Annotated in this window: 75 protein-coding genes, 2 tRNA genes, 4 rRNA genes and 3 pseudogenes (1 of these 84 only partly in view); 37 read left to right on the top strand and 47 right to left on the bottom strand. The window is 59.3% G+C overall.

Annotated features, from left to right (window positions below):
- From RHM69_RS22025 to pgaA, 5 genes are all read right to left on the bottom strand, one after another.
- Positions 1 to 628: the beginning of a ShlB/FhaC/HecB family hemolysin secretion/activation protein gene (locus RHM69_RS22025; RefSeq protein WP_200601140.1), read on the bottom strand. 1,094 nt of this gene lie to the left of the window's left edge; the window shows 628 of its 1,722 coding nt (coding positions 1-628); it begins with the start codon at positions 626 to 628; the stop codon falls past the left edge of the window.
- A 491-nt stretch (positions 629 to 1,119) separates the two neighbouring features.
- Complete coding sequence (pgaD, locus tag RHM69_RS22020) at positions 1,120 to 1,596, bottom strand: poly-beta-1,6-N-acetyl-D-glucosamine biosynthesis protein PgaD (RefSeq protein ID WP_003187480.1); 477 nt, start codon at positions 1,594 to 1,596, stop codon at positions 1,120 to 1,122.
- Positions 1,597 to 1,598: 2 nt separating this feature from the next.
- Entirely contained in the window at positions 1,599 to 2,939 is a 1,341-nt protein-coding gene (gene pgaC, locus RHM69_RS22015) for a poly-beta-1,6-N-acetyl-D-glucosamine synthase (protein WP_020302876.1), read from the bottom strand.
- Positions 2,940 to 2,941: 2 nt separating this feature from the next.
- Positions 2,942 to 4,939 carry a poly-beta-1,6-N-acetyl-D-glucosamine N-deacetylase PgaB gene (gene pgaB, locus RHM69_RS22010; RefSeq protein WP_014716390.1) on the bottom strand — a complete coding sequence of 666 codons (1,998 nt, stop codon included), beginning with the start codon at positions 4,937 to 4,939 and terminating at the stop codon, positions 2,942 to 2,944.
- A 12-nt stretch (positions 4,940 to 4,951) separates the two neighbouring features.
- Positions 4,952 to 7,432: a poly-beta-1,6 N-acetyl-D-glucosamine export porin PgaA gene (pgaA, locus tag RHM69_RS22005; protein ID WP_019819552.1), complete on the bottom strand. Its 2,481-nt coding sequence runs from the start codon at positions 7,430 to 7,432 to the stop codon at positions 4,952 to 4,954.
- A gap of 504 nt (positions 7,433 to 7,936) precedes the next feature.
- Between pgaA and RHM69_RS22000 the strand changes: the two genes are divergently transcribed.
- On the top strand, positions 7,937 to 8,878 hold the full coding sequence (locus RHM69_RS22000; RefSeq protein ID WP_397388902.1) for an IS110 family transposase: 942 nt from the start codon (positions 7,937 to 7,939) through the stop codon (positions 8,876 to 8,878).
- 69 nt (positions 8,879 to 8,947) lie between these two features.
- Here RHM69_RS22000 and RHM69_RS21995 read toward each other — a convergent pair whose 3' ends face one another.
- The 10 genes and pseudogenes from RHM69_RS21995 to RHM69_RS21950 form a co-directional block, all read right to left on the bottom strand.
- Positions 8,948 to 10,444 (bottom strand): YdgA family protein, encoded by a 1,497-nt coding sequence (locus RHM69_RS21995; protein WP_020302878.1) that lies wholly within the window; start codon positions 10,442 to 10,444, stop codon positions 8,948 to 8,950.
- A 147-nt stretch (positions 10,445 to 10,591) separates the two neighbouring features.
- The gene (locus RHM69_RS21990; protein ID WP_019819550.1) at positions 10,592 to 11,224 is read right to left on the bottom strand and encodes a hypothetical protein; all 633 of its coding nucleotides are present in this window, start codon (positions 11,222 to 11,224) and stop codon (positions 10,592 to 10,594) included.
- An 81-nt stretch (positions 11,225 to 11,305) separates the two neighbouring features.
- The gene (locus tag RHM69_RS21985; protein WP_014716387.1) at positions 11,306 to 12,748 is read right to left on the bottom strand and encodes an efflux transporter outer membrane subunit; all 1,443 of its coding nucleotides are present in this window, start codon (positions 12,746 to 12,748) and stop codon (positions 11,306 to 11,308) included.
- Positions 12,745 to 13,635, bottom strand: coding sequence for an efflux RND transporter periplasmic adaptor subunit (locus tag RHM69_RS21980; protein WP_014716386.1), 891 nt, complete (start codon positions 13,633 to 13,635; stop codon positions 12,745 to 12,747). Before RHM69_RS21980 ends, RHM69_RS21985 begins: the two co-directional genes overlap by 4 nt.
- On the bottom strand, positions 13,632 to 13,841 hold the full coding sequence (locus RHM69_RS21975; RefSeq protein WP_003187469.1) for a DUF1656 domain-containing protein: 210 nt from the start codon (positions 13,839 to 13,841) through the stop codon (positions 13,632 to 13,634). The genes RHM69_RS21980 and RHM69_RS21975 overlap by 4 nt, the downstream gene beginning before the upstream one ends.
- Positions 13,838 to 15,916 carry an FUSC family protein gene (locus RHM69_RS21970; protein ID WP_200601104.1) on the bottom strand — a complete coding sequence of 693 codons (2,079 nt, stop codon included), beginning with the start codon at positions 15,914 to 15,916 and terminating at the stop codon, positions 13,838 to 13,840. Before RHM69_RS21970 ends, RHM69_RS21975 begins: the two co-directional genes overlap by 4 nt.
- Positions 15,913 to 16,332 (bottom strand): MarR family winged helix-turn-helix transcriptional regulator, encoded by a 420-nt coding sequence (locus RHM69_RS21965; RefSeq protein WP_003187465.1) that lies wholly within the window; start codon positions 16,330 to 16,332, stop codon positions 15,913 to 15,915. Before RHM69_RS21965 ends, RHM69_RS21970 begins: the two co-directional genes overlap by 4 nt.
- Before the next feature lie 438 nt (positions 16,333 to 16,770).
- A pseudogene (locus RHM69_RS21960) lies at positions 16,771 to 17,706 on the bottom strand (Fic family protein); the annotation flags it as partial.
- A 155-nt stretch (positions 17,707 to 17,861) separates the two neighbouring features.
- Entirely contained in the window at positions 17,862 to 18,107 is a 246-nt protein-coding gene (locus tag RHM69_RS21955) for a DUF2789 domain-containing protein (RefSeq protein ID WP_014716383.1), read from the bottom strand.
- A gap of 32 nt (positions 18,108 to 18,139) precedes the next feature.
- Positions 18,140 to 19,720 carry a glycosyltransferase family 39 protein gene (locus tag RHM69_RS21950; RefSeq protein WP_200601107.1) on the bottom strand — a complete coding sequence of 527 codons (1,581 nt, stop codon included), beginning with the start codon at positions 19,718 to 19,720 and terminating at the stop codon, positions 18,140 to 18,142.
- A 181-nt stretch (positions 19,721 to 19,901) separates the two neighbouring features.
- Between RHM69_RS21950 and RHM69_RS21945 the strand changes: the two genes are divergently transcribed.
- The 4 genes from RHM69_RS21945 (at position 19,902) to RHM69_RS21930 (ending at position 23,823) form a co-directional block, all read left to right on the top strand.
- Positions 19,902 to 22,064 carry an outer membrane assembly lipoprotein YfiO gene (locus tag RHM69_RS21945; RefSeq protein ID WP_200601098.1) on the top strand — a complete coding sequence of 721 codons (2,163 nt, stop codon included), beginning with the start codon at positions 19,902 to 19,904 and terminating at the stop codon, positions 22,062 to 22,064.
- A complete protein-coding gene (locus RHM69_RS21940) occupies positions 22,061 to 22,765 on the top strand; it encodes a DUF3142 domain-containing protein (RefSeq protein ID WP_200601096.1) in 705 nt (234 codons plus the stop codon). The genes RHM69_RS21945 and RHM69_RS21940 overlap by 4 nt, the downstream gene beginning before the upstream one ends.
- A gap of 105 nt (positions 22,766 to 22,870) precedes the next feature.
- On the top strand, positions 22,871 to 23,230 hold the full coding sequence (locus RHM69_RS21935; protein ID WP_200601093.1) for a helix-turn-helix domain-containing protein: 360 nt from the start codon (positions 22,871 to 22,873) through the stop codon (positions 23,228 to 23,230).
- A 62-nt stretch (positions 23,231 to 23,292) separates the two neighbouring features.
- The gene (locus RHM69_RS21930) at positions 23,293 to 23,823 is read left to right on the top strand and encodes a HipA domain-containing protein (RefSeq protein ID WP_230957581.1); all 531 of its coding nucleotides are present in this window, start codon (positions 23,293 to 23,295) and stop codon (positions 23,821 to 23,823) included.
- A gap of 37 nt (positions 23,824 to 23,860) precedes the next feature.
- Here the strand turns inward: RHM69_RS21930 and RHM69_RS21925 are convergent, their stop codons facing one another.
- The 8 genes from RHM69_RS21925 to RHM69_RS21890 form a co-directional block, all read right to left on the bottom strand.
- Positions 23,861 to 25,303, bottom strand: a complete 1,443-nt coding sequence (locus tag RHM69_RS21925; protein ID WP_200601090.1) for an efflux transporter outer membrane subunit — start codon at positions 25,301 to 25,303, stop codon at positions 23,861 to 23,863.
- Complete coding sequence (locus tag RHM69_RS21920) at positions 25,300 to 26,358, bottom strand: HlyD family secretion protein (protein WP_200601087.1); 1,059 nt, start codon at positions 26,356 to 26,358, stop codon at positions 25,300 to 25,302. The genes RHM69_RS21925 and RHM69_RS21920 overlap by 4 nt, the downstream gene beginning before the upstream one ends.
- 15 nt (positions 26,359 to 26,373) lie before the next feature.
- Positions 26,374 to 27,909 carry an MFS transporter gene (locus RHM69_RS21915; protein ID WP_014716372.1) on the bottom strand — a complete coding sequence of 512 codons (1,536 nt, stop codon included), beginning with the start codon at positions 27,907 to 27,909 and terminating at the stop codon, positions 26,374 to 26,376.
- 226 nt (positions 27,910 to 28,135) lie between these two features.
- Positions 28,136 to 29,056 (bottom strand): LysR family transcriptional regulator, encoded by a 921-nt coding sequence (locus RHM69_RS21910; protein WP_003187445.1) that lies wholly within the window; start codon positions 29,054 to 29,056, stop codon positions 28,136 to 28,138.
- 60 nt (positions 29,057 to 29,116) lie between these two features.
- Positions 29,117 to 29,989 carry a TauD/TfdA dioxygenase family protein gene (locus RHM69_RS21905; RefSeq protein WP_102666627.1) on the bottom strand — a complete coding sequence of 291 codons (873 nt, stop codon included), beginning with the start codon at positions 29,987 to 29,989 and terminating at the stop codon, positions 29,117 to 29,119.
- Positions 29,990 to 30,204: 215 nt separating this feature from the next.
- Entirely contained in the window at positions 30,205 to 31,569 is a 1,365-nt protein-coding gene (locus RHM69_RS21900) for an HlyD family type I secretion periplasmic adaptor subunit (protein WP_014716369.1), read from the bottom strand.
- Positions 31,559 to 33,715 (bottom strand): type I secretion system permease/ATPase, encoded by a 2,157-nt coding sequence (locus RHM69_RS21895; protein ID WP_019819525.1) that lies wholly within the window; start codon positions 33,713 to 33,715, stop codon positions 31,559 to 31,561. Before RHM69_RS21895 ends, RHM69_RS21900 begins: the two co-directional genes overlap by 11 nt.
- A gap of 40 nt (positions 33,716 to 33,755) precedes the next feature.
- Positions 33,756 to 35,111 (bottom strand): TolC family outer membrane protein, encoded by a 1,356-nt coding sequence (locus RHM69_RS21890; protein ID WP_032902111.1) that lies wholly within the window; start codon positions 35,109 to 35,111, stop codon positions 33,756 to 33,758.
- Positions 35,112 to 35,447: 336 nt separating this feature from the next.
- Between RHM69_RS21890 and RHM69_RS21885 the strand changes: the two are divergent.
- Positions 35,448 to 37,232: pseudogene (locus tag RHM69_RS21885) on the top strand (retention module-containing protein); the annotation flags it as partial.
- Between the two features lie 7 nt (positions 37,233 to 37,239).
- On the opposite strand, the gene RHM69_RS21880 reads toward RHM69_RS21885, so the two are convergent.
- Positions 37,240 to 38,202 carry an IS30-like element ISPpu17 family transposase gene (locus RHM69_RS21880; RefSeq protein WP_004577240.1) on the bottom strand — a complete coding sequence of 321 codons (963 nt, stop codon included), beginning with the start codon at positions 38,200 to 38,202 and terminating at the stop codon, positions 37,240 to 37,242.
- A gap of 72 nt (positions 38,203 to 38,274) precedes the next feature.
- On the opposite strand from RHM69_RS21880, the gene RHM69_RS21875 reads away from it, so the two are divergent.
- Together RHM69_RS21875 and RHM69_RS21870 are read left to right on the top strand one after the other, a co-directional pair.
- Entirely contained in the window at positions 38,275 to 54,534 is a 16,260-nt protein-coding gene (locus RHM69_RS21875) for a LapA family giant adhesin (protein ID WP_322255316.1), read from the top strand.
- A 150-nt stretch (positions 54,535 to 54,684) separates the two neighbouring features.
- The gene (locus tag RHM69_RS21870) at positions 54,685 to 55,023 is read left to right on the top strand and encodes a hypothetical protein (RefSeq protein ID WP_014716366.1); all 339 of its coding nucleotides are present in this window, start codon (positions 54,685 to 54,687) and stop codon (positions 55,021 to 55,023) included.
- A gap of 124 nt (positions 55,024 to 55,147) precedes the next feature.
- Here the strand turns inward: RHM69_RS21870 and lapD are convergent, their stop codons facing one another.
- Entirely contained in the window at positions 55,148 to 57,094 is a 1,947-nt protein-coding gene (lapD, locus tag RHM69_RS21865) for a cyclic di-GMP receptor LapD (protein ID WP_122301537.1), read from the bottom strand.
- Between the two features lie 14 nt (positions 57,095 to 57,108).
- Positions 57,109 to 57,732 (bottom strand): cysteine protease LapG, encoded by a 624-nt coding sequence (gene lapG, locus RHM69_RS21860; RefSeq protein ID WP_019819857.1) that lies wholly within the window; start codon positions 57,730 to 57,732, stop codon positions 57,109 to 57,111.
- Between the two features lie 319 nt (positions 57,733 to 58,051).
- Between lapG and RHM69_RS21855 the strand changes: the two genes are divergently transcribed.
- The 5 genes from RHM69_RS21855 (at position 58,052) to RHM69_RS21835 (ending at position 65,285) form a co-directional block, all read left to right on the top strand.
- Positions 58,052 to 58,762: a GntR family transcriptional regulator gene (locus RHM69_RS21855; protein ID WP_014716363.1), complete on the top strand. Its 711-nt coding sequence runs from the start codon at positions 58,052 to 58,054 to the stop codon at positions 58,760 to 58,762.
- A 192-nt stretch (positions 58,763 to 58,954) separates the two neighbouring features.
- Positions 58,955 to 59,917, top strand: a complete 963-nt coding sequence (locus tag RHM69_RS21850) for an IS30-like element ISPpu17 family transposase (RefSeq protein ID WP_004577240.1) — start codon at positions 58,955 to 58,957, stop codon at positions 59,915 to 59,917.
- Positions 59,918 to 60,208: 291 nt separating this feature from the next.
- Positions 60,209 to 60,967: a DUF3050 domain-containing protein gene (locus RHM69_RS21845; RefSeq protein ID WP_020302192.1), complete on the top strand. Its 759-nt coding sequence runs from the start codon at positions 60,209 to 60,211 to the stop codon at positions 60,965 to 60,967.
- The gene (locus RHM69_RS21840) at positions 60,964 to 61,911 is read left to right on the top strand and encodes a diiron oxygenase (RefSeq protein ID WP_200601199.1); all 948 of its coding nucleotides are present in this window, start codon (positions 60,964 to 60,966) and stop codon (positions 61,909 to 61,911) included. Before RHM69_RS21845 ends, RHM69_RS21840 begins: the two co-directional genes overlap by 4 nt.
- Complete coding sequence (locus tag RHM69_RS21835; protein ID WP_200601197.1) at positions 61,908 to 65,285, top strand: amino acid adenylation domain-containing protein; 3,378 nt, start codon at positions 61,908 to 61,910, stop codon at positions 65,283 to 65,285. Before RHM69_RS21840 ends, RHM69_RS21835 begins: the two co-directional genes overlap by 4 nt.
- Positions 65,286 to 65,348: 63 nt before the next feature.
- Here the strand turns inward: RHM69_RS21835 and RHM69_RS21830 are convergent, their stop codons facing one another.
- From RHM69_RS21830 to RHM69_RS21790, 9 genes are all read right to left on the bottom strand, one after another.
- The gene (locus RHM69_RS21830) at positions 65,349 to 67,229 is read right to left on the bottom strand and encodes a methyl-accepting chemotaxis protein (protein WP_014716359.1); all 1,881 of its coding nucleotides are present in this window, start codon (positions 67,227 to 67,229) and stop codon (positions 65,349 to 65,351) included.
- Positions 67,230 to 67,502: 273 nt separating this feature from the next.
- Positions 67,503 to 67,618: ribosomal RNA gene (gene rrf / locus RHM69_RS21825) — 5S ribosomal RNA — on the bottom strand.
- A gap of 109 nt (positions 67,619 to 67,727) precedes the next feature.
- Positions 67,728 to 67,843 (bottom strand): 5S ribosomal RNA (rrf, locus tag RHM69_RS21820).
- Between the two features lie 156 nt (positions 67,844 to 67,999).
- A 23S ribosomal RNA gene (locus RHM69_RS21815) occupies positions 68,000 to 70,891 on the bottom strand.
- Positions 70,892 to 71,138: 247 nt separating this feature from the next.
- A tRNA-Ala gene (locus RHM69_RS21810) sits at positions 71,139 to 71,214 on the bottom strand.
- 30 nt (positions 71,215 to 71,244) lie between these two features.
- A tRNA-Ile gene (locus tag RHM69_RS21805) sits at positions 71,245 to 71,321 on the bottom strand.
- A gap of 81 nt (positions 71,322 to 71,402) precedes the next feature.
- A 16S ribosomal RNA gene (locus tag RHM69_RS21800) occupies positions 71,403 to 72,939 on the bottom strand.
- Together the 16S, 23S and 5S rRNA genes with 2 tRNA genes alongside form the textbook arrangement of a ribosomal RNA operon.
- Positions 72,940 to 73,507: 568 nt before the next feature.
- Positions 73,508 to 74,728, bottom strand: coding sequence for a CaiB/BaiF CoA transferase family protein (locus tag RHM69_RS21795; RefSeq protein ID WP_014716358.1), 1,221 nt, complete (start codon positions 74,726 to 74,728; stop codon positions 73,508 to 73,510).
- 13 nt (positions 74,729 to 74,741) lie between these two features.
- Positions 74,742 to 75,923, bottom strand: a complete 1,182-nt coding sequence (locus RHM69_RS21790) for an acyl-CoA dehydrogenase (protein WP_003187423.1) — start codon at positions 75,921 to 75,923, stop codon at positions 74,742 to 74,744.
- A 157-nt stretch (positions 75,924 to 76,080) separates the two neighbouring features.
- Between RHM69_RS21790 and RHM69_RS21785 the strand changes: the two genes are divergently transcribed.
- The 19 genes from RHM69_RS21785 to RHM69_RS21695 all read left to right on the top strand — a co-directional run bounded on the left by RHM69_RS21785 (position 76,081) and on the right by RHM69_RS21695 (position 96,518).
- Positions 76,081 to 76,980, top strand: a complete 900-nt coding sequence (locus tag RHM69_RS21785) for a LysR family transcriptional regulator (RefSeq protein ID WP_032903964.1) — start codon at positions 76,081 to 76,083, stop codon at positions 76,978 to 76,980.
- A 452-nt stretch (positions 76,981 to 77,432) separates the two neighbouring features.
- On the top strand, positions 77,433 to 78,554 hold the full coding sequence (locus RHM69_RS21780; RefSeq protein WP_200600578.1) for a Re/Si-specific NAD(P)(+) transhydrogenase subunit alpha: 1,122 nt from the start codon (positions 77,433 to 77,435) through the stop codon (positions 78,552 to 78,554).
- Positions 78,555 to 78,569: 15 nt separating this feature from the next.
- Entirely contained in the window at positions 78,570 to 78,890 is a 321-nt protein-coding gene (locus tag RHM69_RS21775; protein WP_003187417.1) for an NAD(P) transhydrogenase subunit alpha, read from the top strand.
- Positions 78,890 to 80,326, top strand: a complete 1,437-nt coding sequence (locus tag RHM69_RS21770; RefSeq protein ID WP_020301394.1) for an NAD(P)(+) transhydrogenase (Re/Si-specific) subunit beta — start codon at positions 78,890 to 78,892, stop codon at positions 80,324 to 80,326. Before RHM69_RS21775 ends, RHM69_RS21770 begins: the two co-directional genes overlap by 1 nt.
- A gap of 236 nt (positions 80,327 to 80,562) precedes the next feature.
- Complete coding sequence (locus tag RHM69_RS21765; protein WP_003187414.1) at positions 80,563 to 82,056, top strand: acetyl-CoA hydrolase/transferase family protein; 1,494 nt, start codon at positions 80,563 to 80,565, stop codon at positions 82,054 to 82,056.
- A gap of 317 nt (positions 82,057 to 82,373) precedes the next feature.
- Positions 82,374 to 82,589 (top strand): DUF1127 domain-containing protein, encoded by a 216-nt coding sequence (locus tag RHM69_RS21760; protein ID WP_003187413.1) that lies wholly within the window; start codon positions 82,374 to 82,376, stop codon positions 82,587 to 82,589.
- 330 nt (positions 82,590 to 82,919) lie between these two features.
- A complete protein-coding gene (locus tag RHM69_RS21755; protein WP_003187411.1) occupies positions 82,920 to 83,240 on the top strand; it encodes a DUF2388 domain-containing protein in 321 nt (106 codons plus the stop codon).
- Positions 83,241 to 83,346: 106 nt separating this feature from the next.
- A complete protein-coding gene (locus RHM69_RS21750) occupies positions 83,347 to 83,655 on the top strand; it encodes a DUF2388 domain-containing protein (protein ID WP_014716356.1) in 309 nt (102 codons plus the stop codon).
- 39 nt (positions 83,656 to 83,694) lie between these two features.
- Positions 83,695 to 84,015 (top strand): DUF2388 domain-containing protein, encoded by a 321-nt coding sequence (locus tag RHM69_RS21745; protein WP_003187408.1) that lies wholly within the window; start codon positions 83,695 to 83,697, stop codon positions 84,013 to 84,015.
- Positions 84,012 to 85,973: a DUF4105 domain-containing protein gene (locus RHM69_RS21740; protein WP_019816933.1), complete on the top strand. Its 1,962-nt coding sequence runs from the start codon at positions 84,012 to 84,014 to the stop codon at positions 85,971 to 85,973. The genes RHM69_RS21745 and RHM69_RS21740 overlap by 4 nt, the downstream gene beginning before the upstream one ends.
- Positions 85,974 to 86,352: 379 nt before the next feature.
- Positions 86,353 to 87,660: a CitMHS family transporter gene (locus RHM69_RS21735; protein ID WP_003187405.1), complete on the top strand. Its 1,308-nt coding sequence runs from the start codon at positions 86,353 to 86,355 to the stop codon at positions 87,658 to 87,660.
- A gap of 67 nt (positions 87,661 to 87,727) precedes the next feature.
- A complete protein-coding gene (locus RHM69_RS21730) occupies positions 87,728 to 88,495 on the top strand; it encodes a TerC family protein (protein WP_014716354.1) in 768 nt (255 codons plus the stop codon).
- A 272-nt stretch (positions 88,496 to 88,767) separates the two neighbouring features.
- Positions 88,768 to 90,426: a Na/Pi cotransporter family protein gene (locus RHM69_RS21725; RefSeq protein WP_003187402.1), complete on the top strand. Its 1,659-nt coding sequence runs from the start codon at positions 88,768 to 88,770 to the stop codon at positions 90,424 to 90,426.
- Between the two features lie 58 nt (positions 90,427 to 90,484).
- The gene (locus RHM69_RS21720) at positions 90,485 to 91,867 is read left to right on the top strand and encodes a M16 family metallopeptidase (protein WP_130174819.1); all 1,383 of its coding nucleotides are present in this window, start codon (positions 90,485 to 90,487) and stop codon (positions 91,865 to 91,867) included.
- 68 nt (positions 91,868 to 91,935) lie between these two features.
- Positions 91,936 to 92,967 (top strand): DUF5924 family protein, encoded by a 1,032-nt coding sequence (locus RHM69_RS21715; RefSeq protein WP_003187399.1) that lies wholly within the window; start codon positions 91,936 to 91,938, stop codon positions 92,965 to 92,967.
- 54 nt (positions 92,968 to 93,021) lie between these two features.
- The gene (locus tag RHM69_RS21710; RefSeq protein WP_019816930.1) at positions 93,022 to 94,170 is read left to right on the top strand and encodes an ABC transporter permease; all 1,149 of its coding nucleotides are present in this window, start codon (positions 93,022 to 93,024) and stop codon (positions 94,168 to 94,170) included.
- On the top strand, positions 94,167 to 94,970 hold the full coding sequence (locus RHM69_RS21705; protein WP_014716351.1) for an ABC transporter ATP-binding protein: 804 nt from the start codon (positions 94,167 to 94,169) through the stop codon (positions 94,968 to 94,970). The genes RHM69_RS21710 and RHM69_RS21705 overlap by 4 nt, the downstream gene beginning before the upstream one ends.
- A 1-nt stretch (position 94,971) precedes the next feature.
- Positions 94,972 to 95,910, top strand: coding sequence for an MlaD family protein (locus RHM69_RS21700; protein WP_003187394.1), 939 nt, complete (start codon positions 94,972 to 94,974; stop codon positions 95,908 to 95,910).
- A complete protein-coding gene (locus RHM69_RS21695; RefSeq protein WP_019816929.1) occupies positions 95,907 to 96,518 on the top strand; it encodes an ABC-type transport auxiliary lipoprotein family protein in 612 nt (203 codons plus the stop codon). The genes RHM69_RS21700 and RHM69_RS21695 overlap by 4 nt, the downstream gene beginning before the upstream one ends.
- Positions 96,519 to 96,609: 91 nt before the next feature.
- Here RHM69_RS21695 and RHM69_RS21690 read toward each other — a convergent pair whose 3' ends face one another.
- From RHM69_RS21690 to RHM69_RS21670, 5 genes are all read right to left on the bottom strand, one after another.
- Positions 96,610 to 97,839 carry a nucleoside recognition domain-containing protein gene (locus tag RHM69_RS21690; protein ID WP_019816928.1) on the bottom strand — a complete coding sequence of 410 codons (1,230 nt, stop codon included), beginning with the start codon at positions 97,837 to 97,839 and terminating at the stop codon, positions 96,610 to 96,612.
- Between the two features lie 97 nt (positions 97,840 to 97,936).
- Complete coding sequence (gene gltP, locus RHM69_RS21685) at positions 97,937 to 99,268, bottom strand: glutamate/aspartate:proton symporter GltP (RefSeq protein WP_003187390.1); 1,332 nt, start codon at positions 99,266 to 99,268, stop codon at positions 97,937 to 97,939.
- Positions 99,269 to 99,980: 712 nt separating this feature from the next.
- Positions 99,981 to 100,448, bottom strand: a complete 468-nt coding sequence (locus RHM69_RS21680) for an inhibitor of vertebrate lysozyme family protein (protein WP_014716348.1) — start codon at positions 100,446 to 100,448, stop codon at positions 99,981 to 99,983.
- A gap of 2 nt (positions 100,449 to 100,450) precedes the next feature.
- Positions 100,451 to 100,615: a DUF1328 domain-containing protein gene (locus RHM69_RS21675; protein ID WP_003187386.1), complete on the bottom strand. Its 165-nt coding sequence runs from the start codon at positions 100,613 to 100,615 to the stop codon at positions 100,451 to 100,453.
- A gap of 77 nt (positions 100,616 to 100,692) precedes the next feature.
- Positions 100,693 to 100,977, bottom strand: coding sequence for a hypothetical protein (locus RHM69_RS21670; RefSeq protein ID WP_014716347.1), 285 nt, complete (start codon positions 100,975 to 100,977; stop codon positions 100,693 to 100,695).
- Positions 100,978 to 101,366: 389 nt separating this feature from the next.
- Here RHM69_RS21670 and algB point away from each other — a divergent pair, with 389 nt between their 5' ends.
- Positions 101,367 to 102,713, top strand: coding sequence for a sigma-54-dependent response regulator transcription factor AlgB (algB, locus tag RHM69_RS21665; RefSeq protein ID WP_014716346.1), 1,347 nt, complete (start codon positions 101,367 to 101,369; stop codon positions 102,711 to 102,713).
- Between the two features lie 10 nt (positions 102,714 to 102,723).
- On the top strand, positions 102,724 to 104,511 hold the full coding sequence (locus RHM69_RS21660; RefSeq protein ID WP_122300854.1) for a KinB sensor domain-containing domain: 1,788 nt from the start codon (positions 102,724 to 102,726) through the stop codon (positions 104,509 to 104,511).
- 32 nt (positions 104,512 to 104,543) lie between these two features.
- Here RHM69_RS21660 and RHM69_RS21655 read toward each other — a convergent pair whose 3' ends face one another.
- The 6 genes and pseudogenes from RHM69_RS21655 to RHM69_RS21630 form a co-directional block, all read right to left on the bottom strand.
- On the bottom strand, positions 104,544 to 105,320 hold the full coding sequence (locus tag RHM69_RS21655; protein ID WP_200600577.1) for an N-acetylmuramoyl-L-alanine amidase: 777 nt from the start codon (positions 105,318 to 105,320) through the stop codon (positions 104,544 to 104,546).
- An 89-nt stretch (positions 105,321 to 105,409) separates the two neighbouring features.
- Positions 105,410 to 107,470, bottom strand: coding sequence for a GGDEF domain-containing protein (locus tag RHM69_RS21650; RefSeq protein WP_014716343.1), 2,061 nt, complete (start codon positions 107,468 to 107,470; stop codon positions 105,410 to 105,412).
- Positions 107,467 to 108,345: an endonuclease/exonuclease/phosphatase family protein gene (locus tag RHM69_RS21645; RefSeq protein WP_003187377.1), complete on the bottom strand. Its 879-nt coding sequence runs from the start codon at positions 108,343 to 108,345 to the stop codon at positions 107,467 to 107,469. Before RHM69_RS21645 ends, RHM69_RS21650 begins: the two co-directional genes overlap by 4 nt.
- A gap of 10 nt (positions 108,346 to 108,355) precedes the next feature.
- Positions 108,356 to 108,991 (bottom strand): thiol:disulfide interchange protein DsbA, encoded by a 636-nt coding sequence (gene dsbA, locus RHM69_RS21640; protein ID WP_014716341.1) that lies wholly within the window; start codon positions 108,989 to 108,991, stop codon positions 108,356 to 108,358.
- A 167-nt stretch (positions 108,992 to 109,158) separates the two neighbouring features.
- On the bottom strand, positions 109,159 to 109,785 hold the full coding sequence (locus tag RHM69_RS21635; protein ID WP_014716340.1) for a c-type cytochrome: 627 nt from the start codon (positions 109,783 to 109,785) through the stop codon (positions 109,159 to 109,161).
- A 33-nt stretch (positions 109,786 to 109,818) separates the two neighbouring features.
- Positions 109,819 to 110,026 (bottom strand): annotated as a pseudogene (locus RHM69_RS21630) (cytochrome).
- Positions 110,027 to 110,218: 192 nt separating this feature from the next.
- Between RHM69_RS21630 and yihA the strand changes: the two are divergent.
- Positions 110,219 to 110,860 carry a ribosome biogenesis GTP-binding protein YihA/YsxC gene (gene yihA / locus RHM69_RS21625; RefSeq protein WP_003187369.1) on the top strand — a complete coding sequence of 214 codons (642 nt, stop codon included), beginning with the start codon at positions 110,219 to 110,221 and terminating at the stop codon, positions 110,858 to 110,860.
- A 271-nt stretch (positions 110,861 to 111,131) separates the two neighbouring features.
- Here yihA and polA read toward each other — a convergent pair whose 3' ends face one another.
- The gene (gene polA, locus RHM69_RS21620) at positions 111,132 to 113,927 is read right to left on the bottom strand and encodes a DNA polymerase I (RefSeq protein ID WP_038448371.1); all 2,796 of its coding nucleotides are present in this window, start codon (positions 113,925 to 113,927) and stop codon (positions 111,132 to 111,134) included.
- 74 nt (positions 113,928 to 114,001) lie between these two features.
- Between polA and RHM69_RS21615 the strand changes: the two genes are divergently transcribed.
- Complete coding sequence (locus RHM69_RS21615; protein ID WP_014716338.1) at positions 114,002 to 114,292, top strand: DUF2782 domain-containing protein; 291 nt, start codon at positions 114,002 to 114,004, stop codon at positions 114,290 to 114,292.
- Between the two features lie 56 nt (positions 114,293 to 114,348).
- Positions 114,349 to 115,302, top strand: coding sequence for a homoserine kinase (locus tag RHM69_RS21610; RefSeq protein ID WP_014716337.1), 954 nt, complete (start codon positions 114,349 to 114,351; stop codon positions 115,300 to 115,302).
- The last annotated feature ends 41 nt before the right edge of the window (positions 115,303 to 115,343 follow it).

Here is a 115,343-nt window from a genome sequence, read left to right as displayed (position 1 = left end):
GGCCGGGGGTGAGTTCCATCTGCGCTTGTTTGGACGGCAGGCGGTTGAGCTGGTCCACCAGTTGCTCGATTTCACGCAGGTTCAATGCTTCACCGACTTTGCCGGGAAAGGCCATGGCCAGTTCGCGGTCGGTCACCGTGCTGCCTTCGGCGCTGCGCAACGCTTCGAGTTTGCCTTCCACCACCAGCACTTGCAGATGGCCGGTGGAGAGGTCTTGCTGCGGCAGGTAGGCACGGCTGGTGACGCGGCCTTTGCCGAGGTAGTAGTCGGTGATGGTTTTGAGCAGGTCGTTCAGCTGGGACACGCCCAGGCACTGGCCGATGTAGGGCTTGAGCAAGCGCTCGCGGTCGGGCGCCGGCAGGCTGTCGGCGCCTTTGAGTTCGATGGTTTTGATCGGGAAGCAACGGGTGTCGGCCGGGGTTGCCGGGGCTTGGGGCTTGTCCGCTTTGCCGGGCAGGTCCTGAAGCTCCTGGAGGCGCCGCTGCTGCTCTTCGAGCAGGCGGTTCTGCCGGTCGCGGATCAAGTCCTGATCGCCAGGCGTGGGGGAGGCGGATGCACTGTTCAGGCCCATGCAGGTGAGCACGAGGGTGCAGAGCAATAACCGGGTCCATGGCAATAACGAAGACATGTTCGATCCATCGAAAATCAAGGGCCGCGAAACTAACATCGAACTTCCAGCTCGCCTAGAAACGGCGAAGTGGGGCCGCTCGACTGATTAGTTTTCTAACCTGTTGATTATTAATAATAATTTTTCATCAAAAGGGTTTAAGTCGGGCACTTACGGTGATTATTCCGACAAGCGGCAACTGTTTTGATGGCGATTCGACGAATGACTTTCCGACTGCCATTATTTAGCCATCAGGTGTTCGTCGAGTTAGGTTAGTACCGGAGAAGGGGGAAAAGTTCGCGGGGGTTTTGTGAATTGGATCCCATTTATCGGAATTCCAACAAGAGGAGTGAACCACTGCAACCCATGGGTGGAAATACTACCTGTGGGAGCGGCCTTGCCCGCGAAGGCGGTGTGTCAGTCACTGCAACTGTTACTGCACTATCGCTTTCGCAGGCAAGCCAGCTCCCACATTGGGTCTTCATTGCTTTGGGCATTGCGTTCGCTTAGGTCTAGCCAATGCCCTTGTCTTTGTCGGGTACCAGGGTCAGGCCGGGGCGTTCGACGTCGCGGGAGACATGGGATTTCACTTCTTCGACGCCGCCTTCTTCGTCGTTGTGGATCACCAGCACGCCGGGGCGGCGCAGTTGTTCGAGGTCGCCATCGCCCAAGTTGAAACTTTCACTCAGGTGCTGGTCGCTCAGCGCATTGGCCTCGGCGCGGCGCTGGGCGAATTTGCGCCCGCGATGCTGCTGATAACGTGCCCAACTGATCAGGATCACCGCATTGAACAGCGCGATCCACAGGTAAACCTGCAAGGTGTTGAGCGCAGCAAAGATAGGCGCCTCGATGCGCGGGCCGCCATGGGTTTCAAGCATGGCGCTGATGCCTCGCGCCAGCAACCAGATCAACCCACCCCAGGCCAGCAGGGTCAGCAGCACATCGACGATCCACATCAGTGTGTTTTGGCGAGTTCTGACCAGTTTCATGATCACGCCTCCTCTTGTGCAGGTTTGATACCGCGGTCCGGGCTGACCCAGCGTGCGCGTTTCTGATGCTGGTTGAACAACACCTTGGGAAAGCTGACCAGCGTGGTGAGCAGGCTGACCAGCCAGAACACCATCGGGTACCACACGGTCCAGAACAGGGTTTTCCACAGGTCTTTTTCGTAGCGCCGGTCGATCAGGATGCTCACCGCAAACTGCAGCAGGCACACCATCGCCAGCACCAGCCCGGTGAACGCGGGCGGCACCAAAGAGCTCACGGTGATCGCCGCCGGTAGCGTGACGAATTTACCCACGGCCCAGAAGACCACCGACAGCAGGAAGGTGAAGGCCCAGCCGGTGGACAGGCAGTACTCGAACAGCAGCGGCCACAGGTAGCGGTGGCGCCATTGCCAAATGCCACGGATGTTCTTGAACAGCACTTCGGCGCCGCCCTGGGCCCAACGCAGGCGTTGTTTCCACAGGCCACCGACGGTTTCGGGCATGAGGATCCAGCACAGCGCGCGCGGCTCGTAGAAGATCGCCCAGTGATCGAGTTGCAGCTTCCAACTGACATCGATGTCCTCGGTGATCATGTCGGTGCTCCAGTAGTCGATGCGGTCCAGGGCCTTCTTGCGAAACGCCACCACCACACCGGAGACCGTGAAGATCCGACCGAATACCCGCTGGGTACGCTTGATCAAACCGATGATCGAGGAGAACTCGCCGACCTGCACTCGGCCGATCAGGGTCGAGCGGGTACGAATGCGCGGGTTGCCGGTGACGGCGCCCAGGCGTGGGTTGTCGAGCATCGGCGCGACCATGTAGGCGGCCGCGTTTTTGTCGAGCAAGGCATCGCCGTCGATGCACACCAGGTATTCGCTGCGGGCGGCCACGGCGCCCATGCGCAGGGCCACGGCTTTGCCCTGGTTCTGCGCCAGGTGCAGCACGCGCAGGCGCGGGTGTTGCAACGCAAGGGCATCGAGTACTGCGGCGGTGTTGTCGCTGGAGCCATCGTTGACCGCGATCACTTCGATGTTCGGGTACACCTGGCCGAGGGCCGCATCAATGGTGTCGGCGACGTTATCGCCCTCGTTGTAGCAAGGGATGATGATCGAGATCAGCGGCTCGCCGGCCAGGGTCGGCGCCGGCGTGTCTTCTTCCCACGGCCAGTGGCGTTCCCAGTGCAGCCAGAAATACAGGCCACCGGCGATCCACAGCGCCGACATGAACAGCGGGTAGAAGAACACGAAGTCCATCAGGAACTGCCCGGTCACCAGGAATATCAGGCCCAGGGGCAAGCCCAGTACCAGTGCCAACACGAATAGAGCCAGGATTCTGTCAACCATGATCAAGGGTTCCATTGGTTGGAGAGGGCCGGACGGATGGTCTTCAAGTCCGGGGAGTTTTCCAGGAAGTTGTCCGGGTAGTAGCCGAAACTGGTGACGCCCTGGCGTTTGAGTACACCCATCCACTCTGCCAATTGCTCAGCGCTGATATCCGGTGCGGCCTGGGTGCGCCAGTCTTTGGCTTGCAATTCGAAGATGGTTTTTTGCATCGCGCCGGGGCGCGTCTTGACCGTGGCGATGAGTTTTTCCAGCCAGGCGTTGGAGGTTTTCACTTCCTGGCCTTCCATCAACGGCATGGCCATCGGCGCGGTCCAGTCGTAGGCCTGGAGGAAATCATCGAGGTTCTGCGCGAACCAGGTTTCGCTGCCAGGGTTGAGCATGGGCTCGGCGAAGATATTGCGCGCCGTCAGCACCTGCGGGCCACGGATGGCGCGGACCTTGGCGGTCAGCTCATGGGTGAAGTCGATCAGGTAACGGCTTTTGAAACGGGTCCAGCGCTGCATCACGGCAGGGTCGGCACGCAGGGCCGCGATGCTGTCCGGCAAACCTTGGGCCGCGTAGGCCTTGAGCGCTGCGGGGCTGGCGTCTTCGAAGTCGTTGAACACCGCATCATCGTGGTAGAGGATGCCGTCAATCGGCCCTACACGCGCCAGGTCTTGGTAGATCTCACCGATGACCTGCCGCACCTTGGGGTCAAATGGCGACAGGCGTTTGTATTGATCCGGGTCGGGGCCGACTTGGCCGGTTTTCGGGTCCCAGCGGGTGACACGCGGCAGCTTGGGGTCGAGGGCAAAACTCAGCACCGGCATCCAGGCGTACACACTGGCATGGGCGCGGGTGTGCAATTGCCAGGCAACCCGGTTGAACAGGTCAGCACGCATCGGCAGATGGCGGTTGGGGAAGTACAGCGAATGCACCAGGCCGTCGCCCTTGGGGTCGGCAAAGGCTTGCAGGAAGACGGTGCCGGCGCCCATGTCCACCACGCGCTGAACCAGCACGTCGAGGTTGCGCGCCTGTTGGGCCGGGTCGGGGTCGTACACGTTGTCCAGGTCTACGTGCAGCACGCGCATCGGCGCTTTGGTCTGCACGGCCACCATGCTGTTGGCAAAGTGTTCACCGTCCGGGTCGGAGGCCACCAGAAAGCGCGGGCTGTTCATCAGGTTGCCGAGGTCGTCGAGCCCGTCTTCCAGGGTCAGCGCCATCTCGTAGCCGTGCTCGCCGACTACCGCCAACGAGGTGCCATCGGCCGCCCCATACGGCCACACCCACACACGCGGTGCCTTGCCGGTGACGGTACGGATTTTGTTCGAAATCGCGGCGACGTCAGCCCGCATACGCGCCTGGAACTGCGCTTCGCTTTCGTAGCCGTTGGTCTTGGGATCAAAACTTCGCGTGGTGGCGGCCGGTTCCAGGTTGCCCTGGGGGTTGGCCAGGATGCCCTTGTGATTGGCGTCGGTGTGAGCGGCGATTTCCACCAGGCCAGACTGGGACACTTCACGAATCTGCTGCCACGTCAGGAACTCTCCCCGTGGTCGTGGCGTACCGGCAAAATCCACCGGTTGGTTCAACGGCGTGTCGATCCAGGACCCCACCGGTGCCAGCAATGCAGGCCAGTGGTAGGCACGCAGAATCGGCATCACGCGGGTGTAGAAGCTGGAATAACCGTCATCGAAGCTGAGCATCACCGCCTTGGGTGGCAATGCCGGGCCGCCGCGCCGGGCCGCCAGGATCTGATCGACGCTGACCGCCTGGTAGCCATTCTCCCGCAGCCACGCCAGCTGCTCGATCAAACGCTCGGTGCGCACCGCCACCACGGCTTGATCGGGGTCGCGATCCTCTACGTCGTGATAGGCAATGCCCAGGAAGTGGTTCTTCGGCCACGGCGCTTCGTTGGGCGCTATCGGCCGTTCGGCGGGTGGAGTGTAGGGCGCGGGTTGTTGGGCGCAGGCGGCGGCCAGCATTACACCCAGGACCAACAAGCAACGGCTGAGGACGGTCATGGTCAGGCTCTTTTAGAAACGGTAAGTGAGGTCGACGAGCAGGCGCAGATCGCGTTCGCGATCACCGTCATAAGGTCGGCTGATCAGGCTGAGGTTGGCGCCCATTTCCAGTACGTCGTTCCAGCGATAGCGTTGGCCGTAGCCAATCAGGCCGATACCGCCGGTGGAGTAGTCACGCTGGCTGTAGGTACCCGCGCCGATTTGGAACTGCTGACTCCACTGGGTTTCGTAGCGGTGATAGAGCACGTGATTGACGTTGATCATGGGCAACACCGTGAAGTCCGACTTCGGGTTGAAGTACACGGTGTCTTCCTTGCTGTTGCGGCTGGCGCCCACTTCCAGGCCCAGGTCCACTTGCACATGGGGCGAGCTGTATAGGCCTTCGCGGCCGGTGAGCAAGGCTTCGAAGCGATCGTTGCCGTCGCTGAAATGGGACGGGCTGAGGGTCAGTTTCCACTCGCGGCTTTCGTTGGCGCGCCAGCGGATAAAACCGCTGCCGCCGTTGGCTGTGACGCCGTCATTCAGGGCCCGCAACGGCGTGGTGCTGAGCAAATAGCCGAGGCTGCCGCCGTATTGCCAGTGGTCGTTGATGTCGCGGGCAATCGACACGCTGGCGCCTTGCTTGGAACCGTCGCCATAGGAATGGTTGGACACTTCGGCTTCGATGGTCATGTCACGGGTGCGACGCTCCACGCCCACGCGCTGCCAGCGATGTTGGCCAGTGCCTTCCTGGAAGTCGGCGGTGGCATAGCCGGCACCAGCGAACAGGCGCCAGTCTTCGTCGATGGGCGGCGTGTAGATCACGCTTTCAATGCCCCAGTCTCGGCTGCCGGAGACGGCACCGGCGTCGTTGTTATTGCCGCCACCGTAGCTTTTGCCGGTGTAGGCTTCGACACGCAGCTCGGCCATGTCGTGCACATCGCGCAGGCGGCTCAGGCGCTGCACCTGACGGTTGTCCGGGTTGCGGGCGAGCACGTCGTCGGTGAGCGCGTCCATCTGCCGCCATTCTTGCAAGTCCATGGCGGTATAGGCTTGGGAGACTTCCAGGCCGATGTCGCGGGGGGCCTGCGTTTCGGTTTCCTTGAGCGTGCCTTCGGCGCGGCGCGGCCAGTCGCGGGCGCGGTACATGTCGGCCTGGGCCAGGCGCAGACCCACGTTGCCCGGTGCCTTGGCCACCAGGGCTTCCAGGCTGGCCTCGCTACCGGGCAGGTCACCGCCATAGGTACCGGCCTGGGCGGATAATTGTTGGGCGTCCATCCAGTTGTCATTGGGGTTACCAATGGGCAAGCCCTTGAGCTCAACGCGGGGGTTTTGCTCCTTGGCCAGGTTGTTGGCGACCTGGCGGGCCTCTTCGACCTTGTCGCTTTCCAACAAGGCGTAGAACAGCGCCGTGCTGTCATCGACCCGATAGCTGGCGTCGGTGTCAGGGGCGGTGAGTACCTGGCGGTACAACGGCTCGGCCTTTTCCGGCTGGCGCTGTTCCAGGTAAGAGCCGGCGACCCAACGCAAGGCGTAGGTGGGCAGTTGCACGCCTTCGCTGGTGAGGGTTTGGTAATCGCGGATCACCTCGGCATGCCGCGCTCGCGCCTTGAGCGCACCCAGGCGGTCGATGCGCCAGCGGATGACATCGTCCTTGGCTGTGGCGTCGGGAGCCCAGCGGCTGATCAGTTTGTCGTAGTCCTGCAGGGCACGGTCTGCGATGACGTAGCGTTCTTTTTCTGTACGCGTGGCGAACTCGGCCATGCGCACACGCTCGGCGGCAAGGTCGCCTTCGAGGCGGCGCTGGGTGACGGCGTCCACCAACCCCGGGCGCTTGGCCGAGAGGCGCAGTGCTGGCTCCGGCAGCCGCGCCTTTTGCAGGGCAACGATGTATTCACGGGCCACTTCGGGCTTGTCACCGGCGCGGATAAAGGCTTGGTCGAATTCGAATAGCGCGTCGTAGTTCAAACCGGCACGTGTCAGCGCATACCCCAGGGCCATGCGGCGGTTGGGGTCATTGGGTTGGGCCGCCACCAGCGTGCGCAGGCGTTGCACCGCCTCGTTGGCTTTGCCGCCATCGGCCTGGGTGAGGGCCTGGCCCAGTTGCAGGTCGACGTTATGGGGTTCACGCAGCAACGCCTGGCGATAGACCGCTTCGGCCTGAGCCCACTGCTTTTGATTGCGATAAGTGCGCGCCACCGTGGCGAGTGCCTGGGTGGTGAGGTTGCGATGCTTGCCTTGCGCCTCGTACACCTTAAGCACTTCTGCGTCTTGCCCGGCCCAGCCGGCGATCACCAGGTGGTCGCTGACCTGGCCTGGGGTCTGGCGTTCGGCGGAGAGTTGACGCAGTTGGGTCAGCGCCGGCGTGAAGTGGCCGTTGCGGGCCTGGATGATCAGGGCGTCGTAGGCTGGGTCGGCAAACGCAAGGCCTGGAACCAGCAACTGGCTGCACAGGGCGGCCCCGATAAGCAGACGCAACCGGCCGGAGGCACTGTAGGGGTGGTTTCGCAGCATATCGTGAGCTTCCTTACACACGGAAAGCCTTAACGATAGGTGATCCTGAGCGAAACGCATCAGGGTGTCGGCGTCTCGGGACCCGACCTAGCTTTCCTGTAGGAACTATCTCTTAGCGAAGTAGGGGGAAGTGCAATTCAGAACAATTGTTCAGAATTGTGCGAGCGCGATTTTTTGCCCTCACACAAAACGAATGTGGGAGCCGGGTTTGTGTGGGAGCCGGGCTTGCCCGCGATGCAGGCACCGCGGTCGTTCAGCCAGACCGGGGCGATGCTATCGCAGGCAAGCCAGCTTGTATGCTAGGACTTGAAGGGAGGAGAAGGGACGAAGCCCGATTCTGACTGTTGACGCAGTACAGACCGTGGGAGATTTCACCCCTCCTCCTTTCACCCAAGCGCCGATAAAGAATGCATCTGGCTATGACCGACGATAGGAACAAGCCTGCGCCTCTGGGTGAGCCCTTCAAGTGCTCAAAAACATAGCCCGGAGGAAGCCCCCATGGCAATGCCAGTTTCTGTCTCAAAGCCGATCGTAGGCGTTGATGTCGCTAAGAATGAGCTGGTGATTTATCACGCTGAAGCCGATCTACTGGAAACGATCGCAAACAACAAAGCTGCTATCAAAAAATGGCTGAAAACGCTGTCCTGCAAAGTGGCCATCGCAATTGAAGCCACCAACATCTACCACTTGGAGTTTGCCGATCTAGCCCATGAAGCTGGTTGCGTGGTTTACATGGTTGGAGGTTATGAGCTCAAGCATTACCGCGAAAGTTTGAAGATCCGGGCCAAGACCGATGCTTTGGATGCCCAGTTGCTCGCCCGCTATTTGAGAAAGGAGGCAGACGAACTGCGTCCCTGGACACCGCCATCGCCGCTGTATCGCCACCTTCTAAGCCTGTTTCGTCGGCGCGCAGCCTTGGTTCAGGCGCGCGTCAGCCTGACGCAAAGCTGGGCGAATGAACCACTGCTTAAGGCCTCGTTTGCCGAGCAGGTGAAGTCGATGCAGAGACTTGAAGGGTTAATTGAAAAGATGATCAGTGATTGCCTGAAAGAGGCAGGTTTGCTGGGGCAGTTGAAGCGTTGCTTGAAGGTCGAAGGCATCGGCTTTTTGACTGGCGCGCGCTTGATTGCCACCTTCCAACGGGGAGAATTCAGGAATTCAGACGCGTTTATCGCCTTTCTTGGTATGGATTTGCGCGTCAACAAGTCAGGACAGAAAGATGGTCGTCGTAGTTTAAGTAAGCGCGGCGACTCAGAGGCCCGGCGCCTGCTGCATAACGCCGCGATGGCGGCTAGCCGAACAGAGACATGGAAAGCGTTTTATCAAGCACAGAGGGCACGAGGCTATAGCACCACTCAAGCGTTGGTAATATTGGCTCGCAAGCTTGCTCGGGTGGTATTCGCTCTACTGAAAGGGCAAAGCGAATATCAGCCAAAGGTTGGTTGAGGGTTGCCCCTCAACCATAGAATCTCCCACACAAGCCAGCTCCCACATTTTTTACTGCATTTTCAGCGCTTACTGGGCGCCGCTGACCGCACCGGCCTTGGACATCACAAAGCTGAGGAACTGCTCAACGGTCATTTTCTGGCCGTTGAAAGTCACTTCGTTATTGGCGTAGTGCAGCTTGGAAACCACATCGGTGCCCACCAGGGTTGCCATTTGGGTGCCGACGGCCATGCCGCTGACCATCTCGGCCGCCATCTGCGATTGCTGCTCGATGGCTTTGGGGTCAGTCACGCCGCCGACCTGGGCTTGCAGGGCGGCCACGTCGCTGATCATCGGCTTGGACAGGGTCAGGTTGGCATCGAGCAGCGCAATCATCTGCTTGCCCAGCTCAACCGGCGGCAGCTCCATCGACGTTGGCTTGGCCAGGTCGACCACCAGGTTGAACTTGCTTTCGCCGTGGGTGGTTTTCAGCGACAGGTTTTCCACCGCCAGTTGCGGCTTGGCAGCCAATACCTGGTTGACGTTGGCTTCGGCCAGGGCCTGCTCGGCTTCGGTCAATTGCAGTTCCGGTACCGGTTGGCCGGCAGCGGCAGCGGCTTGCACCGGTTGCATTTTGTCCTGGTAGAGCTTGGTCAGCACCAGCATCGCCGGGATGTCGACGTTCTTCATGCTCACAGCCATGGCCGCCGAGCCGACCGGCTTGCCCTGGTAACCGATCTCGTCGATTTTGTAGTCGACGCGACCGGCCAGGTTGTTGTCCTTGGCTTGGGTGGAATCTTTCTGCTCGAAGCCCTTGAGGGTCAGCACGGCTTTCTGCGGACCGAAGGTGACCTTGGTGTCGGTCAGCTCCACAGTGTTCTGGCCGGTGTAGAAGCCAAAGGTGGACTTTTCAAGGTTGCTGGCGACGGTCAGGCCAGCCAGTTCCGCTTCGAACGGTGCGCCATTGGCATCGATCGCCGCGACCTTGAGGCTGTTCATGAAGCCATCAGCCTTGACCTTCTGGCCTTCGGCGCTGCTGTCGAATTCCAGGTTGGCGCCGGAGAAGCTCACCGAGGAGGTGTCATCCTTGAATTCCAGCGGCAGCAACTCGATGTTGCCGCTGACCGAACGGCTGTAGCCGATATTCGCCACGCCTTTGAGCGGCGACACGTCTTTGCTGGCGGCGAACCATTTTTCGGTGGTGGGGTTCTTTTCCAGTTCGTAGTGACTGGTGGCCATGACCGGCAACCACTTGAGGGTCACCAGGCGCGAGAACGGCAGCGGGCCGTGTTCGATATGGTCGACGAACAGCAATTCGGGGTTCGGGTTGTCTTCGCCGAACACGCTGCCTTGGCCCTTGAGGCGATAGTGCGCGGTGCTGCTGAACACGCCACGGTCCAGGGACACCAGCTCCAGGGTCACGCTACCATCGACGCCGGCCATGGAGGTCTGCAGTTCTTTATTGGCGCTCTGGATAGCGGTTTGCAGGACCGGCTCCAGTTGTTTACCGGTGTACCAGGCACCGCCCGCACTGACGGCGCCGACGGCGACAACAAAACCCAAGAAAACAACGGCTGGCTTATTCATGAAGTGACCTGATCAAATCCTGTGAGAAGTGGGCTGTCTTCCTTGAACCCCTGAGGGGATTGGCTCAAGCCCGCCGAAAACGGGGGAAGATTAGCACTGGCGGGCGTAAACGGCCCAGCCTTTCAGAGGGATCAGTTCAGCAGGAGTTCAGGAGTACTCTTGTTCGACTTCATCCAGTTGGTGATCAAAACTCTTCAAGCGCGCGGTCCAGGTGTACACCAACACCTCGAACTCGCGGTGTATCACGGCATTGCCGGGGGTATCGGCCTTGGGGTCGCAAAAATCCAGCTGGTAGCGCTCGCGGGCCATTTGCGTGGCCACGTCGGACAATTCCCGCGCGTTATCCAGCCAATGCCTACCGTCGGCAACCTGTCGGTCAAGCAGCACGCATTGTTTTTTCAGGACTTCGAGGCTTTTTTCCAGCGGCGTGCCGGTGAGGTCGCCCATGACTTCCTGGAACGTGCGCCCCGGCTGCCAGTAACTGCCCCAGAAATAGCGGTCGAACACGGTTTCGACGCGGCGCAGGGCGACCTTGGTGTCCCAGATCGCCACGCGGGTCTTGCCCTGCTCGAGGAGTTTTTTCTTCACCCGCTGGTTTTGATACGACGCCCAGGCCACCACGCCGATGGACAAAGTGCCGATCACCAGGCAGGCGCTGTCGAGGAACACCATCGCCTTGTCGAGTTGATGGGCGAGCATGACGCCGTAAAAATACGCGGCCGATAACAAAACCAGTGCGAAGAGCACGCACCAGAAAGCGGGAGCATAAGGGTTTTTCATTCTTGGAATCCCCATGAGCAAACGCGAGCTTTGTCGGGTGAGGCGCCAGCGGGCCTCACCCAAGAAAGCATAGCAATCACCTCACGGTTTGCCGGGTTTTTGCCCTTGCGTTCGTCCGCTTTCCCAACCGCCGCCCAGGGCCAGGAACAGGTCGATCTGGCTCATGGCAACCTGGGTGTTGGCCGCCGCCAATTGCGCACGCATATCGGTGTAGGTGCGCGTGGCTTGCAGGTCGGCCAGGAAGGATTCGCGGCCGGCCTGAAAGAAGCGGTGGGTCTGGCCCGCCGCTTCTCGGGCCGACTGTTCGGCGTCGGCCAGGGCGTCGCGGCGTTGCAACACGGCGGTGTATTGGGCCAGGCCGGTCTGGGTTTCGCGGATGGCGTTGAGCACCACGCCGTCGAAGTGGGCCAGGGCTCCCTGGGTCGCGGCTTCGGCTTCATGCACGCGGGCGCGGGCGCCGTTGGTCGGTACAGTCCAGCTGATCATTGGGCCAAAGCCCCAGCGATTAGTGGCAGGCGTGCCAAGGTTTTCCAGCAGGCCCACGGTGCCTACCGTGGCGCCGATGCTGATGTCCGGGTACAACGCGCCGGTCGCCACGCCGATGCGTGCGGTGGCGGCGGCCAGCTGGCGTTCGGCCTGGCGCACATCAGGGCGGCGCTTGAGCAGCGTGGCGCCATCGCCTACCGGCAGCAGTTGAGCGATATGCGGCAGCTCAGCGCAGGTGCCCGTGCCGGCTGGCAGTTGGTCGACCGGTTTGGCCAGCAACATCGACAGCCGGAACAGCGCCGCCTGACGCGAGGCTTCATAGCGCGGTATGTCGGCGCGCAGGGATTTGTATTGGGTTTGCGAGCGAGTCACCTGGGTTTCGTCGCCGCGCCCGGCATCCCGCAGGCGCTGGGTCAGTTTGGTGCTCTGGGCTTGCAGGTCGAGGGACTCGTTGGCAATCGCCAGCTCTTCGTTGGCCGCGCACACCTGGGTATAGGAGCGCACCACATCGGCCACCAGGGTGATGCGGGCGATATCCGCCGCAGCCTGGGTGGCGTCGGCGCTGGCCTGGGCGCTTTCGATGCCACGCTGCAAGGTGCCGAACAGGTCGAATTGATAGGACGTGGTAATCCCGACGCTACCGATATTGCCCACCGGGACTTTGTCCGGCAGCAAGAAGGCCTCTCCAGACTCCTGCAAACGCTGGGCCTCGGCCTTGACGCCGGCACTCCAGCCGCCAGCGGATTCGGCCTGCTGCACCTGGTAACGCGAGCGCTGCAGATTGGCGGCGGCCACGCGCAGGTCGGTGTTGGAGGCCATGGCCTGGCGCACCAGTTCGTCCAGGCGCGGGTCTTTGTACAGCTTCCACCAATCCGCTGGCACTGGCGCCGAGACTACATTTTTGCCTTCGCCCATGATCGGCCCTTGGAGGTCGCCACGGTTGACCGCAGCCTGCTCCGGCAGTTTGTAATCCGGGCCTACTACTTGGCAGGCCGACAGCAACAACCCCAGGGAAGCGGTTGCCAGAAGCCGCTTCATGGTTTGCCCCCGTCTTTAACTTTGTCGTCAATGATCGACACCGTCGCCGTGCGCCCGGCGATCATGCGAAAGTCCGCCGGCACGTCATCGAAGGCAATGCGCACGGGGATCCGCTGGGCCAGGCGCACCCAACTGAACGCCGGGTTAACGTTGGGCAACAGATTGGAGCCGCTGCTGCGGTCGCGGTCTTCGATACCGGCGACGATACTCTGCACGTGGCCATGCAGGCGCGCGTTGTCGCCGATCACACGGATATCCACACCCATGCCTACGTGAATGCCGTCGAGCTTGGTCTCTTCGAAATAGCCGTCGATGTGGAAGGAATTGCTGTCCACCACCGATAGCACCGGGCGCCCGGCGGTGACGAACTCCTGGGTACGCGGTGCGCGGTCGTTGACGTAGCCGTCCACGGGGCTGCGGATCACCGAGCGGTCGAGGTTGAGTTGGGCGGAGTCGACTGTCACTTGGGCTTCGGCCAGGGCCGATTGGGCGCGGGCGACGCGGGACTGGCTCTCTTCCAGTTGCTCGCTGGGCACCAGGTTGCCAAGGCCCCGGTTACGCTTGTACTCGCGCTGGGCCTGGGCCAGGGTTTCCTGGCGGTCGGCCACGGCGGCCTGGGCTTGGCGCAGGGCCAGCTTGAAGCGGTCCTGGTCGACGGCGAAGAGCACCTGGCCCTTGGTCACCAACTGGTTGTCGCGCACGTCCACGCGCTGGATCAGCCCGGACACGTCCGGGGCGATCTGCACGATGTCGGCACGGATGTGGCCGTCACGGGTCCAGGGCGCAAACATGTAGTACATGACCATGCGCCACACAACGACGACCGCGAAACTCACGATCAACAACGTCAGGACGACACGGCCGATAGTCAAAAAAGGTTTTTTCATGTCATCAAATATCGACTGAGTGAGTCCACCGCGCCCAGCAACAGCGCGTAGAGCCCCACATTGAACAATGCCCGGTGCCAGACCAGGCGATAGAAGTGCATGCGCGTCAACAGCCCGTGCACCACCAGAAACAACACATAAGTAATGCCCATCAGCACCAGCAGCGTGGGCAGGAATACCCCGCTGATATCCAGGTCACCGATCATAAAGGCGCTCCATCAGGTAACGGCGCTTCCATTTCTGTACCGCCAATGAACTCCACCCCGGGCAACAGCGCCAGGCGCAGGCCGGCCAAGGCGTGCAGCAGGTGCAGGCGGGTGTCGTCTTCGTCTTGCAGGCCCTGGCCGTTGAGGGCGCGACGCGTGCGGTCCAGGGTCATCAGCAGACCGCTGGGCGCGGGCAAGCGTTCACCCGCCTTCAGGCAGGCCTTGAAGTAACCGCCCACGCCTTCCACCACCTGGTTGAGCAACACCCGTGGCACACCGAGGATGCGTGGCGAGTAGGCCAGCAGGTCGAGCAGGTTCAGCGCCACGCGCAGGTCGCGCAGGGCGATGCCGGTGTCCTGGCCGGTGAGCGCCAGGCGCGGCAGGTGTTGCATCAGGCGGTCGAGCATTTGTACGGCCATATGCCGGTGCTCGGCCAGGGTGGCGGGCTCGGTGAGGCTGACGATGTCGCGCCAGCTGAAACGGGTGAGGCGCTTGGCCGCCAGTTCGGCGCCGAAGGGTCGGGCGATCAAGGTCCAAACGAACGCGAACAGCAGACCCACGGGCCCGGCCAGGTTGACGTTGGCGAAGTTGAGAAAGTCCGCGTCATAAGCGCCCTGGATGCTGATGAACGATGAGGTGTTCACCAGCGTCAGCAACATGCCCAGGTAAAACCGTGGCTGCACCGTGAGGGTACCGATGCAAATAAACGGCACGGCGAAGGCCAGCACCAGCATGGGGAAATCATGCAGGTTGGGCAGCACCAGAAACAGATACAGGCTGGCGAACAGCACCGACATGGCGGTCCAGAAAAAGAACCGATAGATCTGCGGTGCAGGGTCGTCCATCGAGGCGAAAAAGCTGCACGCCACAGCGGCAAGGATCACGGCGCTGCCGCCGTCGGTCCAGCCCAACAGAATCCACAATACCGACGCGACAATGATTGCGGTGACGGTGGAAAACGCCGAGTAGAACATCAGCCCACGGTCGAGGAACGGCGTGAGCCGGCCCAGGCGCCAGTGCCGGTAAACGGCGCGCCAGGTGTCCTGACTTTCACATTGGATGGCGGCTTGCAGGCTGCGGCAGTCTTGCCACAAATCGACCCATTCGCCCAGGCGGTACAGGGCGTTGGAGAACAGCAACGTATGACGGTCATCCAGCGCTTCGCCCTGGGGTTGAGCGGCGTCGATCTTGTCACGCAATACGCGCCAGCGTTCCAGGGGCGCTTGTTCGGTAGTGCTTTGCAGCCAGGCGCTGGCCGCTTCCAATAACGGCGTGAGCTGGTCGAGAAACTCCGGCGCACGGTGCTCGATGGCGTACACCGCATCATCCAGAGCGTCGATCACTGGCAGCAGGTGAATCATGCGCCCGCGCAGTTCCTTGGTGTTGCGTACTGTCTGCGGGCGCGCGCCTTCGTGGGGCAGTTGGCCGATCATCAATTCGAGGGTATTGAAAGTGGCGACCATGCCGCCGCGCAGGTTGCTGACTTCTTCGGGGTCGACCTTGCGGCTGAGAAAGCGCTGGCTGTAGACCTGGGCGTCGCTGAACCACTTGGCCACCGAGCCATCGAACACCGGCATCAGGCGCCGGGGCCAGAACATCGCGCCCACCACCGCCGCGACCGCAATGCCGAGGAAGATTTCTTCGGTACGCGCCTCCGCCACATCCCAGACCGCCAAAGGGTTATCCACCACCGGCAGGGCAATCAGCGGCAAGGTGTAGCCGGCCAGCATCAGGGCATAGTTATTCGCGGTGCGCAGGTGCATGGACAAGAACAGCAAGGTGCCCGTCCACAGCGCAATCACCACCACCAGAATGTAGGGTGACTGCACGAACATCGGCACAAACAGCACCGCCGCCGCCGCGCCCATCAAGGTGCCGATGGCGCGGTACAGGGCTTTGGAACTGGTAGGGCCGACAAACGGGCTGGAGACGATATACACCGTGGCCATCGCCCAGTACGGACGCGGCATTTGCATGAGCATGGCGATGTACAGCGCGATCATCGACGCGGCGAAGGTACGCACCCCGTAGAACCAATCGCGGGCAGGCGGGAAGCCGGTAAAAAATCCGTTCAAGACGACACAGCCTCAGCCGCTTCGAAGGCGCGCAGTACGCGCAGTGCGGCTTGCAGATCGTCAGGGGCGATATCTGCCAACACGTCTTTGCGCAGGCGCACCAGTTGCGCTTCCACCGCCTGCACCAACTCACGGCCACGCTCGGTAAGGCTCAGGGCCTTGGCGCGGCGGTCGTGGATGTCTTCGGTGCGGCAGACGTAACCGTCACCGCACAGCCGGTCGAGCAGGCGCACCAGTGATGGGCTTTCCATACCGGAGGCCTGGGCGACCTTGACCTGGTGCACGCCGTCGCCCAAGCGACCGATCATCAACAACGGCACGGCGCAGGCTTCGGAGATGCCATAGCTGACCAGCGTGGTCTGGCAGATTTTGCGCCAATTACGGGCGCCCACCACCATGCTGCTGCTGAGGCTCATCTGGAGTTGTTCGAGGGATTGAGGCACTGGATAGTTCGCATACAGTTAGTTTGCTAACTATCAATATGGTGGAAGAAGGATTTGCCGTCAAGTTTTGAAACAATTTCGCAGATGAGTGGTGGGATGCGCGTTCGCCATGCGACAAACAAAATGTGGGAGCTGGCTTGCCTGCGAAAGCGGTGGTTCAGTTGAATATTCAGTGACTGACACGCCGCCTTCGCGGGCAAGCCCGCTCCCACATTAGGTCAGCGTCGGCTTCATGCTTGCTGCTCAGCCTGTCCGCCCAGACGACGTAGTCTTCCGCGCGGAATTAGTCGCACCCACTCATCAATAGGCGATATCCCTTTGATAAGAAAAAACGTCTGCAGCATCTGATAGTCCGTTTCACCTAGAGAAATAAGACATTTCCCATCTTTCACGAAGTGTCGGGATCACCTCTTACTCGCCCATCAACCTCAAGCTCTCCTCCTCAATAAACCCAAACACATCATCCGCCACGCTGTATTGAAACTGCTTACGCCGATGCTTGGAAAGCTTCCCACCGTTATCTAGGCACATCATCACCAGCTTCGACAGATCGCTGCCGCGCACGTCGTAGCGTTGGTTCACCGCTTTGATCACTTGGTCATAACGGTCGAGGAATTCGGTTTCTTCGCGCAGTTCCACTTCCAGGGCTCGGCGGGCCATTTGCAGGGTGAATTCGACGCAGCGGGTCGCATCCCAGTAGCGATAGATCGAGGGGTGGCCGATGAAGTCGAACGCCATGTGGTCCGCATCCAGCCAGGTGACGTTCCAGAACTCACGGGTTGGCTGGGAAAAGGTTTTCAGCGCTTGCAGGTAGGCTTGCTCTTCATGCTTCATGGCGACAGAAACCGGTAGCAGCAAACCATTTTTCAGTGCGCCGTAGTGGCAAAGCGTCTGGTGAATCAGGAAGCGAGACAGGCGCCCATTACCGTCCATGAACGGGTGCAGGAAGACGAAACCGAAAGCGGTGACCGCGGCCGCAACCAAAGGATCGACGTCTCGAACGGGCTGGTTGGCGAAGGCCATCAGCTCTTCCATCAATTCCTGGCAAAGCGCGGGGGCTGGCGGTACGTAGCTCACACCGGTTGCGCCGCGCAGCCCGTTGTGCAGATGGTTCTGTTCGTGGCGAAACGCGACGGCTTTGTCGAAGGGGTTGGAGACTGTGCTGTTTTGCAGCTCGACCAAGTAGTCTTCGGTGAGCAAACGGCCTTCGTGGGCCTGGCGCAGGAGTTGAACGAAGCGACGGGATTTTTCTTCGCTGGGTTGTTCTTTTTCGATGGCAAATGAATCGCGGGTTTCGTGCAGGTAAGCCCACTGGATGGCGCGGTCCATCATTTCGGGAGGGAGGGTGCGATAACCTTTAGATCGAGCGCCTCACACAGATGAGCGTATCCGACTGTTGGCAGGGCGAGCTTTTCCAGAAAAAATTCACTTAAGCGATTAAAGTCCAGTTTTTTTACCGCTTACCATTTTTTTTACATACTCGCATTTCTTGGGATATTTTTTTACACCCCTCGCCCACCCCGCAACATCAGATTCAACTCATCCACCACCACCGCCCAATCCGCATCCTCCAGAATCTCTTCACGCAAAAATGTCTTCTGGGCGTCGCTCCAAAAAAACGCATCCGCCAGTTTCAACTCCGGCTTGAGCGGCGAATGAGAGGCGACAAATTGCTCAATACTGACCGGGTCGTCCGGCAGGCCAAGCTGTTTGAACAAAGCCGGCAAGCTGTGCAGTGGCGATTCCATGAAAGGCTCCTCATAAGTATGTTCAAGTGAGTCTAGCGGCAGCCTTCAGGTTGCGGCGCCGGTGCGTTGCATAGCACGAACAACCGCGCCCTGGCGCCACCGCCGTCCTGGCGACTGAATTCGCGCCAGCCGTTGGGCAGTGGCGCGAATTCATCTGGGGCTTCGTTGCTGCTGATCAACCATACCCGCCGCGTTTGAGCAGGCAGTGCTGAGAGGCGGTCCAGATAGATGCGGCCACCGTCCTGGTCCACCAGTGTGCCGAAACCATAGGCGTTCGGGCGAGTGGCAGTGCCGTCGGGCTTGGGCGGTGTGTAGAGCTGAAGTTGCGCGTCGGTCTGGTCGTAATACACGTAGCTGAGGTACCACATCATGTCACTCAGGACGATGCGGTCGCCTTCCTGGTAGTTGCGATTGACGAACTCCACCGGCACGTTGAACTGGTCGTGCTCATCCACTTCGAAGTTGTTCTTTAGCCCCAACAGTTCTACGCCAACAAACAGTGCGAACAACGCCACGCCCAGCCAGCACAAACGGAGCGGCAAACGGTCGATGGCAAGCGCCAGGACTATCGGCAGGCCTAACGCATACACCGTGAGGTAGCGCTCGATAAACACGGGCGAGATAAAGGACACGCCATAGACCAGCAGCAGCGGCAGCAGGCAAAACAGTGCCGGCAGGCGCGCCGCGTGGTTGCGCCAGGCCGTCGATACAACCACCCCGGCGAGCAGCAGGGGGAACAGCCAGAACAGCGGCGGCCACAGGCCGAGGCCGTCATCCTGCAACAGGAACTGCCAGACCATCGATGGCAGCGACAGTAGATTGACCGGCTCTTCCCAACCAATGTCGCCGCCGACTTTGAGCTGTTCGACGTGCTGCACCAAATCCAGCAGGTTGGGCAGCCAGGGCAGATACAACAACACTATCGCTACGTTGGCGACCCACCACGCAGGTCGCGTGATCAGGCGTTGAGCTGGCGCCTGCAATCCCAGGTACGCCCAATGCACCAGCACGCACAGCGCGGTGAAGTAGTGGGTATAGAACGCGGCGCTCATTAACAGCACATACACAGCCAAATAACGCACGCGCTCGGGCTGCTTCACCCAGTACACCAGGGCCAGCGTGGCGCCCAGTAGCCACACGCCCAGCAGCGAATACATGCGCACTTCCTGGCTGTAGCGCACTGCGGTCGGCAGCAGCGCCAACAGGACCCCCGCCAGCACGGCTGCGCGTCGGGTGGACAGTTGCCGTGTCAGCCAGATGCCCAGGCCCACGACGGCCACGCCGGGGATTGCACTCAGGCTGCGAATTGAGCCGATGCTGTCGCCGAATACTTCGATCCAACCGCGCAGTAGCAAGAAATACAGCGGTGGGTGCACATCATGGGCCGCGTGAAACCACAGGTCGGCCAGGGCGTATTCGCTCAGTAACAGGCTTGAGCCTTCGTCGCCCCAGATCGCCGCCGAGGTGAGGTGGTAAAACCGCAGGGCCATGGCCAGCGCCAGGATCGGCACCCACCACAGACGGCTGAGCCAGCCGGCACCTTCCCAGGTCAAGCGATGGAAGGTCGGCAATGCTTCAACTTTTTCGTTTTGCTCTACCACAGACCGACGCACCTCAAATTCTCCCGGCATGACCCTGCTTGCCTATGCGCAAACACCGCCACTCTAGGCCAAAAGCCCTGGCCTCGCCGCTGGAATCGGACAAATCAGCAATTTGTGTAGGCCTTCACCGAAGCACTCGTCGGATCAGGCTATTATTGCCCCTTCTCCAAGGACTCAGGATCAAGGAAACGTTATGCGCATCGGTTTGCTGTCACCTCTGGCCCTGGCCCTGTTGGCCGGTTTTTCCCTACCGGCCCAGGCCAGCTCTGACGACTCGTGTTACCCCGATTGGCGGGTATCGCGTGACAGCTACGAGCCGTGCAGCAACCAGCCGTTTCTCAGCCCTGGCAACGACAGCCGGGTGAACCTGCGCCTGTTGCTGGCCGACAAAAAAGCCGCGCCCCTGGCCCCCAATGCCTTAGGCGAAGACGATTTGGCGCAAGGCTTTGGCCCGGTGCCGTTTCCGGTGTACCGCCTGGTGCCGGTTCCGGCCACGAATGAGGAGCCTGACAACAAGGCTGACGATTCACGCACAGCCGAACTCGACACGCTGCTCCAGCCCCTGGGCATCAAGCGCGAGGAGTACAAGACCGCAGGCCAGGCCTTCCTGAATGGCGAAGGCAGCCGTTGCCGCAGCAATGACGATGACAGCGCCACGGCGTTTATCAGCCAGGTGATCAAGGCCCAGATGCCGCCCGCCGAGCGCGATGTGTTGGTAAAAACACGCCTGCAGCTGCTGACCACCTGTGACTGGAGCCGCCAGGTCGTGGACGCGCAGTTGACCCCCTCGGCCAACGCCCAGTTGTTTCGCACCTATTTGCAGGCCGCCGGCGACTTCTACAGCGGGCGTTTCGATTACGCCGAGCGCGGGTTCGCCGCCGCCGCCACCAGCGATGTGCCGTGGCTGAAGGAAACGGCGCTGTACATGACTGCGCGTACTTCACTGAATCAGGCCCAGGCCGAAGCCTTCGACGAATACGGCATGCCGCAACGCGAGCATGTGGATAAGTCGGCCTTGAGCGATGCCGAAGAAGGTTTTCTCAGTTACCTGAAACATTATCCACAGGGCGATTACGTTGCGTCGGCCCGTGGCCTGTTGCGCCGTGTGCACTGGCTGGCGAACGACGACGCCAGGCTTGCCGAAGACTTCACTTGGCAGTTCACCGAGGCCACTGAGGCCCAGCGCAATGTGAGCGTGGACGAACTGGTGGAAGAGGCCGACCTCAAGTTGCTGATGGTCGGCAATAAAGCGGCGAACAGCCCGATGCTGCAAGTGGTCAGCGACCTGATGGCGATGCGCGCCCACACCCCGCCGCTGTTGAGCCGTGAAGACCTGGATAAGCAAAAGAGCACCTTCGCCAGTGAGCCGGCGCTTTTTGACTTCCTGCAAGCCAGCTATGCCCTGTACGTCGAACACCAACCCGACGCGGCCTTGAAGCACCTGCCGGCGGATGTGCCGTCGAGCCTGGATTACTTCGCCTTCAGCCAACAGACCCTGCGCGCCCTGGCTCTGGAAGCCAAGCAGGACTGGAAGGCCGCCGAAGCCCTGTGGCTGCAACTGCTGCCGCTGGCCAAGCAACCGCTGCAACGTGACCAGCTCGAGCTGGCATTGGCCATGAACTACGAGCGCAGCGGCCAATTGGCCAAGGTGTTCGCCGCCGACTCACCGATCAGCGCCAAGCAAGTGCGCTACATCCTGCTGCGTAACGTCGCAGGCCCCGACCTGCTGCGCCAGCAGATCGCCAACGCAAGCGACCCGACCGAGCGTCAGAGCGCGCAATTCGTGCTCCTCTACAAAGACCTGCTGCGCGGCCAGTACGCCACCTTCGCCGATGACCTCAAGCAGGCCTCGCTCTCTGACGACAAACTCGGCACCAGCCTGGGCTACACCTATACCAGCGGCCAGACCTTGAAGCTGTTCCAATGGAACGGCGACAAGGCCGAATCCGGCTACGCCTGCCCAAGCATCGCGCAAATCGCGGCGACCTTGCAGAACGAGGCCAAAAACCCGCATGCGTTGAACTGCTTCGGTGAGTTCATCCTGCGCAACGGCCTGGACGGCATGCCGTTGGAACAACACCGCGCCGCCGGCAGCCTGGGCAGTACCGCCTCGGACTTCAAGGGTGAAACCTTCTCGCGCCTGGACGGCTACAAACAGGTGATCGCCAACGCCAAGGCGCCGAAAACCGACAAGGCTTATGCGCTGTTCCGCGCCATCAACTGCTACGCGCCGGCCGGCTACAACAGCTGCGGCGGCGAAGACGTGGCGCCGGCGGTGCGCAAAGCCTGGTTCCGCCAACTCAAGAGCGGTTTTGCCGATACCCAGTGGGGCAAATCGCTGCAGTACTACTGGTGAAGCCGCTGTGGCTGGGCTTGCTGTTGCTGGCAAGCCCGGCTTTTGGTGCCGTGGACGCCCGCGCCTATGACGCCTTCTGGCTGTGGAGTGGCGTCGAGCCTCAGCCGGTGATCAAGCAGGCAAAAACCTTGTACATCCTGCAAGGCCAGATCAACTCCACTCGTCGCGCCCCCCAGCGCGGCGTGCAATTGATCGCCCAGGGCATGAGCGTGCCGCGTATTACTCAAGGCCACGTCTGGGTGGTGTACCGCGCCCACACCTTGCGCTGGCCGGAACGGGTCTACACCCAGGTGCTGGGCCAGGTGCAACGCTGGCGTGACGCCGGCAACCCGGTGATCGGCATCCAGATCGACTTCGACGCCCGCACCCAATATCTGCACGAATACGCCGATTTTCTGCACGACCTGCGCCAGCGTCTGCCTGCCGACCTGCGGTTGAGCATCACCGGCCTGATGGACTGGAGCAGCAACGCCGACCCGGCCGCTATCGCCCAACTCAAGGGCGTGGTGGATGAAGTGGTGGTGCAGACGTATCAAGGGCGTCACAGCATCCCTGACTATGCCGCGTATTTGCCGCGGATGAATCGGCTGGGCGTGCCGTTCAAGATTGGCTTGATTCAGGGCGGGGAGTGGCAAGAGCCGGGGTATCTGGGGGCCGATGAGTGGTTTCGGGGGTATGTGGTGTTTTTGCAAAACCTTTGACTCTTCCAACCCTGCAAAAAGCCGGGCTCGAGCCGGCTTTTTGCAGGTGGCCTTAGAGGATTGGATGATATAAGTTACCTTTATTGCTTTAAAGGGTGATATATCATGCAAGAAACAGCGAAGCCCTACCCGCACAAAGGGTACATCTCAGAGAGAAGCGCTGAGCTGATGAGAGGTATCGGGAACGGTCTCGAAATAGCCCGCATTCGTCGCCGGTTGAAAATTTCCACCATATGCAGCCGCGCGGGCATTACGCGGCAGACGTATCAGCGGCTGAGGCAGGGCGAGGCCGGCGTATCCCTCGGCGTGCTGATGAATGTGCTTAGCGCAATGGACCTGGAAGAAGGTATGGCGAGCATTGCGTCACCAGAACTTGACCAGGTTGGGATTACCATGAGCCTCGCCCGTGAGCCTGAGCGCATTCGCACTGAAGGAGAACACGATGTCCTGGAAGCCGATTGGTAATGCCTTTGTTTTTTCAGCTCACTTAGTCGGTGACCCGGTCCCTGTTGGCGAAGTGGCCATGCATGGGAATGGATTCGTTTTTCGCTACGCCAACAGTTGGCTCGCGCGGCCCGACGCATTTGCGATTGACCCGCGTCGACGCGGTTGAAAGTGCCGTTTCCTATTACAGGATCGCAGACGTTTTGAAGAAGGTCAGCGACGATGCAACGTTTGATATGCGGGCGCTTTACAAGCGCATGGCCTTCAATGTGCTCATCGGCAATAGCGACGACCACCTGAAACAAACCGGGCTGCTGCTGACCAGCGCCTCGGGCTATTCCCTTGCGCCAGTATTTGACGTGTTGCCCCACCCGACTCAGCTAGGCTTGCAGGCACTTATCATCGGGAATGAGGGCAGGGTATCGTCGATCAGCAATTTGCTCAGTACCCCCGAGCGCTTTGGGTTGGGAATGGATGAAGCAAGATCCATCGTCACTGATATTTATGCTGTGGTGCGAGAAGCCTCCGGCTTTTTTGAGGCGGCAGGTTGTAGCGGTGCCGATGTGCGCATGCTTTCCAATGTGTGTACCCGGTTTGCAGCCGACCTCACTTAGGATCAAGGATCTCGGGCCGCAACAAAGCGCCCCCTCATTACTGAGCGACTTGCAACGGATACACCGACTCCCACCCTCCTCCCAACGCTTTGTACAGCCCGACCATGGCCAATGACACGCCGGTGGAGCTCTCCACCCACTGTTCCTGAGTCGCCAACAACGCACTCTGCACGGTGAGTACGTTGACGAAATCCGCCACGCCTTCGACGTACTGGTGTTGGGCGGTGGTCAGCGCAATTTGGTTCTGGCGCACGGCTTCCGCGAGGCTGTCGCGGCGCAGTTGGCTGGCGTTGTAGCGGGTCAGTTGGTCGTCGATTTCATGCCAGGCACGCAGCACGGTTTGCTGGTAGGCCAGGGCCGCTTCCTGTTGCTGGGCTTCGCGTAAATCCACCATGCCTTGCAGGCGCCCGCCGTTGAACAGCGGCAGGCTCAACTGCGGGCCGAAGGCAAAGGCACGGGAACCCCAGGAGCCGAAATCCGAGAGCTGCATGGCTTGGGAGCCGAGGCTGCCAGACAGGGTGATGCGCGGGTAGAAGTCGCCCTTGGCCACGCCGATGCTGGCAGTGGCAGCGTGCAGGCGGGCTTCGGCTTGGCGGATGTCGGGGCGACGCTCGGCGAGTTCCGATGGCAGGCCGATCGCGACCTGGCGTTGGGTTTGCGGCACGGGAGCGTCTTTGGACAACTGCGCGTGCAAGGCCTGAGGCGGCTCGCCCATCAGCAGGCTAAGGGCGTTGATCAATTGGTCCTGGCGCTGTTGTAAATCCGGCAGGCGCGCTTCGATAGCCGCGACCTGGGCGGCGGCTTCGGCCACATCCAGGTCGGTGGCCACGCCGTCGGCCAACCGCAATTGCGAGAGCTTGAGGCTGTGGCGCGCAACATCAAGGTTTTGCTCGGTGACGGCACGGGTGTTTTGGACGCCGCGCAGTTGGATATAGTCCTGGGCAGTCTCGGCCAGCACCGATAACAACACGGCGCGACGGTCGTTTTCGGCAACTTCCAGCGTGGCGTCGGCTGCTTCGGTTTCACGCTTGACCCGGCCCCAGAAATCCAGCTCCCAAGAGGCCGAGAAGCCCATGTCCCATTGGTTGAAGGCTGCGCGGCCATTCTCGCCGGAGGGGTCGCTCAAGCCTTTGCCACTGTTACGTTTGCGCTGGTAGCCGCCGCCCGCATCGACATTCGGGTAGCGCTCGGCGGTGGTTACCTGACGTACCGCGCGGCTCTGTTGCAGGCGGCTGCTGGCCAACTTCAGGTCGAGGTTATCGCTGAGGGCGCGGCGTGTCAGGGCTGAGAGCTGCGCGTCGTGGAACACGTCCCACCAGCGCTCCTGCAAGGGATCGCTGACGGCACGGCTGGCAGCTTGTCGGCCCTGAGGTTCGCTCCATTGATTGATCTGCGGGCTCTCGGGCCGCTGGAAGTCGGGACCGACCGTGCAGGCACTCAGGGTGATCAGGCTCAAGGTGAGCCAGGCAACGTGTTTCATTGCTGGGCCACCTCACGCTGCTGCTCGACGGGCCGGGTATCGACGCTGGCTTCTACCGACATGCCCACGCGCAGGCGCTCAGTCAATGGCTGGTTCGGCTCAAGCACGATCTTCACCGGAATACGCTGCACCACCTTGGTGAAGTTGCCGGTGGCGTTGTCGGGTTTGACCGAGGCGAAGGTCACTCCCGTGGCTGGCGCAAGGCTTTCCAGATGGCCTTTGAGCAGTTCGCCGTCAAGGCTGTCGACGCTGACTTGCACCGCTTGCCCCGCGTGCATATGCGACAGTTGGGTCTCTTGGAAATTGGCCACCACATAGGCTTCAGAAAGCGGCACGACCGCAAGGATCTTGCTGCCCGGTGTCACGTAGGCGCCGACCCGCACCGCACGCTCACCGACCATGCCATCCACCGGTGCGACAATGCGCGTGTAAGACAGCTGATAACTGGCCATTTCCAGCGCGGCCTGGGCGCGTTTGAGTCCACCTTCGGCGGCGTCACGCTGGGCGGTGAGGATTTCCACCTGCTTGCGTTCGGCGGCCAGCACGGCGGTGGATTTAGCCAGGCGCGCAGTAGCCTGGTCGATGCGCGTCTTGGCTTGCTGGGCGTTCTGCACGGTGCCCGCACCGACGCCGGCAAGGTGGTTGTAGCGGTTCAGTTCGTGTTCGGCAAAGGCCACTTCGGCGCGATCTGCTGCCACGGTGGCCTGGGCCTGGGCGATCACCGAGCTTTGGCGCTCCAGGGTCGCGCTGGCGTTTTTCAGCTGGGCCTGGGCGACCAGGGTGTCGGCATCGGCGGCCTGGGCGGCGGCGCGAAAATCGCGGTCGTCGATCAACGCCAGCAGTTGCCCGGCTTTGACACGCTGGTTGTCTTCCACCAGCACTTCCTTGATGAAGCCGGCAACGCGGGGAGCGACCAGGGTGAAATCCGCCGCGACGAAGGCGTCGTTGGTGGTCTGGTGCTTGCTGCCCAGTACGCCCGGCGCAACCAGGTAAACCAGCACACCGATGGCAAATACAGCAATAACGGAGACGGCAATTTTGTCTTTGCGTTTCATGGAGAGTCCTTGTGGTCAGGCCGGAGCGCGAGGCGGAAAAATCCGCGTGGGCATCCAGAAAATCAGCAGGATCAACGCCACCGCGACACCGGCCATGACGACGTAAAGATCCGAAGAGGTCAGCACCACGGTCTGCTCGTGCAAGCGGTGGGCGAGGCCCGGCGCGTCAGCGTCGGCAAGGGGCGAATTGCCCAGGCGGTCTACTAACATGGTTGAATGGAAATGCCCGCGCTGGGTGGTCAATGTATCCAGCACCGCAGTGGCGATCACAGCGGCCAGGCCCTTGACGGTGTTGAACCAGGCCGAGGCAAACGGCCCTTCGATGGGTTGGATACTGCCGGTGGACAGCATCAGCAGCGGCAGCACGGCCATGGGCTGACCGAAAATCTGCAGCAGGTACCAGCCATAAAAATCGTCACGAATCCACGCCGAGGTCAGGTGGGAACTGCCGAGGCAGCACAGCACCAACATGCTCAGGCCAATGCCCAGCACCCAGCGGCAATCGACCCAGCGCAGGTTGCACAGCGCCGCCACCAGCGGCAGCGCGATCAACTGCGGCAACGCCATCAGCAGCATCACCGGTGCGGTCTGCAGCGGCCGGTAGCCCTGAACCTGAGCGAGGAAACTGGACGGGATGATGATCACCGAGGTCAGCACCATCAGCACGCCGGCCAGCACGATCAAGGCAAACGCCAGGTTGCGCAGGCCGAGCATCTGCAAGTTGAAGAAGGGCAGTGGCTGTGACCATTCGTTGAGCATGAACAGCGCCAGCAACACTGTGCCGCCACACAGCAGGAAGGTAATCAGGCCCGACTCGAACCAGTCCAGGCGATTGCCTTGCAACAGGCCGATCACCAGCATGCAAATCGCCGGGAAGCCCAACAGCAAACCACGCCAGTTGAACTGCTTGAAGCGCTCCAGGCGCAGTGGGTCTTGTGGCAAACCGTAGGCCACGGCCGCCATGGCCAGCAGGCACGGCGCGACGATCTGCCAGAACGCCCACTGCCAGCCGACGTATTCGGTCCACAACGCCGCCAGCGGCGTGCCCAGGCTGGGGCCGAAGGTGGCGGTCAGTGCGTAACCGGCCAAGCCATACAGCTTGACGTTGGCCGGCAGGAAACGCAGTGCCACGGTCATCAGCATCGGCGGCAGCGCGCCACCGGCCAGACCTTGCACGGTACGCAGCAGCAGCAGGCTTTCGTAGTTGGGTGCGAACGGGCAGAGGATGCCCAGCACGGTGAACAAGCCGATGGCGCACAGCGTGAAACGGCGCAGGGAAAACGTCACCGAACACCACGGCGCAAACGCCATGGCTGCCACGGAAGTGGCGGTGTAGGCGGCGACCAGCCAGGTGCCTTCATCAAAGCCGATGTATAGCGCACCACGGATATCGGCGAGGGCGACCTTGGTGACCATTTCGTTGAGACCGGAGACCAGTACCGCCAGCAATACGCCGAGCAAGCCGATGATGATGCGCGGGCCGAATACGGGTGGGCTCAGAGCCGTAGGTTTGGCTGCGGCCTGGAGGACGGGGGCAGCGAGGGACGTCATGAACAGGTAACTCGGAATAAGAAATACCCGAGCAGTTTAATCAGGCACTCTCATGACAAAAAGTTACTTGTTAGCAGGTTATAAGTGCGTCAGACGCAACTTTGAACATCAACACTGAACCCTGTGGGAGCTGGCTTGCCTGCGATTGCGGCCTGACAGATGAAAATGTGTTGTCTGACGCGCCGCTATCGCAGGCAAGCCAGCTCCCACATTGATTGCGTTCGCTTTATACCGGCTGGGCTTCTAGCCAGGTGGCATGACAGCTCTCGCGCATGGTTTCGCGCAGCCACTTATGGGCCGGGTCTTTGTCGAAGCGTGGGTGCCAGGATTGGGCCAGAACCAGGGTTTGCAGTGGAATCGGCAAGGCAAATGCGCGCAGTGGCAGGTTCAGACGCTTGGCGCTCAGGAGGGCTTCCTTGGGGACCGGCAGCAGCAGGTCGGAATCGGGCAGCATGAACATCGCACCGTGAAAGCCTGGGGCGATCATGGCCACCCGGCGCTCCAGGCCCTGAGCATTCAACGCAGTATCGATGGGCCCACGGGCGATGCCGCGCCGGGAGATGCTGATGTGGGAGTAGCTGGCAAAGCGTGCCGCCGTGATTTCTTCGTCGAACAACGGGTGGTCTTGCCGCGCCAGACCGACAAAGGTGGTAGAGAACAGGTTCTGCACCTTCACTTCCGGGCTGGCCGGCATGGTGTTGCTCACCCGCAAGTCCAACCGCCCTTCGCGCAGGGCTTCATCGTCAGTGTCGCCTTCGGGCACAAAGCGCAGCTCACACAACGGCGCCACACGCTCCATGGTGTCGAACAGTCGCCCGCCATACACGCCGATGAAAAAGTCATTGGCACGCACGCTGAAACGACGGCGCAAGGTGCTCAAATCGACTTGGTCCGCCGAACGGAACAACAACGCAGCCTGCTCCACCACATTGCGCACCTGGCCTTGCAGCTCAAGCGCCTTGGGCGTCGGCACCAGGCCACGGCCGGCACGTACCAGGATCGGGTCACCGACCGCTTCGCGAATACGCGTGAGGGTGCGGCTCATGGCGGCCGGGCTGAGGTTCATCCGCCGCGCGGCGCCCACCACGCTGCCCTCGTCGAGCAACGCGTCGAGGGCGACCAGCAGGTTCATGTCCGGTAGTTGCATGCCAAGCACTCGTGGTTCGTTGGGAGTGAACTGGGCGCAATCCTAGCAGGCTTTATCGGGTTAGAAAGGCGCGTCACCCTGAATGGTGGTGCGGAACAATTTGCGCCGCAGGTGGCTTGGGCACCCGGCGGCCAGGTGGATCAGCGAGCGGTTGTCCCAGAACACCAGGTCGTGGGGCTGCCACTGGTGGCGGTAGATGTTTTCCGGCAGCACGCTATGGGCGTAGAGCTGGGCCAGCAGGTCACGGCTTTCATCATCGGGCAGGCCGACGATACGGGTGGTGAAGCCCTCGCTGACGAACAGCGCCTTGCGGCCGTTTTCCGGGTGGGTGCGCACCACCGGATGCACCACTTCGGCAACCTGGGCGAGCTGTTCCGGGGTGAGGGTTGGGCGCCAGTTGCCTTCGAATTTGGTTTCGCTGTAGCGCGCCGTGTAGGAATGCGCGGCGCTGCGGCCTTCGACGGCGTTGCGCAGGTGACCTGGCAAGTGCTCCCAGGCTTTGTGCATATCGGCGAACAGGGTGTCGCCGCCTTCAGATGGCAGTTCCTGGGCATGCAGCATCGAACCCAGGCTGGGCAGTTCTTTGTATGACAGGTCCGAATGCCAGAACTTGCCTGCATCCCCCAGGCCGATGGATTGGCCATTCTCGATGATATTGGAGACGATCAGGATCTCGGGGTGGTTGGCCAACAGGAACTGTTTGAGCACATGGATCTGCAACACGCCGAAACGGCGGCTGAAGGCGATCTGTTGTTCGGGAGTGATGCGTTGGTCGCGGAACACGATGACGTGATGGTCCAAGTGTGCGCGATGGATGCGGGCAAAGTCCTGCTCGTTGACTGGACGGGATAAGTCCAGGCCGATGATCTCGGCGCCGACACTGCCGGGGAACGGGTGGATGTCGAAGGTTTGGAGGGCGGTGGTGGCAGACATTTGATTCATTCCCGGCGGACAGGGGAGTGAATTTATAGGCATAAGGATGGAAGCTTAAATACCGTTAACGCATATGGATATGGCGTTTGGTTTGAGTTGTAGAGTGATGCTGACGGCCTCATCGGGGGCAAGCCCCCTCCCACATTTTGATTTGTGAACCCATTCAAATGTGGGAGCTGGCTTGCCTGCGATGAGGTCGGTACAGGCGCTGAAGATCAACGCTCGTGCAACGCCTCGGCCCGCGCCTTGATGATCGGCTTGAGCAGGTAGCTGAGGATGCTTTTCTTGCCGGTGATGATATCCACCGAAGCAACCATGCCGGGGATGATCAGTAGCGGCTTCTCATCGGTGCCCAAGTGGCTGCGGTCGGTGCGCAGAGTGATCATGTAGTAGGTGGTCTTCTTGTCTTCATCAGTGATGGTGTCGGCGCCGATGCGTTCGAGCTTGGCCTTCAGGCCACCGTAGACCGTGTAGTCGTAAGCGGTGAACTTGACCACCGCTTCCTGCCCTGGGTGCAGGAAGGCGATGTCTTGCGGGCGGATCTTGGCTTCTACCAGCAGGGTGTCGTCCAGCGGCACGATTTCGACCATGTCGCTGCCCGGCTGGATCACACCGCCAACGGTGTTGACCAGCAACTGCTTGACGATCCCGCGCACGGGCGAGGTGACCAGGGTGCGGCTGACCCGGTCTTCCAGCGCGCGGCCGGTGGACTCGGCCTTGTTCAGTTCTGTACGGGCTTCGTTGAGTTGGGTCAGGGCTTCGCTGCGGAATTTGCCGCGGGTTTCATCGATCTTGCGTTGCACTTCCTTGATCGCCGATTCAGCACGCGGGATCGCCAGGGTGGTAGCGTCCAACTGTCCGCGGGTTTCCATTTCGGCGCGCTTGAGGCGCAGCACTTCTACCGGCGACACCGCGCCCTGGGCCACCAGCGGCTCGGACATGTTGATTTCCTGGCGTTGCAGGGACAACTGGCTGCGGTATTGGCCCTGCTTGGAAGTGAACTCGCGCAGTTCCTGTTGGCGCTGTACCAGTTGTTCCTGCAAACCGCCCACTTCATCCTTCAACTGTTGACGGCGGCTTTCATACAAGGAGCGCTCGTTGGCGGCCTGGCTCGGCGCGGCCTTTAACACCTCGTCAGGGATGTTCAGCGGACGGTCATCCACCTGCGCGCTCAAACGCTCGACGCGCAGTTGCATGGCCAGGCGCAGGGCTTCGGTTTCCCCGGCGTTGGAGACAAACCGCGTGTCGTCGAGACGAATCAACGGCGCGCCGGCCTCTACGATCTGGCCTTCCTTGACGTACAACTCGGCGACGATACCGCCTTCCAGGTTCTGGATTTTCTGCAACTTGGACGACGGAATCGCCTTGCCGTCGCCACGGGTCACTTCGTCTATCTGGGAGAAACCGGCCCACACCACCAGGAATACAAAGAACGCGATGATCGCCCAGATGGTCAGGCGGATGACCCGTGGCGCATCTTCGATCAGCGCCTTGTTGACCTCGGGCAGCGGCTGGCCCTGCAGCGAATCGGAGCCTTTGAAGTAGCGGCCGACCGCACTCTTGATGGAGTTAAGCAACACTGATCTGCCCCTTCTTCAACGCTTCCATGACCACGGCTTTCGGGCCGTCCGCGAGAATCTGCCCACGGTCGACCACCAGCAGGCGGTCGACCAGGGAGAGCAGTGAGGCTCGGTGCGTGACCAGCACTACGGTCTTGTTTTGCACCACGGCTTGCAGGCGTTGCTTCAAGCGTTCTTCACCGGTGTTGTCCATGGCGCTGGTGGGTTCATCCAGCAGCAGCATGGGCGGGTTGAGCAGCAGAGCACGGGCCAGGGCAACGTTCTGGCGCTGCCCACCGGACAGGTTCTGCCCACGCTCGCCGACTTGCAGTTCGTAGCCTTGGGGATGCAGGCGGGCAAATTCGTGCACGCCGGCCAGTTCGGCAGCTTGCAAAACCATTTCATCCTCGACGTAGCGCGCACCGCTGACCAGGTTGTCGCGCAGGGTGCCGGCCAGCAATTGAATATCTTGGGCGACATAGCCGATGTTGTGGCGCAGCTCGCTCACGTCGATCTGGCGCACGTCCACGCCGTCCACCAGCAAGGAGCCGGAGTCGGGTTGGTAAAGGCCGACGATCAACTTGGCCAGGGAGCTTTTGCCCGAGCCGCTGCGGCCGATGATGCCGATTTTCTCCCCTGGCTTGATCACCAGGTTGATGTTCTTCAGCGCCAGGTTCTGCTGGTTCGGGTAAGTGAAGTTCAGGCCCCGGCACTCGATGGCGCCTTGCAGGGTGCGACGGCTCATGGGGCGCTCTTCGAAGTTGCGCTCCTGGGGCAGCTCCATCATCTGGTCCACCGAGGTCATGGTGACCTTGGCTTGCTGGTAGCGCGTCAGCAGGCCCGACAGCGAGGCCAACGGGCTCAAGGCGCGGCCACTGAGCATGTAGCAGGCAATCAGGCCGCCCATGCTGAGGTTGCCGTCGATGATCTGGTACACGCCGAACACGATCATGATCACGCCGGCCAGTTGCTGGATCAGCAGGGTCATGTTCATCGACAGGCCCGACAGCAACTTCACCCGCAGCTCAAGCCGGCTAAGGGTGCCGATGGTCTGCTCCCAGCCATACTGGCGCTCGCTTTCGGCATTGTTGACCTTGACCGCATCGAGCCCGGCGAGGGTTTCGATCAGGCTCGACTGGCGCTCGGCGGCCAGCGCCATCGTGCGTTCCATGGTCGCGACCAGGGGCTTCTGCAAGGCGTAGCCGATGCCCAGGGCGAGCGGGAACGCCAACACTGGAATCCACACCAGGTGCCCGCCGAGAATGGCGATGACCAGGAAGATCAGCAGCGTAAACGGCAGGTCGATCAGGCTGGTGAGGGTCAGCGACGCGAGGAAGTCGCGCAGGCTTTGAAACTCGTGGATGTTCTGCGCGAAGCTGCCGACCCGCGCCGGGCGGTATTTCATGGACATGCCGACGATGCGCTCGAACAGCGTGGCCGAGATGATCAGGTCGGTTTTTTTACCGGCCAGGTCCAGGCACAGGCTGCGCAGGCTCTTGAGGATCAGGTCGAACAGGTAGGCACCACAGATACCCACGGCCAGCACCCACAGGGTGGCGGTGGCCTGGTTCGGCACGACGCGGTCGTACACGTTCATCACGAACAGCGGCGCGGCCATGGCGATGATGTTGATCAGGAAGCTGGCGGCGATGGCGTCGGTGTAGAGCCAGCGTGAACGCATGAGGGTGTCACGGAACCACGAGCGTGCCCGCGGAATCAGGCTGCCGTGGTTGACGTCGAACTTGTGCTGCGGCTGTGCAAAGAAGACTTTGCCGATGTAGTCGTCGGCCAGTGCTTCGCGCTTGATCAGCACTTCACCGCCGTCGCTTTCGCTGAGCAGGATCCGCGCTTGATCTTCGCCCTCCCAGCCCACCAGCACGGTACTGCGACCGTCCTTGAGCAACAGCAGCGCCGGCAGTGCAATGGTCGGGATCTGTTCCAGCTTGCGTTGCAGCAGCCGGCCTTGCAACCCGGCCCGCGCAGCGGCACGCGATAGCAACTCGGCACTCAACCGTTGCGAAGGCAGCGGCAGGCCGGTGGTGAGCATGGCCGCACTGGCCGGTTTTTGATGCAGGGCGCAGAGCGCCAACAACCCGTCGAGTAACGGGTCGTCGTGCAGTGCGCGTGGATCATGACTGAGATGAACTCGACTGACTTCAGGTTCCACGCGGGCACTCTCGACTAACAGATGGGGCTATTGGGGTGGCTCAATTCATCCCAGGCAGTTGGACTTTAGGTTTCACGTCGTTCTGCACGACGGAGGCCATTGGTGCAACCACTCCCTGGCTCTTGAGCAATTCGCCCATGGTCGCCTTGATTCGGTACTGAGTAAATAACTGAATGTTCTTGATTTCTTCCAGGCGGCGGGAAGCGGTGAACAATTCATTTTCGCTGTCGAGCAAATCCAACAGGGTACGTTGACCAAGGCTGAACTGTTGCTGGTAGGACGTACGTACGCGAGTGCTGTGATCCACGTACTGCTGGGCAACCGGCAATTGCGCGTTGGCGTTGTTCAGGGCGTTCCAAGCCAAGCCTAGCTCTTCATTGAGTTGGCGCAAGGCGTTGTTGCGAATGTCCAACGCCTGGTTGGCCTGGTAGGACTTCGATTGCAGGTCGGCCTTGTTGCTGCCACCGGCGAACAGGTTGAAGCGCATGCGCACCATGGCTTCCCAGCCATTGCTGTGGTTGGGGTCACCGGAGACGTTGTTGTCGGCGTTGGTGCCCAGCTCAGCGTCAAAGCGTGGGTAGAAGGTGGATTTGGCGGCGTCGTACTGCTTCTCGGCGGCAGAGATATCCGACTCGGCCGAACGCAGTACCGGGCTGTTGTCGAGCATCTGGCGACGGGCTTCATTCAGGTCTGCCGGCAGCATGGCCATGAACGGGGCCGGACGCTCGAGTTCGTCGGGCATCTGGCCGACGGCGCTGAGGTAGTTGACCTGCGCATCGGCCAGGTTGGTCTGCTCGGTGATCAAGTTGTTACGGGCCTGGGCCAGGCGGGCTTCAGCCTGGTCCTGGTCGGCACCGTTGCCGACGCCGCGCTCGGTGCGCAACTTGATCTGGTCGTAGATGCGCTCGTGGTTGCGCAGGTTGACTTCGGCCAAGCGTACGAACTCACGGCGGGTCAATACTTCCAGGTAAACCTGGGCAACGGTCAGCGCAGTGCGCTCGGAAGTCCCCAGCAAGGAGTAAGCGCGGGAATTAACGTTGGCTTGTTGACGCCCGACTTCGCTGGAGGTAGCAAAACCGTCAAAAATCATTTGCTGCAGGCGCAGGCTGGATTCGCCGCGATTGAGCGTGTCCCAGTGATTGCCGCCAGGGTTGTTGGCGCGGGTGGTGGCGTTGTCGGTTCCTTGGCGGCCGTATCCGGCGTTCAGATCGACACGCGGCAGGTAGCCACCTTGTGCGGCGCGCAATTGGTAATCGGCGGCGATGCGGCTGTTAACACCCGCCTGGATTTCCGGGTGTACATCCAATGCCTGTTGCATGGCTTGGGGCAGTGTCTGGGCTTGTACGAAACTGGCGGCGAGAGCGAACGGTATTGCCTTGAACAGGTGCAGACGCATTTAAAATTTCCCCAAGACTTCTTGTCTTAAATCACAGCGATTAGCACCGCTGCGTCGGATAATGGCTACCGTAATGACCGTACGTCGGAAAGTTCGAAAAGCGGAACTGCTTCACACATGTAGGACGGTTCGCCGCATAAATATCAATGTGACATTACTAGGGCGATTGTTTAGGATGACGCCCATAAGGTCAATAGTTTGGCACAAACTAGATAGCTAAAAAATCCAGCCAAATATTTGACGTCAATGCATTTATAGACTACGCCCCCAGATTGGCAGCGCTAATAGCGCGCTGCGAAATGGATTTGTCGAAACGGATCGCCGGAGAAAATTTTAATGAGCAGTGTTGTTGCCACCGTCAAAAGCATTGTTGGTCAAGTTTTCGTAATTTCTCCGGAAGGTGCCCGTCGCGTCCTTGTAGAAGGTGATCGTCTGTTTGCCGGCGACCAGATCGACACCGGTCTGTCGGGCGCCGTGAGCCTGGAACTGGCCGACGGTCGCATCCTGGACCTGGGCCGGGACACCCAGTGGAGCGCCGATATGCCGGACTCCACCGCCGACCTGGCAGCGGCCAGCGAGCAAGCCGCACCCTCGGTGGCCGAGCTGCAACAAGCCATCGCCGCCGGCGCCGACCCGACCACCGACCTGGAAGCCACTGCCGCCGGCGCAAACGCTGCCGGTAATGGTGCTGCCGGGGGCGGCCACAGCTTCGTGGTGCTGGACGCGACCGCCGGCCGTGTAGACCCGACCATCGGCTTCCCCACCGCACCCATCGGCCAAGGCACTTCGGCACTCAACGCCCTGAGCGGAGCACCAGGCTCGGCAGACTCGGGTAACCAAGTGCTGCAGCCTTCGACTTTAACCCTGAGCGCGACGCCGACCATCACCGAAGCGGGCGGCGTGCTGACCTACACCGCTACCGTGACCCGGCCATCCACCAGTGACCTGACCGTCACCTTGACCAATGGCGCGGTGATTACTATCCCGTCGGGCCAGTTGACCGGCACCGTCAATGTGCCCTTGGCCCCCAATGACAGCCCGTACATCGACCCGGGCCAGATCAGCGTCGGCGTTACCGGTACCACCGGCGGCGGCAACCTGGTATTGACCATCGACCCTAACCCGGCCGTGACGCAGATCACCGACACCATCGACACCACCACGGTCACCCTGACCGCTGGTTCGACCGTGACCGAAGGCGGCCAGATCACCTACACCGCCACCCTGACCAATCCAGCGCAGACCCCGGTGAACGTCACCTTGAGCAATGGCTCGGTGATCACCATCAAGGCTGGTGAGTCGACAGGCACTGTTGTCGTTGATACGCCGGCTAACGATGTCTACAACAACGGTTCGACGATCAGCACCACGATCACGGGCGCAACGGGCGGTAACTTCGAGAATCTGGTACCGAATACCACGCCTGCGGTCACCACCATTACCGATTCGATCGACACCACCACGGTCACTCTGACCGCAGGTTCGACCGTGACCGAAGGCGGCCAGATCACCTACACCGCCACCTTGACCAACCCGGCGCAGACCCCGGTGAACGTCACCTTGAGCAATGGCTCGGTGATCACCATCAAGGCCGGTGAGTCGACGGGTAGCGTTGTGGTTGATACGCCAGCTAACGACGTCTACAACAATGGCTCTACCGTCAGCACCACGATCACCGGTACAACGGGCGGTAACTTCGAGAATCTGGTACCGAATACCACGCCTGCGGTCACGACCATTACCGATTCGATCGATGCCACCACGGTCACCCTGACCGCAGGTTCGACCGTGACTGAAGGCGGCCAGATCACCTATACCGCCACGCTGACCAACCCGGCGCAAACGCCGGTGAACGTCACCTTGAGCAATGGCTCGGTGATCACCATCAAGGCCGGCGAATCGACAGGCAGCGTTGTCGTTGATACGCCGGCTAATGACGTCTACGTCAACGGCAGCACCGTCAGTACGACGATTACGAGTACGACTGGCGGCAATTTCGAGAGCCTGGTGCCGAGCACCACGCCAGCGATTACCACCATTACCGATTCGATCGACACCACCACTGTGACGCTGACAGCGCCAATCGAGGCGAACGAAGGTGGGCAGGTTACGTATACCGCCCCTGAATTCAACACATAAGTGCAACGCTCACCCCTGTATGCACTTCGTACGGCGTCTTCCAGCCCAAGCGCTTGCGCGGGCGTAGATTGATCCTCGCTACTGTCCGATTGACGGCTTCGACGGTCAGCTTGCTGAAGTCGCTGCCCTTGGGGAAATACTGGCGGAGCAGACCGTTGGTGTTTTCATTGGTGCCACGTTGCCAGGATGAATAGGGGTCTGCAAAAAAGACCTGGCACTGGCTCCGTAGCGCGATGCGTTCATGCCCGGCAAACTCCCTTCCGTTATCCAGCGTCAGCGTGTGAGCGGCATGGCCCTGAAGCATCAGATTGATCGCCCGCGTTACCTGCCGGCGCGTTCTGCGCTTGACCGGATAGGCGCTCAGATAGCCGCTTTTGCGATCAACCAGGGTCACCAGGTTACCGCCCAGTCCATGTACCGTATCGCCCTCCCAGTCCCCCAGGCGCTCGCGGCTTTCGACCTCGGCTGGGCGTTCACTGATTGACACGCGATTACGCAGCTGCCCGCGCCGATCGTGGCTTCCATAGCGTTTCCGGTAGCGCTTTCGGCGATGTCGCAGATAGGTATAAAGCTCACCACCGGCGCGCTGTTCGGCGGCAATGAACCGATAAATCCACTCATGGCTGACCGCCCGGCTTGGCTGCTCCTGCTTCAACCGCTGGGCGATCTGCTCCGGACTCATGCCATGCTTGAGCCACACCGGGAGATGATGGCTGAGCCATGTCGCCGGCTTGCAAAACTTGCGCGCACCCGCTCGACGAGCATCACTTTCATGGGCCGCAGAAACAGCCTTGTAGATATTCTGGGTGCTGTTGCGGCGAACCTCGCGACTGATCGTCGAGGGATGCACGCCGACCCGCTTTGCAATGCTCGCCTGGCTCTCTGCGGCGCTCAAGCCAGCCTCAATCTGGTAACGTTGTCCCTGAGTCAGCTGCCGGTAATGCGTAGTCATCTGCGCTTGAATCCTTCGGTGTGAGAGCCTGGATTCTACCGGTGGCTGGCTCTCTGCCTCTCGTTTCAAGCGTTGCGCTTATTCTATGAATTCAGGGCCACGCTTTCCAACAAAGCTGGCACAGATGTCACGCTGAAGTTGGATAACGGTTCGTCGATCACCATCAAGGCTGGCGAGACCGTTGGCACCGTAACTGTCCCTGCGCCTAGCGATGATGTGTTCATCGACAAAAGCACGCAGACCGTCCAGATCACTGAGACCTCTGGCGGCAACTTCGAGAAATTGGAAGTTGCAGGCAATGGCGCAACCACCACGATCAACGACACCCTCGACAAAGTTGATGTGGTGCTGACGGCAACTCCTACCGTTGGTGAAGGCGGCAATATCGTCTACACCGCTAGCCTTGTGGATAAGAACGGCGCGCCGGTGACTAACATCACCAACCCGTTGACCGTGACTTTGGATAACGGTCAGACCATTACCATCGGTGTTAACCAATCCAGCGGCACCGTTACTACCGTGGCGCCAGACGATATTTATAAAGGCGATCAGACCGTCACTGCTGCTATCAAGGGTGTGACCGGCGGCGAGCATTTCGAGAACTTGGTTCCTGGTACTACCCCGGTTAATACCACCGTTACGGATACACCAGGCACCGATAACACCACTACGGTGACACTGACCGCTCCGACCGAAGCGAGCGAAGGTGGTCAGATCACCTACACCGCGACCTTGAGCAATAAGGCCGGTACCGACGTCACCTTGAAGCTGGATAACGGCTCTTCGATCACCATCAAGGCTGGAGAAACTGTTGGCACCGTAACCGTGCCTGCGCCTACCGATGACGTGTTCATCGACAAGAGCACCCAGACCGTCCAGATCACCGAAACCATCGGCGGCAACTTCGAAAAACTCGAAGTTGCGGGCAACGGTGCGACCACCACGATCAACGACACGATCGACAAAGTTGATGTGGTTTTGACGGCCACCAACACTGTTGGCGAAGGCGGCAATATCGTTTACACCGCCAGCCTTGTGGATAAAAACGGCGCACCGGTGACCAACATCACCAATCCGTTGACCGTGACTTTGGATAACGGCCAGACCATCACTATTGGCGTAAACCAATCGAGCGGTAGCGTTTCGGTTCTGGCTCCTGATGATGTGTATAAGGGCGACCAGACCGTCACCACCGCCATCAAAAGTGTCACTGGTGGCGAGCACTTCGAAAATCTGGTCCCTGGCACTACCCCGGTTAACACCACCGTTACTGATACACCAGGCACCGATAACACCACTACCGTGACACTGACCGCTCCGACCGAGGCGAACGAAGGTGGTCAGATCACCTACACCGCGACCTTGAGCAACAAGGCCGGTACCGACGTCATCTTGAAGCTGGATAACGGCTCTTCGATCACTATCAAAGCTGGCGAAACCGTTGGCACCGTAACCGTGCCGGCGCCTACCGATGACGTGTTCATCGACAAGAGCACCCAGACTGTCCAAATCACCGAAACCACCGGCGGCAACTTCGAAAAACTCGAAGTGGCAGACAGCGGCGCAACCACCACCATCAACGACACCATCGACAAAGTCGATGTGGTTCTGACGGCCACCAACACTGTTGGCGAAGGCGGCAACATCGTCTACACCGCTAGCCTTGTGGATAAAAACGGTGCGCCGGTGACTAACATCACCAACCCGTTGACCGTCACCTTGGATAACGGCCAGACCATCACCATTGGCGTAAACCAATCGAGCGGTAGCGTTTCGGTTCTGGCTCCTGATGATGTGTATAAGGGCGACCAGACCGTCACTACTGCTATCAAAGGCGTAACCGGCGGCGAACACTTTGAAAATCTGGTCCCAGGTACCGATAACGTCACCACAACTGTGACTGATACACCGGGTACCGATAACACCACTACCGTGACGCTGACGGCTCCAACCGAGGCGAGCGAAGGTGGTCAGATTACGTACACCGCGACCTTGAGCAACAAGGCCGGTACTGACGTCACCTTGAAGCTGGATAACGGCTCGTCGATCACGATCAAGGCTGGCGACACTGTTGGCACCGTAACCGTGCCTGCCCCTACCGATGACGTGTTTATCGATAAGAGCACTCAGACCGTCAAGATCACCGAAACCACTGGCGGCAATTTCGAAAAACTCGAAGTTGCGGGCAACGGTGCGACCACCACGATCAACGACACGATCGACAAAGTTGATGTGGTCCTGACCGCCACTACCACCGTCGGCGAAGGCGGCAACATCGTTTACACCGCCAGCCTTGTGGATAAGAACGGCGTACCAGTGACTAACATCACCAATCCGCTGACCGTCACCCTCGATAACGGCAAGACCATCACCATCGGCGTAAACCAATCGAGCGGTTCCATTACCACCGTAGCGCCAGACGATGTGTACAAAGGCGACCAGACCGTCACTACCGCCATCAAAGGCGTGACCGGCGGCGAGCATTTTGAAAATCTGGTTCCAGGTACTACCCCGGTTAACACGACCGTTACCGATACACCCGGTACCGACAACACCACTACCGTGACCTTGACCGCTCCGGCCGAAGCGAATGAGGGTGGACAGATTACGTACACCGCCACGCTTTCCAATAAAGCGGGCACTGACGTCACGCTGAAGTTGGACAACGGCTCGTCGATTACCATCAAGGCTGGCGACACGGTTGGCACTGTGACCGTGCCCGCTCCTAGCGATGACGTGTTCATCGATAAGAGCACTCAGACCGTCAAGATCACCGACGCTTCCGGCGGCAACTTCGAAAAACTCGAAGTAGCAGGCAACGGCGCAACCACCACGATCAACGACACCATCGACAAGGTCGATGTGGTCCTGACGGCCACCACCACCGTTGGTGAAGGCGGCAACATCGTCTACACCGCTAGCCTTGTGGATAAAAACGGTGCGCCGGTGACTAACATCACCAACCCGTTGACCGTCACCTTGGATAACGGCCAGACCATCACCATTGGCGTAAACCAGACTAGCGGTAGCGTTTCGGTTCTTGCTCCTGATGATGTCTATAAAGGCGATCAAACCGTCACCACCGCTATCAAAGGCGTAACCGGCGGCGAGCATTTCGAGAACCTGGTGCCGGGCACTACCGCGGTGAACACCATCGTTACTGATACACCAGGCACCGATAACACCACTACCGTAACGCTGACAGCACCGACCGAAGCGAATGAGGGTGGCCAGATCACCTATACGGCGACCTTGAGCAATAAGGCCGGTACTGACGTCACGCTGAAGTTGGATAACGGCTCGTCGATCACCATCAAAGCCGGCGAAACCGTCGGCACCGTAACTGTGCCGGCACCTACCGATGACGTGTTCATCGATAAGAGCACCCAGACCGTCCAGATCACCGAAACCGCTGGCGGCAACTTCGAAAAACTGGAAGTCGCAGGCAGCGGCGCAACGACCACGATCAACGACACCATCGACAAGGTCGATGTAGTCCTGACCGCGACCACCACCGTTGGCGAAGGCGGCAACATCGTCTACACCGCCAGCCTTGTGGATAAAAACGGTGCGCCGGTGACCAACATCACCAACCCGTTGACCGTCACCCTGGATAACGGCCAGACCATCACCATCGGCGTAAACCAGACTAGCGGTAGCGTTTCGGTTCTGGCTCCTGATGATGTCTATAAAGGCGATCAAACCGTCACCACCGCTATCAAGGGTGTGACCGGCGGCGAGCATTTCGAGAATCTGGTCCCTGGCACTACCGCGGTGAACACCACCGTTACTGATACACCAGGCACCGATAACACCACTACCGTAACGCTGACAGCTCCGACGGAAGCGAATGAGGGTGGCCAGATCACCTACACCGCGACCTTGAGCAACAAGGCCGGCACCGACGTCACGCTGAAGCTGGATAACGGCTCGTCGATCACCATCAAAGCCGGCGAAACCGTCGGCACCGTAACTGTGCCGGCACCTACCGATGACGTGTTCATCGATAAGAGCACCCAGACCGTCCAGATCACCGACGCTTCCGGCGGCAACTTCGAAAAATTAGAAGTTGCAGGCAATGGCGCAACGACCACGATCAACGACACCATCGACAAGGTCGATGTAGTCCTGACCGCGACCACCACCGTTGGCGAAGGCGGCAACATCGTCTACACCGCTAGCCTTGTGGATAAAAACGGTGCGCCGGTGACTAACATCACCAACCCGTTGACCGTCACCTTGGATAACGGCCAGACCATCACCATCGGCGTAAACCAGACTAGCGGTAGCGTTTCGGTTCTGGCTCCTGATGATGTCTATAAAGGCGATCAAACCGTCACCACCGCTATCAAGGGTGTGACCGGCGGCGAGCATTTTGAAAATCTGGTTCCAGGTACTACCCCGGTTAACACGACCGTTACCGATACACCCGGTACCGACAACACCACTACCGTGACCTTGACCGCTCCGGCCGAAGCGAATGAGGGTGGACAGATTACGTACACCGCCACGCTTTCCAATAAAGCGGGCACTGACGTCACGCTGAAGTTGGACAACGGCTCGTCGATTACCATCAAGGCTGGCGACACGGTTGGCACTGTGACCGTGCCCGCTCCTAGCGATGACGTGTTCATCGATAAGAGCACTCAGACCGTCAAGATCACCGACGCTTCCGGCGGCAACTTCGAAAAACTCGAAGTAGCAGGCAACGGCGCAACCACCACGATCAACGACACCATCGACAAGGTCGATGTGGTCCTGACGGCCACCACCACCGTTGGTGAAGGCGGCAACATCGTCTACACCGCTAGCCTTGTGGATAAAAACGGTGCGCCGGTGACTAACATCACCAACCCGTTGACCGTCACCTTGGATAACGGCCAGACCATCACCATTGGCGTAAACCAGACTAGCGGTAGCGTTTCGGTTCTTGCTCCTGATGACGTGTACAAGGGCGACCAAACTGTCACCACCGCCATCAAAGGCGTAACCGGCGGCGAGCATTTCGAGAACCTGGTGCCTGGCACTACGGCAGTGAACACCACTGTCACCGATACCCCCGGTACCGACACCACCACCACCGTGACGCTGACGGCTCCGGCCGAAGCAGACGAGGGTGGGCAGATTACGTACACCGCCACGCTGTCCAACAAAGCTGGCACTGACGTCACGCTGAAGTTGGACAACGGCTCGTCGATTACCATCAAGGCTGGCGAAACTGTTGGCACCGTAACCGTGCCCGCGCCTACCGATGACGTGTTCATCGACAAGAGCACCCAGACCGTCAAGATCACTGAGACTACTGGCGGCAACTTCGAAAAACTGGAAGTTGCAGGCAATGGCGCAACGACCACGATCAACGACACCATCGACAAAGTCGATGTGGTCCTGACCGCCACTACCACCGTTGGCGAAGGCGGCAACATCGTCTACACCGCCAGCCTTGTGGATAAAAACGGCGCACCGGTGACTAACATCACCAACCCGCTGACCGTAACCTTGGACAATGGCGAGACCATCACCATTGGTGTGAATCAGTCGAGCGGTAGCGTTTCGGTTCTTGCTCCTGATGACGTGTACAAGGGCGACCAAACTGTCACCACCGCCATCAAAGGCGTAACCGGCGGCGAGCATTTCGAGAACCTGGTGCCGGGCACTACCGCGGTGAACACCATCGTTACGGACACACCGGGTACCGACAACACCACTACTGTGACGCTGACCGCTCCGGCCGAGGCAAACGAAGGTGGGCAGATCACGTACACCGCCACGCTTTCCAACAAAGCGGGCACTGACGTAACGCTGAAACTCGACAACGGTTCTTCGATCACCATCAAGGCTGGCGACACTGTTGGCACTGTGACCGTGCCCGCTCCTAGCGATGACGTGTTCATCGATAAGAGCACTCAGACCGTCAAGATCACCGACGCTTCCGGCGGCAACTTCGAAAAACTCGAAGTAGCAGGCAACGGCGCAACCACCACGATCAACGACACCATCGACAAGGTCGATGTGGTCCTGACGGCCACCACCACCGTTGGTGAAGGCGGCAACATCGTCTACACCGCTAGCCTTGTGGATAAAAACGGTGCGCCGGTGACTAACATCACCAACCCGTTGACCGTCACCTTGGATAACGGCCAGACCATCACCATTGGCGTAAACCAGACTAGCGGTAGCGTTTCGGTTCTTGCTCCTGATGACGTGTACAAGGGCGACCAAACTGTCACCACCGCCATCAAAGGCGTAACCGGCGGCGAGCATTTCGAGAACCTGGTGCCTGGCACTACGGCAGTGAACACCACTGTCACCGATACCCCCGGTACCGACACCACCACCACCGTGACGCTGACGGCTCCGGCCGAAGCAGACGAGGGTGGGCAGATTACGTACACCGCCACGCTGTCCAACAAAGCTGGCACTGACGTCACGCTGAAGTTGGACAACGGCTCGTCGATTACCATCAAGGCTGGCGAAACTGTTGGCACCGTAACCGTGCCCGCGCCTACCGATGACGTGTTCATCGACAAGAGCACCCAGACCGTCAAGATCACTGAGACTACTGGCGGCAACTTCGAAAAACTGGAAGTTGCAGGCAATGGCGCAACGACCACGATCAACGACACCATCGACAAAGTCGATGTGGTCCTGACCGCCACTACCACCGTTGGCGAAGGCGGCAACATCGTCTACACCGCCAGCCTTGTGGATAAAAACGGCGCACCGGTGACTAACATCACCAACCCGCTGACCGTAACCTTGGACAATGGCGAGACCATCACCATTGGTGTGAATCAGTCGAGCGGTAGCGTTTCGGTTCTTGCTCCTGATGACGTGTACAAGGGCGACCAAACTGTCACCACCGCCATCAAAGGCGTAACCGGCGGCGAGCATTTCGAGAACCTGGTGCCGGGCACTACCGCGGTGAACACCATCGTTACGGACACACCGGGTACCGACAACACCACTACTGTGACGCTGACCGCTCCGGCCGAGGCAAACGAAGGTGGGCAGATCACGTACACCGCCACGCTTTCCAACAAAGCGGGCACTGACGTAACGCTGAAACTCGACAACGGTTCTTCGATCACCATCAAGGCTGGCGACACTGTTGGCACTGTGACCGTGCCCGCCCCGACCGATGACGTGTTTATCGATAAGAGCACCCAGACCGTTCAGATCACCGAGACCACTGGCGGCAACTTCGAAAAACTGGAAGTTGCAGGCAATGGCGCCACCACCACGATCAACGACACCATCGACAAAGTCGATGTGGTCCTGACCGCCACTACCACCGTCGGCGAAGGCGGCAATATCGTCTACACCGCCAGCCTTGTGGATAAGAACGGCGCACCGGTGACCAACATCACCAATCCGCTGACCGTCACCCTCGATAACGGCAAGACCATCACCATCGGTGTGAATCAGTCGAGTGGTTCTATCACCACCGTAGCGCCAAACGACGTCTACAAAGGCGACCAAACCGTCACCACCGCCATCAAAGGCGTGACCGGCGGCGAGCATTTCGAGAATCTGGTCCCTGGCACTACCGCGGTGAACACCACCGTTACGGACACACCGGGTACCGATAACACCACCACCGTGACGCTGACTGCGCCAAGTGCCGTTAACGAAGGCGGCCAGATCACGTACACCGCGACCTTGAGCAACAAGGCCGGCACCGACGTCACGCTGAAACTCGACAACGGTTCAAGCATCACCATCAAGGCCGGTGAAACCGTCGGCACCGTGACCGTGCCTGCGTCTACCGATGACGTGTTTATCGATAAGAGCACCCAGACCGTCAAGATCACCGAAACCACTGGCGGCAATTTCGAAAAACTCGAAGTTGCAGGCAATGGCGCGACCACCACGATCAACGACACCATCGACAAAGTCGATGTGGTTCTGACCGCGACCACCACCGTTGGCGAAGGCGGCAACATCGTCTACACCGCCAGCCTTGTGGATAAGAACGGCGCACCGGTGACCAACATCACCAACCCGTTGACCGTGACTTTGGATAACGGCCAGACCATCACTATTGGCGTAAACCAGTCGAGCAGTTCTATCACCACCATCGCGCCAGACGATGTCTACAAAGGCGACCAGACCGTCACTACCGCCATCAAAGGCGTGACCGGCGGCGAGCACTTTGAAAATCTGGTTCCAGGTACTACCCCGGTTAATACCACCGTTACGGATACACCAGGCACTGACAACACCACTACGGTGACGCTGACCGCTCCGGCCGAGGCAAACGAAGGTGGGCAGATCACGTACACCGCCACGCTTTCCAACAAAGCGGGCACTGACGTAACACTGAAACTTGACAACGGTTCAAGCATCACCATCAAGGCTGGCGACACCGTTGGCACCGTAACCGTGCCTGCGCCTACCGATGACGTGTTTATCGATAAGAGCACGCAGACCGTCAAGATCACCGACGCTTCCGGCGGCAACTTCGAAAAACTGGAAGTCGCAGGTAATGGCGCGACCACCACGATCAACGACACCATCGACAAGGTCGATGTAGTCCTGACCGCGACCACCACCGTTGGCGAAGGCGGCAACATCGTCTACACCGCCAGCCTTGTGGATAAGAACGGCGCACCGGTGACCAACATCACCAACCCGTTGACCGTGACTTTGGATAACGGCCAGACCATCACCATTGGCGTAAACCAATCGAGCGGTAGCGTTTCGGTTCTTGCTCCTGATGATGTTTACAAGGGCGATCAGACCGTCACTACTGCTATCAAAGGCGTAACCGGCGGCGAGCACTTTGAAAATCTGGTGCCGGGTACTACGGCGGTGAACACCACCGTTACGGATACCCCAGGCACCGATAACACAACCACGGTTACGCTGACTGCGCCAAGTGCCGTTAACGAAGGCGGCCAGATCACCTACACCGCGACCTTGAGCAACAAAGCCGGTACCGACGTAACGCTGAAACTCGACAACGGTTCAAGCATCACCATCAAGGCTGGCGACACGGTTGGCACCGTAACCGTGCCTGCCCCTACCGATGACGTGTTTATCGATAAGAGCACTCAGACCGTCAAGATCACCGAAACCACTGGCGGCAATTTCGAAAAACTCGAAGTTGCGGGCAACGGTGCGACCACCACGATCAACGACACCATCGACAAGGTCGATGTGGTTCTGACCGCCACCACCACCGTTGGTGAAGGCGGCAACATCGTCTACACCGCTAGCCTTGTGGATAAAAACGGTGCGCCGGTGACTAACATCACCAACCCGCTGACCGTCACCTTGGATAACGGCAAAACCATCACCATTGGTGTGAATCAGTCGAGCGGTAGCGTTTCGGTTCTTGCTCCTGATGATGTTTACAAGGGCGATCAGACCGTCACTACTGCTATCAAAGGCGTAACCGGCGGCGAGCACTTTGAAAATCTGGTGCCGGGTACTACGGCGGTGAACACCACCGTTACGGATACCCCAGGCACCGATAACACAACCACGGTTACGCTGACTGCGCCAAGTGCCGTTAACGAAGGCGGCCAGATCACCTACACCGCGACCTTGAGCAACAAAGCCGGTACCGACGTAACGCTGAAACTCGACAACGGTTCAAGCATCACCATCAAGGCTGGCGACACGGTTGGCACCGTAACCGTGCCTGCCCCTACCGATGACGTGTTTATCGATAAGAGCACTCAGACCGTCAAGATCACCGAAACCACTGGCGGCAATTTCGAAAAACTCGAAGTTGCAGGCAACGGCGCAACCACCACGATCAACGACACCATCGACAAGGTTGATGTGGTTCTGACCGCCACCACCACCGTTGGTGAAGGCGGCAACATCGTCTACACCGCTAGCCTTGTGGATAAAAACGGTGCGCCGGTGACTAACATCACCAACCCGCTGACCGTCACCTTGGATAACGGCAAAACCATTACCATTGGTGTGAATCAGTCGAGCGGTAGCGTTTCGGTTATTGCTCCTGATGATGTGTACAAAGGCGATCAGACTGTCACCACCGCGATCAAGGGTGTGACGGGCGGCGAGCATTTTGAAAACCTGGTACCGGGCACTGCGGCGGTAAACACCACCGTCACAGATACCCCCGGCACTGATAACACCACGACGGTCACGCTAACCGCGCCTAGCGCAGTGAACGAAGGTGGTCAAATTACGTACACCGCCACACTTTCCAACAAAGCGGGCACTGACGTTACGTTGAAGTTGGACAACGGTTCTTCGATCACTATCAAAGCTGGCGAGACCGTGGGTACTGTGACCGTGCCCGCCCCTACTGATGACGTGTTCATCGACAAGAGCACTCAGACCGTCAAGATCACCGACGCTTCCGGCGGCAACTTCGAAAAACTCGAAGTTGCAGGCAATGGCGCAACGACCACGATCAACGACACTATCGACAAAGTTGATGTGGTCCTGACCGCCACTACCACCGTCGGCGAAGGCGGCAACATCGTTTACACCGCCAGCCTTGTGGATAAGAACGGTGCGCCGGTGACTAACATCACCAACCCGTTGACCTTGACCCTGGATAACGGCAAAACCATCACCATCGGTGTAAATCAATCGAGCGGTAGCGTTTCGGTTCTTGCTCCAGATGACGTGTACAAGGGCGACCAAACTGTCACCACCGCTATCAAAGGCGTAACCGGTGGCGAGCACTTTGAAAATCTAGTGCCGGGTACTACGGCGGTGAATACCACCGTCACGGACACACCAGGTACCGACAACACCACCACTGTGACGCTGACAGCGCCTAACGCTGTTAACGAAGGTGGACAGATTACGTACACCGCCACGCTCTCCAACAAAGCTGGCACTGATGTAACGCTGAAGTTGGATAACGGTTCGTCGATCACCATCAAGGCTGGCGACACTGTTGGCACTGTGACCGTGCCTGCGCCTACCGATGACGTGTTCATCGATAAGAGCACTCAGACCGTCAAGATCACTGACGCTTCCGGCGGCAACTTCGAAAAATTAGAAGTTGCAGGCAACGGCGCAACCACCACGATCAACGACACCATCGACAAGGTTGATGTGGTTCTGACCGCCACCAACACCGTTGGCGAAGGCGGCAACATCGTCTACACCGCCAGCCTTGTGGATAAAAACGGCGCAGCGGTGACCAACATCACCAATCCGCTGACCGTCACCTTGGACAATGGCAAGACCATCACCATCGGTGTGAATCAGTCGAGCGGTTCCATCACCACCGTAGCGCCAAACGACGTCTACAAAGGCGACCAAACCGTCACCACCGCCATCAAAGGCGTGACCGGCGGCGAGCATTTCGAGAATCTGGTCCCTGGCACTACCGCGGTGAACACCACCGTTACGGACACACCGGGTACCGATAACACCACCACCGTGACGCTGACTGCGCCAAGTACCGTTAACGAAGGCGGCCAGATCACGTACACCGCGACCTTGAGCAACAAGGCCGGCACCGACGTCACGCTGAAACTCGACAACGGCTCAAGCATCACCATTAAGGCCGGCGAAACTGTTGGCACCGTCACTGTCCCTGCGCCTACCGATGACGTGTTTATCGATAAGAGCACCCAAACCGTCAAGATCGCCGAGACCACCGGCGGCAACTTCGAAAAACTCGAAGTTGCCGGCAATGGCGCCACCACCACGATCAACGACACCATCGACAAAGTCGATGTGGTCCTGACCGCCACCACCACCGTCGGCGAAGGCGGCAACATCGTCTACACCGCCAGCCTTGTGGATAAAAACGGCGCAGCGGTGACAAACATCACCAATCCGCTGACCGTCACCTTGGACAATGGCAAGACCATCACCATCGGTGTGAATCAGTCGAGCGGTTCCATCACCACCGTAGCGCCAAACGACGTCTACAAAGGCGACCAAACCGTCACCACCGCCATCAAAGGCGTGACTGGCGGCGAGCACTTCGAGAACCTGGTGCCGGGCACGACGGCGGTGAACACCACCGTCACCGACACACCGGGCACCACCGACCTGACCACCGTCACCCTGACCGCCCCAACCGCGGTCAACGAAGGCGGCCAGATCACCTACACCGCCACCTTGAGCAACAAGGCCGGCAGTGACATGGTGGTGCAGCTCGACAACGGTTCGAGCATCACCATCAAGCAAGGTGAGACCGTGGGCACGGTGACCGTCCCGGCGCCTACCGATGACGTGTTCATCGACAAGAGCACCCAGACCGTCAAGATCACCGGCACCACCGGCGGCAATTTCGAGGGGGTGACCATCACTCCTGCAGGCGCCACGACCACCGTCAACGACACCATCGATGACGTGACAGTGGTGCTCAAGGCCACTGGCTCGGTCAGCGAGGGCGGGCAGATCGTCTACACCGCGTCCCTGGTCGACAAAAACGGCGCGGCCGTGAACAACGTGGGCTCCGACCTGGTGGTAAGGCTGGATAACGGCTCGACCATCACCATTGGCAGCGGCAAGTCCACCAGCTTCACGACGGCTACCGCACCGAACGATGCCTATGTCGGCGCCAATGATGTCAGCGCCAAGATCACCGGCGTGGTCAGCGGTGGCGACAAGTACGAGCATCTGATTGTTGATGGCAGCCCTGCGGTCACCAAGGTCACGGATGTAGTGACTGATACCAAAATCAGCATTACGGGCGACGGTTCGGTCACTGAAGGTGGCACCGCCCACTACACCCTGACCTTGACCAACCCGCCGCAAACCGACGTAACCGTAACGCTCAAATACAGCGGCACCGCCACTGACGGTTCGGACTTCACTGGCGTGTATACCGTGAAGATCCCGGCAGGCTCCAGCAGCGTGCCGTTTGATATCCGCACGCTCGACGACAAGATCACCGAGCCTACGGAACAGATCGTTATCACCATCGACAAGGTCACCGGGGGCAACTTCGAGAACCTGGTGATCGACAAAGGCACCGTCACCACCAATATCCTCGACAACGATGCGCCGCCGGTGATCGACCTGGATGCCAACAACTCCAGCGGCGCCACGGGTGCCGATTACAAGACGACATTCACCGAGGGTACCGCCGGGCCGGGCGTGTCGATCGCCGACACGGACATCAAGATCACTGACCCAGACAGCACACTGCTGACGGGCGCGACGGTCACGCTGACCAACGCGCAGGCTGGTGATGCCCTGAACCTGGGCAATAGCGTGAATGGCATCAGCGTCAGCACCAACAACCAGACGGGCACTATTACCCTGACGTTGTCCGGCAGTGCGACGCTGGCTGACTACATGCAGCGTATCCAGAACATCACGTTCACCAACAACAGCCACGACCCGAGCACCACGCCCCGCACCATCACCGTGACGGTGACCGATGGCGGCAACTACTCCAACGTGGCCACCACCACCGTCAACGTGGTAGCGGTCAACGATGCACCAGTGGCCACTGGCGGTGCCGTGACCGGTACGGAAGACACCGCGCTGGCCCTGACCTGGGCCAACTTCGGCGTGAGCGATGTGGACTCGCCACAAGCCAGCCTCGGGGTGAAAATCACCGAGCTGCCGGTAGCCGGCAAGCTGCAATACCTGGCGGCGGACGGCACCACCTGGACCAACGTGAGCAGCGGCCAGACCTTTACCAAGGCTCAGATCGATGGCGGCCAACTGCGCTTTACGCCGAATGCCAACGAGTCCGGCGCCGACGGTTACGGCGGCACTGGCGTGGGTAACAAGCAGGCGGATTACGCGCAGTTCAAGTTCCAGCCAACCGATGGCAAGGACCTGGGCACCAGCGCCACGGTGAAAGTGGATATTACCCCAGTGGCCGACGCACCGACCCTGAGCGTGGCCGACAACAGCGTTGCCTCGACCGGCCTGGTCAAACAGGGCTGGAACAACATCGCCGGCCTTGGAAACAACGGCAATGGCGCTGCGCCAGACGTACTGAAAAAAGCCATCGACAACGCGGGCACCCCCAACAACACCTCCGTGGTGACCAACGTCGAGTCCGTCGACAACGTCACCGCCGGTTCTGGTTCCAAGATCTCCGGCCTGATCTACATGGAAGCGGGCAAGAGCTACACCTTCAGCGGTATCGCCGATGACAGCGTGGTGGTCAACGTTGGCGGTAAAGATGTTGCCAGCGGTTTGTGGGGCACCAACAGCGGCAAGTTCAGCGGCTCGTTCACGCCAACCACCACCGGTTACTACAGCCTTGAGATCTACCAGGCCAACCAGGCGGGCCCAGGCAGCTTCGACGTTAACCTGTCGATCAACGGCGGGGCGGTGCAGAACCTGAGCACCAGCACCGTGCCGTTGTACACCGGCCTTACCGACCTGACCAACGCCGGCGTCACCGTATCCGACCTGCATGGCAGCAACGGTGACGGCTACTACGTGGGCTACAAGCTCAACGAAGGCCAGGAAAACGGCACGGTCAAACTGTCCAAGGTCACCACCGCGCTGACCGATACCGACGGCTCCGAAACCCTGAGCGTGAAGATCAGTGGCATTCCGGCAGGCTCGGTGCTCACTGACGCGTCGGGGCACACCTTTACTGCGGGTAAAACCGTGGGCGAAGTGAATGTCACAGGCTGGGACCTGAACACGCTGAGCATCAAGCCGCCGACCTACTACAGCGGCCAGTTCAACCTGACAGTCACCTCGACTTCCACCGAGAGCATCGGCGGTTCAGCGACCACCACCGCGCAATTACCAGTCACGGTGCATCCGGCGACCTACAATTCGGTCACCGGCACCTCGGGCAGCGACACCATCAATGGCAGCGATGGCAACGACATCGTCGTGGCCGACATCGCCGGCCTGAACGTGGTGCAGGGCAAGAACTACAACATCGCGTTCATGATCGATACATCGGGCAGTATGGGTGCGGACTCGATAGCAGCGGCAAAAACCTCGCTGACTACCACGTTCAACTCGCTGAAAAACAGTATCGGCGCCAGCACCTCCGGCACTGTGAATATCTTCCTGGCGGATTTCAGCGACCAGGTCAATCGCACGGTGACAGTCAACCTGAAAGACCCAGGTGCATTGGACTCGCTGCAGAAAGTCCTGGACTCCATGGTGTCTACCGGCGGGACCAACTACGAAGACGTGTTCAAGGCCGCGTCCAACTTCTTCAAAAGTGCCCAGGCGACTGGCAACACTGGCGCTATTAATACAACGTACTTCATCACCGATGGTCAGCCGACGTTTTACCAAGCGTCCGAGCAGACCAACCCGTACTTGTACGGCAACGTCAGGCTCGATGATGTCGTCACCATGAACAACTACACCATAGGTACCGCCACCCGGATCAACATCGATTCGAATAACTACCTTGATATCAACTCTGCCGGCAAGGTGACCCTCTGGTCTTACGGCTGGGGATACAACAAGGGAATCATCCACGCCCAAGGGGATGGCACCTATGAAATATCGGTGCAAGGCGGCCTCGGATACGATACCGACTACTCCACCACCCTCAACTCCAACAGCGCGTTCGCACTGCTTAAAGGTCTGTCCACAGGTGGCGTAGAAGCCATCGGCCTCAATAGTGGGGTCAGCTTGAATCAGCTGGCACCGTACGACAGCGATGGCAAGCCACAGGCCAACATCGATCCGAAGGACCTCGCCAACGCTATCCTCGGCCACACCGAGGCGACGTTGCCGGGCGCGGACACCGTCAGCGGTGGCGACGGCAACGACATCCTGTTCGGCGACCTGGTGAGTTTCAGCGGGATCAACGGCGAGGGTTACAACGCGCTGCAGGCCTTTGTCGCACAGAAGACCGGCGTGGCTGTCTCGGCAGTGACTGCCTCTAACGTTCACCAGTACGTCACCGAGCACTATGTGGACTTCGACGTCTCCGGCGCCAAAGATGCCGGCGACACACTGTTGGGCGGCGCTGGCGATGACATCTTGTTCGGCCAAGGCGGCAACGACACGCTCGATGGCGGCAAAGGCAATGACATCCTGCTGGGTGGCACGGGTAACGACACGTTGATTGGCGGCCAGGGCAACGACATCCTGATCGGTGGCTCGGGTGCCGACACCTTTGTGTGGAAGTCTGGCGACATCGGCAACGATGTGATCAAGGACTTCAAAGCCTCGGAAGGCGACCGCATTGATCTGCGTGATTTGTTGAAAGGTGAAACCGACAGTACCATCGACAACTACCTCAAGATCACCACGGTAGACGGCGTGTCGACCCTGCAAGTGAGCAGTGAAGGCAAGCTCAACGCCGCCGGTGGCCTGGCCAATGCCGATGTGACGATCAAGCTGGAAGGCAACGACTGGTCCCACACCAGCATCAACTCGCTGATCAGTGGTGCCGACCCGACCATCAAGATCGACCACACTTAAGACACGATTAATCGGCCGCCCTTTCAGGCGGCCGTTTTTTTGGCCTGCGGGTCGCTGGCCCTGGCGGACGGTGCATCGCATACTCACGCCCATACACGCAGCGTTGACCTATGCTGTTGAACGCCTGTGGCGCATTTTCGAGGGGTTGTTATGTTTTACGTGCAACGTGATGCACAGGGCGCACTGGTTCGCGTAGAGGCTATCGCCTTTACCGAATCCACTGAAACCCTGCCGGCCGATCACCATGAGATCCAGGCCTGGTACGCCAACGAAGTGGTGGAAACCAGCCTGGCCCAGCTCAAACAGAGCGACTTGGAGATGATCCGGGTGCTGGATGACTTGATCCAGGTGCTGACCCGCAAAGGGGTGATCAGCGTGACCGACCTGCCGCCGGCAGCCCAGGCCAAGTTGATGGACCGTAACCAGGCGCGGGAAGCGTTGGGTGGGTTGAGCCAGTTGATCGATGATGACGAGAAAGGATTGATTTAATCCAACCGCTCCTACCCCTGTAGGAGCGAGCTTGCTCGCGAAAAAACTGAAATCGCCACGGGGTGTCAGGCTTTGCGCGTTATCGTTGGCGATCTTCGCGAGCAAGCTCGCTCCTACAGGTAAATTATTTCCAGGGTGCGGGTTCGCCAAACAGTTGGCCCTGCACACCGAAGATTCCCATCTCCCGAATCACCTTCAGTTCGCCCTCGGTCTCTACACGCTCGGCAATCAGCGGCAGGTCGATGCTATGGGCCGCTCGCTGGATGGCCTCGATAAACAGGCGCTTGTCACTTTCCTGGTCGATGGCGCGAATGTAGCTGCCGTCGATCTTCAGGTACGCCAGGCCCAGGCGCGCCAGGTTACCGATCATGCTGAACCGCCCACCGAAACGTTGCAGGCTGAGGGAGAAACCCAGCTCGCGCAGGCGCTGGGTTATCTGTTCCAGCACGTGCTGCTCAGGCAGTTGCTCTTCACCGATCTCCAGGGTGAGGCGCGGGCCCAGGTTGCTGTGCTGGCGTAGCAGGTCATAGATGCGGTTCAGAGCCTGGGGGTCCTGCAGGGTCGCGGCCGAGAGGTTCAGCGCAAGGTTCTCGGTGTGGCTGCTCATCTGCTTGAGCACCTGCTCCAGCATCAGGCGGTCCAGGCGGGCCGACCAACCGAAGCGCTCAAGCCACGGCAGGAAGCGCCCGGCCGGTATGGTGTGGCCATCCTCGTCCTGCAAGCGCGACAGCACTTTGTAATGCAGGACCAACTGTGGGTCCTGGCTGGCCACCACCGGCTGGAAGTACAACTGGAAGCGCTGCTGGGTCAGGGCCTGGTCCAACAAGGTGTGCCAGGCATGGTGATCGTCACCGACGCTGGCGGCGGCGCTGCGGTCCAGGCATACCCAACTGGTGTCGCCCTGCGCTTGGGCCTGGGCCAGGGCCTGGTCGGCCAGGGTCAGCAGGGCTTGGGGTGCGTCGCCATGGCTGAACGGCGCCAGGCCGATATAGGCAACCGGTGTAACGTCGCTGGCGCCGGTCGCTTGCAGGCTGAGCAAGGTGCTCTCGAGGTTTTGCGCCAGTTGCACCGCCTCTTCACGCATCAACCCCGGTGCCAGCACGGCGAACTCACCGCCACGAATACGGGTGACGAGGTTATGGGTTTCCGGATACGGCGCGCACTGGCGCAGCAGTTGTTGGCCAACCGCTTGCAGCAACTGGTCGGTGCGCTGGCCACCCAGGCGCTGGTTGAGGCCGGCCAGGTCCTTGACCCGCAGCAACAGCAGGTAGCCGGAGTTGGTCTCTTCCGGGTTACTGACGCGGGCGTTGAGCTGCATCTCGAAATAACGGCGGTTGGCGAGGCCGGTGAGGTTGTCCTGATAGGATTCGGTGCGCAGTTTTTCGCTACGCTCGGCCTGTTCCTGGAACAGCGCCTTGAGCTTTTCCACCATCTGGTTCATGGCCTGTACCACGCGCCGCAGCTCTGGCGTGCGGGGCAAGTCAGGCAGGCTGAGGAACTCGCGGCGGGCAATGGCGTGGGACTGTTTGACCATATAGTCCAACGGCTTCAATTGCCGGCGCAGCAACAGCCCACCGAGCACCACGCTGACCGCGCCGCACAGCAGCAACCAGCCCAGGCTACCCAGGGCGCTTTGCCAGAGCTTGGCCAGGGCGAACATCGGATGGCTGACCACTTCTACCCGTGCGGCCTGTTCCCAGCCACGGCTGACCAGCGCATCACCACCGGCCGGCTCCAGGCCGATCAGGTTGACGAACCAGTTGGGCACGCCGTTGTTGTCAGGAATACCGCTGCGCTCGACGATGGTTTTGTCGGTGGCCAGGTCCACGACGCGGATGCTGGCGTAGTAACCGCTGTCGAAGATCGAGCTGACCAGCAGCTCCACCATGGCCGGGTCATCGATATTCGGGGTCAGCGACAGCGCCAACGCCGTTGCGGCATCCTGGGCGTGGGAGCGCAGTTGGTTGACGTATTGGGTGCGCGAGCTTTCCAGGCTGACCATGAAGCTGCCGCTGAAGGCGACCACCAGGAACAGACAGATTGCAATCAATAGCTGTTTGAACAGAGACATCCGATCAGTTACTCCTAGTTGGCAGGCTCGGCTGGGAAGCCTTCCGCACGCATTTTTCTCAACACATCCTGCCAGCGCGACAAGCGTTTGGTATCACCGACTTTCTTGTTGCCCTTGGCACCAGGCAAGTACAGCCCCTCGGCGTTGAATGAGTACACCGGGACTAGATCGGTGCGACGGGTGGCCGGCAGGATCTCATCCATCAGGCTGTCGAGCACCAGTGGGACAGCGTCTGGGGTCGAATAATAGGTCAGGACCATGTGCGCCCGATTCTGCCGCAAGGCCTTGACGTAGGTAATGCGCAATTTGTCGCTGGACACCCCCAGGTGACGCAAACTGAAATACTTTGCGATGGCGTAGTCTTCGCAGTCACCGGCGCCTTTCCAGAGTGCTTCGACGGGTGTCTCCCAATAATCGACAACGTGCCAGAGATCGATGTCTTCCACGTAGGTCATTTGCTTGTTGAAGAACAAATTGACGACCTTGAGCTGGTCCTGCTCGCTGACCTGTTTTTCGCTCGCCAATAGCCGCTGCCAGGCGTCGATACGCTGCTGGCCTTGCCCCAACGGGCCGTAGACGGCGGTGGCCTTGCGGCTGATCTGCGAGAAATCCCAATCGGCACGCAGCCCGCCGAGCATCAGGCCAGCCAGTAAAATTGCTGATAAAAGCCAGCAAAGCAGTCGATAGGGAATAAAACTTACCGCCAAAGTGTTCAGTCCATGAAAGAGACGGAATTTCAAGGAATGGTGAAGCCTGGCCCTACAAAAAACAATGGCACAGTGCAATCATCACAGTAGGCGGTGATTTTATAACCGCCTACTGTGAGAGACACAAAGTATGCTGTGTAAGCCCTTACAAACGGAAACTCTGGCTGTTTGACAAGCGCCTGGCCCATCTTTAGTGTTCTTTGGATCCAATTAGCCAACCTATTATTCAAGAAAGGAGGATAGCGCAACCGTGACGCAGAAGCCGAACCCATTAAGCAGCATCAAAATCAGCGGGCCTATTCCCGCCCATCTTGCGCGCTCCGTTATTGAAGAAACCTTGCGTAATGCCATCCTCGATGGGCGATTGCCCTGTGGCACCGCCATGCGCCAGCAAGAACTGGCCAGCCTGTTCGGCGTCAGCCGCATGCCCGTGCGTGAAGCTTTGCGCCAGCTGGAGGCGCAATCCTTGCTGCATGTGGTGACTCACAAGGGTGCCGTCGTTGCCCCCTTGATCGAGGACAATTCGGCAGAGACCTATGCCTTGCGCATGTTGCTGGAGTCCGAAGCCTTGCGCCTGTCGATTCCGCTGCTCACCGACGCGGACCTTGCTCAAGCCGAGGCTTGTATCAATTCGCTGGAAAGCGAAAAAGACTACACCGAGATTGGTCGCCTCAATCGCCTGTTTCACATGGTGCTATATGGCAAGGCGCCCAACCAGCGACTGCTCACCCTGGTCGAGCACGGGTTGAATGAGGAGGAGCGCTTCCTGCGCTTCAACCTTGAGGCGATGGGGCTGGGCGAGACCTCCCAGGAAGATCACCGCGAACTGCTGAGCCTGGTGGCGCAGAAGAAGGTCGAGGAGAGCATCCTGACGTTGCGTAACCACTTGATGCGAGGCATGGAGGTGATCGCCACCTACCTCAGCAGCCTTGAGAGCGCCGACAAAAAAGCCGTGCAGTAAGTTTTTTTGCTTTTGCCCTTAATTCTCAGGTGATGGAGCAGCTTCCCTATCAGGGTTGTTGCTCCATCAGAAATATTTAAAAAATAACTAAAGAACCCTGAATTCATAGAATAAGCGCAACGCTTGAAACGAGAGGCAGAGAGCCAGCCACCGGTAGAATCCAGGCTCTCACACCGAAGGATTCAAGCGCAGATGACTACGCATTACCGGCAGCTGACTCAGGGACAACGTTACCAGATTGAGGCTGGCTTGAGCGCCGCAGAGAGCCAGGCGAGCATTGCAAAGCGGGTCGGCGTGCATCCCTCGACGATCAGTCGCGAGGTTCGCCGCAACAGCACCCAGAATATCTACAAGGCTGTTTCTGCGGCCCATGAAAGTGATGCTCGTCGAGCGGGTGCGCGCAAGTTTTGCAAGCCGGCGACATGGCTCAGCCATCATCTCCCGGTGTGGCTCAAGCATGGCATGAGTCCGGAGCAGATCGCCCAGCGGTTGAAGCAGGAGCAGCCAAGCCGGGCGGTCAGCCATGAGTGGATTTATCGGTTCATTGCCGCCGAACAGCGCGCCGGTGGTGAGCTTTATACCTATCTGCGACATCGCCGAAAGCGCTACCGGAAACGCTATGGAAGCCACGATCGGCGCGGGCAGCTGCGTAATCGCGTGTCAATCAGTGAACGCCCAGCCGAGGTCGAAAGCCGCGAGCGCCTGGGGGACTGGGAGGGCGATACGGTACATGGACTGGGCGGTAACCTGGTGACCCTGGTTGATCGCAAAAGCGGCTATCTGAGCGCCTATCCGGTCAAGCGCAGAACGCGCCGGCAGGTAACGCGGGCGATCAATCTGATGCTTCAGGGCCATGCCGCTCACACGCTGACGCTGGATAACGGAAGGGAGTTTGCCGGGCATGAACGCATCGCGCTACGGAGCCAGTGCCAGGTCTTTTTTGCAGACCCCTATTCATCCTGGCAACGTGGCACCAATGAAAACACCAACGGTCTGCTCCGCCAGTATTTCCCCAAGGGCAGCGACTTCAGCAAGCTGACCGTCGAAGCCGTCAATCGGACAGTAGCGAGGATCAATCTACGCCCGCGCAAGCGCTTGGGCTGGAAGACGCCGTACGAAGTGCATACAGGGGTGAGCGTTGCACTTATGTGTTGAATTCAGGAACGATTAACGCCGACTTAGTGCACGGAAAAATCCCACCTATAGCCGGGCAATTTACCGCACATATAAACATCGGCAAAGTCCTTTAATACATTTGCATACCGGTTCAAACATTCAATCAGCTTATTATCTTCGCTCAGCAAGCCACGCCTTCCCATACCGCTGCGGCCGCCTATTTAAATGGTAGCGCCGTGCGCGTGAACGCGATCAAGTTACTCTTGCACCCACAACTATAACAGTCCAACACTGCTTTTAAAGCACTCGCAACAACTATAGGCGTCAACCATGCATCACTATTTACTTGAGCAAAAAAAACAAAAACTGTTCGACCACCCGTTATTTATAGAAATAACCACCGTTGGCAAGTTACAACACTTTATGGAACACCATGTATTTGCTGTCTGGGACTTCATGAGCCTGACCAAACGCCTGCAACAGGACCTCACGTGCACACAGTTACCCTGGCTCCCCTGCGCTGCCCCCCGCGATGCCCGCCTGATCAATGAAATCGTGCTGGCTGAAGAGACGGACGAACACCCGACACGGGGCTATTGCAGCCACTTCGAGCTGTACCTTGACGCGATGACGGAAGTGGGCGCCAGCACCGTCGCAATCACTCGCTTCATCGACCTGCAAAGCCAGGGAGTGGAGGTAAGCGCAGCCTTGCAAATGAGCGATGCTCCCCTGGGCGTGGCCCGCTTCGTCGACAGCACCTTACAAATCGCCTTGAGCGCCCCAACCCACTGTGTGGCGGCGGCGTTCCTGCATGGCCGCGAGAGTGTGATTCCGTCAATGTTCAAGGGGCTTTTGCATAGCCATGCGTTTATAGGTCGGCAGGCCCCTACGTTATGTTACTACCTCAACCGCCATATCGAATTGGACGGCGATGACCACGGCCCTGCGGCGCAACAGTTGCTAACGCACCTGATCGACGCCGACCCCAGTCGTCAGCAACAAGCCGATAGCGCCGCCCTGGGCGCCGTGGAAAGTCGTATTACCCTCTGGGACGACGTGCTGGCCTCGATGCAAGAGGTACGTCCGTGAACGCCGTCAGCTACCAATCCTTTGCCGATGACTGGGAACGTCGCGCAACCATCCGCACACGCCCCCGGCGGATGTTGGAAGACGACGACAAACTCATCTTCCCCCTGTGCCGCCAGCCTCTGGTGCTGAGTGCAACCTTTCTCAAGCACTGCCCGCAATGGCGCAACTTCGTGCTGGTGCAAAGCTTCTACAAATTCATCAATGACGTGGTGATTTTCGAAACCGAGATCGTCGACAAAACCGCGCGCAGCATTGCTAAAAATCGCTTCTCCCTGCCCTTCCCGCTCGCCTGCCGTTACGACGCGATGACGGTCGTTGTCGACGAGGATTACCACGCGCTGGTAGCGCTGGATTTCCTTCAGCAAGCCGTGGCAATGACCGGGATTCAACCGCTCGATCTACCCGGGCAAATTGAACTGAGCCGCGCGCTTCCGGCAGCCCAGGCGCAGGTACCGACATATTTGCACGATGCCGTTGAGCTGATCGGCGTCGCCATCGCCGAGAACACCGTCACCCATGACGTCGCAGCGTTTTCCAAAGACGCCAGCGTCAAATCCTCTGTCCGCGGCCTGATGGCCGATCATCTGTTTGATGAAGGGCGGCATGCGCGGTTCTGGACACAGTTGGTGCGCCTCTACTGGCAGTCGGCAAGCCCGCAAGATCGCGACCACATTGCTCAAGCCCTGCCCGTATTCCTGACGCACTACCTGACCAACGAGCTACAAAAAGACTTCGATCTGCAACTGATCGAACACTTGACGATCAGTGCCGACACTCGCGTGGCACTGCGCGACGAAATCCGGGCGCTGGATTTTCCCATCACCCACCAACATCCGCTGGTGGCCAATATCATGGGCTTTCTGCACCACAGCGGCGTACTGCAAACCCCCAGCGTGGCACGAGCCCTGCGCGACTATCTGCCCGTATCGATGAGGTTGGCATGAGGCGCTTGCAGATCGAGTGGCGTGGTACCACTAACGCTCTGGCGGCGCTCAAGCAGGAGCTGGAGCAGTATGGGCATGTGGCAGGAGCGGGGTCTGTGGATCTGGTTATTGAAGACGGGAGTCAGCCGCTGCCGCCCTCGCCCGCCAGTGCGCCATGGTTAAGCTTGCGCGTGGGTATCGGCCCGCTCTGCGAACACGGGCTGCCCTCATTGCAGTTGCGCTGCTATGACCGGGAGCGGCGCCTGCTGACGGTGCACGACGTTGCCCAGGAACCCAGCGGCAATGGGCAGCGGTTGCGTCAGCAGGCAACGAATGCAGTGGTGGAGTGGGCTGCTTTGTTGGTCTGCGGTTTTTCAAGAGACCCCGCCTACTTCTCGGCAACGGCCGCTGCTAACGCCTGGCCTGAACAGGGCCTGCAGGAGTTGGATGCCTTGGCTTTCATGCACCGGTTCAACCACACGGCGGACCCTGCCTTGTTGCAAGCGGCCCGAACGCCCATGATCGAACGGCTGCAGGCCAGCCTCAATACCTTCGCACATCGAACAGTACTGAACATCGCCGGTCATGCGCTGACTTATCGGCAGCTCCAGCAACAAGCCATGGCTATTCAACAACGCCTGCTTCCCTTGCTGGAGGATGCCGAGGCTCCACAAGTGGTCGGCGTATGCCTGGAGAAATCCGCCGAGTTGTACGCCAGCATTCTCGCGGTGCTTGGCTGTGGCGCCGTGTATTTGCCGCTGGTGCCTGACCACCCGGAGCAACGCCAGCACTGCATGCTGACCAGCCTCAAGGCCTGTGTGCTGCTGGAGAATGGCCAGCACCCATTGCGAGAGCGTTTCGTTTCACTTGATGTGAGCCAGGTTGCCGCGCACAGCGCCGACATGACGCAACCGCTGATGCACCGTCATCCCCGTGCCGACGAGCCGTGCGTGGCACTGTTCACCTCGGGTACGACGGGCCAGCCCAAGGGGGTACTGCTGAGCCAATACAACCTGGCGCATTTCACGGCCTGGCTCGTCAGTTGCGTGGCGTTGGATCAACACAGTCGCGTCCTGCAGTTTTCGCCACTGGGCTTCGATTCTTCACTGATCGATATTTTCCCTGCATTGATCGTTGGCGCCGCGTTGATTGTCCCCAGCCCAGACCAACGTCACGACCCTCAGCAACTGGTAGAGCTGATTCGCAAGCAACGCGTCACTCATGGGTTTGTGCCACCGGCACTGCTCAGCATCCTGCCGCTGGATCAGCCATTGGGCATGACTCATTTACTGACCGGAGGTGATTTCTGCGAGCCCTGCGTGATCGAACAACTGGCCGGTCAATGCCAGCTGCATAACCTCTATGGGCCGACCGAGGCCACTGTGTTGGCGGCCCATCGGGTATTCCAACGAGGTGACAGCCATCGCAATATCGGCCTCCCCATCGCTAACAGCCAGGTGCTGATTCTCGACGAGAACCTGCAGCCCGTGGATGAACAGGTAATGGGCGACTTGTACATTGTCGGTCCCGGAGTAAGCCTGGGTTATTCAAATACACCATCGCGGCCCGACAATCCGTTCGTGACGCTGACACTGCCAAATGGCCAAGTGCTACAGGCTTATCGCAGCGGCGACTTGGCAAAATGGACGCAAGAGGGCATCGAGCTGGGCGGCCGCAGGGATGAGCAAGTCAAGATCCGCGGGTTTCGAGTTCAGCCTCAGGATATTGAACAGTGCTTGCGCGATAGTCGCTTGTTTCGCCAAGTGGCAGTGGTGATCGATACGGCACACAGAGTCATCGGCTTTGCCGCCCAGCCGGAATCTGGCGCCACGCTGGCAAGCCTGAAGGAACATGCTCGGCAGTGGCTGCCCGTGCATATGCAGCCCAGCGCTTGGAGCGAACTGGCATGCATGCCCCGTTCGAATAACGGCAAGATCGATCGCAAGGCCTTGTTGGCCATGCCTATACCCATACCCATCGGGAGGGATCGCTGTCGCATACAAGACCCTTTGCAGGCACAACTGGCTGACGTGTGGGGTGAGCTGCTGGGATTACCCGCAGGCGAACTCTCGATTGATGAGAGTTTTTTCAACCTCGGTGGCCACTCCATCCTGTTGTCGACTCTGTTGCTACGCCTGCGCGAGCAGTTTGGCCGCAGCTTCTGCCTGAGCCCCTTTTTTGAGACGCCGACCATTCGCACATTGGCCGCACTCATGGATGGCGGCACGCTGCCGGATAAACCGTCCAACCAGATGGAGCAAGATGCGACGCGCGCACTGAAGGTCGGGGTGCTGCCCGACACCCTTGCGGGAGATTCGCGCAAAGCCATCGTTACTGGCGCAAACAGCTTTGTCGGGGTGCATATCGTCCAGGCACTGCTGGCTGGCGGGGCGCAGGACGTGGCGTGCCTGGTGCGCGAGTCGCCCGGCCATTCGGCAGCGGCAAGGTTCGCCCAGGCATTGCGTGAATACCGCTTGGAACATCTGGACCTGAGCCGAGTACAGGTATACGCCGCCGATATTCGTAAACCTCGCCTGGGCTTGGCCGACGACGTGTACGAGCACCTCGCCCGTCATTACGGCGTGTTGGTGCATAACGCCGCGCAGGTCAATCATGTGATGGATTACGCCTCACTCGCAAAGGACAACGTCGAGCCGGTGCTGGAATGCCTGCGTCTTTGCGAGACCCATTGCAAGAAGGTCCTCAATTTCATCTCGACGCTCTCAGCCTGCAGCAGCGTAGACGTCGACGGGTACGTGCTTGAAGCGCCTGCCCGACGCGCACTGCCGCTCTATGTGAAAAATGGCTACAACCTCTCCAAGTGGGTAGCCGAGCGGCTATTAGGACGGGCAGTTGAGCAAGGGGCCTGGGTCAATATTCATCGGCCGGGAAATATCAGCTTCAACAGCCAGAACGGCGTTTGCCAGCCACAGAAAAACCGCTTGATGTTGATGCTCAAGGGGTCTCTGCAATTAGGGATGGTCCCCCGACTGGACGCCAATTTCGACCTGATGCCGGTGGACTTCCTGGCGCGTTTCATCGCCTTCCACAGCGCTCACTTTGACCCTGGGCGACATGTGTTCAACCTGCACAACCCGCTGCCCTTGAGTTGGGACCAGTACCTCGACGCCTTCAGCGAGGCTGGGCACGTTTTTGACCGAGTCAGCGTTGAACACTGGCAACGGGCGTTGCGCAACGTAAGTCGCGATAACGCACTGTTCGGGGTGCTGGGCTTTTACCTGGACGGACTGGGCGAAGACATCGGTGATACATCGATGATCCGTTACGACAATGCCCGGTGGGGCTTGGAAAAAATGGGGATGTGCTATCCACCCAAGAGCCAGGCGCTGTTACGCAAAGGCTGCGACTACCTGAGCGCTATCAACTTCCTCTGAATAGCACCCTGGACGTGAGGCCAAGCGATCGGAGCGAGAGGCCTCGCTCCGATGCGGTCAGGATCAGATCTTGAAGCTATCGACCAATTGCTTCAGTCGGCTGGCCTGCTGGGACAGCGCATCGCAGTCCTTGAGCGTCTCGTTGAGGTTGGCCACACCCTGCTGGTTTAGCAAGTTGATCTGGTTGATATCGACGTTGAGGGTTTCAACCACTGCGGTCTGCTCTTCGGTGGCGGCCGCGACGGATTGGTTCATGCCGTCGATCTCAACGATACGTTGCGTCACGCTGACCAGACGCTCACCTGCCTGGTTGGCGACTTCGACACTTTCTTCGCTGGAAGCCTGGCTGGCGTTCATGGTGGTCACAGCTTCACGCGAGCCCACTTGCAGCGAAGTGATCATCTTGTGAATTTCCTCTGCCGACTCCTGGGTACGGTGCGCCAAATTACGCACTTCATCCGCCACCACGGCAAAACCACGCCCGGCTTCACCAGCACGGGCCGCTTCGATCGCCGCGTTGAGGGCGAGCAAGTTGGTTTGTTGGGAAATACCTTTGATCACATCCAGGATGTGCCCGATGTTGTCGGTACTGGCATTAAGGGTTTCAATCTGAGTGCAGGACAGGCTGATCTTCTGCGACAACTCAGACATCGCCTGGATGGTTTGCTCCACCACTTTACGACCATCGTCAGCTTGTTCGCTGGCACCACTGGCGTGCTGGGACGCATCCGCGGCGTTGCGCGCGATTTCCTGGGTGGCAGCCCCTAGTTCGTTGATGGCTGCGGCCACGCTGTTGGTACGCGCGCTCTGTTCGTCAGAACCGATGATCGACGCATTAGATGAAGCCATCACACGCTGGGACAAATCGTGCACCTGGCGCGTTGCCGAAGACACTTCGGAAATCGACGCGTGGATTCGCTCGACGAACTGATTGAATGCGCTGCCGACCTCGCCGAACTCGTCTTTGCTGGTCACGTCCAGACGTCGGGTCAAATCACCTTCGCCTTGGGCAATGTCCTGCATGGCCACGCCCATGGTGGTCAGCGGGCGCAACAGTACTTGAATCAACAGGCTCAGGAGCACCGCAATGGCGACAACGGCAATCAACATCGCAATCAAGGCCGAAGTACGGAACTTGCCCAGCGGGGCATAGGCTTTTTCTTTGTCGATCGAAAGGCCGATGTACCAGTCAGCGCCAGGCAAGCCGCTGATAGGCGTGAAGGAAAGGATGCGATCCTGACCGTTGAGGACAACGTCCTGATTGAGCTTCTCAATGCGCACATGGGTGCCAGGGTAGATGTCCTTGAGGTTCTTCATCACCTGGTCCTGGTCTGGACTGACGATGACCTGGCCATCACCGCTGACCAGGAACGCATGGCCGATACCACCGAAGTCTACTGAGTTGATGATCTTCACCAGTGTCTGCAGGCTCAGGTCACCACCGACAACACCCAATAACTCGCCGTTCTTTTTCACCGGCATGGCAATTGTCACGATCTGACCGCCCACAGCCGCCATATAAGGCGGAGTAAGCATGGTTTTGTCCGCCACCACTGCTTGCTTGTACCAAGGGCGCTGACGAGGGTCATAGTCGTCAGGCATCTTCGCGTCAGGGCGCTGGGTGAATACCCCGTTGGTTTGACCTACATAGGTGAACTGGAAATTGGTGGTGAATGCTGGCTGATCGACCAAACCAGGAAGGTCGGCCGCACTGCCTTGGTGGGCAACGTTCTGCGCCAGATTCTCGAGGACCAGGATGCGACCACTGAGCCAGTTCTGCACACTGCTGGCGGTCAGCTCGCCGGATTGCTGGATGGACGATGTCAGGTTTTGCCTGATGGTACTGCGCTGCAGGTAGTCGTTGTAGAGCGTAAATAGCGCGAAGGCTAAAACCACGACGCCTGACGCGGCCAACAGAATTTTATGACTGAACTTGAGATTCATTTCATCGACTTCTTTTGCCAAAGGGGGGTGAGCGTGCCGAGTGGAACATTCCATGTAACGGGATAGGCGGACTCTGCGGTCGCTCTATTTCGGTGCACGCATGGCTCGTCAGGCTTTCGGCCAAACTTCGACAAATCTTAGAAATTTGTGAGAAGCATCTTCTTTTAGCGTAGGAAACCGACAGGCGGTAGGGATAAGGCAGATTCGCTGTGATGGCTGCCCTAAACGACAAAACCCCTGTCTGCGTTAGCAGACAGGGGTTTTGGAATTCAATCTTGACGATGACCTACTCTCACATGGGGAAACCCCACACTACCATCGGCGATGCATCGTTTCACTGCTGAGTTCGGGATGGGATCAGGTGGTTCCAATGCTCTATGGTCGTCAAGAAATTCTGTGTACCAGACCGTTGTGTTGGCAACGTGCCGGTGAAATTCATGAGCTTCTACATAAACAAAACCCCTGTTTGCGTTAGCAAACAGGGGTTTCGGAATTTAATCTTGACGATGACCTACTCTCACATGGGGAAACCCCACACTACCATCGGCGATGCATCGTTTCACTGCTGAGTTCGGGATGGGATCAGGTGGTTCCAATGCTCTATGGTCGTCAAGAAATTCGGGTACTGAGTCGTGGCCAGTTGGCCTCGCTTCAGCAAATTGGGTATGCAATAGTTTTCGGTGTTTTGTGAGCGTCGAACTTTCGGTTCATTGCGTCTTCACACACCGCAATCTGGCCTCTCTCGAGTTCGCAAATTGCTTGGGTGTTATATGGTCAAGCCTCACGGGCAATTAGTATTGGTTAGCTCAACGCCTCACAGCGCTTACACACCCAACCTATCAACGTCGTAGTCTTCGACGGCCCTTCAGGGAACTCAAGGTTCCAGTGAGATCTCATCTTGAGGCTAGTTTCCCGCTTAGATGCTTTCAGCGGTTATCTATTCCGAACATAGCTACCCGGCAATGCCACTGGCGTGACAACCGGAACACCAGAGGTTCGTCCACTCCGGTCCTCTCGTACTAGGAGCAGCCCCTCTCAAATCTCAAACGTCCACGGCAGATAGGGACCGAACTGTCTCACGACGTTCTAAACCCAGCTCGCGTACCACTTTAAATGGCGAACAGCCATACCCTTGGGACCGGCTTCAGCCCCAGGATGTGATGAGCCGACATCGAGGTGCCAAACACCGCCGTCGATATGAACTCTTGGGCGGTATCAGCCTGTTATCCCCGGAGTACCTTTTATCCGTTGAGCGATGGCCCTTCCATACAGAACCACCGGATCACTAAGACCTACTTTCGTACCTGCTCGACGTGTCTGTCTCGCAGTCAAGCGCGCTTTTGCCTTTATACTCTACGACCGATTTCCGACCGGTCTGAGCGCACCTTCGTACTCCTCCGTTACTCTTTAGGAGGAGACCGCCCCAGTCAAACTACCCACCATACACTGTCCTCGATCCGGATAACGGACCTGAGTTAGAACCTCAAAGTTGCCAGGGTGGTATTTCAAGGATGGCTCCACGCAGACTGGCGTCCACGCTTCAAAGCCTCCCACCTATCCTACACAAGCAAATTCAAAGTCCAGTGCAAAGCTATAGTAAAGGTTCACGGGGTCTTTCCGTCTAGCCGCGGATACACTGCATCTTCACAGCGATTTCAATTTCACTGAGTCTCGGGTGGAGACAGCGCCGCCATCGTTACGCCATTCGTGCAGGTCGGAACTTACCCGACAAGGAATTTCGCTACCTTAGGACCGTTATAGTTACGGCCGCCGTTTACCGGGGCTTCGATCAAGAGCTTCGCGTTAGCTAACCCCATCAATTAACCTTCCGGCACCGGGCAGGCGTCACACCCTATACGTCCACTTTCGTGTTTGCAGAGTGCTGTGTTTTTAATAAACAGTCGCAGCGGCCTGGTATCTTCGACCGGCATGAGCTTACGGAGCAAGTCCTTCACCCTCACCGGCGCACCTTCTCCCGAAGTTACGGTGCCATTTTGCCTAGTTCCTTCACCCGAGTTCTCTCAAGCGCCTTGGTATTCTCTACCCAACCACCTGTGTCGGTTTGGGGTACGGTTCCTGGTTACCTGAAGCTTAGAAGCTTTTCTTGGAAGCATGGCATCAACCACTTCGTTACCTGAAAGGTAACTCGTCATCAGCTCTCGGCCTTAGAATCCCGGATTTACCTAAGATTCCAGCCTACCACCTTAAACTTGGACAACCAACGCCAAGCTGGCCTAGCCTTCTCCGTCCCTCCATCGCAATAACCAGAAGTACAGGAATATTAACCTGTTTTCCATCGACTACGCTTTTCAGCCTCGCCTTAGGGACCGACTAACCCTGCGTCGATTAACGTTGCGCAGGAAACCTTGGTCTTTCGGCGTGGGTGTTTTTCACACCCATTATCGTTACTCATGTCAGCATTCGCACTTCTGATACCTCCAGCAAGCTTCTCAACTCACCTTCACAGGCTTACAGAACGCTCCTCTACCGCATCACTTACGTGATACCCGTAGCTTCGGTGTATGGTTTGAGCCCCGTTACATCTTCCGCGCAGGCCGACTCGACTAGTGAGCTATTACGCTTTCTTTAAAGGGTGGCTGCTTCTAAGCCAACCTCCTAGCTGTCTAAGCCTTCCCACATCGTTTCCCACTTAACCATAACTTTGGGACCTTAGCTGACGGTCTGGGTTGTTTCCCTTTTCACGACGGACGTTAGCACCCGCCGTGTGTCTCCCATGCTCGGCACTTGTAGGTATTCGGAGTTTGCATCGGTTTGGTAAGTCGGGATGACCCCCTAGCCGAAACAGTGCTCTACCCCCTACAGTGATACATGAGGCGCTACCTAAATAGCTTTCGAGGAGAACCAGCTATCTCCGAGCTTGATTAGCCTTTCACTCCGATCCACAGGTCATCCGCTAACTTTTCAACGGTAGTCGGTTCGGTCCTCCAGTTAGTGTTACCCAACCTTCAACCTGCCCATGGATAGATCGCCCGGTTTCGGGTCTATTCCCAGCGACTAGACGCCCTATTAAGACTCGCTTTCGCTACGCCTCCCCTATTCGGTTAAGCTCGCCACTGAAAATAAGTCGCTGACCCATTATACAAAAGGTACGCAGTCACCCAACAAAGTGGGCTCCCACTGCTTGTACGCATACGGTTTCAGGATCTATTTCACTCCCCTCTCCGGGGTTCTTTTCGCCTTTCCCTCACGGTACTAGTTCACTATCGGTCAGTCAGTAGTATTTAGCCTTGGAGGATGGTCCCCCCATATTCAGACAAAGTTTCTCGTGCTCCGTCCTACTCGATTTCATGGCTAAGAGATTTTCGCGTACAGGGCTATCACCCACTATGGCCGCACTTTCCAGAGCGTTCCGCTAATCTCAAAGCCACTTAAGGGCTAGTCCCCGTTCGCTCGCCACTACTAAGGGAATCTCGGTTGATTTCTTTTCCTCAGGGTACTTAGATGTTTCAGTTCCCCTGGTTCGCCTCTTGCACCTATGTATTCAGTACAAGATAACCATCTTATGATGGCTGGGTTCCCCCATTCAGACATCTCCGGATCAAAGTCTGTTTGCCGACTCCCCGAAGCTTTTCGCAGGCTACCACGTCTTTCATCGCCTCTGACTGCCAAGGCATCCACCGTATGCGCTTCTTCACTTGACCATATAACCCCAAGCAATCTGGTTATACTGTGAAGACGACATTCGCCGAAAATTCGAATTTCTCAGTTAAGAGAACTCACAAATTTTACCTTAGCCTGATCCGTTACCAGTGAAAGTAACGTTCAGTCTATCTTTCTATCACATACCCAAATTTTTAAAGAACGAACTAGTCAAAGACTAGAAATCAACATTCACCATCACAACGATGGAATGCTCATTTCTAAGCTTTATACAAACAGAAGCAGTAGTGGTGGAGCCAAACGGGATCGAACCGTTGACCTCCTGCGTGCAAGGCAGGCGCTCTCCCAGCTGAGCTATGGCCCCGTATTTCTACAGGCGTTTCCCACACAAAATTGGTGGGTCTGGGCAGATTCGAACTGCCGACCTCACCCTTATCAGGGGTGCGCTCTAACCAACTGAGCTACAGACCCAATTTCGGGCTGCTTCTTTCGTCTTCTTCAATGAATCAAGCAATTCGTGTGGGAACTTATGGAGCAGCTGATGTCGTCGATTAAGGAGGTGATCCAGCCGCAGGTTCCCCTACGGCTACCTTGTTACGACTTCACCCCAGTCATGAATCACACCGTGGTAACCGTCCTCCCGAAGGTTAGACTAGCTACTTCTGGTGCAACCCACTCCCATGGTGTGACGGGCGGTGTGTACAAGGCCCGGGAACGTATTCACCGCGACATTCTGATTCGCGATTACTAGCGATTCCGACTTCACGCAGTCGAGTTGCAGACTGCGATCCGGACTACGATCGGTTTTATGGGATTAGCTCCACCTCGCGGCTTGGCAACCCTCTGTACCGACCATTGTAGCACGTGTGTAGCCCAGGCCGTAAGGGCCATGATGACTTGACGTCATCCCCACCTTCCTCCGGTTTGTCACCGGCAGTCTCCTTAGAGTGCCCACCATAACGTGCTGGTAACTAAGGACAAGGGTTGCGCTCGTTACGGGACTTAACCCAACATCTCACGACACGAGCTGACGACAGCCATGCAGCACCTGTCTCAATGTTCCCGAAGGCACCAATCTATCTCTAGAAAGTTCATTGGATGTCAAGGCCTGGTAAGGTTCTTCGCGTTGCTTCGAATTAAACCACATGCTCCACCGCTTGTGCGGGCCCCCGTCAATTCATTTGAGTTTTAACCTTGCGGCCGTACTCCCCAGGCGGTCAACTTAATGCGTTAGCTGCGCCACTAAAAGCTCAAGGCTTCCAACGGCTAGTTGACATCGTTTACGGCGTGGACTACCAGGGTATCTAATCCTGTTTGCTCCCCACGCTTTCGCACCTCAGTGTCAGTATTAGTCCAGGTGGTCGCCTTCGCCACTGGTGTTCCTTCCTATATCTACGCATTTCACCGCTACACAGGAAATTCCACCACCCTCTACCATACTCTAGTCAGTCAGTTTTGAATGCAGTTCCCAGGTTGAGCCCGGGGATTTCACATCCAACTTAACAAACCACCTACGCGCGCTTTACGCCCAGTAATTCCGATTAACGCTTGCACCCTCTGTATTACCGCGGCTGCTGGCACAGAGTTAGCCGGTGCTTATTCTGTCGGTAACGTCAAAATTGCAGAGTATTAATCTACAACCCTTCCTCCCAACTTAAAGTGCTTTACAATCCGAAGACCTTCTTCACACACGCGGCATGGCTGGATCAGGCTTTCGCCCATTGTCCAATATTCCCCACTGCTGCCTCCCGTAGGAGTCTGGACCGTGTCTCAGTTCCAGTGTGACTGATCATCCTCTCAGACCAGTTACGGATCGTCGCCTTGGTGAGCCATTACCTCACCAACTAGCTAATCCGACCTAGGCTCATCTGATAGCGCAAGGCCCGAAGGTCCCCTGCTTTCTCCCGTAGGACGTATGCGGTATTAGCGTCCGTTTCCGAACGTTATCCCCCACTACCAGGCAGATTCCTAGGCATTACTCACCCGTCCGCCGCTCTCAAGAGAAGCAAGCTTCTCTCTACCGCTCGACTTGCATGTGTTAGGCCTGCCGCCAGCGTTCAATCTGAGCCATGATCAAACTCTTCAGTTCAAACATCTTTGGGTTTTTAAGAAACCCTAAACTTGGCTCAGCAATCGTTGGTTACATCTTTGATTTCTCGCGGAGTAACTTGTGATGCTGATAATCTTGTTGACTATCAGTCTGACTCCACAAGCACCCACACGAATTGCTTGATTCAGTTGTTAAAGAGCGGTTGGTTAAGATCTTTCGTCTCAACCGAGGCGCGCATTCTACAGCAGCCTCATTTGCTGTCAAGTGGTTATTTTCAGAAGTTTTCGAAGATTTCTTCAACAACTTCAACCACTTGCGCTTGCGATCTCTCGTAAGCGGGAGGCGAATTCTACAGCGTTACACGCTGCTGTCAACACCTCTTTTTCAACTTCCTTTTGGCTTCGATGAACTGAAGCAACTTGCTGTCGAGAACTGCGTAACTCATTGTTTACCAAGGAGTTTTCCGTTTCGACTGCGCCGGAAGTGGGGCGAATTATAGACAGATATAATTCGCCGTCAACTCTTAATTTTGCTTTTCTATCAATAAGTTAGCTTCGGTTAAAAAACAACCAACTCCTCCACTGCGCCTCTATATAGAAGGGAAAACTCAAATAACACCCGCCTCCTTCAACGCAGCCACATGAGCAGCTCCCAGCCCCAGAACTCCCTGCAGCACCTCAAGCGTATGCTCCCCCAATAGAGGAGGCGCACTCCGGTACTCCACAGGCGTCTTGGATAAGCGTATCGGGCTCGCAACCTGGGGCACCGTCCCCGCCAATGCGTGAGGCAACTCAATCGCCAAACCCCGCGCCTGGACCTGAGGATCGGAGAACACCTGCGCCAGATCATTGATGGGCCCACACGGCACGCCCACTTGCTCCAGCTGCGACACCCACTCAGCGGTCGTCTTGAAGACCGTCGCCTGGCGAATCAAAGGAATCAGCTCCGCACGATTAGCTACCCGTGCGCGATTGGTGGCGAAACGCACGTCATCCGCCCATTGCGGTTGCCCAGCGACTTCAGCGAATTTACGGAACTGCCCGTCATTGCCTACGGTGAGAATGAAATCTCCATCGGCCGTAGGAAAATCCTGATAAGGCACGATATTAGGGTGAGCATTCCCCAGGCGCTTGGGCGGCGCCCCGGTTGTCAGGTAATTCATCGCCTGATTCGCCAGGCAAGCCACCTGCACATCCAGTAACGCCATATCGATATGCTGCCCACCACCATCGTGATCGCGATGAGCTAGCGCAGCCAGGATCGCGACGGTCGAATAAAGCCCGGTCAAGATGTCGGTCAAGGCTACACCAACCTTTACCGGCCCGGCGCCTTCATCCCCTTCAGGCCGCCCGGTCAGGCTCATGAGCCCGCCCAGACCCTGGATCATGAAATCGTAGCCGGCACGCATCGCATAGGGGCCCGTCTGACCAAACCCCGTGATGGAACAGTAAATCAGCTCCGGGTTGACCTCTTTGAGGGATTCATAGTCCAGCCCATACGCTGCAAGGCCGCCCACCTTGAAGTTTTCGATCAGGATGTCCGACTTGGCGGCCAGATCACGCACCAGCTTCTGGCCTTCCGGCCGCGTAAAGTCGATGGTCACCGACTCTTTATTACGGTTGGCCGACAGGTAATACGCCGCCTCACTGGTATTTTCGCCATCCGCATCCTTAAGGAAGGGCGGCCCCCAAGCGCGCGTGTCATCGCCGCTGCTCGGCCTTTCGACCTTGATCACCTCAGCCCCAAGGTCTGCAAGAATCTGCCCGGACCAGGGGCCCGCGAGTACTCGCGACAAATCCAGCACTCGCAGATGCGAAAGCGCGCCCATGCCCATGCTCCTATTAATAGAACGCTTGAAGACCGGTTTGCGCGCGCCCCAGGATCAAGGCATGCACGTCATGGGTCCCTTCATAGGTGTTGACCACCTCAAGGTTGACCAAGTGGCGCGCCACTCCGAATTCGTCGGAGATACCGTTGCCGCCCAGCATGTCCCGGGCCATGCGCGCGATATCCAATGACTTGCCACACGAGTTACGCTTCATGATCGAAGTGATCTCAACCGCCGCCGTCCCCTCATCCTTCATCCGACCCAGGCGCAGGCAACCTTGCAGGGCCAAGGTAATCTCGGTCTGCATGTCTGCCAGCTTCTTCTGGATCAACTGAGTGGCAGCCAGTGGGCGACCAAACTGCTGGCGATCAAGTGTGTACTGGCGTGCGGTATGCCAGCAGAACTCAGCAGCCCCCAGCGCCCCCCAGGAAATCCCGTACCGTGCCGAATTAAGGCAGGTAAACGGCCCTTTCAAACCCCGTACATCCGGGAAGATATTTTCTTCGGGCACAAATACGTTATCCATCACGATTTCACCGGTGATGGAGGCCCGCAGCCCCACCTTGCCGTGGATAGCCGGAGCGCTCAGACCTTTCCAGCCTTTTTCCAGGACAAAGCCACGGATGTCCCCGGCATCATCTTTGCCCCACACCACAAACACATCCGCAATCGGACTGTTGGTGATCCACATCTTTGCGCCGGTCAGGCTGTAGCCGCCATCCACTTTGCGTGCACGAGTAATCATCGCACCTGGGTCGGAACCATGGTTGGGCTCGGTCAGCCCGAAGCAACCGATCCATTCACCAGAGGCCAGTTTGGGCAAGTACTTCTGTTTTTGCGCCTCGGTACCGAACTCATTGATCGGCACCATGACGAGGGAAGACTGCACACTCATCATCGAGCGATAGCCGGAGTCGACACGCTCCACCTCCCGAGCAATCAAACCGTAGCTGACATAGTTCAAGCCACTGCCACCGTACTGCTCAGGGATCATCGCCCCCAGCAAACCGGTCTCGCCCATCTCGCGGAAAATAGCAGGGTCTGTCTTTTCGTGGCGAAAGGCTTCGAGCACGCGGGGAGCCAGCTTGTCCTGAGCAAATTGCTCGGCGCTGTCACGCACCATGCGCTCTTCTTCGGTGAGCTGTTGATCCAACAGCAGTGGATCGATCCAGTTGAAGCTTGCCTTGCCAGCCATGAATAAGTCCTCGCGGAAAAAATCAGAAGTCGTGGAACCAGACTAGGCGCGGTCAGCGCAGAGGGCAAACGAGGTTTTTGCATAGGCTTGTGCTAATTTCTCACTTCGTAACACTAAAAAAGCCCAGAAATGCGCTTTATCTGTGAGGGCAACGTACATGCGCAGGAAAATCCCCAGTACCACCGCGCTCATCAGCTTTGAGGCAGCAGCCCGGCACGAGAGCTTCACCAAGGCAGCCTTGGAGCTTTCCATCACCCAAGGCGCGATTTGCCGACAGATCGCCAGCCTGGAGGAGTTTTTGAGTGTCGAGCTGTTTCGCCGCTCACGCCGTGGGGTGAAGCTGACGGAGGCGGGGCTGTCTTATAGCCGCAGGGTTGCAACGCAACTGGACGCCGTAGAGCGCGACACCTTGTCGGTGATGGGCCAGCAGGGCGCCAATGTGATCGAACTGGCGGTGGTACCTACCTTCGGCACGCAGTGGCTGATCCCACGCCTGAAAGACTTTCAACATCAGCACCCGGAAGTCACGGTGAACCTGACGAACCGCACACGCCCCTTCCTGTTCGCCGATACTGAGTTCGATGCGGCGATCTACTTCGGGGATGCCGATTGGTCGGGTACGCAATCCCACAGGTTAATGGGCGAAAACCCGGTACCGGTATGCAGCCCGCGCTTACTCGGCGACCGCACGCACTTCACCCCTCAACAGATCGCCGAGCTGCCCCTGTTGCAGCAGACCACACGCCCCTACGCCTGGCGCCAATGGTTCAACGCCCAACACCTGAGCATCCCTCGCGACATGACAGGCCCTCGATACGAGCTATTCTCGATGCTGTCTCAAGCGGCCATGCATGACATGGGCATCGCACTGATTCCTCCCTTCCTCATACAGCGGGAGCTGAAGGAGCAACAACTGGTAATCGCGAGCACCGAAGCACTGACCAGCGAAAAGGCTTATTACCTGATGATTCCTGACAAAAAGGTCGAATCCGCCTCACTGCATGCATTCAGGGACTGGCTGCTCGACCAGTCAAGACGCTACAACCCATGTAAATAAAGGACAAAGCGCAATTGCTGACTTTGTAGTCAAATAAATTAAGATCCTACAGATATACGTATATGTCGCATTTAAACAGACTGTACTTGTCAGCCAAAAATAAGGCTAAAAGCCATGTATCTCATGGCTCGTAGCGACTCTTACCGGCCAATGCACGACTATTCACACTGGCAATGGAAAAATGGACCGAAAACGCCTGAACGCCTTTAATGACCTGTATTTAAAGAGGTTATTTCAGCTTGTTGCGACAATCAGTCACAGGGTGACTTGTAGTTAATTTTTCGTCACCCGTCATAATCCCTTGATGGCCGTAAAGTTCGCCTGCAAAATGCCGCGCCCCGCTGTCATTTCAGCGGGATCGTGCTGATCGGCCGCCCCAGTTGCGCCACTCGCGGTGCACTGGCCTTTTTACAAAAAGATCAAAAGCAAAAAGATCATGCAGGAGATTTGACGTGCACATTGGTGTTCCTCTCGAAACCCAGACCGGTGAAACGCGGGTGGCTGCCACCCCAGAAACCATCAAGAAGCTGATCGGCCAGGGCCATAAGGTCACTGTACAAAGCGGCGCAGGCATCAATGCCAGCATCGTCGACAGTGCCTATGAAACGGCAGGCGCCACCATTGGCAGTGCCAACGACGCGTTTGGCGCCGAGCTGATTCTCAAAGTGGTTGCCCCCAGTGACAGCGAACTTGCGCAGATCAAAAGTGGCACCGTGTTGGTGGGCATGCTCAACCCGTTCAGCAACGAAACCATCGCCAAGCTCGCCGAGCGCGGCATCACCGCCTTCGCCCTGGAAGCCGCGCCGCGCACTTCACGCGCTCAAAGCCTTGATGTGCTGTCTTCGCAAGCCAACATCGCCGGTTACAAGGCCGTGTTGCTCGCCGCTCATCACTACCCGCGTTTCATGCCGATGCTGATGACTGCTGCCGGCACCGTAAAAGCCGCGCGCGTACTGATCCTCGGCGCCGGTGTGGCGGGCCTGCAAGCCATCGCCACGGCCAAGCGCCTGGGCGCGGTGATCGAAGCGTCCGACGTACGCCCGGCGGTTAAGGAGCAGATCGAATCCCTGGGCGCCAAGTTTGTCGACGTACCGTACGAAACCGATGAAGAGCGTGAATGCGCCGTCGGTGTCGGTGGCTACGCGCGCCCGATGCCCAGCAGTTGGATGCAACGCCAGGCCCTGGCCGTGCACGAACGCGCCAAACAGGCCGATATCGTTATCACCACCGCCCTCATCCCGGGCCGCAAGGCGCCGACCCTGCTCAGCGCCGATACCGTGGCGCAGATGAAACCCGGCTCGGTGGTCATCGACCTCGCTGCAGCCCAAGGTGGCAACTGCCCGCTGACGGTGGCCGACCAGGTCGTGGTGGAAAACGGCGTGATCATCTGCGGCCCGACCAACCTGGCGGGCGCTGTCGCCGCCGATGCGTCGGCCTTGTATGCGCGCAACCTGCTGGACTTCCTGAAGCTGGTCTTCACCAAGGAAGGGCAGTTTGAAATCAACCTCGAAGACGACATCGTCGCCGCGTGCCTGATGTGCCGCGACGGCCAAGTCATCCGCAAAAACGCCTAAGCAGGGATTCAGACGATGGAAGAGCTTATCTCCCCCGGTATCTACAACCTGATCATCTTTGTGCTGGCGATTTATGTCGGTTATCACGTGGTCTGGAACGTAACACCTGCATTGCACACGCCGCTGATGGCCGTGACCAACGCCATTTCCGCGATTGTCATCGTCGGCGCCATGCTGGCTGCCGCGCTGACCGTCACCCCGTTGGGCAAGACTATGGGCACACTGGCCGTGGCCCTGGCGGCGGTAAATGTCTTTGGTGGCTTCCTGGTCACCCGCAGAATGCTTGAGATGTTCAAGAAGAAAGCCCCGAAAGTAAAAGAAGAGGCGCCCAAGTAATGAGCATGAATCTCGTGACGACGCTCTACCTGATCGCGTCGATCTGTTTCATCCAGGCCCTTAAAGGCCTCTCGCACCCGACCACTTCGCGGCGCGGCAACCTGTTCGGCATGCTCGGCATGGCGCTGGCGGTTCTCACCACCGTCGGCCTCATTTATAAGCTGGGGGCTGAACTGGCGACTGCCGGTATCGGCTACGTCATCGTTGGCCTACTGGTTGGCGGTACCGCCGGCTCGATCATGGCCAAGCGTGTTGAAATGACCAAGATGCCCGAGCTGGTCGCCTTCATGCACAGCATGATCGGCCTGGCAGCGGTGTTCATCGCCATTGCCGCCGTGGTCGAGCCGCAGTCCCTGGGTATCGTCAAGCACTTGGGCGATTCGATACCGACCGGTAACCGCCTGGAACTGTTCCTCGGTGCCGCTATCGGTGCAATCACCTTCTCCGGCTCGGTGATCGCATTCGGCAAGCTGTCGGGCAAGTACAAGTTCCGCCTGTTCCAGGGCGCACCGGTACAGTTCGGCGGCCAACACAAACTGAACCTGGTGCTCGGTCTCGCAACCCTGGGCCTGGGCCTGGCGTTCATGTTCACCGGCAATCTCAGCGCATTTGCACTGATGCTGGCCCTGGCCTTCGTGCTGGGTGTGCTGATCATCATCCCGATTGGCGGCGCCGACATGCCCGTGGTGGTGTCGATGCTCAATAGCTATTCCGGCTGGGCAGCGGCGGGCATCGGTTTCTCGCTGAACAACTCGATGCTGATCATCGCCGGTTCCCTGGTGGGCTCCAGCGGCGCGATCCTGTCGTACATCATGTGCAAGGCGATGAACCGCTCCTTCTTTAATGTGCTGTTGGGCGGTTTCGGCAACGCGCCGGATGCTGGCGCTGCGGCGGGCTCCAAAGAAGCACGCCCGGTGAAGTCCGGCTCCGCTGATGACGCCACCTTCCTGCTGACCAACGCCGACACCGTGATTATCGTCCCAGGCTACGGCCTTGCGGTCGCGCGGGCACAACACGCGCTCAAGGAGCTGACCGAGAAGCTGACCCACCACGGCGTCACCGTAAAGTACGCGATCCACCCGGTGGCGGGCCGTATGCCGGGGCACATGAACGTATTGCTGGCCGAGGCCGAAGTGCCTTACGACCAGGTGTTCGAGATGGAAGACATCAACTCCGAGTTCGGCCAGGCCGACGTGGTGCTGGTATTGGGCGCCAACGACGTGGTCAACCCGGCCGCCAAGAACGACCCGAACTCACCCATCGCCGGCATGCCGATTCTCGAGGCGTTCAAGGCCAAGACCATCATCGTCAACAAGCGCTCGATGGCCAGCGGCTATGCGGGCCTGGATAACGAGTTGTTCTACCTGGACAAGACCATGATGGTGTTCGGTGATGCCAAGAAGGTCATCGAAGACATGGTCAAGGCCGTCGAATAACACTGCGCCAGCGCAATACCTGAAACCCTGGCCTCACGTAGGCTGGGGTTTTTTTATGGTTCCCCCGCTCCGCGTGGGAACGCATCCAGGGATGCTCTGCGTCCCGCTTTGCACACACATGAAACCCGACCAAAGGCTCTAAATCGCGACCTGGCATTCGACCATGGTAGCGGGCCGAAACTTTTTGAAATCACTACACTGCCCACCTTGCTTTCCGTAGCCAGAGATAACAATTCATGTACCGTGATCGTATCCGCTTGCCTTCGTTGTTGAACAAGGTCATGAGCGCGGCAGACGCCGCTGCACTGATCGAGGACGGCATGACCGTCGGCATGAGCGGCTTCACCCGTGCCGGTGAAGCCAAGGCCGTCCCCCACGCCCTGGCCGAACGCGCCAAGACTTCGCCACTCAAAATCACGCTGATGACCGGCGCCAGCCTGGGCAATGACCTGGACAAGCAGTTGACCGAAGCCGGCGTACTGTCACGACGCATGCCCTTTCAAGTCGACAGCACTCTGCGCAAGGCGATCAATGCCGGCGAGGTGATGTTTATCGACCAGCACCTGTCGGAAACCGTCGAGCAACTGCGCAACAATCAGCTCAAATTGCCCGACATCGCCGTGATCGAAGCCGTCGCGATCACTGAGCAGGGCCATATCGTGCCCACTACCTCCGTAGGCAACTCGGCCAGCTTCGCGATTTTTGCCAAACAGGTGATCGTCGAGATCAACCTGGCGCACAACCCGAACCTGGAGGGGTTGCACGACATCTACATCCCGACCTACCGGCCGACGCGCACGCCGATCCCGCTGGTGAAAGTCGACGACCGTATCGGCAGCACCGCGATTCCGATCCCGCCCGAGAAAATCGTCGCCATCGTCATCACCAACCAGGCGGACTCCGCCTCCACGGTAACGCCGCCGGACAGCGACACCCAAGGCATCGCCAATCACCTGATCAACTTTCTCAAGCAAGAAGTCGATGCCGGGCGCATGACCAACAAGCTCGGCCCGCTGCAAGCCGGCATCGGTAATATTGCCAACGCGGTGATGTGCGGATTGATCGAGTCGCCGTTCGAAGACCTGACCATGTACTCGGAAGTGTTGCAGGATTCGACCTTCGACCTGATCGACGCCGGCAAGCTGAGCTTTGCCTCCGGCAGTTCGATTACCTTGTCGGAGCGACGCAATGCCGATGTGTTCGGCAACCTGGAGCACTACAAGGACAAATTGGTGCTGCGCCCGCAGGAAATTTCCAACCACCCTGAAGTGGTACGGCGCCTGGGCATCATCGGTATCAATACCGCGCTGGAGTTCGATATCTACGGCAACGTCAACTCCACCCACGTCTGCGGCACGCGGATGATGAACGGCATCGGCGGCTCCGGGGATTTCGCCCGCAATGCGCACCTGGCGATCTTCGTCACCAAGTCCATTGCCAAGGGCGGCGCAATTTCCAGCGTGGTACCGATGGTCAGCCATGTGGACCACACCGAGCATGACGTGGACATTCTCGTCACCGAAGTAGGCCTTGCCGACCTGCGGGGCCTGGCGCCACGGGAGCGCGCTCGGGTGATCATCGATAACTGCGTGCACCCAGCCTACCGCGATGCCCTCAACACTTACTTCGATGCCGCCTGCGCCATCGGTGGGCATACGCCGCACATCTTGCGCGAAGCACTGAGTTGGCACATTAACCTGGAAGAAACCGGGCACATGCTCAAGGCTTGATGAATACAGATCCGGGCTGATGCAAATACAGTTTCATCAGCTCGGTGAACCCACCCGCACTTATGGAAAAACTGTACTGCTGTACTGGTCATTTCCTACCGAAATATCCCACACACCAACTCAAAAATGCCTATTTCGCACCTTTTAAGTGCGCACAGGTACAGTTGCCCCAATTTCGTACCGTACAGCCTCGCTAAACAGTTAACTGGCCTCTCACAATACAGGTGAACTGTATCTAGAGAGTCTTGCCTCGGAGGAGGATCATTGGCATCAGTTAAACCACTACCTAATCCCGCCACAAGCGGAAGGATGTCATCATGGAACGTACACTCAGTTCCGAACTGTTCTTCGAAGAAAAAGCTGTAAACACCCAGGCTTCCCTGCCTTTGCGCGTTCTCGCCAACCTGATGTTGTGGCAGCGCCGCATCTCCAGCCGCCACCAGTTGGCTCGCCTGGATTCGCGCCTGCTGGCTGACGCCGGTATCAGCGAAGCTCAACGCTACGAAGAGCTGAGCAAGCCGTTCTGGCGCTAAGTGGCGCCCGCTGGCCCTGACCTGACGGGTCCACTGCCAGCACCCTGATTTGTCAAAGCAAAGCCCGCCCCGGGTAACCGGAGGCGGGCTTTGTTGTATCTGCGATAGCCCATTGGATTGGCTCGATTCAAGCACACAGATACAGTTTTAAATTTATAAAATATGACAGGTACAGTTTAATTACAGGCTTCCGAATAGTCCTGCACACGCCTAATATCGGTTCACCACGTGGCGAACCCTGTAGAGCGTGCGTCTGATGCTCGACAGTCCCAGTCCGTTTCATTGTGGCCGTTTCGCGCCACCTTATTATTCGTCTACAGGAGTTACCCCATGTCCCGTCTTCGCCTGCTGTGCACTGCCGCTGTGCTGACTCTGGCTGCCAATGCCAACGCGAGCAGCCTGATCATGACGACTGACTCGATCGTCGGCGCTCTGAAGGCAACCTCCGATGCCACGTCTGATGCCACCTCATCCCTGCGCGACAACAAGGTCGTACAAGCGGCCCGTGACGACGCCGCCAGCTTTGTCGCCAGCGAAGGCGCCATCCGTGGCGTGAAACTGGAAAGCGCCCTGGCCCAGATCCGCCAACAAGCGCCGCAATTGAATACCGCTACCGATACGCAGCTGGCACAGGCCATCCTGGCTATCTGACCCACGGCAACCAGACGGGAGCGCCTGCCGCTCCCGGATGGCTCGGCGCTGGCTCTCGCCCGGCCGTTGCGCTAGCCTTGGCGCTCGCTTTCAGTTGTCGAGTCCCATGGCTTTTTCATACCGTTTATTGATTGTTCCTGTACTGTTTTGCGCCTGCTGGTCACCCATGGCTTCAGCGTTGGATGTGTCCACCCAGAGCACGGTTGTCAGCGTGTATGCCACCAGCAAAGTGACCTCTGCGCCGTTCGACAATAAGTTGGTCCTGGCCGCTCGGGATGATGCTGCCGCTTTCATTGCCACTGACGGCCAATGGCGGGGCGCACGCCTGGAGTCCGCGCTGGACTATCTGCGCCGCACCCAGCCAAAACTTCATGCAAGCGACCTTGAACTGGCGCAAGCAATTCTCGTCCAATAATCATCGTTGTATTTCTATCTTTGTCATTGGAGTCACCCCATGCGTAGCCCGCTGATCGTCGCCGCCCTCGGCCTGCTGTTTTTGGCCGATGTCGCCCAGGCGCAAACCTTGAAGGCCACCAGCAACATCGTCGTGCGTGCCTCGGCGCGCACCATTGATTTCACCTCGGACACCACCACCTCCATCCGCGACTCCAAGATCGTGCGCGAAGCCCACGATGACGCCGCCAGTTTCGTCGCCACCAATGGCGAGATCCGTGGCGCCCAGCTGGAAGCAGCGTTCGATACCCTTCGCACCCGCGTGCCAGAAGCCCGTGATGCCAGCGACCAGACCCTCGCCGAAGCTATCCTCGCTCTGTGAGGCGCCTCAAAACCTGGCTCCTGGCCGGGGCCGTGCTGCTGTGCGCGAGTACGGCCCAGGCCGGCCTGCAACTGCGGCTCAAGACCGAAGGCTTGAGCCCGGCCGAACAGCAGGCCAGCCAGGCATTGCTGGATGAAGCGCTGCGCTCCTTGCCGCCGCGCTTTGTCGAGCAATTGGACCGACGTATTGATGTCGGCTGGACCGACAAGATGCCTGACAACGCCTACGGCCAGGCGTCCCTGGTGTCCGAGTTGGACCTCAACCAGAACCTGCTCGCCAGCCTGACTGACGGCAGCGCCGCCACCCAGAAAACCAATCGCCCCCACGGTACTGTGCGCCGGGAAATGCTCGCCACGGTGCTGCATGAACTGACCCACATCTATGACCGTGCGCGCCTGTGGTCCCAGGACGAGCGCACGCTGATCCAGCGCTGCAGCCGTCAGAACAACATTACCGGCTTGATCGGCTTGCCCGACCAGTGCCGTGGCCAGAACGACCGCCGCTTTACCCTCAGTGACGACCCACGCCTGTTGGATCTTGCCGGCTGGCCACAATATGTGGGTCGGCGCGGAGAGCGTGAGCAGCACAACCATCAGGTGGTGCGCAGCCCGGACATCTACGAAACCACCAGCCCGCTGGAGTTCGTGGCGGTCAACATGGAGTATTTCCTCCTGGACCCCAGCTACGCCTGTCGCCGCCCCGCGCTGTTCCGTTATTACAAGGATCACTTCGGCTGGGCCCCGCCTGAACAGGACACCTGCGCCAGTACCTATGCCTTCCTGAACGCGGGCAACGATTTCGCCAAGACGCCCCTGGGCCAGATCGATCCGGAGCGCGTGTATGAAATCGACTATCTGCTGGCCGAAGCCAACCAGAACCTGGTGAGCCGTTGGGGCCATAGCATGTTGCGTCTGGTGATTTGTGCGCCGGGCCGCCCGCGTGGCCCGGATTGCCGGCTGGACCTGGACCGGCATCTGGTGCTGTCCTACCGCGCCTTCGTCGGTGACGTCCAGCTGTCGAGCTGGGATGGCCTGGTGGGTAAATACCCGTCGCGGCTGTTCGTACTGCCGTTGGCCCAGGTCATTGATGAATACACCAAGACCGAACTGCGTGGCCTGGCGTCGGTGCCGCTGAAGCTCAGCCGTCAGGAAATCAACGACACCGTCGAACATGCGGCGCAGATGCACTGGAGCTATGACGGCAACTACTTCTTTATCTCCAACAATTGTGCGGTCGAAAGCCTGAAACTGTTGCGCAGCGGCAGCGCCAACCCGCAATTGACCGGCCTGGACAACATCACCCCCAACGGTTTGCTGGAAGTGCTCAGCGCCCGCGGCCTGGCCGATACCAGCGTATTGAATGACAAGCGCGAGGCACTGCGGCTGGGGTATCACTTCGACTCGTTCCGCGAGCGCTACCAGGCCATGTTCGATGTGCTGCGCAAGCAACTGCCGATCAAGCAGACCCAGGTCGAAGACTGGTTGTCCCTGGATGCGCAAGCGCGTCGCCAATGGTTCAGCCAGGCCGACCTGCGCACCAGCGCCGCGCTGTTGCTGCTGGAGCAGGCCAGCTATCGCAAGCAACTGATGCTCGCCCAGGATGAGGTCAAACAACGCTACCTCAATGCCCGCGAGCTGAAATACGGCGGCATGGAGAAAGCCAACAACACGCTGCAGCAAATTCTCGCCAACAGCGGCTTCCTGAGTCGCCCGGCCGAGTTGCTGGACAGTGGGGGTTATGGCCTGCCGCAACCTTCGGAAGCCAAGCGGCTTGAATCAGAAAGCGCCGAACGCCAGAAACAGTTGCAGTCGTTGACCGGCGAGCTGGATAAGGAGGTGAGGGCGCTGCTCGACCCATCCCGCGCCGCCGAGATTGCCGCCTGTGAAGCCAACCTCAAACAGGTGGGTGAGCATTTGCGAGCCTTGCACAAAGCCGCCGGCGGCCTGGAGCTACCCTGATAGTCTGGCAGCGACCACTATCCAAATGTGGGAGCTGGCTTGCCTGCGATGGCGGTGTCACAGCCATAAGAGATGTTGGCTGATACACCGCCATCGCAGGCAAGCCAGCTCCCACGTTTTGTTCTGCACCAACCTGAAGAATGATGCCTGCCCTTCATCAGCTGTTTTCTCAGCGAAAGCTGGCTGAAAGCTTCCCCGTCTAGGATCGCCCTCACTGCCGGCAACAGACCGGCTGTTAACAACAACAATGGTGATTCCCGATGTCCGCTCGTACCCGCCTGTTCGCTCCAACTCCACCCGTACGCCTCGTGCCTTTCGTTCTGCGCTGACCGCCACTCGGTTCGCCATTCCCTAGCCGCGCTACGCCTGGAGTATTCCTATGCTGACTTTCCTTGGCTTTGCCATGGTCATCACGTTCATGTTCCTGATCATGACCAAGCGCCTGTCCGCGCTGATCGCCTTGATCATCGTGCCGATCCTGTTCGCGCTGTTCGGCGGTTTCGCACCGAAGATCGGCCCGATGATGCTCGAAGGCATCACCAAGCTTGCGCCGACCGGCGTGATGCTGATGTTCGCCATCCTCTATTTTGCCTTGATGATCGACTCCGGCCTGTTCGACCCGGCCGTGCGCAAGATCCTCAAGATGGTCAAGGGCGACCCGCTCAAGGTGTCGGTCGGCACCGCCGTGCTGGCCCTGGTGGTGTCCCTGGACGGTGACGGTGCCACCACCTACATGATCTGCGTCGCGGCCATGCTGCCGCTGTACCAGCGCATCGGCATGAGCCCAAGGATCATGGCCGGCCTGATCATTCTCGCCGGTGGCGTGATGAACATGACCCCCTGGGGCGGCCCGACGGCGCGCGCCGCCAGTGCGCTGCATGTAGACCCGTCGGACATCTTCGTACCGATGATCCCGGCCATGGCCGCCGGTGTTGTGGCGATCCTGGTGATTGCCTACATGTACGGCAAGCGCGAACGTGCGCGCCTGGGTGAATTGCACCTGCAGGGCGACGAGATCGACCACAGCGAAATCAGCGTGTCGCAATTCCCCGACGCCCGCCGGCCGAAATTGATCTGGTTCAACGGCGCCCTGACCCTGGCGTTGATGTGCACCCTGATTGCCGGCCTGTTGCCGCTGCCGGTGCTGTTCATGGTGGCGTTCAGTATCGCCATGATCGTCAACTACCCGTGCCTGCAGCAGCAGAAAGACCGCGTCGCGGCTCACGCCGGTAGCGTATTGGCGGTGGTGGGCTTGATCTTCGCCGCCGGTATTTTCACAGGCATCCTGTCGGGCACCGGCATGGTCGACGCCATGTCCAAGAGCCTGTTGGCAGTCATCCCCGAAGCCATGGGCCCTTACCTGGCGGTGATCACCGCGCTGGTGAGCATGCCGTTCACCTTCTTCATGTCCAACGATGCGTTCTACTACGGCGTACTGCCGGTACTGGCCGAAGCTGCCAGCCATTACGGCATCACCGCGGTGGAAATGGCGCGGGCGTCGATCGTCGGGCAGCCCGTGCATTTGCTCAGCCCACTGGTACCCTCGACGTACTTGCTGGTTGCCCTGGCGGGTATCGAATTCGGCGATCACCAGCGCTTCACGCTCAAGTGGGCAGTGCTGGTGTGCCTGTGCATAATGTTCGCCGCACTGCTGATGGGGATTTTTCCGCTGTTCAGCACTCTATAATCGTACCGACTCACTCACCGCGCGGCGCTACAGCTTGCGCGGTTAACACTTGCTCAAAGGAATACACATGGAATGGCTGACCAATCCGGAAATCTGGATTGCCTTCTTCACCCTGACGGCTCTCGAGATCGTCCTGGGCATCGATAACATCATCATGATTTCGATCCTGGTCAGCCGCATGCCCAAGCATATGCAGGCGCGCACCCGGATCTTCGGCCTGGCACTGGCCATGGTCACGCGCATCCTGTTGCTGCTGTCGATCACCTGGGTCATGCAACTGACCGCCGACCTGTTCGTCGTGTTTGGCCAAGGCATCTCCGGTCGTGACCTGATCCTGTTCTTCGGTGGCCTGTTCCTGCTGTGGAAAAGCTCCCAGGAGATGTACCACGCGCTGGAAGGTGAAGATGAAACCCACGACGAGCCCAAAGGCGCCGGTGGCAAGTTCATCTACACCATTATCCAGATCGCCATCATCGACATCGTGTTCTCCCTGGACTCGGTGATTACCGCCGTCGGCATGGTTTCCCACGTGCCTGTGATGGTTGCCGCCATCGTCGTTGCGGTATTGGTGATGATGCTGGCTGCCGGCACCATCAGCGAGTTCATCGACAAGCACCCGTCGCTGAAAATGCTGGCGCTGTCGTTCCTGCTGGTCGTGGGTACCGTACTGATCGCTGAATCCTTCGACGTACACGTGCCAAAAGGCTACGTCTACTTCGCCATGGCGTTCTCGCTGGCGGTGGAAGCGGTGAACATCAAGATGCGTACCGCCATCGCGAAAAAGAAGAAACAGCAGGACCCAGTGAAACTGCGCAAGGACATTCCGGGTCAGTAAATTTGACCCGCGAGTGATCGTTCCCACGCTCCGCGTGGGAATGCCCTCTCGGACGCTCCGCGTCCGCAAAGTGACGCAGAGCGTCACAGGATGCGTTCCCACGCCGAGCGTGGGGAACGATCTTCATGACAGTTTTGTTTCAATCCCAAGTTTAGCTATGCGATGCTGGCGCAGAGCCCATTCGCCAACTACAGCTTAGGTACAAGACGTAGAGCGGCACGCGGTAACTTTCCTTCGCTCCTGCTGGAGCGCACCCACACGGGGGGCCGAGCATGCTGACCTTGCTCAATCTGCTTTCCGCCGTGACCCTGCTTATCTGGGGCACGCATATCGTCCGAACCGGCATCCTGCGGGTCTACGGTTCCAATTTGCGCCAAGTCATCGGGCAGAACATGTCCAAGCGCTGGCTGGCATTTGTCGCCGGTATTCTGGTGACGGCCATGGTGCAAAGCAGTAACGCCACCGCGATGCTGGTGACTTCGTTCGTCGGCCAAGGGCTGATGAGCCTCACGCCGGCCTTGGCCACCATGCTTGGCGCCGACGTCGGTACGGCCTTGATGGCGCGGGTGCTGACGTTCGATTTGTCCTGGCTGTCGCCGCTGCTGATCTTCCTCGGGGTGATTTTCTTCCTGTCGCGCAAGCAGACGCGGGCAGGACAGTTGGGCCGGGTGGGGATCGGCCTGGGCCTGATCATCCTCGCGCTGCAATTGATCGTCGAAGCCGCCGGGCCCATTACCCATGCCCAGGGCGTGAAAGTCATCTTCGCTTCGCTGACCGGCGATATCTTGCTGGACGCCCTGGTGGGCGCGCTGTTCGCCATGATTTCCTACTCCAGCCTCGCTGCGGTGTTGCTCACGGCCACCCTGGCCGGTGCCGGCGTGATCGGCTTGCACGTGGCCATTGGCCTGGTAATCGGCGCCAACATCGGCAGCGGGGTGCTGGCGTTTCTCAGTACCAGCATGCAAAACACTGCCGGTCGCCAAGTGGCCCTCGGCAGCCTGTTGTACAAATTGATCGGTCTGTTGCTGATCATTCCGGTGCTTGACCCGCTCGTGGGCTGGATGGACGGCCTGGACTACAGCGTTCAGGGCATGGTCATCACCTTCCACCTGCTCTACAACGTCAGCCGTTGCCTGATCCTGTTGCCCACCATCGGGCCCATGGCACGCCTGTGCGAATGGCTGCTGCCGGAACGCCCCGAAACCAACGGCAAGGCCAAGCCACGCCATCTGGACCTGGCCTCATTGAATACCCCAAGCCTGGCCCTGGCGAACGCCGCCCGCGAAACCCTGCGCCTGGGTGACTTGATCGACAATATGCTCACTTCGATGCAGGAAGTGCTGCGCGGCAACCAAACCGCCGTTACCCAAGAAATGCGCAGCCTGAGCGATGACGTCGAAGCGCTCTACAGCGCGATCAAACTCTACCTGGCGCAAATGCCCCGTGAAGACCTGAGTGAACAGGACAACCGCCGCTGGGCCGAGATCATCGAGCTGTCGATCAACTTGAAATTGGCCGGTGACCTGATCGAACGCATGCTGCGCAAGGTCCAGCAACAGAAGACCTCGCAACGCCGGCAATTTTCCGAAGTGGGCCTGGAGGAACTCAGTGGCCTGCACAGCCAGTTGATCGCCAACCTGCGCCTGGGCCTGTCGGTGTTTCTCAGCGGCGACCCGGAAAGCGCCCGTCAATTACTGCGAGAAAAGCGCCGCTTCCGTGCCCAGGAACGACGCCTGGCCCACGCCCATGTCAGCCGCTTGCAGCGCAAGATCGTGCAGAGCCTGGAAACCAGCTCCCTGCATCTGGAACTGATTGCCGACATGAAACGCTTGAACTCGTTGTTTTGCAGCAGTGCTTATGTAGTGTTGGAAACGTCCGACACCGGCGCGCTCTCTGCCGAAAGTATTGCCGACATCACCCATTCGCCCTGAACGTACGCCCGCGAGCGAAGTCAGTTAACAATGGACCTCATTCGCCAGGAAGCTTGTTATGCGTCGCCTGTTACTCGCCTGCCTGCTCTTGGGCTCGGTACACACCTTTGCCTTTGACCGTCTGCAAGTCGAGGGCTACACCTTGCCCAACGGCCTGCAATTGCTGCTCAAACCGGGCACCGAGCGTGGGCACGTGGCTATTCGCCTGGTGGTTGGGGTGGGCCTGGACGACTTCGGTTGCGAAGAAAAAGAACTGCCGCACTTGTTCGAGCACTTGCTGTTCAGCGGCATCGATGGCGGCGGCGAAGGCGACCTCGAAGACCGCATGCAAGCCCTGGGCGGCGAGTGGAACGCCTACACCAGCAACGCCGACACTACTTTCGTGATCGAGGCGCCCGCGCAGAACCAACGCAAAGTACTGGACCTGCTGCTGGCAATCCTCACGCGCACGCAACTGACCGACGCTCATATCAACGCCGCCAAACAGGTGGTGGAGCGCGAAGACGGCGGCCATTACTCACACTTGCAACGCCTGCTGGATCGCCAAGACCTCGGTCACAGCGCCAGTAACCAATTGGCCGTGGAGTTGGGCCTCAAGTGCGCCGAACGCGCCGAGGTCAGCCACCTCACCCGCGACCAGTTGGAGAAGCTGCGCAAAGAATGGTACGCGCCGAACAACATGACCCTGATCGTCGTCGGCGATCTCGACAAACTGCTGCCCGCCTACCTGGAACGCACCTATGGTCAACTCGACCCAGTGGAGCCGAGCGAACATCGCCCCCTCCCGGAAATCCAGCATACCGCCGCCAGCCACCGCGACCTGATCCGCGGCTGGGTGGGCGATGGCGCCAAGCTGCACTGGCTGTTCCCAGAGCCTGTGCTGGACGACCAGCACGATGAAACCTACAACCTGCTCAAGGACTACCTCGACTGGGCGCTGTACCGGCAACTGCGCCTCAAGCACGGCTTGTCCTACGGCCCATGGGTGGAACGCGAAGTGCTCGGCGGCGTTGGGTTCCTCAGCCTGAATGCCGACCTTGAGCGAGAAAACCTTCCTGAAGCCGAGCAGGTCTTGCAAGACCTCAAGGCCCAGTTGCTCAAGGATGGCCTCGACCCAACGGTATTCACACGCCTGCAACAAGCCGCCATTGCCCGCCAAGCGTGGGCAGTGCAAGGCAACAGCGCACTGGCCGACTATTACTGGAGTGCGGCCGGCGACTACTCCAATGGACGTTTCAGCGACCCGGTCAAACGCATCAAGGCCGTGAGCCTGGCGCAAACCAACCAGGCCATGCGCGAAGCGTTCCAGCAGCCGGGCTACTGGCGCATCGAAAAACCGCTGTTGAGTTATGACGCCTTGACCTGGATCGGTGCGGGCCTACTGGGCCTGATCATCCTTGGTTTGATCGGCCTGAGGCTTTATCGCAAACCTGTTGAGTAATGAGGCACAGAATATCGGGCCAAGGCGTTATTCTGTCTGAGATTTTTCCCACAACCAGTGAACCGCCCATGCCGAACTTGCCGCCCCTCATCCAGCGCGTTATAGAACTGATCAAGCGCTACCCAGGGGTGATTGCACTCGGCGGTTTCATCTCGGGGGTGGGCAGCTTCATCCTGGTAGACCGCCAGCAGGGCATGGCCAGCTGGATCGCGGTGATCATGCTGGTGAGCTGGTTGTGGCTGATGCTGGAGAACAGCTTTACGCAACTGTTCACCAAAGTCTTCAATCGCGAGATCCCTGAACCGCTGCTGCGCTACGCCACCCAGATGATCCACCAGGAAAGTCTGTTTTTCGTCCTGCCCTTCTTTTTCGTCACCACCGCCTGGAACAGCGGCCAATCGTTGTTCACTGGCCTGCTCGGCGCAGCGGCGCTGGTGTCGATCATCGACCCGCTGTATTACAAATGGCTGGCGCCCAAACGCTCGCTATTCCTGGCCCTGCACACCCTGACCCTATTCGCCGCGTTGCTGACCGCGCTGCCGATCATCATGCACCTGACCACCGCCCAGAGTTACAAACTGGCGTTGGGCGTGGCCATGGTCCTGTCGATCCCGAGCCTGGCCGTCAGCCTGCCGCTGCGTAGCCTCAAGGGCTGGGCGATGCTGCTGGGGGTAACGGCCGCCATCGGCTGCGCCGGCTGGTTCCTGCGCAGCTGGGTACCGCCCGCCACCCTGTGGATGACCGAAGTCGCCATCAGCACCCAACTGCAAGACCGCACGCCGGGCGACGACCTCAAGCAAGTCACCGCCGCCCAATTGCGCAGCGGTGGGCTGTATGCGTACACCGCCATCAACGCACCACGCGGGCTGGATGAGCGGATTTACCATGTGTGGAAATTCAACGGCCAGGAAGTCGACCGCATTGCCCTGGACATCCATGGTGGGCGCAAGGAAGGCTATCGCGCCTGGACCCACAAGCAGAACTTCCCGGGTGACGCCGTGGGGCGCTGGCAGGTGCAGGTGCTCACCGAAGACGGGCAAGTCATCGGCGTTCTGCGCTTCAAGGTGATAGACACAGCACAAGCGGACAACCCAAAGTAAGCCGGATCGTGCTATTACGTAGCAATTGTGGATAGCCAAACAAGCTCGGAGCTTATGACCACTCGCACGACGGCCGGCGCGGCCCATCTAGATACGTCCAGCACCCCGCCTTCGCTACGGATTACCGGCGACTGGACGCTGGCCCACTACGCCCACCTGAAGAAGCTGTCGGCCGCACTCGACGGCCAATACGACGCCGGCGCCCGCATTGACCTCAACGGCCTCGGCGCGCTGGATACCGCCGGCGCCTCGCTGCTGGTAGAGCTGCTGGGCCCTGCACGCATCGAACACTCTGCCGAACAGACCGATTGCACCCTGGCAGCCGCCGACCGTGCACTGCTCAAGACCGTCTACCGCTCCCTGAATGACTTTTGCGTACCGATCAAAGAGCCGGAAGAGGCCGCCGGCATTCAAGTGTTGGCTCGCATCGGCCGTGCAGTAGACACGGTCTGGCAAGACGCAATGAAGCTGTTGGGCTTTATCGGCCTGATCCTCGAAACCTTCGCCCGCGGCATTTGGCGGCCCAAACGCTGGCGCCTGACGCCCATGGTCGCCCACATCGAACAGACCGGCCTGGATGCGGCGCCTATCGTCGCGCTGCTGACCTTTCTGGTCGGCGCCGTCGTGGCCTTCCTCGGCGCCACTGTGCTCAAGAGCTTCGGCGCGACGATCTTTACCGTGGACCTGGTGGCGTTCTCCTTCCTGCGTGAATTCGGCGTATTGCTCACCGCAATCCTCATCGCCGGCCGTACCGCCAGTGCGTTCACCGCGCAAATCGGCTCCATGAAAGCCAACGAAGAAATCGACGCCATCCGCACACTGGGCCTGGACCCTATGGAGCTGTTGGTATTGCCCCGCGTGCTGGCGCTGCTGGTGGCGTTGCCGATGCTGACCTTCCTGGCGATGCTCTCGGGGATCGTCGGCGGTGGTGTGGTGTGTGCGGTGGCCCTGGATATTTCGCCAGCGATGTTTCTTTCGCTGCTGCAATCGGACATTGGCGTGCAGCACTTTCTGGTGGGCATGGTGAAGGCGCCGATCTTTGCGTTTTTGATCGCGGCCATTGGTTGCCTGGAAGGTTTTAAAGTCAGCGGCAGTGCCGAGTCGGTCGGCGCGCACACCACGTCCAGCGTGGTGCAATCGATCTTTGTGGTGATCGTGCTGGATGCGGTCGCGGCGATGTTCTTCATGGAGATGGGCTGGTGAGTCGTCTACACCGTGCGCCCACTGAGGCGGTGATTGAAGTACGTGGCCTGTGCAACCGTTTCGGCAGCCAAAGCGTGCATGAGAACCTCGACCTGGATTTGTACAAGGGCGAGATCCTGGCGGTGGTGGGGGGCTCTGGCAGCGGTAAATCCGTGTTGTTGCGCAGCATCGTTGGCCTGCGGCGCCCCAGCGAGGGCGAAGTGCGGGTGTTCGGCAAAAACCTGCCGAGCCTGCCTGAACATGAACGCTCACTGGTAGAACGCCGCTTTGGCGTACTGTTCCAGAAGGGCGCGCTGTTTTCCTCGCTGACGGTGACCGAGAACGTGGCTCTGCCATTGATCGAGCACGCCGGCCTCAGCCGCGCCGATGCCGAGCACCTGGCGGCGGTCAAGCTGGCCCTGGCGGGGTTGCCGCTGTCGGCGGCCGACAAATACCCGGCCTCGTTATCCGGCGGCATGATCAAGCGCGCAGCTCTGGCCCGCGCACTGGCCTTGGACCCGGACATCCTGTTCCTGGACGAACCCACCGCCGGTCTCGACCCGATTGGCGCGGCGCAGTTCGACCAACTGATCCTCACCCTGCGCGATGCGCTGGGCTTGAGTGTGTTCCTGGTCACCCACGACCTCGACACGCTGTACACCATCACCGACCGTGTGGCGGTGCTGGCGCAGAAGAAAGTGCTGGTGGCCGACGCCATCGATGTCGTTTCGGAAACGGACGACGCCTGGATTCACGAATATTTCCACGGCCCCCGGGGCCGCGCGGCATTGGATGCCGCTCAATCGCTCAACGAGGTATGACATGGAAACCCGAGCCCATCATGTGATGATCGGACTGTTCAGCGTAATTGTGGTGGTCGGCGCGATGCTGTTTGGCCTGTGGCTGGCCAAGTCCAGCGTCGATACCGCCTTCCAGGATTACGAAGTGATCTTCAACGAAGCGGTCAGCGGCCTGTCCCAGGGCAGTGCGGTGCAGTACAGCGGCATCAAGGTGGGCGACGTGATCAGCCTGCGCCTGGACCCCAAAGACCCACGCCGCGTCCTGGCGCGCATCCGCCTGGCCGGGCAAACGCCAATCAAGGAAGACACCCAGGCCAAACTGGCCCTGACCGGTATCACCGGCACCTCGATCATCCAGCTCAGTGGCGGCACCCCGCAGAGCCCGGAGCTCAAGGGCAAGGACGGCAACCTGCCGGAAATCATCGCGTCGCCATCGCCTATCGCACGCCTGCTCAATAACAGCAACGACCTGATGACCAGCGTCAACCTGCTGCTGCACAACGCCAACCACCTGTTCTCGCGGGAAAACGTCGAACGCCTGAGCAACACCCTGGACAACCTGCAACAAACCACCGGCGCCATTGCCGAGCAACGCGGCGACATCAAGGTGGTGATGCAGCAATTGATGCAAGTGAGCAAACAGGCGGGCGCGGCGCTGGAGCAAACCACCGTGCTGATGCGCAGCGCCAATGGTTTGCTCAGTGAACAAGGTAAGCAAGCCTTCGGCAGCGCCGAGCAGGCGATGAAATCCCTGGAGCAAAGCACCGCCACCATCAATACCTTGCTGACCAATAACCAGGACTCGGTGAACAGCGGCATGCAGGGCCTCAACGAACTGGCGCCAGCCGTGCGCGAGTTGCGTGAAACCCTCGGCTCGCTGCGCGCCATCTCCCGCCGTCTGGAAGCCAACCCCAGCGGTTACCTGCTGGGCAGCGACAAGAACAAGGAGTTCACGCCATGAAGCGTGCGTATCACATGATCGTCCCCATGGCCCTGGCACTGGTCAGCGCGTGCTCGATCCTACCCAAGCCGGACCCTTCGGACGTGTACCGCCTGGCGTCCACCCAGCCGGCCAGCCAAGGCACGCCGGTGAGTTGGTCGCTGCGCGTGACCAAGCCGCAGACCAGCGAGTTTCTCGACAGCCCGCGCATCGCCGTGGTGCCAGATGGCAACTTGATCAGCAACTACGCGAACTCGCGCTGGAGCGACCCAGCGCCGGTGCTGCTGCGTAATCGCCTGCTGGATGGCTTCCAGCGCGACGGGCGCGTGACATTGTTGAGCACTGACGAGACCAACCTGCAAGCCGACTATGAACTGGGCGGGCAGTTGCAGGCGTTTCAGAGCGAGTATCGGGGCAAGACGGTGGAGGTGGTGATTCGCCTCGACGCGCGATTGGTGCGTGGGCGTGATCAAAGGATTATCGCCAGCCGTCGGTTTGAAGTGAGGCAGCCGGTGAGTGACACCCAGGTGCCAGCGGTGGTGGCTGCTTTTGGCCAGGCTGGGGATCAGTTGAATAAGCAGGTGGTGGATTGGGTAGTGAGTCAGGGCAATACAGCACTGAAACCTTGAGGACCTCATCGCAGGCAAGCCAGCTCCCACAGTCTGATTTGTGAACACAGTCAAAGTGGGAGCTGGCTTGCCTGCGATAGCGATTGTAGCCTTAACCAAAAAACCAGTAGCACACCGAAACAGCCGCGACCACACCAGCAAACTCCGCGAACAACGCACACCCCACCGCATGCCGAGCCCGCTGGATCCCCACCGAACCAAAGTACACCGCCAACACATAGAAAGTGGTTTCCGTACTGCCCTGAATCGTCGCCGCCACCAAGGCCGGGAAGCTGTCCACACCCTGGGTCTGCATGGTCTCGATCAGCATCGCCCGCGCCGCGCTGCCGGAGAACGGCTTGACCATCGCGGTCGGCAGCGCGTCGACAAAGCGCGTATCCAGGCCCGTCCAGGCCACCACATGGCGAATCCCTTCCAGGCCGAACTCCAAGGCGCCCGAGGCACGCAACACGCCAACCGCACACAGCATCGCCACCAGATAGGGCAACAGGTTCTTGGCCACGTCGAAGCCTTCCTTGGCGCCTTCGACAAAGGCCTCGTACACCTTGACCTTGCGCAACGCGCCGATCACCAGGAACAGCATGATCAAGCCAAACAGCGTGAGGTTGCCCAGGATCGACGACAAACCGGCCAGCGCTGTGGCAGACAGGGTCGCCAGCAGCGCCATGAAGCCGCCCAGTACCAGCGCGCCGGGGATCAGATAGGCCAGCACCACCGGGTCCCACAAACGCAGGCGCTGCATCACCGCCACCGACAGCAGGCCCACCAGCGTCGAGGCGCTGGTGGCCAGCAGGATCGGCAGGAACACCAGCGTCGGGTCCGCAGCGCCTTGCTGGGCGCGGTACATGAAGATGGTCACCGGCAACAGCGTCAGCGAGGACGCGTTGAGCACCAGGAACAGGATCTGAGCGTTGGTCGCCGTATTGGGGATGGGGTTGAGCTCTTGCAGCGCCTTCATGGCTTTCAGGCCGATGGGCGTGGCGGCGTTGTCCAGGCCCAGGCCGTTGGCGGCAAAGTTGAGGGTGATCAAACCGATCGCGGGGTGCCCGGCGGGCACTTCGGGCATCAGGCGGCGAAACAGCGGGCCGAGGGCCTTGGCCAGCCAATCGACGATCCCGGCTTTTTCGGCGATCCGCAGAAAGCCCAGCCATAACGTCAGGGTACCGAACAGCAGCACCATGACTTCCACCGATAATTTGGCCATGGCGAAAATGCTTTCGACCATCGCCGCGAAGATCCCGGCGTTACCGCCCACCAGCCATTGCGCCAGCGCTGACACCATTGCCACGACAAAGAAGCCAAGCCACAGGCCATTGAGCATCAGATAAATCCCCCGAAAGATGGGGCGAATGATAACGGGGCTGGCAGAAACGACAAACCCCGGAATTCTCCGGGGTTTGTTTTCGATCAATCTGCAATCAGCTACGGGTGGCTTGTGCCGTAGGCAGGGCTTCCTTGCTGCGCCAGTGCGGCAAGGAATTCCAATAGCGCTCGCCCTTGGCGTCGTCGTACATGCCTTCCCAACGGGAGATAACCAGTACGGCCAAGGCGTTGCCGATCACGTTCAGGGCGGTACGCGCCATGTCCATCACACGGTCGACACCGGCGATAAACGCCAAGCCTTCCAGTGGGATGCCCACGCTGCCCAGCGTCGCCAGCAACACCACGAAGGACACGCCCGGCACGCCGGCGATGCCTTTGGAGGTCACCATCAGGGTCAGTACCAACATCAATTGCTGGCCGATCGACAGGTCGATGCCATACAGCTGGGCAATGAAGATTGCTGCGATGCTCTGGTACAGGGTCGAACCGTCGAGGTTGAACGAATAACCGGTCGGCACCACGAAGCTGCAGATCGCTTTCGGCGCGCCGTAGGCTTCCATCTTTTCGATCACACGCGGCAGCACGGTTTCGGAGCTGGCGGTGGAGTAAGCCAATACCAACTCATCTTTGAAGATGCGGATCAGCTTGAGGATCGAGAAGCCGAACAGGCGGGCGATCAAACCCAGGACCGCGAAGGCGAAGAACAGGATCGCGACGTAAACCAGGATCACCAGCTTGGCCAGCGGCAGCAGCGAGGCGAAGCCGAAGTTGGCGACCGTCACCGCGATCAGCGCGAATACACCGATAGGGGCGTACTTCATGATCATGTGGGTGACTTTGAACATGCTCTCGGACACGCCCTGGAACATGGTCACCAGCGGCTCGCGCAGCTCAGGCTTGAGGCTCGACAGCCCCAGGCCGAACAGCACCGAGAAGAAGATGATCGGCAGCATCTCGCCACGGGCAACAGCGGCGAAGATGTTCGAGGGGATCAGGTTGAGGATGGTTTCGATGAACGCATGTTCATGCTGCACTTCGGCGGCAGTCGCCTGGTACTTGGAGATATCGACGGTACCCAGGGTACTCATGTCGATGCCAGCGCCTGGGTGGAACAGGTTGGCGAGCAACAGGCCCACCACGATGGCGATGGTGGTGACGATTTCGAAGTAGAGGATGGTTTTGACGCCGATACGACCGAGCTTTTTCGCGTCGCCTACACCGGCGATACCGACGATCAGCGAAGAAATCACAATCGGGATCACGATCATCTTGATCAGGCGGATAAAGATATCGCCCGCCGGCTGCAACACATTGCTGATCCACCAGGCCTTTTCAGCACTGAAATGGTTGAGTACTGCACCGATTGCAATGCCCAGTACCAAACCGATGAGGATCTGCCAGGCGAGGCTTAGCTTTGCCTTCTTCATGTCATTACCCTTGCTTCAAGTGGACTTACGGCAAATGCGCCAGCTGCAACGCTCGAAAGCGAAAAAGTGTGTGCATCTGCCTCCATGGAAGGTCACCGCAGCGTGGCCGAAATGGCTTACTGGCAGGCGAAAAAAGGCGCAACTATTCCCATGCAAGGGAGCGACGTCTAATGCCGTAAACGCCTACCCCATGCCGAATCGGCATGGCTTTTTTTGAAATAATTTGTCCAAACGGTCAGTTCGTATCTGCCATTCCGGCGGGTGAATATGCCGTTGAGCGGCTAAATCAGGCTCGCGCAGAGATACTGGACGACTCGGATTGATTGGCAGAAATGTCTGAGAAATCCATCACCTAGCGCCAGAAAGATCCTATAGCGCCGATGAAAAATTCTCGATAGATGGTCACACCGACATACCCGGTAATGGTTGGCCAGAGGCAAAAAGCAAAACGGCGGCTATGAGCGGCATGAAACGCGGGGATGAGAGTCGTAAGCCCGCCGCAAGTTCAGCAAGCTTGAGGTCTTGTGAACTTGCGTCGCAGCTTTTCGCCTGACCCGGCCCTTGCGCAGGTACTCCCTGTACCCGTAGGTCACGCCGATCCTGATCGATCAGAGCAACCCGGCCCCCTGGTCATGCATCACTCAAGGAGCGATGCAAACAGAAAGAAGCACAAGGGCTTCCTTCTATGGACGCCAGCTCCGTCAGACGGAACCTAGTACCAATTCGGGTCTTTCTTGAGCTGCTCCATCAGCAGCTTTTGCATACCCTCGTCCGGCTTACCGAGAAAACGGTAATCGGCGTGCCGTGTCGGCGACTTGTCCGCTGGCAAACCAGCCGGGACTTCCACCAACATGGCGTAGGCATCTTCCTTGTCGAGGCTGAAGGCGACGATCAGGCGCTTGTTCAGGCAGGTGTCTGCGGTTTCGCAGAGCGGCCCGACCAAATACTTGTCGCCATCTTCCTCAACGGCATTCATTTGCTCGGCCGTGCCCGACAGGTTCATCACCCATTCGGGCAGGCGTTCCTCTTTCTTCACCACGTCTTGCCAGGTTTCACGGTACTGCGGATCCGCGCTGAGCAATTCGTTAGCCCGGGATTGGCCGTCATTGGCGGCCAAGGCAAGGCCACTGCCGCCCAACAGCAGGGCAGCAGCAAGGGCTTTAAAAGGCAGGCTGACCATATTCAACCTCGGCCTTTGCGACCAAAGAAGAACGAAGCGATAAACATCACCAGGAAGACCACAAACAGGATCTTGGCGATGCCGGTGGCGGTGCCCGCGATACCACCGAAGCCCAGGACTGCGGCCACAATGGCGATGATCAGAAATGTGATTGCCCAACTCAACATGGTGATTCTCCTTATGCTTCTATAGGGGTAACAGCGGTGATGCCGTGCAGTCGCTCAACATAAGCGACGTTTTTTGCCTAGAACACCCAACGGTCATGGGCCGGCAGTTCGTCCAGAGTGGAACCCTGATCTACCAGGCTCAATTGCGGGGCAGTCACATCGGCGCTGGCGCTGCCAATGGAACGGAAATGGGTCTGGGTCATGACGGGACGTTCAAATTGCGGGGCTGGCTGCGCACGCTCCTGCCAATGCTGCAACTGCTGGCCGGCAATCAACGTGACCATCAACGCCAGGCTGGCGAACAGGCCCTGCTGCAAGCGCAGCGGCGATACACGCAATTGGCTGAAGCTTTGGCGAGTCATACAGCATTACTCCCGCATTCTGATTATTCGTTCATGACGCTCTTGGGGGAGATATTGCAGAGTGCATGCCAGCTTTATTGCAAAATAAAACCTAATAAAATCAATAAGTTATACTTGATCGATGGAATCATCGCCTAGCATCCTGCACGATGCCTCGGTATAGGCCGTGCGAAATGCACGATGCCCAGTAGACGGAACCAGACACTTGGCGCGCACATCGAAGGGTCGAAGAGCAATAAGGCCTTAAAATGTCCGCAAACCACGTCTGTAGGAAGGCGCGCAGATAGCTGCACGAAGAAGCCTTTTATGAATCAGAATAAACCATGCAACTTGCCCGATTATTCCGGGACTAAACACCATCACATTTATAGTTAAGGAGTGCGGGACAGATGGATTCAGCCAAGGAACTTCAAGGCCGCATTCTTTTAGTGGATGACGAATCCGCGATCCTGCGCACCTTCCGCTATTGCCTGGAAGATGAGGGCTACACCGTCGCCACCGCGAACAGCGCCGCACAGGCCGATGCCCTGATGCAGCGTCAGGTGTTCGACCTGTGCTTCCTCGACCTGCGGCTGGGCGAGGACAATGGCCTGGACGTGCTGGCCCAGATGCGCGTGCAGGCTCCGTGGATGCGCGTGGTGATTGTGACCGCCCATTCGGCTGTGGATACCGCCGTGGACGCCATCCAGGCTGGCGCCGCCGACTACCTGGTCAAACCTTGCAGCCCAGACCAATTGCGCCTGGCTACCGCCAAGCAACTGGAAGTGCGTCAGCTCTCAGCGCGGTTGGAAGCACTGGAAGGCGAAGTGCGCCAGCCCAAAGACGGCCTCGACTCCCATAGTCCGGCCATGATGGTGGTGTTGGAAACCGCGCGGCAGGTGGCCGGAACGGACGCCAACATCTTGATCCTCGGCGAGTCCGGCACCGGTAAAGGTGAGTTGGCCCGGGCGATACACGGCTGGAGCAAACGCTCGAAGAAGTCCTGCGTGACCATCAACTGCCCCTCACTGACCGCCGAACTAATGGAAAGCGAACTGTTCGGCCACAGCCGCGGCGCGTTCACCGGCGCCAGTGAAAGCACCTTGGGCCGAGTGAATCAGGCGGACGGCGGCACGCTTTTTCTCGACGAGATCGGCGATTTCCCCCTCACGTTGCAACCCAAGTTGCTGCGGTTTATCCAGGACAAAGAGTATGAGCGCGTGGGCGACCCGGTCACTCGCCGCGCCGACGTGCGCATCCTCGCAGCCACCAACCTGAACCTGGAAGACATGGTGCGCGATGGCCGGTTCCGTGAAGACTTGCTCTACCGCCTGAATGTCATCACCTTGCACTTGCCGCCGCTGCGCGAACGCAGTGAAGACATCCTGACCCTGGCTGACCGCTTCCTTGCCCGCTTCGTCAAGGAATACGCACGCCCGGCACGCGGCTTCAGTGATAATGCCCGCGAAGCGCTACTCAACTATCGCTGGCCCGGCAACATCCGCGAACTGCGTAACGTGGTGGAACGCGCCAGCATCATCTGCCCTCAGGAAAAGGTGGAGATCAGCCACCTGGGGATGGCCGAGCAACCGGCCAACAATGCACCGCGTATCGGAGCGGCTTTGAGCCTGGACGAGCTGGAAAAAGCTCATATCGGCGCCGTACTTGCGACCAGCGACACGCTGGACCAAGCGGCCCGCACACTCGGCATCGATGCGTCGACGCTGTACCGCAAACGCAAGCAGTACAACCTTTGAACAGGACTTTATGAAGCTCGCGATGAAACTGCGCACCCGGTTATTCCTGAGCATCTCAGCGTTGATTACCGTGGCTTTGCTGGGGTTGATCCTGGGCTTGGTCAGCGTCATGCAAATGGCCAAGACCCAGGAATCGTTGATCCGCAGTAATTTCATCACCCTGGACCTGGGGCTCAAGTTGCGTCAGAGCCTGGGCGACCAGTTGATCATGATGCTGGAGAAGCGTCCCGACCCAGACGCCCTGCAAGCCTCAAAGCAGCATTATTTCGATCTGTTGGACCAGGGCATCGCCCATGAACAGGCCGACGGCAAAAACCATGGTTTCAGCCAGGCACGCTCGGATTACCAGAATCTGCTCAATGCGTTTGACCAATCCCAACAGGCATCACCGCCTGCGGGCAGCAAGGAAAAGCTCACCGAAACCTTCAACATACTGCGCAACGGCTTGATTGCCGAACACAAGCGGGCGCTGGAAAATATCAGTACCAGTGAGCACAAATCCCGTGAGCGCGCCTTGTTGATAGCGGGCCTGCTCGGGCTGGTGGGGCTCGCGGTGCTGATCATCGGTTTCGTCACGGCCCATGGCATCGCCCGGCGTTTCGGTGGTCCCATCGAGGCCCTGGCCAAGGCCGCCGACAAGATCGGGCAGGGCGACTTTGAAGTCACGCTGCCGATCTCCTCCGCAGCGGAAATGAACCTGCTGACCCGCCGTTTCGGCATCATGGCCGAAGCGTTGCGCCAACATCAGGCCACTAACATCGATGAGCTGCTGGCCGGCCAGCAGCGCCTGCAAGCGGTGCTCGACAGTATCGATGACGGCCTGTTGATGATTGATCGCCAAGGCTGCCTGGAGCACCTCAACCCTGTGGCGCAGCGCCAATTGGGCTGGGATGAGGAGCGGCTGGGTCAAGGGCTTGGCGAAGCCATGGGTCGCGCGGAAATGGATGAACAGCTGCAACTGGTGCTACGCGGCGGCAACCTGGAGCGGGCCCCGGATGATCTGGAGGTGGAAGTCGAGGGTGAGTTACGCCTGCTGACCTACAGCCTGACCCCGGTTAGCCATACACAGGGGCACATTCTCGGGGCCGTGATGGTGCTGCATGACGTGACGGAACAGCGCGCCTTCGAACGGGTGCGCAGCGAGTTCGTGTTGCGCGCCTCTCATGAGCTGCGCACCCCGGTTACCGGCATGCACATGGCCTTCGGCTTGTTCCGTGAGCGGGCCAAATTCCCTGCGGACTCCCGCGAGGCGGACCTGCTGGATACGGTCAATGAAGAGATGCAGCGCCTGATGCAGTTGATCAATGACCTGCTCAACTTCTCGCGTTACCAGAACGGCCTGCAAAAACTCACCCTGGGGACGTGCGATGTCACCGACTTGCTGGAGCACGCACGGGCCCGATTTGCTGAGCCTGCGAACGCCCAGCACATTGAGTTGCTGGTAGAAGCTCAACCTGAATTGCCACGGCTGTATGCCGACCAAGTGCAACTGGAGCGGGTGCTCGACAACCTGCTGGGCAATGCCCTGCGCCACACCGCCGAAGGCGGGCAGATTCGTCTGCAGGCACGACGGCATGGTGAGCGGGTGATTATCAGCGTCGAGGATAACGGCGAAGGCATTGCCTACGGCCAGCAAGGGCGGATCTTCGAACCCTTTGTACAGGTGGGCCGCAAGAAGGGCGGTGCGGGCCTGGGCTTGGCACTGTGCAAGGAAATCGTGCAATTGCACGGCGGCCGCATGGGTGTGTACTCGCGGCCGGGGCAGGGTACGCAGTTCTATATGGCATTACCCCTGTAGGAGAGAGCTTGCTCGCTCCTACCTGTACACCATCAGCGGTGATTCAAGGCCCGCAGGATTGCGGCACTTTCAGCATCCGGAGTGCCATCAAACTGCGATGGCCGGAAGCGCATCTGGAACGCGGCGATGACGTGCCGCGTGGCCACATCCAACTCGCCAGTCTGCGGCGTCTGGTAGCCCAGGCGCGCCAGCTCTTCCTGGAACCAGGTAATGCTTGGTAACTGCGCGGCGTACTGCACCTGGAACCGGGCCACTGCCTGGGCATCCGGCCACACGGCCAGACCTTCTGCCGCCAAGCGTTTCCAAGGGAACAACGGGCCTGGGTCCAGCTTGCGCAGTGGGGCGATGTCGCTGTGCCCGATGATGTTCTTGGGGTCGATGCCATTGCGCTTGCTGATGTCCTTGAGCAGCACGATCAGCGACTGCACCTGCGCTTCGGAATACGGGTACCACACACGCCCCGTGGGAGTATCACTGAACCCTGGGTTGACGATCTCGATGCCGATGGAGCTGGAATTGAGCCAGGTGCGCCCCATCCACTCGCTTTCCCCCGCGTGCCAGGCGCGCTGGCTTTCATCCACCAGCTTGTAGATGGTGCCGGAGGCGTCGTCGCCGATCAGGTAATGACTGCTGACCTGGCCATGGGTCAACAGCGCCAGGGAACGTTCAAGGTTGGTCGAGGTGTAATGCACCACAACGAACTGCACGCGGTTGTCGTGGTTAACCGAAGGATGGCTGGTGTTCAGGCGCGGGCCACTGGCGCAGCCGGCGAGCAGAAGAAACGCTAAAGCGATATACAAGGATTTCATGGCGAGAGGCATTACACTGAAAGACGATAATGCAACAGTGTAACGTACGGCTCACGGCCAAGCGGTCAAATTACAAAATGGAACATCTTTTATGCCGCCTGCACCTGATTACGTCCCGCAGCTTTTGCCCTGTAGAGCGCTTCATCGGCACGCTTGAGCGCCAGGTCACTGCGCTCGCCGGGTTGAAACTGCGCCACGCCCATGGACACCGTGATCGTTACCGGCTCACCCTTGAAGTGGAACGGGCACGCTGCAATAGCCTCACGCAATACTTCACCTACGGCCAAGGCATCCGCCAAGGCCGAGTCGGGCATTAGCAGCACAAACTCTTCACCCCCGAAACGCGCGATGAAGTCCGTCGGCCGCAGGCGCTTGCTCAGCACATTGGCGATGATCTTCAAGACTTTGTCCCCTGCCAGGTGACCGTAGCCGTCGTTGATGCGTTTGAAGTGGTCCAGGTCGAGCATGGCCAGCGACAGGCTGTTACCGCGCTGATGCCAGGCGTTGACTTCGTAATCGAGGCGTTCGCTCCACGCCGCACGGTTGGGCAACCCGGTGAGCGGATCGAGCAAGGCCTTCTGGCGTTGTACCTCCAGGTGCTCGCGGTAGCCCTGGGCCTCCTGCTCCATATGGGCCACGCGTTCAGCCAGACCTTTGAGGCGTGCGGCCACTTCCTGTTCGCGCAGGTCACGCTGTTGCTGGTGTTCATCCATGGTGCCGAGCAAGCCTTCAAGATGGCTTTCGAGCACCTGCTTGAGGCTGTCCAGGTCGGCAGCGTCCTGCACGCTGCTTTGCAGGCCGTCGACCTGCTCGCGAATCTGCGTGTCCAACTCCCGCGCGGCCAGGCTGCTGTCGGCGTGGCCCTCGCTGGCGACCTGCAGATGACCCTGGAATGCCTCGAGACGCTCGTTGAGCTGCTTGAGATAAGCCTCGAACTCATGCTGGCCACTGTCGGTGACCGCCAGCATCAGCACGGCCAGGTCATCCAGGATCGGGAGCAGTTCGTACCAATTCAAACCATGGGCGAGACGTTCACGCATCGCCTCGGCCTGGGGCTGGTGACGTTCAGGCAGGGAAAGGTCTTCCAGCAGGCCGAGCAAAGTGCCTTCAATGTGCTTGGCCACCGAACTATAGGACGGTTCAGGCGAATCAGGCAGGGCGTAGGTGCCGTCCGGTTGCAGTTCGTCGGGCTCGGGACCTTCCAGCACAGGGGGCAGCGACAGGCTGCCGATGGTGGTTTCATCCGGCGTTTCGACTGGAACCGGCGGCGGTTCGATAAAGGCGGCGAGTGCGCTTTCTTGAGCAGGCTCCGCAACCGGAGGCGCCTGCACGTCGGGTTCAGATAATTGCGCAGGCGCCGCAATCGACGGCAGCTCTGGAGCGTCGAATAACGGCGTGTCGCTGGCGACCTCTTGCCCTCCGGCCGCTGCAACAGGCGCAGGCTTCAAGGCCACGGGCGTAGGTGACAGCGGTGCAAAGGCACGCAAGGCTTGAGTCAATTCTTCCGATTGCGCAGGTTCTTCCGGTTCGGGCGCGGGTGTGGGCGCTGCAGGCTTTGGCGGTGCCAATTGCGCTGCCGGCAGTGGCTCCGCGTCAACCGGGAGCGCTTCACTGGCGGCCTCTTTACTACCGAACAGGCGTTGCAACAGACCCGGGCCTGGGCGTGCGGGTTCGCCTTCAGGCTCCAGATTATTCAGCGCCTGCCCCTGCAGGCTGCTCAGCTCACTGAGCAGCAGCGGTATCTCCCGCGCTTGCGCCACGCGACCATCGAGTTGCTTGGCGAAGGTTTTCAGCGGACGAGCCACCTCGCGGGGCAGCGGCAGCTTTTGCAACTGGGTGACCAAAGCGGTGAGCGCGGCGCTGATCTGGTCGACGCGGGTTTCGCGGCGCTGCTCCGAATCCAGCACGGCCTTTTCCAGGCGTGGCAGTAAAGCGGCGAGGGCAGCATCCATGTCGTCCGTGCGCACGACATCGCGCATTTCCTTCATGCATTGGTCGACAGCTCGGTCGGTGCCTTCGGCGGCCAGCGTGCTGCGCACCAGCCCGCGGCGCAGCAAATCGAGGCGGGCAGCCCAGCGGCGTTCGAGTTTGTCTTGTTGCTCGATGCTCTGGAGGTATTTCTCTTTCCAGCGCTGGGCGTCGTCGCTCATGCAAGGGGTCCGCGAGGGCCTGGGCTCAACGCGGGTAATGCATCAGCCGTGAGCGAACCCGGCAGACGAATCTCTACCGCGACCGGCAGGTGATCGGAAATGGGCTGCGCCAGCACTTGCACACTTTCCAGTGTGAGGCTTGGGCTGAGCAGGATATGGTCAAGACAGCGCTGCGGGCGCCAGCTGGGAAACGTGGCTTCGACTTGCGGCGCCAATAACCCAAGGTCGCGCAGCGGAGAATTCTGCAGCAGGTCGTTGGCATGGGTGTTCATGTCACCCATGAGCACCTGGTGCTTGTAGTTACCAATCAATTCACGCACGTAGGCCAGTTGCAGGTTGCGCGTACGCCCCCCGAGGGCCAGGTGCATCATCACCACCACCAAGGCTTCCGGGCCTTCGCCAAAACGCACAAGGATCGCCCCGCGCCCTTTGGGGCCTGGCAAGGGGTGATCTTCAATAGCCGTGGGTTTGAGGCGGCTGAGTACGCCATTGCTGTGCTGCGCCAGGCGCCCCAGGTTGCGGTTGAGTTGCTGATACCAGTACGGGAAGGCGCCCAGCTGAGCCAGGTGTTCCACCTGGTTGATATAGCCGGAGCGCAGGCTGCCGCCGTCGGCTTCCTGCAGGGCGACCAAGTCGAAGTCGCTGAGCAGGTCGCCGATTTTCTGCAGGTTACCGGTACGCCCCTTGTGGGGCAGCAGGTGCTGCCAGCCACGCGTGAGGTAATGCCGATACTTCTCGGTACTGTTGCCCACCTGGATATTGAAACTGAGCAGGCGCAAGCGGCTGTCTGCCGGCAGGCCTGTGGACTCCAGGTGATGCTCGTTGACCTGCGGTTCATGCAGGCCAACGACACGCTCAGTACCCCAGCGGCGCATGGCGAGCCCCTTACTTGGCAGCGCGTTCTTTGGCAATCAGTTGGTCAGCAACGTTGAGGGTCGCTTCAGGACCACCGGTGCTGCCCAGGTCGAAACGGTATTTGCCGTTGACGATCAGCGTGGGAACGCCTTGCACGCCGTACTTCTGCGCGAGTTCCTTGGCCTGTTTGATCTGGCCCTGGATAGCGAAAGAGTTGAAGGTCGCCAGGAACTTGTCCTTGTCGACACCTTGAGTAGCAACGAAGTCAGCCATTTCGTCCGGTTTGGTCAGGCGCTTGCCCTGTTTCTGGATCGCTTCGAAGACGGCGTTGTGGACCTTGTGCTCAACACCCATGGCTTCCAGGGTCAGGAACAGTTGGCCGTGGGCGTCCCATGGGCCACCGAACATGGCGGGAATGCGACGGAAGTTAACGTCCTTGGGCAGCTTTTCAGCCCATGGGTTGATAGTCGGCTCGAACGCGTAGCAATGCGGGCAACCGTACCAGAACAGCTCCACCACCTCGATCTTGCCGGGTACCGCAACCGGAACCGGATTAGACAGCTCAACATAGGTTTTACCGGCTTCAAGCGGCACATCGGCAGCTTGTGCGGTCATGCCGAAGAGGCTGGCAGTGACGAGAGCGGCGCTGAGGATCAGATTACGCATGCTTTACTCCTGGACAAATAAAGTCGCCTCACGCGACCTTTGTTGTGACAGGTCTACGCGGACATGAGTTCGTTAGTGTAACGGCAGCGGCCACAAAAAAGGGCGGCCTGAGCCACCCTTTTTATGCTTGCATCGCGGGATTAATCGAGCGTTAACGCCCAGCCCCGTCAGTGCAGGCCCTGGATATAACTGGAGAGGGCTGCGATGTCTTCGTCGCTCAGCTTGCGAGCGATGGTGCGCATGGTCATGGCGTCCCCATCGTTGGCCCGGCCGGCTTCTTCTTTGCGAAAGTCGGTCAACTGCTTGGCGATGTAGGTGGCGTGCTGGCCGCTCAGGTGCGGGAAGCCTGCGGCAGCGTTGCCTGCACCATTGGGCGAGTGGCAACCGGTGCAGGCAGGCAAGCCTTTTTCCAGGTTACCGCCACGGAACAACTGCTCTCCGCGGGCGACCAGTTTAGGGTCGGCAGCTCCCACGCTGCCCTTCTGGCTGGCAAAATACGCCGCGAGGTCCGCCAGGTCCTGATCGTTGAGATTGGTCAGCAGGCCGGTCATTTCCAGCACCGTGCGCTTGCCGTCCTTGATGTCGTGCATCTGCTTGCTCAGGTAACGTTCACCCTGGCCGGCCAGTTTGGGGAAGTTCGGCGCCGGGCTGTTACCATCCGGCCCGTGGCAGGCACCACACACGGCGGCCTTCGCTTGACCGGCAGTGGCATCACCTTTGACGGGGCCCTCTGCAGCGACGGCAGCGCCTGTGATGCCCAAGGTCAACAGCAGACTCACGATCAGTTTGTTCATCAGCTAATCCAACTACGGCTAAGGGTTTAAGAGTTATCTACCGGGTTTACTCACCATCAAATCAATGACGGCCTGGTAATCCTCAGTACTGCAGTCCATGCACAAACCACGCGGCGGCATTGCCTTGAAACCCTGGGTCACGCACTGCGTCAGCCTGACCATGCAAACTCGGTTGATCCTGTGTAGCCTGAGCGCCGTAAAGCGGAATCAGGGCAGCAGAAGCGAGCAACCGTCGGTCCATACATCGACCTATTCAGGGTTTGAGAGCGTTTTGCGTTCTAATGCGCAATAAAGGTCTTTCGCTCCCGTGAACCTCATCCTTCGCTGGGACAAAGCACACACAAAATCTGCGGCATTATATACTGGCGCTACTGAAACGGAAACGACACCGCTTGCCGCACCCTTTCTCGGCACCGCCCACATCGGAAATCTCATGCAACTCAAGAACCCCATCCTCGGCCTGTGCCAACAGTCCACCTTCATGCTCAGCGCCGCCAAAGTGGACCAATGCCCCGATGACGAGGGCTTTGAAGTCGCCTTTGCCGGCCGTTCCAACGCCGGTAAATCCAGCGCACTGAACACCCTGACTCACGCCAGCCTGGCGCGCACCTCGAAAACCCCGGGCCGCACGCAACTACTCAATTTCTTCAAGCTAGACGATGATCGGCGTCTGGTCGACCTGCCGGGCTACGGTTATGCAAAAGTACCTATCCCGCTGAAGCTGCACTGGCAGCGTCACCTTGAGGCTTACCTGGGTGGTCGCGAGAGTTTGAAGGGTTTGATTCTGATGATGGATATCCGTCATCCAATGACCGACTTCGACTTGCTGATGCTCGACTGGGCTGTCGCCAGCGGCATGCCGATGCACATTTTGCTGACCAAGGCTGACAAGCTCACCTACGGCGCAGCCAAGAACACCCTGCTCAAAGTGCAGTCCGAAATCCGTAAGGGCTGGGGCGATACCATCACGATTCAACTGTTCTCCGCCCCCAAGCGCATGGGCCTGGAAGAAGCCTACACCGTACTGGCCGGCTGGATGGAATTGGCGGACAAGGGCGCAGAAATCGCCGAATAACTTTTCTGCGGGCAAAAAAAACCCCGGACTTCTTTTGGGGAGGGGAAGTTCGGGGTTCAAGTTCCGGACCGCTAGGGCGGGGTCCGGAATTATCTGCCAACACTTAACACAACATAGGAGCATTGAAGGGCTTCACCACCCATTCAGTAACTCTGAGTGGCAGTTCACAGGTTAAGTTCCGACAGACTCAAAAAACTATTGGAAATAACTGACCCCCGTTTGCGCTCTAAACCGCTTCGCCACCACTGGCGATGATGGCAAAGCCGCAGAATCAGTGCGCCTCGTCCCAGTTATCGCCTACGCCTACGTCCACCACCAAAGGCACGTCCAACTGCGCCGCCGCGCTCATATGCTCGCGAATCTTCTCGCTGACCTGCGCGACCAAGTCTTCACGCACCTCCAGCACCAATTCGTCGTGCACTTGAAGGATAACCTTGGCATCCAGGCCCGACTCGGTCAGCCAGTTATCCACCTGCACCATGGCTTTCTTGATGATGTCCGCCGCCGTGCCCTGCATCGGCGCGTTGATCGCCGTGCGCTCGGCCGCCGCGCGCTCCTGGGGCTTGTTGGAGTTGATATCCGGCAAGTACAGCCGTCGTCCGAAGAACGTTTCGACATACCCCTGATCCGCCGCCTGGGCGCGGGTGCGCTCCATGTATTCGCGCACCCCTGGGTAGCGGGCGAAGTACACATCGATGTAAGCCTTGGCGGTCTTGGTATCGACGCCGATGTCCTTACCCAGCTTCTGGGCGCCCATGCCGTAAATCAGGCCGAAGTTGATCGCCTTGGCGCTGCGGCGCTGGTTGGACGTGACCTCATTCAACTCGACCTTGAACACTTCGGCCGCCGTGGCCGTATGCACGTCCAGGTCATTGCGGAAGGCGTTCATCAAGCCTTCGTCCTTGGACAAATGCGCCATGATCCGCAGCTCGATCTGCGAATAGTCCGCCGCTAGTAGCTTGTAACCCTTGGGCGCGACAAACGCCTGGCGAATGCGCCGCCCCTCGGCGGTGCGCACCGGGATGTTCTGCAGGTTCGGATCGCTGGAGGACAAGCGCCCGGTCGCCGCGACGGCCTGATGGTAGGACGTATGAATACGCCCGGTACGCGGGTTGATCTGTTCCGGCAGGCGGTCGGTATAGGTACTTTTGAGCTTGCTCATGCTGCGGTACTGCATCAGTACCTTGGGCAGCGGGAAATCATCCTCGGCCAGTTTGGCCAGTACTTCCTCAGCCGTGGACGCCTGGCCCTTGCCGGTTTTCTTCAGCACCGGCATGCCGAGCTTCTCGTACAGGATCGCCCCGAGCTGCTTGGGCGAACCCAGGTTGAATTCTTCACCGGCGATCTCGTACGCCTGGCGCTCCAGCTCGACCATCTTGTTACCCAGCTCGATGCTCTGGATGCCGAGCAGGTCCTTGTCTACCAGTGCGCCCTGGCGCTCGATGCGTGCCAGCACCGGCACCAGCGGCATCTCGATGTCCGTCAGCACACTGGCCAGGGTCGGGATCGCGGCCAGTTGCGCGTACAAGTGCTGATGCAGGCGCAAGGTCACGTCGGCATCTTCGGCCGCGTAGGGGCCGGCTTGCTCAAGGGCGATCTGGTCGAACGTGAGTTGCTTTGCACCTTTGCCGGCGATGTCTTGGAAGCTGACCGTGTCGTGGTCCAGGTACTTCTTCGCCAGACTGTCCATATCGTGCCGCGTCGCGGTGGAATTGAGCACGTAGGATTCGAGCATGGTGTCGAAGGCGATGCCGCGCACGGTAATGCCCTGGGCAGGGTCGCCGCCAATGGCGCAGTTGGCCAGGATGTTCATATCGAACTTGGCGTGCTGGCCCACCTTGAGTTTGGTCGGGTCTTCCAGCAGCGGTTTCAGGGCCAGCAGCACGGTGTCGCGGTCCAACTGATCCGGCGCGCCGATATAGGAATGGGTCAGCGGGATGTAGGCGGCTTCATGGGGCTGCACAGCAAACGAGACCCCGACCAATTGCGCCTGCTGGGCGTCGATGCCGGTAGTTTCGGTGTCGAAAGCAAACAACGGCGCATCGTGGAGTTTTTTCAGCCACACGTCGAAGGTGGCCTGGTCCAGAATGGTGGTGTAAACGGCCTCTACCGGTACCGATATAACAGCCTCGACCGGCATTTCGGCGGCAGGCGCAACTTCGCTCGCCGATTTGAGCTCGACACGCTTGGCATCGCGCTGGATCTCGTCGTACCAGCTTTTGAACTCAAGCAGCGTGTACAGCTCCAGCAGCTTTTCGCGATCCGGTTCGATCAGGTGCAAATCATCCAACCCGATATCCAGCGGCACATCGATCTTGATCGTCGCCAACTGATAAGACAGGAATGCCATCTCCTTATGCTCTTCCAGCTTGGCCGGCAGGGTCTTGGCCCCACGGATGGGCAGGGTCGGCACAATATCCAGCTGCTCATAAAGCTCTTTGAGGCCGCCATTGACCCCTACCAGCAAGCCAGAGGCGGTCTTGGGGCCAATGCCCGGAACGCCGGGAATGTTGTCGGACGAATCCCCCATCAACGCCAGATAGTCGATGATCTGCTCCGGAGCGACACCGAATTTCTCCTTAACGCCCTCGATGTCCATCGAGCTACCGGTCATGGTGTTGACCAAGGTAATGTGGCCGTCCACCAACTGCGCCATGTCTTTGTCACCGGTCGAGATCACCACCGGGCGGCTGGCGGCCGCGCTGCTGCGGGCCAGAGTGCCGATCACGTCATCGGCCTCAACGCCCTCGACGCACAGCAACGGGAAGCCAAGAGCGATCACGCTTTGATGCAGCGGCTCGATCTGCAGGCGCATGTCATCGGGCATGCTCGGGCGGTTGGCTTTGTATTCGGCGTACATCTCATCGCGAAACGTCCCACCCTTGGCGTCGAAAACCACGGCAAATGGGCTGTCCGGGTACTGCTTGCGCAGGCTTTTGAGCATGTTCAACACGCCCTTGACCGCACCGGTGGGCAGGCCTTTGGAGGTGGTCAGCGGTGGCAGCGCGTGGAAGGCGCGGTACAGATAAGAAGAACCGTCCACCAGGACGAGGGGCGCTTGGCTCATGAGCAGGATCAACCTTTTCGGCGGGTCAGGCGCTAGAATAGCCGGACCAATGAAAACAAAGGGACAAGGTTATCATGCGTACATTCAATCGCCTGCTGTTGACCGGTTTGATTGCACTCGCTCCGATGGCTGCCACGGCGGCAGACAGTGCCCCTGGAGGTGATCCGGAAGTTACCATTCGCACGGAAGGCGACAAAACCATCCAGGAATACCGCCAAAACGGCTTTCTGTACGCAATCAAAGTCACCCCGAAGGGCGCACCACCGTACTTTCTGGTACGTGCGGACGGCACCGACGCGAACTTCATCCGCTCTGACCAGCCGGATATGCTGATCCCGTCATGGAAGATCTTCGAATGGAAATGATTTCTTAATTTTAACCGGCGCTGCCCACCGCAGCGCCCGTAACGGCAGTTTTAACCATGTCTGTGTTCACCCCCCTGGCTCGGCCCGAGCTGGAAACCTTTCTCGCCCCTTACGGGCTCGGCCGCCTGCTTGATTTCCAGGGGATTGCCGCCGGCAGCGAAAACACCAATTTCTTTATCAGCCTGGAACAGGGTGAATTCGTCCTGACCCTGGTTGAGCGTGGCCCGGTGGCAGAAATGCCGTTCTTCATCGAACTGCTTGACGTGCTCCACGACGCCGATCTGCCTGTGCCGTACGCCCTGCGTACCACCGACGGTATCGCTTTGCGCGAACTCAAGGGCAAACCGGCCTTGCTGCAACCGCGCCTGGCGGGCAAGCACATCAAGGAGGCCAATGCGCAGCATTGCGCCCAGGTTGGCGAACTGCTCGGCCACCTGCACTTGGCCACCCAGGGCGAAAAGGTACTTGAACGCAAGACCGACCGCGGCCTGGCGTGGATGCTCAGCGAGGGCGCGCAGCTTATTTCGCACCTCAACGAGGCCCAGCAACGCCTGTTGCGCGATGCGCTGGCCGAGATCGACGCTCACAAGGCTGACATCCTCGGCCTGCCACGAGCGAATGTGCACGCCGATCTGTTTCGCGATAACGCGATGTTTGAAGGCACGCACCTGACGGGCCTGATCGACTTCTACAACGCCTGTTCGGGGCCGATGCTCTACGACGTGGCAATCGCCTTGAATGACTGGTGCTCGGATGCCGATGGCGTGATTGACGGTCACCGTGCCCGGGCGCTGCTGGGCGCTTACGCGGGGCTACGAGCGTTTACCGCGAAGGAAGCCGAGCTATGGCCGACCATGCTGCGCGTGGCGTGCGTACGGTTCTGGCTGTCCCGGCTGATCGCGGCCGAGTCATTTGCCGGGCAGGATGTGTTGATTCACGACCCGGCTGAGTTCGAGCATCGCCTGGCGCAGCGTCAGCAGGTCACGCTCCACCTACCGTTCGCGCTTTAAAAGACCGACTCGGTCAATGTGGGAGCTGGCTTGCCTGCGAT

The organism is Pseudomonas sp. CCI1.1 (assembly GCF_034348165.1).
Classification (GTDB): Bacteria; Pseudomonadota; Gammaproteobacteria; order Pseudomonadales; family Pseudomonadaceae; genus Aquipseudomonas; species Aquipseudomonas paracarnis.
The sequence above is the reverse complement of the archived record's forward strand: the minus strand, read 5'-3'. Positions and strand labels throughout refer to the sequence as shown.

Excerpts from the sequence above, each read along its gene's own strand:
- pgaD (WP_003187480.1), bottom strand. The coding sequence starts at position 1,596 with ATGAAACTGGTCAGAACTCGCCAAAACACACTGATGTGGATCGTCGAT.
- pgaC (WP_020302876.1), bottom strand. The coding sequence starts at position 2,939 with ATGGTTGACAGAATCCTGGCTCTATTCGTGTTGGCACTGGTACTGGGC.
- pgaB (WP_014716390.1), bottom strand. The coding sequence starts at position 4,939 with ATGACCGTCCTCAGCCGTTGCTTGTTGGTCCTGGGTGTAATGCTGGCC.
- pgaA (WP_019819552.1), bottom strand. The coding sequence starts at position 7,432 with ATGCTGCGAAACCACCCCTACAGTGCCTCCGGCCGGTTGCGTCTGCTT.
- RHM69_RS22000 (WP_397388902.1), top strand. The coding sequence starts at position 7,937 with ATGCCAGTTTCTGTCTCAAAGCCGATCGTAGGCGTTGATGTCGCTAAG.
- RHM69_RS21995 (WP_020302878.1), bottom strand. The coding sequence starts at position 10,444 with ATGAATAAGCCAGCCGTTGTTTTCTTGGGTTTTGTTGTCGCCGTCGGC.
- RHM69_RS21990 (WP_019819550.1), bottom strand. The coding sequence starts at position 11,224 with ATGAAAAACCCTTATGCTCCCGCTTTCTGGTGCGTGCTCTTCGCACTG.
- RHM69_RS21985 (WP_014716387.1), bottom strand. The coding sequence starts at position 12,748 with ATGAAGCGGCTTCTGGCAACCGCTTCCCTGGGGTTGTTGCTGTCGGCC.
- RHM69_RS21980 (WP_014716386.1), bottom strand. The coding sequence starts at position 13,635 with ATGAAAAAACCTTTTTTGACTATCGGCCGTGTCGTCCTGACGTTGTTG.
- RHM69_RS21975 (WP_003187469.1), bottom strand. The coding sequence starts at position 13,841 with ATGATCGGTGACCTGGATATCAGCGGGGTATTCCTGCCCACGCTGCTG.
- RHM69_RS21965 (WP_003187465.1), bottom strand. The coding sequence starts at position 16,332 with ATGAGCCTCAGCAGCAGCATGGTGGTGGGCGCCCGTAATTGGCGCAAA.
- RHM69_RS21955 (WP_014716383.1), bottom strand. The coding sequence starts at position 18,107 with ATGGAATCGCCACTGCACAGCTTGCCGGCTTTGTTCAAACAGCTTGGC.
- RHM69_RS21945 (WP_200601098.1), top strand. The coding sequence starts at position 19,902 with ATGCGCATCGGTTTGCTGTCACCTCTGGCCCTGGCCCTGTTGGCCGGT.
- RHM69_RS21935 (WP_200601093.1), top strand. The coding sequence starts at position 22,871 with ATGCAAGAAACAGCGAAGCCCTACCCGCACAAAGGGTACATCTCAGAG.
- RHM69_RS21930 (WP_230957581.1), top strand. The coding sequence starts at position 23,293 with ATGGGAATGGATTCGTTTTTCGCTACGCCAACAGTTGGCTCGCGCGGC.
- RHM69_RS21925 (WP_200601090.1), bottom strand. The coding sequence starts at position 25,303 with ATGAAACACGTTGCCTGGCTCACCTTGAGCCTGATCACCCTGAGTGCC.
- RHM69_RS21920 (WP_200601087.1), bottom strand. The coding sequence starts at position 26,358 with ATGAAACGCAAAGACAAAATTGCCGTCTCCGTTATTGCTGTATTTGCC.
- RHM69_RS21915 (WP_014716372.1), bottom strand. The coding sequence starts at position 27,909 with ATGACGTCCCTCGCTGCCCCCGTCCTCCAGGCCGCAGCCAAACCTACG.
- RHM69_RS21910 (WP_003187445.1), bottom strand. The coding sequence starts at position 29,056 with ATGCAACTACCGGACATGAACCTGCTGGTCGCCCTCGACGCGTTGCTC.
- RHM69_RS21905 (WP_102666627.1), bottom strand. The coding sequence starts at position 29,989 with ATGTCTGCCACCACCGCCCTCCAAACCTTCGACATCCACCCGTTCCCC.
- RHM69_RS21890 (WP_032902111.1), bottom strand. The coding sequence starts at position 35,111 with ATGCGTCTGCACCTGTTCAAGGCAATACCGTTCGCTCTCGCCGCCAGT.
- RHM69_RS21880 (WP_004577240.1), bottom strand. The coding sequence starts at position 38,202 with ATGACTACGCATTACCGGCAGCTGACTCAGGGACAACGTTACCAGATT.
- RHM69_RS21870 (WP_014716366.1), top strand. The coding sequence starts at position 54,685 with ATGTTTTACGTGCAACGTGATGCACAGGGCGCACTGGTTCGCGTAGAG.
- lapD (WP_122301537.1), bottom strand. The coding sequence starts at position 57,094 with ATGTCTCTGTTCAAACAGCTATTGATTGCAATCTGTCTGTTCCTGGTG.
- lapG (WP_019819857.1), bottom strand. The coding sequence starts at position 57,732 with ATGCTCGGCGGGCTGCGTGCCGATTGGGATTTCTCGCAGATCAGCCGC.
- RHM69_RS21850 (WP_004577240.1), top strand. The coding sequence starts at position 58,955 with ATGACTACGCATTACCGGCAGCTGACTCAGGGACAACGTTACCAGATT.
- RHM69_RS21845 (WP_020302192.1), top strand. The coding sequence starts at position 60,209 with ATGCATCACTATTTACTTGAGCAAAAAAAACAAAAACTGTTCGACCAC.
- RHM69_RS21835 (WP_200601197.1), top strand. The coding sequence starts at position 61,908 with ATGAGGCGCTTGCAGATCGAGTGGCGTGGTACCACTAACGCTCTGGCG.
- RHM69_RS21830 (WP_014716359.1), bottom strand. The coding sequence starts at position 67,229 with ATGAATCTCAAGTTCAGTCATAAAATTCTGTTGGCCGCGTCAGGCGTC.
- RHM69_RS21795 (WP_014716358.1), bottom strand. The coding sequence starts at position 74,728 with ATGGGCGCGCTTTCGCATCTGCGAGTGCTGGATTTGTCGCGAGTACTC.
- RHM69_RS21790 (WP_003187423.1), bottom strand. The coding sequence starts at position 75,923 with ATGGCTGGCAAGGCAAGCTTCAACTGGATCGATCCACTGCTGTTGGAT.
- RHM69_RS21785 (WP_032903964.1), top strand. The coding sequence starts at position 76,081 with ATGCGCAGGAAAATCCCCAGTACCACCGCGCTCATCAGCTTTGAGGCA.
- RHM69_RS21775 (WP_003187417.1), top strand. The coding sequence starts at position 78,570 with ATGGAAGAGCTTATCTCCCCCGGTATCTACAACCTGATCATCTTTGTG.
- RHM69_RS21770 (WP_020301394.1), top strand. The coding sequence starts at position 78,890 with ATGAGCATGAATCTCGTGACGACGCTCTACCTGATCGCGTCGATCTGT.
- RHM69_RS21765 (WP_003187414.1), top strand. The coding sequence starts at position 80,563 with ATGTACCGTGATCGTATCCGCTTGCCTTCGTTGTTGAACAAGGTCATG.
- RHM69_RS21760 (WP_003187413.1), top strand. The coding sequence starts at position 82,374 with ATGGAACGTACACTCAGTTCCGAACTGTTCTTCGAAGAAAAAGCTGTA.
- RHM69_RS21755 (WP_003187411.1), top strand. The coding sequence starts at position 82,920 with ATGTCCCGTCTTCGCCTGCTGTGCACTGCCGCTGTGCTGACTCTGGCT.
- RHM69_RS21750 (WP_014716356.1), top strand. The coding sequence starts at position 83,347 with ATGGCTTTTTCATACCGTTTATTGATTGTTCCTGTACTGTTTTGCGCC.
- RHM69_RS21745 (WP_003187408.1), top strand. The coding sequence starts at position 83,695 with ATGCGTAGCCCGCTGATCGTCGCCGCCCTCGGCCTGCTGTTTTTGGCC.
- RHM69_RS21735 (WP_003187405.1), top strand. The coding sequence starts at position 86,353 with ATGCTGACTTTCCTTGGCTTTGCCATGGTCATCACGTTCATGTTCCTG.
- RHM69_RS21730 (WP_014716354.1), top strand. The coding sequence starts at position 87,728 with ATGGAATGGCTGACCAATCCGGAAATCTGGATTGCCTTCTTCACCCTG.
- RHM69_RS21725 (WP_003187402.1), top strand. The coding sequence starts at position 88,768 with ATGCTGACCTTGCTCAATCTGCTTTCCGCCGTGACCCTGCTTATCTGG.
- RHM69_RS21720 (WP_130174819.1), top strand. The coding sequence starts at position 90,485 with ATGCGTCGCCTGTTACTCGCCTGCCTGCTCTTGGGCTCGGTACACACC.
- RHM69_RS21715 (WP_003187399.1), top strand. The coding sequence starts at position 91,936 with ATGCCGAACTTGCCGCCCCTCATCCAGCGCGTTATAGAACTGATCAAG.
- RHM69_RS21710 (WP_019816930.1), top strand. The coding sequence starts at position 93,022 with ATGACCACTCGCACGACGGCCGGCGCGGCCCATCTAGATACGTCCAGC.
- RHM69_RS21700 (WP_003187394.1), top strand. The coding sequence starts at position 94,972 with ATGGAAACCCGAGCCCATCATGTGATGATCGGACTGTTCAGCGTAATT.
- RHM69_RS21695 (WP_019816929.1), top strand. The coding sequence starts at position 95,907 with ATGAAGCGTGCGTATCACATGATCGTCCCCATGGCCCTGGCACTGGTC.
- RHM69_RS21690 (WP_019816928.1), bottom strand. The coding sequence starts at position 97,839 with ATGCTCAATGGCCTGTGGCTTGGCTTCTTTGTCGTGGCAATGGTGTCA.
- gltP (WP_003187390.1), bottom strand. The coding sequence starts at position 99,268 with ATGAAGAAGGCAAAGCTAAGCCTCGCCTGGCAGATCCTCATCGGTTTG.
- RHM69_RS21680 (WP_014716348.1), bottom strand. The coding sequence starts at position 100,448 with ATGGTCAGCCTGCCTTTTAAAGCCCTTGCTGCTGCCCTGCTGTTGGGC.
- RHM69_RS21675 (WP_003187386.1), bottom strand. The coding sequence starts at position 100,615 with ATGTTGAGTTGGGCAATCACATTTCTGATCATCGCCATTGTGGCCGCA.
- RHM69_RS21670 (WP_014716347.1), bottom strand. The coding sequence starts at position 100,977 with ATGACTCGCCAAAGCTTCAGCCAATTGCGTGTATCGCCGCTGCGCTTG.
- algB (WP_014716346.1), top strand. The coding sequence starts at position 101,367 with ATGGATTCAGCCAAGGAACTTCAAGGCCGCATTCTTTTAGTGGATGAC.
- RHM69_RS21660 (WP_122300854.1), top strand. The coding sequence starts at position 102,724 with ATGAAGCTCGCGATGAAACTGCGCACCCGGTTATTCCTGAGCATCTCA.
- RHM69_RS21655 (WP_200600577.1), bottom strand. The coding sequence starts at position 105,320 with ATGAAATCCTTGTATATCGCTTTAGCGTTTCTTCTGCTCGCCGGCTGC.
- RHM69_RS21650 (WP_014716343.1), bottom strand. The coding sequence starts at position 107,470 with ATGAGCGACGACGCCCAGCGCTGGAAAGAGAAATACCTCCAGAGCATC.
- RHM69_RS21645 (WP_003187377.1), bottom strand. The coding sequence starts at position 108,345 with ATGCGCCGCTGGGGTACTGAGCGTGTCGTTGGCCTGCATGAACCGCAG.
- dsbA (WP_014716341.1), bottom strand. The coding sequence starts at position 108,991 with ATGCGTAATCTGATCCTCAGCGCCGCTCTCGTCACTGCCAGCCTCTTC.
- RHM69_RS21635 (WP_014716340.1), bottom strand. The coding sequence starts at position 109,785 with ATGAACAAACTGATCGTGAGTCTGCTGTTGACCTTGGGCATCACAGGC.
- yihA (WP_003187369.1), top strand. The coding sequence starts at position 110,219 with ATGCAACTCAAGAACCCCATCCTCGGCCTGTGCCAACAGTCCACCTTC.
- polA (WP_038448371.1), bottom strand. The coding sequence starts at position 113,927 with ATGAGCCAAGCGCCCCTCGTCCTGGTGGACGGTTCTTCTTATCTGTAC.
- RHM69_RS21615 (WP_014716338.1), top strand. The coding sequence starts at position 114,002 with ATGCGTACATTCAATCGCCTGCTGTTGACCGGTTTGATTGCACTCGCT.
- RHM69_RS21610 (WP_014716337.1), top strand. The coding sequence starts at position 114,349 with ATGTCTGTGTTCACCCCCCTGGCTCGGCCCGAGCTGGAAACCTTTCTC.